This is a genomic window from Bradyrhizobium sp. I71, from assembly GCF_022354745.1.
GTDB classification, from domain to species: Bacteria; Pseudomonadota; Alphaproteobacteria; order Rhizobiales; family Xanthobacteraceae; genus Bradyrhizobium; species Bradyrhizobium liaoningense.
In genome coordinates this window covers 2,463,417-2,577,279 of record NZ_CP059398.1, presented here as the reverse complement: position 1 = coordinate 2,577,279, position 113,863 = coordinate 2,463,417, and the positions used below count along the sequence as shown (strand labels likewise).

Genomic DNA, 113,863 nt, shown 5'->3' with positions numbered 1-113,863 from the left:
CATCGAACGTTTCGGCCTGCGATTCGTCGCCTCGCCGCGCCATGCCGACGTGCTGCTGGTCACGGGTCCTGTGACGAAGAACATGCGACAGGCGCTGGAGCGGACCTACAACGCGACGCCCGACCCGAAATGGGTCGTCGCGGTCGGCGGATGCGCGATCGATGGCGGCATTTTCAGAGGCAGCTACGCCTGCGCCGGCGGCGTGTCCGAGATCGTTCCGGTGGATTTGCACATCAAGGGCTGCCCGCCGTCGCCGACGGACTTGTTGAAGGGCCTGCTCGCGCTGCTGGAGCACGTTAGCGTCAAGCGGTAGGCCGCACCTACACGCTCCGTCACTGCGAGAGCCCTGGGTTCCCCACTTTGCGGCGAACGACGACTGTCTCGTGGCGGGACAGATGTCCAAGGCCATCATGGATAGGCAGAGCCGCGATGGCGTCGAGCAAGGCGAGCGAGCCTCAATCCACCAGGATCACCCGGATATCGTTTACGTTCGTCAGGGTCGGCCCCGACTGGAGCAGATCCCCCGTGGCCTCGAAGAACGAGGTCGCGTCGTTGTTGTCGAGATAGGCCTGCGGCTGCAGTCCCTGCGCCTTCATCCTTGCGAACGTTGCCGCGTCGATCAGCGCGCCGGCGGGGTCGGTGGGATTGCCGGCGCCGCCGTCGGCGCCGTCGGTGTCGCCGGCGAGCGCCGAGATGCCGGCGGTGTCCTGCAACAGGCCGGCGAGCGCCAGCGCGTATTCCTGGTTCGGTCCGCCGCGTCCCTGGCCACGCACGGTGACCGTGAGCTCGCCGCCTGAGAGGATGGCGATGCGCTTGCCTTGCGCACGTGCCTCGAGCGCCAGCCTGGCGTGATCGGCGGCGACCTCGCGCGCCTCGCCTTCGAGATCGGCGCCGAGATCGATGGTCTCGTAACCGGAGGCGCGCGCCATCTTCACCGCGGCGTCGAGCGACTGCTTGGGCCGCGCGATCAGCTCGAAAGTTGCGCGCCCGAAGGCCGCGTCGCCCGGTTTGCAGCTTTCATTGGCGGGATCGTCGAGCGCGCGGCGCACCGCATCGTCGACGTCGAGCTTGTACTTGGCCACGATCGCGCGCGCATCCGCCAGCGTCGTCGGATCCGGCACGGTGGGGCCGGACGCGATCGCGGAAGGGTCGTCATGCGGCACGTCGGAGATCGCGAGCGTGACGATCTCGGCGGCATTCCTGCCGGCGCGCGCCAGCCGCCCGCCCTTGATGCGCGACAGGTGCTTCCTGACGATGTTCATCTCGCCGATCGGCGCGCCCGAGCGCAGCAGCGCCTTGTTGACCGCCTGCTTCTGCGCGAAGCTGACGCCATTCGCCGGCGCGATCCAGTTGGCCGAGCCGCCTCCGGTGAGCAGCACCAGGAGCAGATCGTCAGGCCCGGCCTCGCCCGCGAGCGCGAGCGTGTCGGCGGCGCCTTTCAAGCCGGCTTCGTCAGGCACGGGATGGCCGGCCTCGACCACGCGGATGCGGCGGGTCGGCACACCGTAGCCATGGCGCGTGGTGGCGATGCCGACCAGCCGCTCCGGCGGGAGCTCGAGCGCGTCGAGATAGTGCCGCTCGGCCGCCGCGGCCATCGCGCCTGCGCCCTTGCCGGCGGCAAGGCAGATCACGCGTCCCCTGGGCGCGGGGCGCAGATGCGGCGCCAGGATCGTATTCGGATGGGCGGCGGCAACGGCGGCGTCGTAGAGCGCGCGGAGCAGGGGACGTCGGTCGGTCATGACGATGGCCTTCGGCAGACTGAAGTGGCGGCGACGAGGTCGCCGGTCAACTGCCTACCGCATCGTGCGCCAAAGCGTAAGCGGCCTCTGCCATCATTCGATTGTGCAATCGCGTGATCAAGACCGCCGCGCAAGCAGAAACCCCCTGCGCGACCGGGCGCAGGGGGTTCTCCGTCGTGCCTTTCAGGCGCCAGCTAGCCGCCGGCTTCCGCATTGATCACGTCGCCGAACAGCTCCCATCGCTCGCCCTTGAAGCGTTGCAGCTGCAGCGAGCTGATCGGGGCGAAATCGGTCGCCGACGTGTTGATCTTGATGCCGGGCAGCAGCGCTTCGGTGCGGAAGTCCTTCAGGCTCGCGGCCTGTTTCATGACGTTCGCGCGCGTGAGGTCGTCGCCGCAGTTCTTCAGCACCTGGACCAGCGTCTGTGCGACGCCGTAGCCGACGATCGTGCCGCCGTCGGTCTTGTCACCTTCGGGGAAGTACTTCGTCATGAAGTCGAGGAACGCCTTCATGCCCGCGTCGTTGGCCCATTGCGCGTCGGTAGTGTCCTTCAGATAGGCCGCCGAAATGATGCCTTGCGCGTTCTCGAAGCCCGCCGGCTTGATCACGCTTCCGACCGAGGCCGAGACGTTGTTCAGGAAGTGGATCGGCTTCCAGCCGATCTCGGCGTTCTTCTTGATCGCCTGCGCCGCGAATTTCGGCGTGGTGATGTTGATGAAGACGTCGGCGCCGGTCGCCTTCAGTTTGACGATGTGATTGTCGATGGTCGGCTCCGACGTCTCGTAGCTTTCCTCCAGCACGATCATGCTTGCGGCCTTGGCGCCGAGGCCGTCCTTCAGGCCCTTCAGGTAGTCCTTGCCGTAATCGTCGTTCTGGTAGAGCACGCCGATCTTGGCGTTGGGCAGCTCCTTCAGGATGTATTTGGCGTAGATCTGCGTCTCGCTCTGGTAGTTGGGCTGCCAGCCCATGGTCCAGGGGAAGTTCTGCGGATCGTTCCACTTGGTGGCGCCGGTGGCGACGAACAGCTGCGGCACCTTCTTCGAGTTCATGTATTTCTGGATCGCCGTGTTCGGCGGCGTACCGAGCGAGTTGAAGACGAGCAGCACCTCGTCGCTCTCGACTAGCTTGCGCGCCTGCTCCACCGTCTTCGGCGGTGAGTACGCGTCGTCGTAGGAGATGAAATTGATCTTGCGGCCGTTGATGCCGCCCTCGTCGTTGATCTTCTTGAAATAGGCGGCTTCGGTGCGCCCGATGATGCCGTAGGCGGAGGCCGGTCCGCTGTAAGGCATGATGTTGCCGATCTTGATCTCGGTGTCGGTCGCGCCGGTATCGTATTTCTTCTGGGCCGAGGCAGTTGAAGTCGAAGCCGCAATGAGCGCGAGCGCCAATGATGCGGCCGCGAGTTTGCCGGTGACAGCAGGCATTCCAATCTCCCTATTTTTCTTGGTGTGCGCGTCCCCTTTTCTTGTCTCGTTTTTTGGCGACGCGACCGCAATTCAATACGATTTGCCCGGAAGCTTCAAGGAAAAGCCCCTGCGGCAAGGCCGCAGGGGCTGCGTCTTTAGTCGATTGGGATGATATCTTTAGCAGCCGGTTAAGGTTAGCCGCCGACGTCGCCGCTCAAGATCTCGCCAAATCGCTCCCAATGCTCACCCTTGAAGCGGATCAATTGCAGCTGCGAGAGCGGCGCGAAATCGGAGGCCGACGTGTTGACCTTGATGCCCGGCAGCAGGCCGGCCGGCTCGAACTCCTTGATGTTGGCGGCCTGCTTCATGATGTTCTCGCGGGTCAGATTGTCACCGCAGGCCTTGAGCACGTGAACGAGACCCTGGGCCACGATGTAGCCGTACATCACCGAGGCGTCGGCGCGGTTCGCTTCCGGATAGTACTTGTCCAGGAATTCGTTCCAGCCAATCATCGCCTTGTCGTTCTTCCACTGCGCGTCGGTCGGATCCTTGAAATATTGCGACGAGATGATGTCCTGGGCGTTCTCGAAGCCGGCCGGCTTGATCACGCTGCCGATCGAGGCCGAGACGTTGTTGAGGAAATGCAGCGGCTTCCAGCCGATCTCGGCGTTCTTCTTGATGGCCTGCGCCGCGAATTTCGGCGTGGTGATGTTGAAGAAGATATCCGCGCCCGTCGCCTTCATCTTCACGATGTGGGAATCGATGGTTGGCTCGGAGACTTCGTAGCTGTCCTCAATGGCGATCATCGAGGCGGCCTTGGCGCCGAGCCCGTCCTTGAACCCCTTCAGATAGTCCTTGCCGTAGTCGTCGTTCTGGTAGAGCACGGCGATCTTGGCGTTCGGATGGTTCTTCAGGATGTACTTGGCATAGATGATCGACTCGATCTGGTAGTTGGGCTGCCAGCCCATCGTCCACGGGAAGTTCTGCGGATCGTTCCACTTGGTGGCCCCGGTGGCGACGAAGAGCTGCGGCACCTTCTTCGAGTTCATGTATTTCTGGATCGCCGTGTTGGGCGGCGTGCCGAGCGAGTTGAAGATCAACAGCACCTCGTCGCTTTCGACGAGCTTGCGCGCCTGTTCCACCGTTTTGGGCGGCGAGTAGGTGTCGTCATAGGTGATGAAATTGATCTTGCGGCCGTTGATGCCGCCCTCCGCATTGATCTTGCGGAAATAGGCCTCCTCGGTCTTGCCGATCACGCCGTAGGCGGAGGCGGGTCCGCTGTAGGGCATGATGTTGCCGATCTTGATTTCGGTGTCGGATGCGCCGGTGTCGTATTTCTTCTGCGCGGATGCTGCCGTGGAAAGAGCGACAGTCAACACGAGGGCAGCCGAGAAGGCCCCCAATCGCACATGCATTGCAGGCATCTTGATCTCCCTAGGTGGATTGAATGTGTCGTGTTCTTGATTGGGAGCGATCATTGGGCGCCGCTCCGACACCATTGAATACCCTTCTCAAGCGCGCAGCAAGCAGAACGCCCCCCGGCGCTGTCGCAGCGAGGTGCTTCTTTTTTGAGAGAGTGCGGAATATTCCGGCAGGCGAGATGAGGCGCGTCGCCAGTTCAGCTACGCTGAAGTTGTGTTGCGAAGTATGAGCTATTTCGAATTGAGCCGTCGCGGCGGTCAGTGGCCGACGTGGCTCGAGATGATGTCGCCGAACAGCTCCCATTTCCGGCCCTTGAACCGCATCATCTGGAGCTGTTCGATCGGAGCGAAATCGTCCGGCGCGGTATTGATCCTGATGCCGGGCAAGAGCGTATCGGGTTCGAAGTCCTTCAGGCTGGCGGCCTGCTTCATGACGTTCTCGCGGGTGAGATCGTCGCCGCACATCTGCAGCACCTTCACCATGGTCTGCGCGGCGGCATAGCCGAACACAACGCCGGCATCGAGCTTGTTGGCCTTGGGGTCATACTGGGCGAGGAAGTTGTAGAACTTCTTCATGCCGTCATCGGCATTCCACTGCGGATCGGAGCCGTCCTTGGTGTAGCTCGCCGACAGGACGCCTTGCGAGATCTCGAGCCCGGCCGGTTCGAGCACGCCGCCGACCGAGGCCGAGACGTTCGAGATGATGTGGACCGGATGCCAGTTGATCTCCGCCGCCTTCTTGATGCCCTGCGCCGTGAATTTCGGTGTGGTGATGCTGATGAAGACGTCAGCGCCGGAGGCTTTCAGTTTGACCACGTGCTCGTCGATCGCCGGCTCCGAGGTGCTGTAGGGCTCTTCCAGCACGATCATCGAAGCCTTGGGGCCGAGGCCCTCTTTCAGCCCGTTCAGATAGTCCTTGCCGAAATCGTCGTTCTGGTAGAGCACGCCGATCTTTCCTTCCGGCTTCTCCTTCATGATGTATTTGGCGTAGATGCGCGCCTCGCTCGCGTAGTTCGGCTGCCAGCCCATGGTCCAGGGGTATTGCTTGGGATCGTTCCATTTCGACGCGCCGCTCGCCACAAACAATTGCGGCACCTTCTTCTCGTTCATGTATTTGCGGATGGCGCTATTGGTGGAGGTGCCGAGCGAGCCGAAAATCAGCAGCACCCCGTCGCTCTCGACCAGCTTGCGCGCCTGCTCCACCGTCTTCGGCGGCGAATAGGCGTCGTCATAGGAGATGAATTTGATCTTGCGGCCGTTGATGCCGCCCTCGGCGTTGATCTTGTTGAAGTAGGCTTCCTCGGTCTTGCCGATCGCGGCATAGGCGGAGGCCGGTCCACTATAGGGCATGATGTTACCGATCTTGATCTCGGTATCGGAAGCGCCGTTGTCGTATTTCTTCTGCGCCAGCACTTCGCTGCTCATTGCAGTGCACAAGGCGAGCGCGACCCAGAGGGACGCAACCTGGAAACGAACGGCGACCATTGTTCTCCTTCCTCGGGGCGGATCGGTCGCATAGAACAAGATTGACGCTGGCCGTCAACAAAAAGCCCCCGCGGTCGCCCGCGGGGGCTTTTTACGTTGGATGATTGCGTCAGCGTGTCACTCGGAGGCGATATCGCCGCTGATGATCTCGCCGAACAGTTCCCACTTCTCGCCCTTGAAGCGCATCATCTGAAGCTGCGCAATCGGGGCGAAGTCGGTGGCGCTGGTGTTGATCTTGACGCCGGGCAGCAGGGTATCCGGCGCGAAGTCCTTCAGGCTCGCGGCCTGCTTCATGAGGTTGGCACGGGTGAGGTCGTCACCGCACATCTCCAGCACCTTGGCCAGGGTCGACGCGGCGCCGTAGCCATAGACCATGCTGGTGTCGGACTTGTCGGCGCCCGGCATGTACTTGTCGACGAACTCGTTCCACCTCTTCATGCCGGGATCGTTGGCCCATTGCGGGTCGGTGGAGTCCTTGGCGTAGGCTGCCGACAACACGCCCTGCGCGCTTTCGAATCCGGCCGGCTTCATCACGCTGCCAACCGAGATCGACACGTTGGTGAGGATCTGGAGCGGCTTCCAGTTGAGCTCGGCGGTCTTCTTGATGGTCTGGGCCGCGAACTTCGGCGTGGTGTAGATCAGGAGCACGTCGGGATTGGCCGCCTTGATCTTGACGATGTGACCGTCGATCGACGGCTCGGAGATCTCGTAGCTCTCTTCCATGATGATCATGGACGAGGCCTTCGCGCCGAGACCGTCCTTGGTGCCCTTGAGGTAGTCTTTGCCGAAATCGTCGTTCTGATAGAGGATCGCGATCTTGGCGTCCGGCTTCTCCTTCATCAGCCATTTGGCATAGATGTGCGCTTCGCTCTGGTAGGAGGGCTGCCAGCCCATGGTCCAGGGGAAGTTCTTCGGATCGTTCCACTTGGTCGCGCCGGTGGCGACGAACAGCTGCGGGATCTTCTTGGCGTTGAGGTATTTCTGGATCGCCGTGTTCGAGGGCGTGCCGAGCGGGTTGAAGACGGCCAGCACCTCGTCGCTCTCGACCAGCTTGCGGACCTGCTCGACGGCCTTCGGCGGCGAATAGCCGTCGTCATAGGTTATGAAGTTGATCTTGCGACCGTTGATGCCGCCCTTGTCGTTGACCATCCTGAAATAGGCCTCTTCGGTCTTGCCGATGATGCCATAGGCCGAGGCCGGACCGCTGTACGGCATGATGTTGCCGATCTTGATCTCGGTATCGGACGCGCCGGTGTCGTATTTCTTCTGGGCGAGTGCAGCGCCGGAGGTGAGGGTGACGGCCGCCGTTGCCGTGACCAGCGCGGCGGCTCGCAGTGTTCTTCCGAAAAGCAATTGGGTCTCCTTGGTTAAACGACAGTCCTTGAGAGTTTTCAGTTCTTCCTGAGCTTGCCGACGAGTTGCTGGCCCAGGACCGCGATCTGCCTCGCGCCATGCGGCACGAGGTAGATGACGAGGAACAACAGCACGCCGAACACCGCGCCGGAGAGGCCCTTGGAGATGCTTTCCGCCATGTTCGGCACGAAGATGATGAAGGCCGCACCGACGAACGAGCCGGGCAGCCAGCCGACGCCGCCGACCACCATGCCGAGGAACAGCGAGATCGCGAGCGTGATGGTGTAGCTGTCGGGCGCGACGAATTGCACGGCGATGGCGCCAAGCGAGCCGGCAACGCCGGTGATGCCGGCGGACACCCCGAAAGCCAGCGTCTTGTAGAGTGCGACGTTGACACCCATCGAGGAGGCCGCGATCTCGTTGTCGCGGATCGCCATGAAGGCGCGCCCCGAGCGGGAGCGCAGCAGGTTCACCGAGAAGATGTAGATCGCGATAGTCACGGCGAGCGTGAAGTAGTACAGCCACATGTCCTGCGACATCGGCAGGCCGAACGGTGCGTCCGGCTTGGTGACGACGAGGCCCTGCACGCCGCCGGTCCAGTGCTCGAGGAAGTTCAGCTTCAACAGCTGCGGCATCGCGGTGGCGAGCGCGAAGGTCGCGAGCGCGAGATAGACGCCCGACAGCCGCAGCGCCGGCTTGCCGAACAGGTAGCCGAATCCGAAGCAGATCGCGGCGGAAATCGGAATGGTCAGCGCGTAGTTGACGTTGGCGTGCTCCATCAGCACCGCCGAGGTGTAGGCGCCGACGGCGTAGAACGCGCTCTGGCCGAGCGAGAACTGGCCGGAGCCGCCGGTCAGGATGTTCAGCGCCAGCACGGCGAGCCCGTAGATCAGGAGCATCGTCATCTGGAAGATGATGAAGTTCTTGACGAACATCGGCACGACCAACAGCGCCGCCAGCACCACCAGCGAGGTGCCGGTGCCCAGCGTCATGGCGCGCTTCGGAACGGCCTCGACCGCCTGGTGGCCTTCGGCGACGACTTCTTCTGCAGCGCTCATGATCAAACTCGCTTGACGATGTGCCGGCCGAACAGGCCAGCGGGTTTGACGACCAGGACGGAGATGATCAGCGCGAGCGCGATCGGGAGCTTCAGTTCGTTGCCGACGCCGGGGATGTAGGTGCCGGCGAGGTTCTCGAAGACGCCGACCAGGAAGCCGCCGACCACGGCGCCGAACGGGCTGCTCAATCCGCCGAGCACCGCCGCGGCGAAGCCGTAGATCAGGACGCCGCCCATCATGTTGGGCTCGAGGAACACGACCGGGGCGATCAGCATGCCGGCGATCGAGCCGATCGCGGTCGCCATGCCCCAGCCGAGCGCGATCATCCAGCTCGTGTTGATGCCGACGAGGCGGGCCGATTCAGGCACCGAGGCGGCGGCGCGCATCGCAAGGCCGATCCGGGTGTACTGGAAGAAGAAGTAGAGGCCGAGCAAGAGCAGCACGGTGACGCCGATCATGCCGGCCTGGTGCGTCGAGATCAGCTGGCTGCCCAGGAACGGCGAGGAGCCGAACGGGGTCGGGTACTGCTTGATGGTGAAGTCCCAAATCAGGCCGGCCGAGGAGTTGATGATCGCAAACAGTGCGATGAAGCCGGCGACGTTGGTCAGCACCGGCGCCTTGGCGAGCGGCTTGAACAGGATGCGCTCGATCGCGATGCCGGCGACGAAGGAGAATGCCAGCGTCATCAGGAAGGCCGCCCAATAGGACACGCCCCACTGCATCAGCTGCCAGGAGATGAAGGTCGAGAACATCGCCATCTCGCCTTGCGCGAAATTGAGATGGTCGATGGCCTGGTAGATCATGACCACGGCGAGCGCCATGCAGGCGTAGATCGCGCCCGTGGCGATGCCGGCCAGGACCTGGTTGGTGAACAGTTCCATTGTCCCGGCTCCCTCAGTAACCCAGATAGGATTTGCGGATTTCTTCGTTGTTCGCGATGTCCTTGGCTTTGCCCGACATCACGATCCGACCGGTCTCGATCACATAGGCCTGGTCGGCGAGCTCGAGCGCAAGCTGGGCGTTCTGTTCGACCACCAGGATCGACACCTTGTCCTCGCGGTTGATCTTGCCGAGGATGCCGAACAGATCGCGCACCACCAGCGGCGCGAGGCCGAAGGACGGCTCGTCCAGCAGCATCAGCCGCGGCCGCAGCATCAGGGCGCGGGCGACGGCGAGCATCTGCTGCTCGCCGCCGGACAGCGTGCCGGCCACCTGGGTGTGCCGCTGCTTCAGCACCGGGAAGTGGGCGTACATGCGCTCGATGTCGGAGACGATGCCGGCGCTGTCCTTGCGGGTGATGGCCCCTAACTGCAGGTTCTCCTCCACCGTCATGGTGGTGAAGGTGCCGCGGCCCTGCGGCACGTGGGCGATGCCGAACCGCACGATGCTTTCGGTCGAGCGGTTGTTCAGAGGCTTGCCTTCGAACTCGATCGCTCCGGTCGAGCGCACCATGTTGCAGATCGCGCGCAGTGTCGTGGTCTTGCCGGCGCCGTTGGCGCCCAGCAGCGTCACCAGCGAACCCTCGTTGAGCGAGAAGGACAGGCCATGGAGTGCCTGGACCTGGCCGTAATAGGCGCGCAGGTCCTTGACGTTGAGCAGCGTCGTCATTGGTCCTTGCTCCCGAGATACGCCTTGATGACGTCGGGGTCGGCCTGCACCTGGGCGGGCGTCCCCTCCGCGAGCTTCTTGCCGAAATTCAGCGCGACGACGTGGTCGGCGATCGACATCACGAGGCCCATGTGGTGCTCGACCAGGAGCACGGTCATGTGGCGCTCGTCGCGAATGCGGCGGATGAGAGCTCCGAGCACGTAGACTTCCTCGTGGTTGAGGCCGCCGGCAGGCTCGTCGAGCAGCAGGATCTTCGGATCGGCCGCGAGCGCGCGCGCCAGCTCGACCCGCTTCTGCGTACCGAAGGGCAGGCCGGAGACGATGGTGTGAGCGACGTCCTCGAGGTCGAGATAGGCGAGGATCTCGTGCACCTTCTTGTTGACGCTGGTCTCGCTGCGCCGGACCCAGGCAAGCCTCAGGGAGTCGCTGATGATGTCGCTGGAGGTCTTCGAATGCGCGCCGACGCGGACATTGTCCATCACCGAGAGGTTCGGGAACAGCGCCACGTTCTGGAAGGTGCGGCCGATGCCGATCTCGGCGATGCGGTGCGGCGGCCGCGACAGGATGCTCACGCCGTCCAGCAGGATGTCGCCGGACGACGGCTGGTACAGCCGTGAAAGGCAATTGAAGAGCGTGGTCTTGCCGGCGCCGTTGGGGCCGATCAATCCGAGGATCTGGCCCTTGTGCATGTCGAAGGACACGCCGTTGAGCGCGATGATGCCGCCGAACACGACGCTGACGTCGCGAACCGCGAGCAGGGGCGATGTCCCCCGCGCGAGCTGTGCCTGCGTCATGTCGTCTCGCTCACGTCGTTCAGTGAGCGATGGGGCGATGCGAACCGCTCCCGATGATGACAAAGGCTATCTGAACCCCTCGGCCACACGCGCAACTTTTCCTCCTGATTTCAGCTTTTTGCTGTTGTCTTTTTTTGAATGCGGCATCAGACCCCCGAGCGCCGCTTCGATGTTCCTTACCATCGCCAGCAGACGCGGTCCAATGTCGTTGATCAAACGCTCTTCCGTGAAGCGGAATGCTGGCGCGCCGCAATTGAATGCGTAAGGTCCGGTTCCGTCGTTGAGCTTGAGCGCGACGCCGGCCGCGCCGATGTCGTCGTGCCAGTCGCCGACCGAGATCGCAAAACCGTATTTCGCGACCGTTTCGCCGGAACGTTCCAATCCTTCGCGCATCTTCGGCCAGCGGCTGCCGTAATGTTCGCGCAGAATGCGCGACACTTCAGCGCGACTCTCGTCGTCGAGCGCCCAGAAATAGGCACGGCCCATCGCACTGGTTGCAATCGGCACGCGCGAGCCGACGTCAAGTTGAACGCCGACCGTCTCGCTGCCGCGGCTCTGCCCGAAATAGATCATGCTGTGACGGTCGCGGCCGCCGACGGCGACGGCGCCACCGGTCGCGCGCATCACTTCCTCGCGGAACGGCTCCGACAAGTGCCGAACGCCCAGATTGGCCAACGCCGCATAACCGAGCGACATCGCTGCGGGTGCGAGCTGGTACTTCTCGAAGCGGGGAACCGGCGTCAGATAGCCGAGCTTGGTCAACGTGTAGGTCAGCCGCGACACGGTCGGCTTGGGCAGGTTGGTGCGGGCCGCAATCTCCTGATTGCCGAGCAGGCCGTCATTGGGTTGGAACGCGCGCAATACATCCAGTCCGCGGGAAAGCGCGACGACGAAATTCCGATCGGTCGCAGTCTTCTTTCCTGTACGCTTCATCCCTGATCTGCTTCTTGCGCGGAGTCGTTGACAACGTCCGTGCTTCAAAATAACCCTGCCGTCAAGATGCGGAATTAAATTCCGCACTGCGAAATCGAACAAAAGCAAATCCTCACCAAGGAGGGACACCGTGAGCGAAGTGGTCAAGCTTGAGCGTCATGACGAGGTCGGCATCGTCACGGTCAACAGCCCGCCGGTCAATGCGCTGAGTGCCGCAGTCCGCGGCGGCATTCTGGAATGCATCAAGGCCGCGATCGCCGATCCCGCCATCAAGGGCATCGTGCTGACCTGCGCCGGCCGCACCTTCATTGCGGGCGCCGACATCACCGAATTCGGCAAGCCGCCGAAGCCGCCGGCCCTCAACGACGTGCTGTCCGAGATCGAGAATTCGCCCAAGCCCGTCGTTGCCGCGATCCACGGCACCGCCCTCGGCGGCGGCCTCGAGGTCGCGCTCGCCTGTCATTTCCGTGTCGCGGTGAAAGAGGCCAAGCTCGGCCTGCCCGAGGTGAAGCTGGGCCTGTTGCCCGGCGCCGGTGGAACCCAGCGCCTGCCGCGCGCGGTCGGGCCTGAGCTCGCAGTCAAGATGATCGTCGGCGGCGACCCGATCGGCGCCGCCGAAGCGCTGAAGAGCGGCCTGATCGAGGAGATCGTCGAGGGGCCGGCCTCGGGCGGCGAAGCCTTCGTGCGCAAGCTGCTGGCCGAGAAGCGCCCGCTGCGCCGCCTGCGCGACGACGATTCCAAGATCGCGGCCGCCAAGGCCGACCGCTCGATCTTCACCAATGCCGTCGCCGCCATGACCAAGAAGTCGCGCGGCCTGGAAGCGCCGTTCGCGGCGGCGGACGCCGTCGGCTACGCCATCGACCTTCCGTTCGACGAAGGGTTGAAGAAGGAGCGCGAGGGCTTCCTGAAGCTCGTCGCCAGCGACCAGTCCAAGGCGCAGCGCTATGCGTTCTTCGCCGAGCGCGAAGCCGCCAAGATCGCGGGTGTCCCCGAAGGCACCAAGTCGCGCCCCGTGAACCGCGTCGCCATTCTCGGCGCCGGCACCATGGGCGGCGGCATCGCGATGTCGTTCGCCAATGCCGGCATCCCCGTCACCCTGATCGAGACCGCCGAGGAGCAGCTCAAGCGCGGCATGGGCATCATGCAGAAGAACTGGGAAGCGACCGCGGCGCGCGGCGGCATCCCGGCAGACGCGCCCGCCAAGCGCATGGCGCTGATCGACGGCAAGGTCGGCATCGAGAATGTCGGCGACGCCGACCTCGTCATCGAGGCCGTGTTCGAGACCATGGCGGTGAAGAAGGAAGTGTTCGGCAAGCTCGACCAGTACGCCAAGCCGGGCGCGGTGCTCGCCTCCAACACCTCGTACCTGAACATCGACGAGATCGCGAAGTCGACCAAGCGTCCGCAGGACGTGCTCGGCATGCACTTCTTCTCGCCGGCCAACGTCATGAAGCTGTGCGAGATCGTGCGCGCCGACAAGACCGCGCCGGACGCGCTCGTGACGGCCGTCACGATCGCGCGCAAGATCGCAAAAGTGCCGGCCGTGGTCGGCGTCTGCGACGGCTTCGTCGGCAACCGCATGCTGGCCCAGCGCGGCAAGCAGTCCGAGAAGCTGCTGTTCGAGGGTGCCTTGCCGCAGCAGGTCGACGCCGTGGTGACAAAATTCGGCATGCCGATGGGCCCGTTCGCGATGGGCGACCTCGCCGGCCTCGACATCGGCTGGCGCTCGCGCAAGGACCGCGGCATCAAGTCGGAGATCGCGGACGCGCTGTGCGAAGCCGGCCGCTTCGGCCAGAAGACCGGCAAGGGCTACTACAAGTATGAAGCCGGCAGCCGCGCCCCGCTGCCCGATCCCGAGGTCGAGAAGCTGATCGACGAGACGCTTGCCCGCCTCGGCCGCAAGAAGCGCGTCGTCAGCGACGAGGAGATCCTCGAGCGCATGATGTATCCGATGATCAACGAGGGCGCGAAAATCCTGGAAGAGGGGATCGCGGCGCGTCCTAGCGACATCGACGTGGTCTGGCTCTACGGCTATGGCTGGCCGATCTACCGCGGCGGCCCGATGTTCTGGGCCGACAGCGTCGGCCTCAAGCACATCGCCGATCGCCTGTCGTTCTACGCCAAGGAGACCAACGACCCGAGCCTCGAGCCCGCCCCGCTGCTGAAGAAGCTCGCGGCCGAAGGCAAGACGTTCGCGTCGCTGGCCGCGGCGTCGAAGGCGGCGTGATCGGATTGGGATCGGTGGCTACGATCAGTCGTTCCGGGCGACGCTCTCTCCGTTCCCTCCCCCCTTGCGGGGGAGGGGCAGGGAGGGGGGTAGCCCCGGGCGAGGTCAGCGTTTGTGGCTACCCCCTTCCCCAACCCCTCCCCGCAAGGGGGAGGGGAGCCCGTCCGCCGGTGCCCGCCTCACGCGACCCGGCCATTATCGCTTTGCAGAGTCTCGATCGCCTATGACCCATCCCGGCGAACAGTTTTACCCCGAGGGCGTGCGGTGGGACGACACCATCGTTCAGGGCACGCTCCCGGATCTCCTGACGAAAGCCGCCGCTGAGTACGGCCCGCGCACCGCGCTCGAGTTCCGGGACCGTCCGATCACCTACGCCGGGCTCGCAGCACAGGCCGAGCGCGCGGCAGCGGCGTTCCTGCGCGCCGGCTGCGGCAGGAACTCTTCCGTCGCGCTGTTCCTCGGCAACACGCCGGACCATCCCGTCAATTTCTTCGGCGCGCTGAAGGCGGGCGCCCGCGTAGCCCATCTGTCCCCGCTCGACGGCGAGATCGCGCTGACGCACAAGGTCTCGGACTCCGGCTCTCGCCTGCTCGTCACCTCGAACCTCCAGGCCTTGCTGCCGACCGCGCTGAAATTCCTGGAGAAGGGGCTGATCGACCGCCTGGTCGTCTGCGAGGACGATCATTGGGGCAAGGTCGGCACGCCGCAGGCGGCGATCCCCGACGATCCCCGCATCGTCACCTTCAAGACCTTCGTCGAGGGCGCCGCCGTGCCGGCGCAATGGCCGACAGTGACCGCAGACGACGTCGCGCTGCTGCAATATACCGGCGGCACCACCGGCCTGCCCAAGGGCGCCATGCTGACGCACGGCAATCTCACCGCGGCGGTGTCGATCTACGACGTCTGGGGCAAGCCGTCGCGCGCGGCGCGTGGCGAGACGATCGAGCGCGTGATCTGCGTGCTGCCGCTGTTCCACATCTACGCGCTCACCGTGGTGCTGTTGTCCTCGCTCAGCCGCGGCAATCTGATCTCGCTGCACCAGCGCTTCGACGTCGAAGCGGTGATGCGCGACATCGAGGTCAAGCGCGCGACCTACTTTCCGGGCGTGCCGACGATGTGGATCGCGATCGCCGCGCTCCCGGACCTCGACAAGCGCGACTTCTCCTCGCTTGCCACCATCGGCTCCGGCGGCGCGCCGCTGCCGGTCGAGATCGCGAATTTCTTCGAGCGCAAGGTCGGCAAGAAGCTGCGCAGCGGCTGGGGCATGACCGAGACCTGCTCGCCCGGCACCGGCCATCCGCCTGACGGTCCCGAGAAGCCGGGCTCGATCGGCCTGATGCTGCCCGGCATCGAGCTCGACGTCGTTGCGCTCGACGATCCGACAAAGGTGCTGCCGCCAGGCGAAGTCGGCGAGATCCGCATCAAGGGCCCGAACGTCACTGGCGGCTACTGGAACAGGCCGGAAGGATCCACGGATGCCTTCGTCGACGGCCGCTTCCTCACCGGCGACATCGGCTATGTCGACACCGACGGCTATTTCTTCCTGGTCGACCGCAAGAAGGACATGATCATCTCCGGCGGCTTCAACGTCTATCCGCAGATGATCGAGCAGGCGATCTACACCATATCAGGCGTGCACGAGGTGATCGTGCTCGGCATCCCCGACCAGTACCGCGGCGAGGCCGCAAAGGCCTTCATCAAGCTGAAGCCCGGCGCAAAGCCGTTCTCGCTCGACGAGCTGCGCGCGCAGCTCAACGGCAAGCTCGGCAAGCACGAACTGCCGGCCGCGGTCGAGTTCGTCGACGATCTGCCGCGCACGCCGGTCGGAAAATTGTCGCGCCACGAATTGCGCCAGCAGCAGAAACCGTCACAATCCACCAGAACCGCATCAGGAGTCCGTTCTTGACCGACGCCGTCATCGTTTCCACCGCCCGCACCCCGATCGGCAAGGCCTATCGCGGCGCGCTCAATGCCACCGAGGGCGCAACCCTGCTCGGCCACGCCATCGGCGAGGCCGTCGCGCGCGCCAAGATCGATCCGAAGGAGATCGAGGACGTCGTGATGGGCGCCGCCCTCCAGCAGGGCGCGACCGGCGGCAACATCGCGCGCAAGGCGCTGCTGCGCGCCGGCCTTCCCGTCACCGTCGCCGGCACCACCATCGACCGGCAATGCGCCTCCGGTCTTCAGGCCATCGCGCTGGCCGCGCGTTCGGTGCTCTTCGACGGCGTCGAGATCGCGGTTGGCGGCGGCGGCGAGTCGATCTCGCTGGTGCAGAACGACAAGATGAACGGCTTCCACGCCCAGGACCCCGCGCTGCTCAAGATCAAGGGCGAGGTCTACATGCCCATGATCGACACCGCGGAAGTCGTCGCCAAGCGCTACGGCATCTCGCGCGAACGCCAGGACGAATATTCGCTGGAGAGCCAGCGCCGCACCGCGGCCGCACAACAGGGCGGCAAGTTCAAGGACGAGATCGCCCCGATCACCACGCAGATGGCGGTCACCGACAAGGCGACCGGCGCCGTCTCGATGAAGGAGGTCACGCTGTCGCAGGACGAGGGTCCGCGCCCCGAGACCACCGCCGAAGGCCTCGCCGGCCTGAAGCCCGTGCGCGGCGACGGCTTCAGCATCACCGCCGGCAACGCCAGCCAGCTCTCCGACGGCGCCAGCGCCTGCGTGATCATGAGCGACAAGGAAGCTTCCAAGCGCGGCCTCAAACCGCTCGGCATCTTCCGCGGCTTCGTCTCCGCCGGCTGCGAGCCGGACGAGATGGGCATCGGCCCGGTCTTCGCCGTGCCGCGCCTCCTGAAGCGCCACGGCCTCACCGTCGACGACATCGGCCTGTGGGAGCTCAACGAGGCCTTCGCCGTGCAGGTGCTGTATTGCCGCGACAAGCTCGGCATCGACCCCGACAAGATCAACGTCGACGGCGGCGCGATCGCAGTCGGCCATCCCTACGGCATGTCCGGCGCGCGCCTGACCGGCCACGCCCTGATCGAAGGCCGCCGCCGCAAGGCCAAGTACGCGGTCGTCACCATGTGCGTCGGCGGCGGCATGGGCGCGGCGGGGTTGTTCGAGGTGCTGCAGTAACGGGGTCCGTCGTTCCGGGGCATTCGCGCAAGCGAATGAACCCGGAACCTCGAGCCAAAACTTCTGGATTCCGGGTTCGCGCTTCGCGCGCCCCGGAATGACGAATAGGGAACAACGTTCACAGGAGGATCCGATGGATCTCGCATTCACTAGGGAAGAGCAGGCGTTTCGCGAGGAAGTGCGGCAGTTCTTCCGCGACAACGTGCCGCCGGATACGCGGCGCAAGATGGTCGAGGGCCGTCATCTCTCGAAGGACGAGATGGTGACGTGGTGGCGCATCCTCAACAAGAAGGGCTGGGGCGTCAGCCACTGGCCGAAGGAATATGGCGGCACCGGGTGGACGCCCGTGCAGCATTATATCTTCAATGAGGAGCTGCAGGCGCATCCCGCGCCGCAGCCGCTCGCCTTCGGCGTCAGCATGGTCGGTCCGGTCATCTACACCTTCGGCAACGAGGAGCAGAAGAAGAAGTACCTGCCGCGCATCGCCAATGTCGACGATTGGTGGTGCCAGGGCTTCTCCGAGCCCGGCTCCGGCTCCGACCTCGCCTCGCTGAAGACCAAGGCCGAGCGCAAGGGCGACAAGTGGATCATCAACGGCCAGAAGACCTGGACCACGCTCGCCCAGCACGCCGACATGATCTTCTGCCTCTGCCGCACCGACAACAACGCCAAGAAGCAGATGGGCATCTCCTTCATCGTGTTCTCGATGAAGTCGAAGGGCGTCACCGTGCGCCCGATCCAGACCATCGACGGCGGTGCCGAGGTCAACGAGGTGTTCTTCGACGACGTCGAGGTGCCCATTGAAAATCTGATCGGCGAGGAGAACAAGGGCTGGGACTACGCCAAGTTCCTGCTCGGCAACGAACGCACCGGCATCGCGCGCGTCGGCGTCTCCAAGGAGCGACTGCGCCGTATCCGCGATCTCGCCGGCAAGGTCGAATCCGGCGGCAAGCCGATCATCCAGGACGCCGCGTTCCGCGAGAAGCTGGCGGCGTGCGAGATCGAGCTGAAGGCGCTCGAGCTGACCCAGCTCCGTGTCGTCGCCGACGAGGGCAAGCACGGCAAGGGCAAGCCCAATCCGGCCTCCTCGGTGCTGAAGATCAAGGGCTCCGAGATCCAGCAGACCACCACCGAGCTGCTCATGGAAGTGATCGGCCCGTTCGCCGCGCCCTACGACGTGCACGGCGATGACGGCTCGAACGAAGCCATGGACTGGACCGCCCAGATCGCGCCGAGCTACTTCAACAACCGCAAGGTCTCGATCTACGGCGGCTCCAACGAGATCCAGCGCAACATCATCGCCAAGGCGGTGCTGGGGCTGTGATTGATTGAATACAGAACGCTGTCGTCCCCCGCGAAGGCGGGGGACCCAGTACGCCGCGGCGATCGTGAGTCCCGCCAGCGCCTGCGTTTACTGGATCCCCGCCCCGGTGCGCAATTGCGCACAAGGCGGGGATGACATCTGAGGGTGAGGCGACGGCAGGGCAATTCCCGCCGATTTGGAGAGAGACATGGATTTTGATCTGAACGAGGAGCAGCGGCTTCTCAAGGAAAGCGTCGACGGCCTGCTGACCGATTCCTACGATTTCGAGCAGCGCAAGAAGTACATGGCGGAGAAGGGCGGCTGGAGCAAAACGGTCTGGCTCAAGCTCGCCGAGCAAGGCCTGCTCGGCTTGCCCTTCGCAGAGGCCGACGGCGGCTTCGGCGGCGGCGGCGTCGAGACCATGATCGTGATGGAAGCGCTCGGCAAGGCGCTGGTGCTCGAGCCGTATCTGGCGACCGTGGTGATCGGCGGCGGCTTCCTGCGCCATGCCGGCACCGATGCGCAGAAGGCTGCTCACGTGCCTTCGATCATCGACGGCAGCGAGACGCTCGCCTTCGCCCAGCTCGAGAAGAACTCGCGCTACGATCTCTTCGACGTCTCGACGACCGCGAAGAGGAAGGGCGATGCCTACGTCATCGACGGCGAGAAGTTCGTCGTGCTCAACGGCGAGAGCGCCGACACGTTGATCGTCACCGCGCGCACCAAGGGCGATCGCCGTGACAAAAGCGGCATCGGCGTGTTCCTGGTGCCCGCGAATGCCAAGGGCGTCGCCAGGAAGGGCTATCCGACCCAGGACGGCCTGCACGCCGCCGACATCACCTTCACCGGTGTCGAGGTCGGCCCGGACGCCGTGATCGGCAATCCCGAGGATTCCCTCGCGCTGATCGAGCGGGTGGTGGACGAGGCCCGCGTTGCGCTCTGCGCCGAGGCGGTCGGCCTGATGGACGAGTCGCTCAAGACCACGGTCGAGTACATCAAGACGCGCAAGCAGTTCGGCGTCGCGATCGGCTCGTTCCAGTCGCTCCAGCATCGCGCCTCCGACATGTTCGTCGCCGCCGAACAGGCGCGCTCGATGTCGATGTTCGCGACCATGGCCGGTGATTTCGAGGACGCCAAGGAGCGCGCGAACGCGATCGCCGCGGCCAAGGTGCAGATCGGCAAGTCGCTGAAATTCGTCGGCCAGCAGTCGATCCAACTCCACGGCGGCATCGGCATGACGATGGAGGCCAGGATCGGCCACTACTTCAAGCGCCTCACCATGATCGAGAACACGTTCGGTGATACCGACTACCACCAGCGCCGTGTCGCCGATGCGGGCGGGTTGATCTGACGCTTGCCGTCATTGCGAGCGAAGCGAAGCAATCCAGGGACTTTCCGCTGGGACATCTCTGGATTGCTTCGTCGCTTCGCTCCTCGCAATGACGGAGGTCGTTGAAGCATCGAGGCACCAAAAATGAAAAACACCCCGTTCGATCTCACCGGCAAGGTCGCCGTGGTCACCGGCTCCAGCCGCGGCATCGGCCGCTCCTCCGCCGAGCTCTTGGCGAAGCTGGGCGCCAGGGTGGTGGTATCCTCGCGCAAGGCCGAGGCCTGCAAGGAAGTCGCCGACGGCATCAACGCGTCCGGTGGCGAGGCAACCGTCATTCCCTGCAACATCGCGCGCAAGAACGAAGTCGAGGCGCTGATCGCGGGTGCCACGAAGCATTACGGCAAGATCGACGTCCTCGTCTGCAACGCCGCAGTGAACCCGTATTACGGCCCGCTGCTCGACATCCCGGATGAAGCCTTCGACAAGATCATGGGCTCGAACGTCAAGAGCAACATCTGGCTCTCCGCGCTCGCGATTCCGCAGATGGCGGAGCGCGGCAATGGCTCCGTCGTCATCATCTCCTCGATCGGGGGCTTGCGCGGCTCCACCGTGATCGGCGCCTACGGCATCTCGAAAGCCGCCGACTTCGCGCTGTGCCGTTCGCTCGCGGGCGAATGGGGCCCGAAAGGCGTCCGCGTCAACTGCATCGCGCCCGGCCTCGTCAAGACCGATTTCGCCCGTGCGCTGTGGGAAGACGAAGCCATGCTGAAGCGCCGCACCGCCACCACGCCGCTTCGCCGCATCGGCGAGCCCGACGAAATCGCCGGCGCGGTCGCCTACCTCGCCTCCGACGCATCGAGCTTCATGACAGGCCAGACCATCGTCATCGACGGCGGCGTCACGACGGCCGCGGTGTAGGCCTCTTCCCTCTCCCCTTGTGGGAGAGGGTGGATCGCCGCGTAGCGGCGAGACGGGTGAGGGGTCTCTCTCCGCCCGCACCCCCACTCGCAATACTCTTCGCGGATAGAACCCCTCATCCGGCGCTTCGCGCCACCTTCTCCCACAAGGGGAGAAGGGAGGTGCCGCGGGCACCGCATCCAATCTTGACCTTCCGCCTCCAATCCGCTCCCTTTGGCCCGACAATGATCCCCTTCCAGGGGAAAACGCCAGGGTAAGCCGCCATGTCTTTCGTCCTCGCCATCGACCAGGGCACCACCTCCTCGCGCGCGATCGTGTTTCGCGGCGATATTTCCATCGCGGCCAAGGCGCAGCAGGAATTCCCGCAGCACTTTCCGGCCTCGGGCTGGGTCGAGCACGAGCCGGAGGACATCTGGACCTCGACCGTGATGGTCTGCCGCGAGGCGATCGAGCAGGCCGGCATCACCGCCAAGGATATTGCCGCGATCGGCATCACCAACCAGCGCGAGACCACGGTGGTGTGGGACCGCGCCACCGGCCAGGCCGTGCACCGCGCCATCGTCTGGCAGGACCGCCGCACCGCCGACATCTGCGCGAAACTCAAGGCAGAGGGCCGCGAGCCGGTGATCTCCAGGAAGACCGGCCTGATCATCGATCCCTATTTCTCCGGCACCAAGGTCGCCTGGATCCTGGACCACGTTCCCGGTGCGCGGGCGCGCGCCGCGCGCGGCGAGCTGATGTTCGGCACCGTCGATTGCTACCTGCTCTGGCGCCTCACCGGCGGCAAGGTGCACGCCACCGACGCCACCAATGCCTCGCGCACGCTGCTGTTCAACATCCACACCGGCCAGTGGGACGACGAGTTGCTGGAGATCATCGGCGTGCCGCGCTCGATGCTGCCCGAGGTGAAGGATTCCTCCGCCCGCTTCGGCGAGAGCACGCCGGATCTGTTCGGCGGCGCGATCGCAATCTCGGGAATTGCCGGCGACCAGCAGGCCGCCACCATCGGTCAGGCCTGCTTCCGCCCGGGCATGATGAAGTCCACCTACGGCACCGGCTGCTTCGCGCTGCTCAACACCGGCACCACGCCGGTCGTCTCCAAGAACAAGCTGCTCACCACCGTCGCCTACCAGCTCGACGGCAAACGCACATATGCGCTCGAAGGCTCCATCTTCGTCGCAGGCTCGGCGGTGCAATGGCTGCGCGACGGCCTCGGCATCATCAAGCATGCCGCCGAGACCGGTCCGCTCGCCGATCAGTCGGACTCCATGCAGAGCGTCTATCTCGTCCCAGCCTTCGTCGGCATGGGCGCGCCCTACTGGAATCCCAGGGTGCGCGGCGCGCTGTTCGGCCTCACCCGCAACACCGGCCCGGCCGAGCTTGCCCACGCCGCGCTGGAAAGCGTCTGCTACCAGACCTACGACCTCTGGGCCGCGATGCGCGCGGACTGGCCGAGCTCGGAAACCGCAAGCGTCGTGCTCCGCGTCGACGGCGGCATGACCGCATCCGACTGGACCATGCAGCGCCTCGCCGATCTCCTGGACGCGCCGGTCGATCGCCCCGTGATCCAGGAAACCACGGCGCTGGGCGCCGCCTATCTCGCCGGCCTCCAGGCGAGCGTCTATCCCGAGCCGACCAGGTTCGCCGACAATTGGCGATTGGAGCACCGCTTCAAGCCGAACATGAGCCAGGCGACAAGAGAGCGGAAGCTCGCCGGCTGGGCGCGGGCGGTGAAGGGCGTGCTCGCGAGCGACGAGGGGGAGTGACAAGCAAACGGCCACCGTCGCGTGAGGTGAGCACGAACGTTGGGCTCCCTCTCCCGCTTGCGGGGGAGGGCTGGGGTGGGGGTGTCTCCGCGGCGGGATTGAATATTACGGAGGGCTCCCCGCGCGGAGAGAGTTTTCGCTCGCCGCGTCGGGGATAGTGCCCCGCATCGCCCTGCGTGTCGGCCTCTCCCGCAAGCGGGGGTACAGCTATCGCATACGAAGAAATGCGATAGCCCTGCGCGAACGGGTGAGCCGAACAAGGTAGTTCTGGTAGCAAGGACCAACATCTCATGATCCTCCCCGACGGCTACTCCGACGTCCCCGCCGGCAAGATCGCCGCGGTCGTCACGCATCTGGAGATGACTGCACCTCCCGCGCGCCGCGCCGATCCGCCCGGCAGCTGGACCCTGCGCAAGGTCGAAGCCCCCGCGCTTCCTTGGTACCGCGATCTCTTCCGTCGCGTCGGCGAGGATTGGCTGTGGTTCTCGCGACCACGCATGACCGACACCGAGCTTGCCGCGATCCTCCACGCGCTTGATGTCGAGGTCTACGCGCTGGTCGCGGACGGAAGCGACGAAGGCCTGCTGGAGCTGGATTTCCGCGAGCCCGGCCAGTGCGAGCTGACCTATTTCGGCGTCACCGCACCCTTGATCGGCACCGGAGCCGCCCGCTTCCTGATGAACCGCGCGCTGGAGATGGCGTGGTCACGCGACGTCGGCCGCGTCTGGGTCCACACCTGCACGCTCGACCATCCATCGGCCGTTGCGTTCTATCAGCGCTCCGGCTTCCGCCCCTTCCGCCGCCAGATCGAGATCGCCGACGATCCGCGCCTCGACGGCACGGCGCCGCGCGATGCGGCAAGGCATGTGCCGATCATCGAGTAAGTGCACGGCTGCGTCCCCACCGTTATTGCGAGGAGCACTTGCGACGAAGCAATCCAGCAGGCTGTAGCTCGGATGAGAGCAGCGATATCCGGGGGAAGCGCTCACGAGAGCCCCGGCCGGTTGTCCATTGATCCCGCTTTGTTGCGTCGTGCGCAATGCTCTTGTTCCAAGATAGTTGTTGCGGCACCTTCGCATTGACGATGAACTGAGCGGCCCTGCCGTGTTCAAAGACTGACAAGAGCGAGAACCATGTTCCTGATCGGCCAATATGATTCCCCCTTCGTCCGCCGCGTCGCGATTGCGCTCCGGCTCTACGGGCTCGCCTTCGAGCACAGGCCGTGGTCGACCTTCGGCGATGCCGACAAGATCGCGCCGTACAATCCGCTGCGCCGCGTGCCGACGCTGGTGCTCGACGATGGCGAGGCGTTGATCGAGAGCACCATCATCCTGGATTGTCTCGACGAACTCGTCGGCGAGGCAAAGGCGATGCTGCCGCGCGGCGGCGCTGAGCGGCGCAGGCATCTGCGCATCTGCGCGCTCGCCTCCGGCCTCGGCGACAAGGCGGTGAGCCTGCTCTACGAGCGCGTGCTGCGGAAGGAGCAGCTCGCGCTCTGGGTCGAGCGCTGCCAGGCGCAGATCGGCGACGTGCTGAAGGTGCTCGAGGCCGAGCGCGCCAAGGTGACGACGCCGTACTGGCTAGGCGACCGCATCGGCCATGCCGACGTCGCGGTGGCCTGCGTCGTTCGCTTCACCCGCGAAGCGCATCCCCAGTTGTTCGACGCGTCACGCTATCCGGCACTGAGCGCCCATGCCGAGCGCTGCGAGGCACTGGCCCCGTTCAAGGAGATCGTGCAGCCGCTGGCGCCGCCGAAGGGGTAGGGCTTCCTTCTCTCCCCTGGAGGGCAGGGTTATCGCATATGAGTTCTTGGCAGGGCCTGAGCGTGCGCCTCGTCCTTCGAGACGGCGCTTACGCGCCTCCTCAGGATGAGGCTAAGTGGCGTCAGTGCCCGTTGAAACTGCTGCCGCACACTCCGTCCTCATCCCGAGGAGCCGCGCCCTTCGCGCGGCGTCTCGAAGGATGGTCGCAGGGAGAAGCTCTCGAATGCGATAGACCGGTCCCTCATCTCGCTTCGCTCATGCGGGCTACAGGCGAAGGCAATCAATACGGGCTGGAGCGTGCAACTGCCACAGCAGCCGACGATGGAATATTACCGCTGTTTTGCCCGACGCCGCAAGTCGCTTTCGGCTAGACCGAAATTGCTCAGGCTTTTCAACCCCATCGCTACTGTGCATAGGGTTGTTTTCGCAGTTTTTGTTTGGAAGCGCGCTAGCCCGCCCCGGCGCGCTTCTTCTGCCAGACCAGATGCACCGCGCAGGTGCAGCCCGGCGGGTGCGAGGCGATGTCCTTGGGGGCCTCGTCATTCGCGGGCGTCGCCGCAAAAGTCTTGTCGCTCGCGCTCTGCTGCGACGGGATGTAGTTCAGCACCGGCGCGAGCCAGCGTTCGGTCTCCGCCACCGTCATGCCCTTGCGTGCCGCGTAGTCCTCGACCTGGTCGCGCTCGATCTTGCCGACGCCGAAATAATAGCTCTCGGGGTTCGCGAAATAGAGCCCTGATACGGAGGAGCCCGGCCACATCGCAAAGCTCTCGGTCAGCTTCACGCCGGCCGTGTTCTCGGCATCGAGCAATTCGAACAGCGTCGCCTTCTCGGTGTGATCGGGCTGGGCGGGATAGCCGGGCGCCGGGCGAATGCCCTGATACTTCTCCAGGATCAGCTCCTCGCTGGAGAGCGCCTCGTCCGGTGCGTAAGCCCAGAACTCGCGGCGCACACGTGCATGCATGGCTTCCGCGAACGCCTCGGCGAGGCGGTCGGCCAGCGCCTTGCACAGGATCGAGGAGTAGTCGTCGTTGGCCATCTTGAAGCGGTCGGCAACCGCGTCCTCGCCGATGCCGGCGGTGACCACGAAGCCGCCGATGTAGTCGGGCACGCCGGCGGGCGCGATGAAGTCGGCGAGCGCCGCGTTGAAGCGGCCCTCGCGCTTCTCGAGCTGCTGGCGCAGCGTGTGCAGCGTCGCGATTGGCTTGGTCCGGCTCTCGTCGGCATAGAGCACGATGTCGTCGCCTTGCGCATTCGCCGGCCAGAAGCCGATCGTCGCGCGGGCCCGGAACCACTTCTCCTTCACGATGGTGTCGAGCATCTTGCGCGCGTCATCATAGAGCGAGCGCGCGACCTCGCCGACCTTGGCGTCGTCGAGGATGGCGGGGAAGCGCCCGGCGAGTTCCCAGGTCTGGAAGAACGGCGTCCAGTCGATGTAAGGCACGAGCTCGGCGAGATCGTATTCGTCGAAGCTGCGGATGCCGAGGAAGGTCGGCTTCACCGGCTTGCTCCTGGCAAAGTCGACCGGCACGCGGTTGGCGCGGGCGTCAGTCAGCTTCAGGCGCTTCTTGTCCGCCTGCGCCCGCAGATGCGCTTCCGAGATCCTGGCGTATTCGGCCCGCACCTCGGCGGCGTATGCCACACGCTTCTCGGGCGAGAGCAGTGAGGACGCGACGCCGACCGCGCGGCTGGCGTCGTTGACGTGCACGACGGGACCGGCGCGATAGCTCGGGTCGATCTTGACGGCGGTGTGCACGCGGCTCGTCGTGGCGCCGCCGATCAGGAGCGGCAGCTTCAGGCCTTCGCGCTGCAATTCGCTGGCGAAGAACGCCATCTCGTCGAGCGAGGGTGTGATCAGGCCTGATAGCCCGACGATGTCGGCCTTCTCCGCCTTCACCGTCTCGACGATCTTGGCGGCCGGCACCATCACGCCGAGATCGATGACCTCGAAATTGTTGCACTGGAGCACGATGCCGACAATGTTCTTGCCGATGTCGTGGACGTCGCCCTTCACCGTCGCGAGCACGATCTTGCCGGCGGACGAGGAGCCTTCCGTGCCGATGCCGTTTGCGAGGTTGCGCGCCTTCTCTTCCTCCATGAACGGCATGAGGTAGGCAACCGCCTGCTTCATGACGCGCGCGGACTTCACCACCTGCGGCAGGAACATCTTGCCGTCGCCGAAGAGGTCGCCGACCACGTTCATGCCCGCCATCAGCGGTCCCTCGATCACGTCGAGCGGACGCGAGGACTTCTTGCGGGCTTCTTCAGTGTCCTGCTCGATGAATTCGGTGATGCCGTGCACCAGCGAATGCGACAGCCGCTTTTCCACCGGCCATTCGCGCCAGGCGAGATCGGCTTCCTTGCTCTCCGTCTTCTTGCCGCGGAATTTCTCCGCGAGCGCCAAGAGGCGTTCGGACGCGCCGGGATCGCGGTTGAGGACGACGTCCTCGCAGGTCTGGCGCAGCTCCGGATCGATGTCGTCATAGACGATCATCTGTCCGGCATTGACGATGCCCATGTCCATGCCGGCCTTGATGGCGTGATACAGGAACACCGAGTGCATGGCCTCGCGCACCGGCTCGTTGCCGCGGAAAGAGAACGACAGGTTGGAGACGCCGCCCGAGATATGTGCGCCCGGCAGGTTCTGCCGGATCCAGCGCGTCGCCTCGATGAAGTCGACGCCGTAATTGTTGTGCTCCTCGATGCCGGTCGCGATCGCGAAGATGTTCGGATCGAAGATGATGTCCTCGGGCGGTAAGCCGACGCGGCTCACCAGGATGTCGTAGGCGCGCTTGCAGATCTCGGTCTTGCGCGCGAACGTGTCGGCCTGGCCGGCCTCGTCGAACGCCATCACCACCACCGCCGCGCCGTGGCGGCGCGCGATCTTGGCCTCAAGGATGAACTTCTCCTCGCCTTCCTTCATCGAGATCGAGTTGACGACCGGCTTGCCCTGCACGCATTTCAGGCCGGCCTCGATCACCGAGAATTTCGAGGAGTCGACCATGACGGGGACGCGCGCGATGTCGGGCTCGGCGGCGACGAGGTTGAGGAAGGTCACCATCGCAGCTTCGGAGTCGAGCAGGCCCTCGTCCATGTTGACGTCGATGATCTGTGCGCCGTTCTCGACCTGGTCGCGCGCGACCTGCAGCGCGGCGGTGTAGTCGCCGGCGGTGATCAGCTTGCGGAAGCGGGCGGAACCCGTGACGTTGGTACGCTCGCCGACATTCACGAACGGGATGGCATCCGTCAGCACGAACGGCTCGAGGCCGGAGAGCCTTAAGCGCGGCTCGATCACCGGCACGGTGCGCGGCTTGTGCGGGGCGACCGCGGCGGCGATCGCCGCGATATGGTCCGGCGTGGTGCCGCAGCAGCCGCCGACGATGTTGACGAGGCCGTCGCGGGCAAACTCGCCGATCAGGCGGGCCATGTACTCGGGCGTCTCGTCATACTGGCCGAACTCGTTGGGCAGGCCGGCATTGGGGTAGGCGCACACCAGCGTGTCGGCGACGCGGCCGATGTCGGCGATATGCGCGCGCAGGTCCTCGGCGCCGAGCGCGCAGTTGAAGCCGATGGTGATGGGCTTTGCGTGCCGCACCGAATTCCAGAACGCCTCCGGCATCTGGCCCGAGAGCAGGCGGCCGGACTTGTCGGTGATGGTGCCCGACACCATCACGGGCACGTCGATGCCGAGTTCTTCGGTGATCTCGGCGATCGCATAGAGCGCCGCCTTGGCGTTGAGGGTGTCGAAGATGGTCTCGACCAGCAGCAGATCGACGCCGCCGTCGATCAGCCCGCGGATCTGCTCGCCGTAGGATTTGCGCAGGTCGTCGAAGGTGACGGCGCGGTAGCCGGGATTGGAAACGTCGGGCGAGATCGAGGCGGTACGGTTTGTCGGGCCGATGGCGCCGGCGACGAAGCGCGGCTTGCCGTCTTCCGCCGCGACGCGCCGTGCGGCATTGCCGGCGAGGCGGGCGCCTTCGCGCGCCATCTCGTAGACGATGTCGGTGAGGTCGTAATCGGCCTGCGCGATCGAGGTCGTGGAGAAAGTGTTGGTCGCGACGATGTCGGCGCCGGCGCGCAAGTAGGCGGCGTGGATGTCCTCGATCGCCTGCGGCTGGGTCAGGATCAAGAGGTCGTTGTTACCGCGCAGGTCGCGATGAAAGTTCCTGAAGCGCTCGCCGCGGAAGGCTTTCTCGTCGAGCTGCAGATTCTGGATCATCGTGCCCATGGCGCCGTCGAGCACGAGAATGCGTTCGCGCGCGGCGTTGAGCAGGGCGGTTCGCTTGGCGGAAACGGGGACGGTCATTTTCTCTCACGCAGCCTTCTGGACGCTCTTGGCCCGGATGCCGAGCAAATGGCTGATCGCGAACACGAGATCGGCGCGGTTCATGGTGTAGAAATGGAAGGTGTCGACGCCGTGCTTGGCGAGCTTCTGCACCTGGCCGGCCGCGACGGTCGCGGCCACCAGCTTGCGTGTCTCGGCATCGTCATCGAGGCCGTCGAATTTCGCGGCGAACCAGTCCGGCACGGTGGTGCCGGCGCGGGTGACGAAATTGCGCGCCTGCTTGAAATTGTGCATGGGCATGATGCCCGGCACGATCGGGATGTCGATGCCGCGGGCGCGGACGCGGTCGCGATAGCGGAAGTAGAGGTCGTTGTCGAAGAACACCTGGGTGATCGCGCGCGTCGCACCCGCATCGACCTTGGCCTTGAGCGTGTCGATGTCGGCGTCGAAGTCGCGCGCCTCGGGGTGCTTCTCGGGATAGGCCGACACACTCACTTCGATGTCGGCGTGCCGCTTCTTGATTCCCGCGACGAGGTCGGCCGAGCTCTGGTAGCCGTCGGGATGGCTCGAATAGGGCGTGCCGATGCCGCCGACGGGATCGCCGCGCAAGGCCACGATGTGGCGGACGCCGACATCGTGATAGCGGTCGACGATCTCGTCGATCTCGCCGCGCGAGGCGCCGACGCAGGTCAGATGCGCGGCGGGCAGCAGCGCGGTCTCCTTGAGGATGCGGGCGATGGTGGAATGGGTGCGCTCGCGGGTCGAGCCGCCGGCGCCATAGGTCACCGAGACGAATTTCGGCTCGAGCGGGGCGAGCCGCTTGATGGTGTCCCAGAGATTGCGCTCCATCTCCTCGGTCTTGGGCGGAAAGAACTCGAACGAGATCGCAGGCCGCTTCAGGTGCCCGTCGGCCGTCGCAGGCGTCGTCACGTCAGTCATGGCACCACTCACTCCAATTCCCACCGGCCGTGGGGTCTAGCTTGGGAGGGCCTAAGATAAGGCAAAGGCAGTTTGGCCGACAGCCCATCGAAGATGGGAAATAGCCCACCAGCGCATGGATACTGTGAAATTTGACGCTGAATGGCTTTTCAGTGGGAAGGCGGATGAATTGGGGTAATATATTGTATTATAACAAACTTATTGGATTCAAGCGCCTTTAAGACATTAATCGAGTTGGTGGGCATGATCAAATCATCATGTTATGAAGGTAGTTTGTCCCAACCAGCATCGTCCCCGACGACCCGCCCCTCCGTACTCTCTGACCTGCGCGGCCCGCCGTTGCCGCCGCGCGGTCCTTCGTTAGGGTAATGCGCCATGATCCCGCTCTCAGTCCTCGACCTCTCTGTCGTTACGACAGGCACCAAGCCCGCCGCGGCGCTGCGCAACAGCATCGATCTGGCGCGCCATGTCGACGGGCTCGGCTATCTCCGCTACTGGCTCGCCGAGCATCACAACCTCGCTTCCGTCGCGAGTCCCGCGCCCGACGTCATGATCGGGCAGATCGCAGCGGTGACGAAGCACCTCCGCGTCGGCTCCGGCGGCGTGATGCTGCCCAACCACGCGCCGCTGATGGTGGCCGAGCGCTTCAAGATGCTGGAGGCGCTGTTTCCCGGCCGGATCGATCTCGGTCTCGGCCGCGCACCGGGCACCGATGGTGCGACGGCCTACGCGCTGCGCAGCCGGCTCGACCGGCGCGAGGGCGACGATTTCCTGGAGCGCCTGCACGAGCTGATTCTGTGGGAGACCCGCGAATTCCCTGCGGGACACCCCTACAACAACGTCGTCGCGATGCCCGACGACACCAGGTTGCCGCCGATCTGGCTGCTCGGCTCCAGCGATTATTCCTCGGAACTGGCCGCACAAGTCGGCATGGGCTTCGCCTTCGCCCATCATTTCGCCACCCACGACGCGATCGATGCGATGGTGCATTACCGCAATCGTTTTCAGCCCTCAGCCTGGCGTGCGAGTCCGCATGCCATTCTCGCGGTCGCCGTCATTGCGGCTGATACCGACGAGGAGGCGGAGAGGCTGGCCTCGTCCTTCGATCTCAACCGGCTGCGCCGTGACCGCGGTCAATATCTGCCATTGCCGAGCGTCGAGGAGGCGATCGCCTATCCGTATACGGACGCCGAGCGCACCTCGATCCTGCGCAACCGCTCGCGCCTGTTCGTCGGCAGCCCCGCGACGGTGCAGAAGAAGCTTCAGCCGCTGATCCACGCCAGCAAGCCGGACGAGCTGATGGTGATCACCGCCGTGTACGACCACGAGGCGCGCAAGAAGTCGTATTCGCTGCTGGCGGAGGCGTTCGGGCTGGCGAAGCAGGCGGCTTAGCTACTGCTGTCATTCCGGGACGATGCGAAGCATCGAACCCGGAATCTCGAGGTTCCGGGTTCACGCTTCGCGTGTCCCGGAACGACAGGATCATTCCTGCGTCTCGCTGAACGTCGCGCGGAACGGATGTCCCGGATACACGCCGACGATGCGGAATTCGCGCGAGAAGAATTTCAGCTCCTCGATCGCGAAGGCGAGGCCCTTGTCATCAGGGTGGCCATCGACGTCGGCATAGAACTGCGTGGCGAAGAAGTTGCCGTCGACCATATAGCTCTCGAGCTTGGTCATGTTGACGCCGTTGGTCGCAAAGCCGCCGAGCGCCTTGTAGAGCGCGGCCGGCAAATTGCGCACCCGGAACACAAAAGTGGTGACCAGCGGGCCCGCGCCTTGGGGTGCCCATTTCGGCTCGCGTGCCAGCACCACGAAGCGCGTGGTGTTGTGCGCCTCGTCCTCGATGTCCTCGGCGAGAATGTTGAGGCCGTAGATCTTTGCGGCGAGACGCGAGGCGATCGCGGCCACGGTCTTGTCCTTGCGCTCGGAGATGTCGCGGGCGCTGCCGGCGGTGTCGGCGTGCACGATCGGCTTGATGCCCAGCTTGCGGATAATGCGCCGGCACTGGCCGAGCGCATGGACATGGCTCTCGACGCTCTTGATGTCTTCGAGCCTGGTCCCCTTCACTGCCATCAGCTGGTGCCGGACCGGCAAGAACCATTCGCCGATGATGAAGAGGCCCGACGCCGGCAGCAAATGATGGATGTCGGCGACGCGGCCGGCGACCGAGTTCTCGATCGGGATCATGCCGAGATCGGCTTCGCCCGACGAGATCGCCGACAGCGCATCCTCGAAGGTGGCGCAGGGCATCGGTTCGGCCTCGGGATAGGCCTCGACGATGGCGATATGGGAATTGGCTCCAGGCTCGCCCTGGAATGCGATCTTCAGCTTGCTCATGTCTTGAAGTGCTCCTGCCCGGCCTTGTAGCAGCGGCTCAGGATTTGGAAAGGATGCTGCGGGCGGTTTCGAGATCGGGCGGCGTGTCGACGCCGCGGGGCACGCTGTCGACGATCATGATATCGATGCGCATACCGGCCTCGATCGCCCGCAACTGCTCCAGGCTCTCCTGGCGTTCCAGGGGCGAAGGCGGCAGCGACACGAACCGCTCCAGCGCCGCGCGGCGATAGGCATAAAGCCCGATGTGGTGGTATCGCGGTCCGTTGCCGTAGGGGGCGGTGGCGCGGGTGAAATAAAGTGCCCGCAACCGCTTCGGCCCGATCGGCGAACCGACGGCCTTGACCACGCTCGGCGCGAGGTCCTCCTCCTCGGTGTGGATCTGCGAGGCCAATGTGACGATGTCGACCGCGGGGTCGTCGAAGGGCGGTAGCACCTCGCGGATCGTTGCCGGCGTGATGGTGGGAAAATCGCCCTGGAGATTGATCACGATCTCAGCCTTGCCCTCGGGATCGAGCTTCTGCATGGCCTCGTGGATGCGGTCGGAGCCCGACGGGTGGTCGGAGCGGGTCATCACGGCCTCGCCGCCATGGGCGGTGACGACCGAGGCGATCTCCGGCGTGTCGGTGGCCACCGCGACCCGGCCGATTGCAGCAGCCTCGGCCCGGCGCAGCACATGCACGATCATCGGCAATCCCGCGATGTCGGCGAGCGGCTTGCCGGGCAGGCGGGTGGCGGCCATGCGGGCCGGGATCAGCACCAGGATGCGAGGATCGATCATCGGGTCAAGAGCCTGGAAACGGGGCGTTTTCCGCGCCGAGAAATGGAGTGGGGACGGGCTGAAAGCCGGCTCGCTTATACGGGTTGCCAGACCCCGGGCAAACCGATATCTCAATGGCAAAACTCGGGGAAACAATAAGGAACGTTTGATTCTCCCGAGGCTCGTCCTGGCGGCCGCTTGGGCCGCTGTTTCCTTCTTGCGGTGGGGCCTGGCCGGAAATGGACTCTTTCGAACTCAACAAGATTCTCGGTGCCGTGCTCGGCACCTGTCTCTTTCTGCTGGTGACGAGCTTCACCGCGAGCGCGCTGTTCTCCCCCAAGATGCCGGAAAAGCCGGGCTTCGAAATCGCGGTGAAGGAAGATGCCGGCCATGGCAAGGAGGGCGCCGCTGCGGCGGCACCGTCCGAGCCGATCGAGAAGCTGCTCCAGACCGCCTCCGTCGAGAAGGGCGCGGCGGCCGCCAAGAAGTGCGGCGCCTGCCACACGTTCGAGAAGGGCGGCCCGAATCGGGTCGGTCCGAACCTCTATGGCGTCGTCGGCGAGCCAAAGGGCCAGGGCCGTGCTGGCTTCAACTTCTCGGCCGCCATGAAGGCCAAGGGCGGCAACTGGACGTTCGACGACCTCAACAAGTTCATCGCCAATCCGAAGGGCTTCATTCCTGGCACCGCGATGGGCTTCGCCGGCATCCAGAAGGATTTCGAGCGCGCCGACGTTATCGCCTATCTGAACACGCTGTCGGAGCATCCGCAGCCGCTGCCGACGGCCTCCAAATAAGGCCGCCGGAACGCATCTTGGAACGAGCGGCCAGGCTGAATTGCCTGGCCGTTTGCTTATCCAGGCCTCGCGGCCAGTTTATCGGGGCGTTTGGCCGCATTCGATCGGCCGTCCGGCCCCCAAGATGAGGAAAAAGCAACACATATTCGGTCGAAACCTCGTCTATATTAGGAACTTAAAGGAGTAGCCTCCTTCAAGACAGGGATGTTGATTTGGCCATCACCCGACGCGATCTTCTGCTCACCGGCACTGCGGTCGCAGCGCTTCCCATCCTCGGTTCCGTGGCGGGCGTTCCCGCCATCGGCGCGGCCGAGGCGCAGTCTTCCAATGAGCTGCCTTGGCGCCACGCGCTGTCCCTGTTCGGAAAGGTCAAGTACCCCGCCGACTTCAAGCGCTTCGACTACGTCAATCCGGACGCGCCCAAAGGCGGCGTCGCGCGCCAGATCGCCGTCGGCACATTCGACAATTTCAACATCGTGGTATCAGGTGTGAAGGGGCAGGTCGCCGGTGCCGTCGCCTTCATCTACGAATCCCTCACCACGCCCTCGCTTGACGAGGTCTCGACCGAATACGGCGCGCTGGCCGAAGCGGTCAGCCACCCGGACGATTTCTCCTTCGTCACTTATCGGTTGCGGCCGCAGGCGAAATGGCATGACGGCAAGCCCGTCACGCCGGAGGACGTGATCTTCTCGCTCGATTCCTTCAAGAAGCACCATCCGATGTATTCGGCGTACTACAGCCATGTGGTGAAGGCCGAGAAGGTCGGCGAGCGCGAGGTGAAGTTCGTATTCGACGCGCCGGGCAATCGCGAATTGCCGCAGATCGTGGGACAGCTTACGGTCTTGCCGAAGCATTGGTGGGAGGGGACGGACGCGCAGGGCCGCAAGCGCGATGTCTCCGCCACCACGCTCGAAGTGCCGCTCGGTTCGGGCCCCTACAGGGTCAAGGAGTTCGTCGCAGGACGGTCGATCGCGCTGGAGCGCGTCAAGGATTATTGGGGCCGCGACCTCCCCGCCAATGTTGGCCGCAACAATTTCGACGAGCTGCGCTACGAATATTTCCGAGACGCCACGGTCGCGATCGAGGCCTTCAAGGCCGATCAGGTCGATTGGCGCACCGAGAACAGCGCCAAGAGCTGGGCGACGGCCTACGACTTCCCCGCCGTGAGCGAAAAGCGCGTGATCCTAGAGGAATTCGTCAATCGCAGCTCGGGCGTGATGCAGGCGTTCGTGCCGAACCTGCGACGCGCCAAATTCAGCGACCCCCGCGTGCGTCGTGCGCTCAACTACGCCTTCGACTTCGAGGAGATGAACAAGCAGATCTTCTTTGGTCAGTACAAGCGTATCAGCAGCTATTTCGACGGCATCGAGGAGCTCATGGCGACCGGCTTGCCGCAGGGCAAGGAGCGCGAGATCCTCGAAACCGTCCGCGCCCAGGTCCCGCCCGAGGTCTTCACGACGCCCTATAGCAATCCGGTTGGCGGTAGCCCGGAGGCCGTCCGGGAGAATCTTCGCGAGGCGCTGCGTCTGTTCAAGGAGGCTGGTTATGAGGTGCGCGACCGCAAGCTGATCGACGTCAAGACCGGCACCCAGTTTTCGCTGGAGTTGCTGAACCAGGATCCGAGCTTCGAGCGGATCACGCTGTTCTACAAGCCGTCGCTGGAGCGGCTCGGCATTGCCGTCAGCGTGCGGACGGTCGATCCGACCCAGTACGAGAACAGGACCCGCGAGTGGGATTTCGACGTCGTCACCAATTCATGGGGCGAGTCTCAGTCGCCGGGCAATGAGCAGCGCGAGTTCTGGTCGTCCAAGACGGCCGACATCGCCGGATCGCGCAACATCGCCGGCATCAAGAATCCCGCGATCGACAAGCTGATCGAACGGGTCATCTACGCCACCGATCGCGACGACCTGGTGGCAGCAACAAAGGCGCTGGATCGGGTGCTGCTGTGGAATCACTATGTCGTGCCGCAGTGGACCTACAACAAGGTGCGCACCGCGCGCTGGGATCGCTTCGGCCGGCCGGCGGAATTGCCCAGATATGGTCAGTCCGGTTTCCCGTTCATCTGGTGGTACGACGCAGACAAGGCGGCGCGGATCGCAAAGAAGTCGTGAAGGACATTCCCCGCATGACGCAGATGTCACGCCGCCATGTGCTGGCCTTGGGTGTTGGCGGCGCCCTCGGGGCGTCCATCGGTGCGCCGTTGCGCAGTGCGTGTGCCTCGGAAGCCGGGACCGACGCGCACGGCATCTCTGCGTTCGGCGATCTCAAATATCCCGCCGATTTCCACCATTTCGACTACGTCAATCCGTCTGCGCCGAAGGGCGGCACGTTCTCGCTCATCCCATCGACGAGGTCGTATAACCAGTCCTACCAGACCTTCAACTCGCTCAACGCCTACATCCTCAAGGGCGATGGCGCGCAAGGCATGGACATGACGTTTTCGCCGCTGATGGTGCGCGGCAGCGACGAGCCTGACGCGATGTACGGGCTTGCCGCAAAATCCGTGCAGATATCGCCGGACAGGCTGGTCTATCGCTTCACGATGCGGCCGGAGGCGAAATTCCACGACGGCACCGGGCTCACCGCCCACGACGCGGCGTTTTCGTTGACGACGCTGAAGGCCAAGGGCCACCCGCTGATCATCGTGCAGATGCGTGACTTCGTGAACGCGGAAGCCACCGACGATGCGACGCTCGTCGTCACCTTCGCCAAGGGACGCGCCCGCGACGTGCCGCTCTATGTCGCCGGACTGCCGATCTTCTCGAAGGCCTATTATGCGTCCCGGCCGTTCGATGAATCGACGCTGGATATTCCGCTCGGCTCCGGTCCGTACAAGGTCGGCAGGTTCGAGGTCAATCGCTACATCGAATTCGAGCGGGTCAAGGACTGGTGGGCCGCCGATCTGCCGGTTTGCCGCGGCAGCTACAATTTCGATGTCGTGCGCTATGAATTCTATCGCGACCGCGACGTCGCCTTCGAAGGTTTCACGGGCAAGAGCTATCTCTATCGCGAGGAGTTCACCTCGCGCATCTGGGCGACGCGCTATGACTTTCCGGCGGTGAAGGATGGCCGCGTCAAGATGGAGGTCGTGCCCGATGACACGCCCTCCGGAGCGCAAGGCTGGTTCATCAACACGCGACGCGAGAAATTCAAGGACCCTCGCGTGCGCGAGGCCCTGATCAACGCTTTCGATTTCGAATGGACCAACAAGACCATCATGTACGGCGCCTATGCCCGTACGGTGTCGCCATTCCAGAACTCGGACCTCATGGCAGGCAATGCGCCGCCTTCGCCGGAAGAGCTGAAGCTGCTCGAGCCGTTTCGTGGCCAGGTTCCGGACGACGTTTTCACCGCACCGTTCACGCCTCCGGTCACGGACGGCTCCGGGCAGGACCGCAGCCTCTTGCGCAAGGCGCAGCAACTGCTGAGCGAGGCGGGTGTGCCCATCAAGGACGGCAAGCGGATGCTGCCGAATGGCGAGGTCTTCAAGATCGAGTTCCTGCTGGATGAGCCTTCCTTCCAGCCGCATCATGCGCCCTACATCAAGAATCTCGCGACGCTCGGTATCGAAGCGAACGTGCGCCTCGTCGATGCGGTGCAATACAGGGCGCGTCAGGATGACTTTGATTTCGACATGACGATCCAGCGCTTCAGCATGTCGGCGACGCCGGGCGACGCCATGCGCTCGTTTTTCTCCTCTCAGGTCGCGAATACCAAGGGCTCGTACAATCTCGCGGGCATCGCCAGCCCGGCCATCGACGCCATGATCGAAAAGATCATGGCGGCTGACAGCCGCGAAGAGCTGACCGTCGCCTGCCGCGCTTTCGATCGCCTGTTCCGCGCCGGCCGCTACTGGGTACCGCAATGGTACAACAAGACGCACCGGCTGGCCTATTGGGACCAGTTCGGCCATCCGCAGAAGCTGCCGCGCTATGCCAACGGCGTCGGCGCGCCGGACATCTGGTGGCATGAACCCGCCAAGGCCGCCAAGCTCGAGCAGGCGAAATAGCCATGAGCGCCTATATCGCCCGCCGCATCCTCCTGATGATCCCGACGCTACTCGGGATTCTCTTCGTGTCCTTCATCGTGGTGCAGTTCGCGCCCGGCGGCCCGGTCGAGCGCGTCATCGCGCAGCTTTCGGGCGCCGATACCGGCGGCACATCGCGCATTTCGGGCGGTAGCGATTTTGCGCAACGCGCGCCGGGACAAGTCGGTGCCGGCGGCGATGCCATCAACTCGAAATACCGCGGCGCGCAGGGGCTCGACCCCGATTTCATCAAGAAGCTGGAGGTGCAGTTCGGATTCGACAAGCCGGCACCGGAACGCTTCGCGCTGATGGTTTGGAATTTCGCCCGTTTCGATTTCGGCAAGAGCTATTTTCGCGACGTCAGCGTGATCCAGTTGATCAAGGAGAAGCTGCCGGTCTCGATCTCGCTGGGGATATGGCTGACACTGATCACCTATCTGATCTCGATCCCGCTCGGCATCCGCAAGGCGATCAAGGACGGCACCCGCTTCGACACCTGGACGTCGACGGTGCTCGTGCTCGGCTATGCCATTCCCGGCTTCCTGTTCGCGATCCTCCTCATCATCCTGTTTGCCGGCGGCTCGTTCTTCAACTGGTTTCCGCTGCGCGGACTGACCTCGGACGGCTGGTCGCAGTTTCCCTGGTATTGGAAGATCATCGACTATTTCTGGCATCTGACGCTGCCGCTGATCGCCATGGGCCTCGGCGCGTTCACCACCATGACGTTCCTGACCAAGAACTCGTTCCTTGACGAGATCCGCAAGCAATACGTCATGACCGCGCGCGCCAAGGGGTGCAGCGAGAACCGGGTGCTGTACGGCCATGTCTTCCGCAATGCGATGTTGATCGTGATCGCCGGCTTCCCCGGGACCTTCATCCACGCCTTCTTTTCGGGCTCGCTTCTGATCGAGACCATCTTCTCGCTGGACGGGCTGGGGCTGCTCAGCTTCGAGAGCGTGCTTAACCGCGACTATCCCGTCGTGTTCGGCACGCTCTACATCTTTTCGCTGGTCGGTCTCGTGATCAACCTGATCTCCGACCTGACCTATATGTGGATCGACCCCCGGATCGATTTCGAGGCGCGGGAGGTCTGATGACGATTACCGCGCCGACGCCGGTCGAGACCACGGCGACGTCTCCGCTGGGAGAGGTCGTGCCCATCACGCGAAAGCCGTTCGCACCTTCGCCGCTCAACAGGCGGCGGTGGCAGAACTTCAAGGCCAATCGCCGCGGCTACTGGTCGTTCTGGCTCTTCATCGCCCTGTTCGTGGTCTCGCTGTTCGCCGAGCTGATCGCCAACGATCGGCCCTTCCTGATCAAGTTCGACGGCCGGCTCTATTGGCCCGCCTTCGTGACCTATTCGGAAACGACCTTCGGCGGCGATTTCGAGACGGCGGCCGACTATCGTGATCCGTACTTGCAGAAGCTCATCAAGGACAAGAACGGCACAATCGTCTGGCCCCTGATCCGCTATTCCTACGATACCCACAATCTCGATTTGCCGACGCCGGCGCCGTCGCCGCCGACCTGGATGTTGACGGAGAAGCAGTGTCAGCCCGTGGTGGAGAAGAAGGGGCTGAAGAGCTGCCGCGACCTCGAATATAATTGGCTCGGCACCGACGATCAGGGTCGCGACGTGGTGGCGCGATTGATCTATGGCTTCCGCATCTCGGTGCTGTTCGGACTTTGTCTCACGATCGTCTCGTCCGTCATCGGCATCGCGGCGGGGGCGGTGCAGGGCTATTTCGGCGGCCGGGTTGACCTCATCTTCCAGCGCTTCATCGAGATCTGGACGGCGATTCCCTCGCTCTATCTTCTCCTGATCCTGTCTTCGGTCCTCGTGCCCGGCTTCTTCGTGCTGCTCGGCATCCTGCTGCTGTTCTCCTGGGTCTCGCTGGTCGGTCTGGTGCGGGCCGAGTTCCTGCGCGGGCGCAACTTCGAATATATCCAGGCGGCGCGGGCGCTCGGCGTCTCCAACCCGGTCATCATGTTCCGCCACCTGCTGCCGAACGCGATGGTCGCGACCATGACGTTCCTGCCCTTCATCGTGTCGAGTTCGGTGATGACGCTGACGGCGCTCGATTTCCTGGGCTTTGGCCTGCCGCCGGGATCGCCTTCGCTGGGCGAATTGCTGTCGCAGGCCAAATCGAACGTGCAGGCACCCTGGCTCGGTTTCTCCGGCTTCTTCTCGGTCGCGATCATGCTGTCGCTCCTGATCTTCATCGGCGAAGCCGTGCGCGACGCCTTCGATCCGCGCAAGACGTTCAGGTGAGGGCGTGATGGACGCGATCAACCAGCCCCTGCTCAGCGTGCGCGATCTCTCGGTGGCTTTCCACCAGGGCGGTGGCACCACGCTCGCGGTCGACAAGGTGTCGTTCCAGATCAAGCGCGGCGAATGCGTCGCGCTGGTCGGCGAATCCGGTTCCGGCAAGTCGGTCAGCGCGCTCTCGATCCTGAAGCTGTTGCCCTATCCGAACGCGTCGCATCCCTCGGGCAGCATCCGCTTCAAGGGACAGGAGCTGATCGACCGGTCCGAGCAGAAGATGCGCGAGATTCGCGGCAGCGACATCTCCATCATCTTCCAGGAGCCGATGACCTCGCTCAATCCGCTGCACACGATCGAGGCGCAGATCGGCGAGATCATCCAGCTGCACAATCCCACCAGCAATGCCGAGGCGCGCAGGCGGACGCTGGAATTGCTGACGCAGGTCGGCATTCCCGAGCCCGAGACGCGGCTGAAGAGCTATCCGCACCAGCTTTCCGGCGGCCAGCGCCAGCGCGTGATGATCGCGATGGCGCTCGCCAACGAGCCGGACCTTCTGATCGCAGACGAGCCGACGACGGCGCTCGACGTCACCGTGCAGGCGCAGATCCTGGCGCTGCTCGCCGAGATCCGTTCGCGGCTCGGCATGAGCCTGCTGTTCATCACCCACGATCTCGGCATCGTCCGCCGCATCGCCGACACCGTCTGCGTCATGAAGGGGGGCGTGGTCGTCGAGCAGGGACCGGTCGAGCAGGTCTTCAAGACCCCGAAGCATCCCTATACGCGCGACCTGCTCGCGGCGGAGCCGAAGCCCGATCCGGCGCCGCCGCAGCCGGATGCGCCCGTCGTGATGTCGGCCGACGATCTCAAAGTCTGGTTTCCGATCAAGCGCGGCCTGATGCGCAAGACGGTCGGCCACATCAAGGCGGTCGACGGCGTCAGCGTCGCCGTGCGCAAGGGCGAGACGCTCGGGGTCGTCGGCGAATCCGGCTCGGGCAAGACCACGCTGGGTCTCGCATTGCTGCGGCTGATCTCCTCGGACGGGCGCATCGTGTTCCTGGGCAAGGACATCCAGGGCCTGCGCTTCAAGGAGATGCGGCCGTTCCGGCGCGACATGCAGATCGTGTTCCAGGATCCGTTCGGCTCGCTCAGCCCGCGCATGTCGGTGGCCGACATCATCGCCGAAGGTCTCTCCGTGCATCAGCCGAAGCTGTCGCGCGAGGAACGCGAGGTGCGCGTCGTCAAGGCGCTGGAGGATGTCGGGCTCAATCCGGATACGCGTTTCCGCTATCCGCATGAATTCTCCGGCGGCCAGCGCCAGCGCATCAGCATCGCGCGCGCGGTGGTGCTGGAGCCGGATTTCGTCGTGCTGGACGAGCCGACCAGCGCGCTCGACATGCTGTTCCAGGCGCAGATGGTCGACCTCTTGCGCGAGCTCCAGCGCAAGCGCGATCTCACCTACATGTTCATCTCGCACGATCTGCGCGTCGTCGCCTCGCTCGCCAGCCATCTTATCGTGATGCGCGGCGGCAAGGTGGTCGAGGAAGGCCAGGCCGCCGAGCTGTTCAAGAATCCGAAGACGGATTACACCCGCGCGCTGTTCGCGGCCGCGTTCCGGCTGGAGACGGCCGGGAATGGCTCGGTGGCGACGTAGCTGTCGTCATTGCTGGGACTGCGACCAGTCCGTCGAGGGGCGGAGGCGAAATGCTCGGAGGTGTTGAGGCGCCGCCTCGGCATCGCCTCAAATCCTGCCGCGGACGCAGGTCCCTAATTCGCGACGTTACCTGCAGAGATGACGGCGACGGTCTCGACCGATGTAGGTGCCCGTTGCGGGATCGTAGGATCGGTAGCGTTCTGCGCAAGAACGTGAGGCGGCAGCGCCGTCAATGCGAGCCAGGGCGTTGTTCGCTCCCTGTGCAGGAGCCGCGCCATCCGGCAACTCGAGGCCTATCCGACCCGCCGGCGTCAGTGTGCCATTCAGGTTGCGGTTGGGGTACTCGGCCTCGTACGTATCCGGATGGCTGCTTGCAAAGCCAGACTGCGCGTAGGCGGTGCTTAAGGTCAGGCTCGACAGCAAGGTCGCGGCAGCGAGAATCTTCAGTCCAGTCATAGTCGATCTCCATCACCAGCCGGCGCGGCGTGCAGCCGGCGCGGTGAGATGTGGATCGACATGGTGCGGTCAACAAGCTCGTTGTGAGCCATACTTGCTGCCCGGCCCAATGCTGTCGTTCAAACACGGAAAGCGTCGTGTGCTTGTGGAACGAGAGGCGGTGGTCGAGGGAGGCCCGCTAGAGTCGCTTGATCGCGGCGACCTCGCTGCCGGCCTGCCTGATCCGCGCAATCGCGGGCTCGATCGGCTCGATCACGGTCGCCATGTGATATGCATTGGCGTGAACCATGGTGCTGGCATCTCGGACGATGGCGACATGGCCCTTCCAGAAGATCAGATCGCCGCGCAGCAAGCTGCCTCGCTCATGAGGCTCCAGCGTGCGGCCGAGTCCGGCCAGCTGCATGTCGCTATCGCGCGGGCAGCCGATGCCTGCGGCGGTCAGCGAGATCTGCACGAGGCCCGAGCAGTCGATGCCGAGGCTGCTCTTGCCGCCCCACAGGTAGGGCGTGCCGACGAAGCGCTCGGCCACCGACACGAAATCTGCCTCGCGATGATCGAGCGGGACGAGATGCGTCCCCGGCAAAAATCTCCCGTCGCGCGTCACGGCGAAAGAGCCGTCCTCGCGCGCCACGGCCATCTTCGATCCCATCACGAGTGTGTCGGCCGGCGGCAGCTTGATCGAGGGACCGGGGAACGCGAACGTTCGCAGTGCGCCCACCTTGTGCGTCGGCGCGGCCGTCGGCTTCACGAGCGCCGCGTCGGGAAGCCAGCCGACATAGCCGTCGCTATTGAGTTGGCCCCAGGCCCACCCCTCGCCGTTGCGGTCGTAGACCGTGACGCGCTCGCCGCGCAGCGCTTCCGTCATCAGCATGGCGTTCGAGGACGGTTGCTCGCGCACCGGTGCGATCGCCTCGACCACCTCGAATTCCTCCCCGGTGACGAAGCGATCCGCCTCGACGGTGCCTTCGAGATATTTCGCGGCGATATCGCCCCGCGCCGGCGTCAGCCGTGGATCATGTTTGGGATCATGCATAGCGCTCGCTCAGCAATGTGTAGAGGGCGCGAGCGGCCTGGCACTCGCCGCCTTCGGGCCGCGCCGGCTTCGCCGACGGCGTCCAACCATAGATGTCGACATGCAGCCAGCTCCCGGCGTGCTCGACGAAGCGTTGCAGGAACAGCGCGCAAGTGATCGAGCCGGCGAAGCCGCCGGACGGCGCGTTGGTGATGGTGGCCGTCTTGGAGTCCAGCCAGGCATCGTAAGGCGGCCACAGCGGCATGCGCCACAACGGATCGTTCTCCTTCGCCGCGCAGCGCGCGACGTCGGTGGCCAGCGTCTCATCATTGGTGTAGAAGGGCGGCAAATCCGGCCCCAGCGCGACGCGGGCCGCGCCCGTCAGCGTGCCCAGATCGATCAGCAGTTCGGGCTTCTCCTCGTCCGCCAGCGCCAGCGCGTCGGCGAGGACGAGCCGGCCTTCCGCGTCGGTGTTGCCGATCTCGACTGTGATGCCCTTGCGCGAGGTGAAGATGTCGAGGGGGCGGAAGGCATTGCCGGCGACCGAGTTTTCCACGGCCGGGATCAGCACGCGCAGCCGCACCTTGAGCTTCGCGTCCATCACCATGCGCGCGAGCGCCAGCACGTTGGCGGCGCCGCCCATGTCCTTCTTCATGATCAGCATGCCGCTCGACGGCTTCAGGTCGAGTCCGCCGGTGTCGAAACACACGCCCTTGCCGACCAGCGTCACCTTGGGATGATCAGGATCGCCCCAGCCGATGTCGATCAGTCGCGGCGCGCGGCTGGAGGCCATGCCGACGGCGTGGATCAGCGGGAAGTTCGTCTTCAGATCGTCGCCGACGGTGCAGGCGAAGCTCGCGCCGAACTCGGTGGCGAGCGCTTGCGCGGCTGCGGCGAGTTCCGCCGGACCCATGTCGTTGGACGGCGTGTTGATGAGGTCGCGCGCCAGTATTGCGGCATCGGCGATCCGCTCGATCTCGGCCGCGTCGACACCGTCAGGCGGCACCAAGCGGACCTCGGGGCGATCCGCCTTGCGGTAGCGGGCGAAGCGGTAGCACCCCAGTGCGAAGGCGAGCGCCGCCAGCCGCGGATCGTGCGGTGCGTTGGCAAAGCGATAGGTGCCTGGCGGCAACAGGCCGGGCAGGGCCCCGGGTCGGAACAGGTCGCGCGATCTTGCACCCTCATCCTCGAGGCCGAACAGCACCTGGGCAATCGTCCCGTCCGGCGCGGGAAGTGCCAGATAGCCGCCAGGCTTGGCGGCAAAGGCGCTCGCGGCGGCAAACTGGCGTTGCGCCGGCGGCAGCGTCTCGGCAATCTGATCCCAGCTCGACTTGGTGACGAACGTGATCGGGATGGCGGTGGGCGACGTCTCGAAGACAGAGGGCATTGGCGGGTCCGGATCGTCAGATCAAGCGGGTCATGCGAACTGACGAGACTTCGCAGAGTTTCGGCGCCGCTGCAATCGGCATTGCCGTCACCGTTCAGCGAACTGCTACGCGCCGCAAGGCCATGCTAGGTTCGGGGGTGCGGCCGCCAGATGTGGAGATCGGAGGCGACCGGAGGAAGCGCCGGGAGGAAATGCGATGGAATTTGTGTGGAGCGTGGTCACATTCGTCGGCCAGGCCGTCGAGGCGATTTTTGGCTATATCGAACATCACCATTGGATCTTCGCGTTCCTTGCCGGCGGCTACGTCTTTTATCTCCACGACCGCTCCGTCCACGCGCGGTTCGATGCGCTCGACAAGCGCATCGACGAAATCCGCCGGCGGCTCGCCATCGAATATTGACCGGGTGAGAGGACGCCGTCCTCGGGCGGATCTCGTATCTCGCGCCGAGACCTACGGTTTGGAAGGGGACGGCCTCACGCCTTTGCGAGCGTTGCGGCCGTGATGCCGCCGCGAGAGGCCAGAGGGCGTCGTTAACCGGCCGTTAGGGTTAACATTCTATTGCTGGCGCGTTCGGCTCGATCAAGCGGTTCCAGAATCAAGGCTCCATGCGTCAACGGATCAGTCCTGCCCGGCTTCTTGCCTCGACGTCGCTGATCGCAGCGGTGGCCATGGGCCTCGGCGGCTGCACGGCCATGTCGAAACTCTCCGACGTGACGGGCTCGGTCGGCCCCCGGGCGGAGGCGGCTCCCGCCGACCGCGCGTCCACCGATCCGGCGCGTGCCGTCGACGCCTATGGCGAGCGCTACCGCGCCAATCCCAGGGATGCCAACGCCGCACTCGCCTACGGACAGGCCTTGCGCGCCAACGGCCAGCGCGCCCAGGCCGCCGCCGTGCTCGAGCAGGCGACCATCGCCAATCCCGGCAACAAGGCGCTGCTCGCCCAGTACGGCCGCGCACTCGCCGACAACGGCAATTTCCAGCAGGCTTACGACGTCCTGTCGAAGGCGCATTCGCCCGACAATCCGGACTGGCGCCTGCTTTCGGTGCAGGGCACGGCGCTGGACCAGATGGGCCGTCATGAAGAGGCGCGATCTTACTACGCGAGCGCGCTCAAGATCGCACCGGGTGATCCCGGCGTGCTCTCCAATCTCGGCCTGTCCTACATGTTGTCGCGAGAGCTGCCGAAAGCCGAAGAGGCGCTGCGGCAGGCCTATGCTTCCCCGCGTGCGAGCGCGCGGGTGCGGCAGAACCTCGCCTTGGTCGTCGGTCTCCAGGGCCGCTTCGCGGAAGCGGAGACCATTGTGAAAGCGGACCTGCCACCGGACCAGGCCGCCGCCAATGTCGCCTATCTCAAGGACATGCTCAGCCGCAGCGAGGCCCCGCACGGTGCACCGAAGCGGACGCCGGTTGCTTCGCTCAGCCAGCCCGACTGATCAGATCTGATCGCCCGATCTCAGCCTGAGTGGCGAACCGCGCGGTCCGCTCTCACTCAGTGCAACTCCGTGACCTTGATGGCGGTCGGCCCGAGAATGACCACGAACAGCACCGGCAGGAAGAACAGGATCATCGGCACCGTCAGCTTCGGCGGCAGCGCGGCGGCCTTCTTCTCGGCCTCGTTCATGCGCATGTCGCGGTTCTCCTGCGCCATGACGCGCAGGGAGTGGCCGAGCGGGGTGCCGTAGCGCTCCGCCTGCTGAAGCGCGAGACACACCGACTTGACGCCCTCGAGCCCGGTGCGCCGTGCAAGGTTCTCATAGGCGACCTTGCGATCCTGCAGATAGGACAGTTCGGCCGTGGTCAGGGTGAACTCCTCCGAGAGCGCGATCGACTGACCCACGATTTCGGTCGCGACCTTCCGGAACGCCATCTCGACCGACATGCCGGATTCGATGCAGATCAGGAGCAGGTCGAGCGCGTCGGGAAATGCACGCTTGATCGAGAGCTGGCGCTTGGCGATCGCATTCCTGAGAAACAGCATCGGCGCCTGAAGGCCGAGATAGGCAGCGCCGATGCAGATGCCGATCTTGACCGGCAGCGCCTGTTCCATGCGCGCGATCACGAAGACGTAGAGGGCCGAGCCGATGAAGAGCACGATCGGGGCGACCATGCGGGCAAACAGGAAGGTGATGTAGGGCGCCTGGCCGCGGTAACCTGCCATGATGAGCTTGTCCCGCGCAGCTTCCTGCGCGAGCCATTTGGTGAGGTTGAAGTCCTCGACCACCTTGGAAACGAGCTGCTTCGGGGTCTGGCGCAGCGAGACTTTTTCGCTCTTGTGAAGACGCTCACGCTCGCGCTGCCGGATGCGCTCACGCTCGCTTGCCACCGCCTTCATCCGCTTGGAGAGGCCCTCGCCGGCGAACAACGGCATCACCAGCGTATACACGGTTGCGCTGGCGGCGACGGCCGCGAGCAGCATGGTCATGAAGCGGACGTCGTGCAGTTTCGAGACGAGGAATTCGACCATACGGCACCGTCAGAAATCGAAGTTGATCATCTTCTTCATCACCATGATGCCGATCGACATCCAGACGACGCAGCCGACCAGCATCAGCTGGCCGGTAGGATGAGTCCAAAGCACCGAGATGTATTGCGGCGTCGTGAGATAGACGAGGAACATCACGATCGGCGGCAGCGAGCCGATGATGCCGGCAGAGGCCTTGGCTTCCATCGACATCGCCTGGATCTTCTCCCGCATCTTCTTGCGGTCGCGCAGCACCTTGGAGAGGTTGCCGAGCGCTTCGGAGAGGTTGCCGCCCGACTTCTGTTGGATCGACACCACGATGCCGAAGAAATTGGCCTCCGGCAGCGGCATGCGCTCGTAGAGCCGCGCACAGGCCTCGCCCAGCGGCATGCCGATCGCCTGCGTCTCGATGATAGCCAGGAACTCGCTGCGCAGCGGCTCGGGAGAATCGGCGGCGACGACCTTGATCGATTCGAACAGCGGCAGGCCCGCCTTGATGCCGCGAACGATCACGTCGACCGCGTCGGGCAGCGCAGCCAGGAACTTGGCCTCGCGACGCTTCTTCAGGAAGCTGAGCGCCCAGCGCGGCAGGCCGAAGCCGCCGGCAAAGGCGAGCCCGGTGGCGCCGATCATGCCGCCGCCGCCGAACAGAGCGACCGCGAAGAACACGCCCGCCACGACGGCGGACGCGATCCAGAATTTCTGCGGCGTCCAGTCAAGCCCCGCCTGCGACAGGCGGACGCTGAGCGGAGCGCTCTTCTCCTGGGCGCGCCGCGCCTCGAGGTCCTTGAGCGTGGTCTCGACCTGCTCGCGGCGCGAGCGCTGGGTCTTCTCGGCCTGGCGGGCCGTTGGCGCCTCGGCGCGCGCGACCGATGCGCGCCGGCTTTCCGCCTTTCGCTCCCCGGACAGCAACGGATAGAGGAAGACCCAGGCGATGCCACCGACCGCTGCGGTGGCGAGGAAGGCGAGGGCGAGGACCTGCATGTTCATGGCGGCGCTGACCTGCTCACGTCTTCGGAGCGACTTCCGCTGCGTCGAGCGCAGCGGCAAGGCGCTTCTCCTCGCCGTAATAGCGGGCGCGTTCCCAGAACTTCGGACGGCCGATGCCCGTCGAGCGGTGCCGGCCGATGATCTTGCCGTTGGCGTCCTCTCCGACCATGTCGTAGAGGAAGATGTCCTGGGTGATGATGGTGTCACCTTCCATGCCCATCACCTCGGTGATGTGGGTGATGCGGCGTGAACCGTCGCGCAGGCGCGCGGCCTGGATGATGACGTCGATCGAGGCGCAGATCATCTCGCGGATGGTTCGCGAGGGCAGGGAGAAGCCGCCCATCGTGATCATGGATTCGCAGCGCGACAGCGCCTCGCGCGGGTTGTTGGCGTGCAGCGTGCCCATCGAGCCGTCATGGCCGGTGTTCATGGCCTGGAGCAGGTCGAACGCCTCGGGTCCGCGGACTTCGCCGACGATGATGCGTTCGGGCCGCATACGCAGGCAGTTGCGCACCAGTTCGCGCATGGTGACCTGGCCCTCGCCCTCGATGTTGGGCGGACGGGTCTCCAGCCGCACCACATGGGGCTGCTGGAGCTGGAGCTCGGCGGCGTCCTCGCAGGTGATGACGCGCTCGTCGTGCTCGATGTAATTGGTCAGACAGTTGAGCAGCGTCGTCTTGCCCGAGCCCGTACCGCCGGAGATCAGCACGTTGCAGCGGACGCGACCGATGATCTGGAGGATCTCGGCGCCCTCCGGCGAGATCGCGCCGAACTTGACGAGCTGATCCAGCGTCAGCTTGTCCTTCTTGAACTTGCGGATGGTGAGCGTCGGGCCGTCGATCGACAGCGGCGGCACGATGGCGTTGACGCGAGAACCGTCGGCGAGGCGCGCGTCGCAGATCGGCGAGGATTCGTCGACGCGCCGGCCGACCTGGCTGACGATGCGCTGGCAGATGTTGAGAAGCTGCTGGTTGTCTCGGAAGCGAATGCCGGTGCGCTGGATCTTGCCGCCGACCTCAATGTAGACGGTATTGGCACCATTGACCATGATGTCGGCGATGTCGTCGCGCGACAACAGCGGTTCGAGCGGACCGTAGCCGAGGACGTCGTTGCAGATGTCGTCGAGCAGTTCTTCCTGCTCGGCGATCGACATCACGATGTTCTTGATCGCGATGATCTCGTTGACGATGTCGCGGATTTCCTCGCGCGCGGACTCCGAATCGAGCTTGGCGAGCTGGGCGAGGTCGATCGCCTCGATCAGTGCGCCGAAGATGGTCGCCTTGACCTCGTAATAATTGTCCGAACGCCGGCTCTCCATGGCCGGAGGCGGCGCTGCCTTGGCAGGGGCAAGCGGCGGCGAGGCGACGGCCGGCGGAGTTGGGGCGCGCGACATCGCCGGCGCCGGAGCCGGGGCAGGCTCGTGCGACACGGCGCCGGGCTTGGGCGCCCGAAAGTCGGTGTCTGTTCCGCTACGCTTACCGAACACTTAACAGCTCCATGCGGCGGCTTATCTTCCCCGCAACTTCTCAATCAGAGGTGAAAGCAGGGACGACTTTTGTTTCTTGGTCTCGCTGCGGCCGGTCAGGCGTTGGGCGATCTGCAGGAACATCTCGATCGATTTGTGGTTGGCGGAGATCTCCGCGATCATCTGGCCGTTGTTGGCTGCCGAGCCGAAGATCTGCGGCTCGAACGGGATCGAGACGACCGGCTGGCTCTCGATCGCCTTGGCGAACTCCGTGGCGGCGATTTCGGGCCGTTTCGGCACGCCGACCTGGTTGAGGCAGTAGAGCGGCGGCCGGTCGTTGGGCCGCGCGGCCTTCAACAGATCGAACAGGTTCTTGGTATTGCGCAGGTTGGCAAGGTCAGGCGCGGCCACGATCAGGATATCGTCCGCTCCGATCAAGGCGCGCTTGGTCCAGCCTGCCCATTGATGCGGAACGTCGAGCACGATGCAGGGCATGGTGGAGCGCAGCGTGTCGAACACTGCGTCGAAAGCGTCGGTGCCGAAATCATAGACCCGGTCGAGCGTTGCAGGCGCCGCCAGCAGGCTGAGATGGTCGGTGCATTTCGACAGCAGGCGGTCGATGAAGGCAGTGTCGACGCGGTCGGGCGAGAACACGGCGTCGGCAATGCCCTGCGGCGGATCCTGATTGTAGTCGAGCCCGGCGGTGCCGAAGGCGAGGTCGAGATCGGCGACGACGGCGTCCATCGCGAGGTCGCGCGCGATCGCCCAGGCGACATTGTGGGAGATGGTGGAGGCCCCGACGCCACCCTTGGCGCCGACCACGGCGATGATGCGGCCGACCGCCTTGGCTTCCGGCGCCGAGAACAGGTTGCAGATCGAGCGCACGACGTCGATCGCGCCGACCGGCGCGAGCACGTAGTCGCTGACGCCGCGGCGAACCAGCTCGCGATAGAGCGTGACGTCGTTGATGCGGCCGATCACGACCACGCGGGTGCCGGCGTCGCAGACGGTGGCGAGCTGGTCGAGCCCGCTCAACAGATCGCTGCGGCCGTCGCTCTCGAGCACGATCACGTTCGGCGTGGGAGCCGAGCGATAGGCTTCGATCGCGGCCGCCATGCCGCCCATCTGGATCTTCAGGTGGGCCTTGCCGAGACGGCGATCCTCGCCGGCCGCCTGTACCGCGGCGGCAGTCTCCACGGTTTCGCAGAAGGCCTGGACCGAGACGCGCGGCGCAGGCGCAATATGCTCCTCCATCGGCGGAGGAGCGGCTTGCTGCTGCTCTTCTTGTGTCTGGCGCGCGTAGCTGATCATCTGCCGGTTTCGCTGAGTTTGGCCTTGTCGGCCTCGGGATAGGTCGTCGCCGTCGAGAGCCCTTTGCGATATTTCTCGAAACCGGTGATGCGCCGCGGCGTATATGACGGAGTTTCGGGCCGCGGCTGCTCCAGATCCGACGGATTGTCGACCATGGCCGCGAGGTTGCGCTGAGCGGCGCAGCCGTAATTGTAGTAGTCCTTGTTTTCGAACCAGCGCTTGTTCTTCATCGAGGGGCCGATGTCCTCAGGCCACAGGCCGCAGGGACCGGCGACCGCGGCGATCTTGGAATAGGTGAGCCGGATCGGCGGCAGGAAGCGCTTGTCCTCCGGCCGGTAGGGGTGAACGCTGACGCCGCGCGGCGGAACGCCTGCCGCCGCCAAAATCGCCTGGATCTCTCGCATCGTATCCGCGATCGGACGAGCGTTGGGCGTCTGGGACGGTACGTCGATGCGAATGGCGCCGGTGCCTTCGTGCAACCATGCCGATGCGACCCCCATCACGTCGGCGCGCTGGGCGGCGGTCAGTCCACCGCGGGCATGCCCGACGAAGACGACGATCGAGCGATTTTGCTCCTCGATCGCGATCGGATGGCGCTGCTTGTAATCGTCGGGAATGGAGGCCGTGACGACCTCGTCGTGCTGGCAGCCGCCGAGCGCGAGCGCCATGCCGACGAGCGCGCCACCGAGGCGGATGGCGCGTCTGCGAAGCTGGGGTGGTCTCGTAATCATCGTGAAGTCCCCGTTCCGCCTCAGTCGGTGATGAAGCCGTAGGTGCCGCGGTAGCTCTTGCCCGGTTCGGCCCGTCCGGGCACGCCGTAGAGTCGGTTGACATTGCCGATCAGCTGGGCCTGCGGATCCGCAGGCGGAGCGAAGCCGTCATCCGGCCGCGACAGGTCCTTCGGCGCCACCGCGCGAACGACATAGGGCGTCACGATCACGACCAGTTCGGTCGTGTTGTTGACGAAGTCGCGGCTGCGGAACAGCGTGCCCAGGATCGGGAGTTGCATCAGTCCCGGCAATCCGCTGATCGCCTGCTTGGTCTGCTGCTGGATCAGGCCGGCCATCGCCATCGCGCCGCCGGAGGGAATTTCCAGCGAGGTCTCCGCGCGGCGGGTCCTGATCGAGGGCACCGTCAGCGAGTTCACCGTGGTCGAGGTCACCGCCTGCGACAGCGTGATCGCATTCTCGTTCGACAGCTCCGAGACTTCCGTCATCACCCGCAGGCTGATTTTGCCTTCACTCAGCACCACGGGCGTGAAGTTCAGCGAGATGCCGAACTTCTTGAAGTTGATCTGGGTTGTACAGACATGAGTGACGGGATCGCACGCATAGCCTGACGGCACCGGGAATTCACCGCCGGCGACGAACGTCGCCGATTCACCGGAGATCGCGGTCAGGTTCGGTTCGGCCAGCGTACGGATCACGCCAGCGGTTTCCATCGCACGCAGGGTGGCCTGCACGGATGGCGTCGCGCCGAACTTCGTGGTCAGATTGTTGCCGTCGACAAGGTTGCGGCCATAGGCCGTGAACGGGTTCGAATTGGTGAAGCTCACCACGGAGGTGCCGTAGTTGAGGTTGGCGGAGAGGTCGATGCCGAGCTGCTTGACGATGTTGCGCTGGACCTCGGCCACCGTCACCTTGAGCATGATCTGGTCGCGGCCGCGCACCACGATCGAGTTCACCACCTTGTCGGGCCCGCCCGCCAGGCGCGCGGCGAGCTCGTTGGCCTGCTGAGCTTCCATTGGGTTGGCAGCCGTTCCGGTCAGGACGATGCCGTCGCCGAGGCCATCGATCTGGATGTCTGAATTGGGCAGGACCTGCTTCAGCGCGGCCCGCACGCCGTTGAGGTCGCGCTTGACTGCGATGTCATAGGCCGCAATCTGCTGACCGGCGGAATCGAAGAACACGATGTTGGTCTGGCCGACCGCCGCGCCGATGATGTAGGCGCGCTGCGCCGAGCGGACCACGGCATTGGCGATCTTGGGATCGGCGACAAGCACGTCCTTGATGTCGCGCGGCAGGTCGATCACGATGGACTTGCCGATGCCGAGCGAGAGGAAGCGCGCGTTGATCTGGCCGTCCGCCGCGGCCGGCGCCACGGGGCGGTAATCGGCAGCGATCACCGGGTTGAACGCCAGCGCGAAGGCGGCCGAAAACGACAGGGCGCGGACCAGTGAGGTTCGTATCGTCGCCGAATCTGCCCTGCATTTCATATCGACTGTCTTCATCGTGCCTTAGCCGTCTGACTTGGAATGCCGTAGCGAATGATCGAAATGCCGTCTCGCTTCTGCGCGGAGTCGTCGAGCGTGATTTCGCTCAGCTTGACGTCGGCGATGCTGCGCAGCGCCAGCGACAGCGTGCCGCTCTGCCGCGCCGCGGAGAGCGTTGCGGTCTGCGCTGGATTGAGCTCGAGGGTGACGGTCTTGCCGATCACCGCGTTCTGGCCATCCTTCTCCTTGGGCGCCTGGTCGATGGCCAGGACGCGGATATTGGCCAGGATGATCTCGGAGGTGACGAGGTCGGGGGCGCCGCTGCTCTCGTCCGGGTTCTTCAAACGGCGCGTGAGAAGCACGTCGACGCGATCGTTGGGCAGGATGAAGCCGCCCGCGCCGGTCTCCGGCGAGATCTCGGTCGAGATCGCCCGCATGCCGGTGGGCAGGATCGCCGCCATGAAGCCGGAGCCTTCCGCCTTGACCAGCTTCTGGTCGCGGATCGGCTCACCCTGAATGAACGGTGCGCGCGCGATCGAGCCGCTTACCTGGGTCGCAGCATCGGGACGCTCGTTGCGGCGGATGAAGGTGGTGCTCGCGGTCGCGGCCGGCCAGGTCTGCCATTGCACGTCTTCCGGTTTCACGGTCTGGCCCAGGCCGATGTCGTTCTTGGCGACGAGGACGTCGACGGTCGGCAGCTGCGCGACCGGAAGCGGAGGCGGCGCAGAATTGTCGGTGCCGCTCGCCAGGTACGCGGCGACGCCGCCGGCGCAGATGGCGACCGTCAGGACGACAATGCGTGCCCTATTCATACGCTTCACTTTCCAACAATACGCGGCGACGCTGCCGCCGCCGTGATCGGCAGTTGACCAGCTATTCGTCAAAGCATGGTTAATGAGGCGTATCTAAATCGCCTTAACGCCGGGTTACCCAGTGGGTTCAGCGCAGTGCGAGGTGAGTGAGGTCGATCGCCTTCACCCATTCGGTCTCCGGGTAGACCATCAACGCGCTCAGGGCGAGCGCGATGCCGTAGGGAATGCCGCTCTCCTTGGCGTGCAGCCGTGCGAGCCAGGCCTGACCCGCCAGCCCGTAGGGCAGCGGCCATTGCCGGAACTGGAGCAGGAGCAGCGTCAGCGCGCCGCCGAACAGCGAGGCGTAGAGCAGGAAGTTCATCAGCTGCGCGAAGCCGAACCAGAGCGCGACGGAAGCCGCGACCTTGGCGTCGCCGCCGCCCACCCAGCCCATCGCGAAGCAGGCGAAGGCCACGACCAGGACGAGCGCGCCGGCGCCGACATGACTCATGATTTCGTAAGGTGCCATGCCACCGGCAAGGGCGAGCACGAAGAAGCCTGCGACCAGCGCCAGCGACACACGGTTCGAGATCGTCATCGTGAAGAGATCGCTCGCGGCGGCGAATGCGATCAAGGCCGGGAAGAGCAGAAGGCGCGCAATGTCGAGGATCATGGGCTGCGTCTTGAGGCCTGGGTTGGCCGCGGGAGCTGGCGTCGCCGGATGTTAGCGCGTAGTGCTAAACAAACCGACAACGGCGACAGGGACGTGAGGCCAAGGCCGCCGAATGCGTTTTCACCAGAAGCTGGCGATGCGTGCGGCGAGCGCGACCGTCGCAAGCAGCAGCGCAAGGCAGATCCAATAGGCCGGCGAGCCCGCTTGAGCCGCCCCCACCTCTTTCGCCGCGACCGCGGCATCGGTTCTGAACTTGTACAACGCCACTGGAACTTGCCGTCTTCAGAAAAGCAAAGGCCCCGGAGGCCCGGGGCTCTTGTCGTCGGTCTCGGTTGCTTACTTCAGCGACGTGCTGATCGAGGTGAACTTGCCGTTCAGCGCGGTGCCGAGATTGTTGACGACGGTGATGATGGCCAACGCGATGCCGGCGGCGATCAGACCGTATTCGATGGCGGTGGCGCCGGATTCATCCTTCGCGAAACGCGCGATCAAGTTCTTCATGAACAAATCTCCATCTGGGTGAAATCGCCTCATTCGGCGCTCTCTGCGGCGAAGACCATGAGAGCCGAGCTCTTTCGGTAAAGTTAAATCGATCGGATAAACCAAGGTCCGGCGCGAAGCTTTCGCGCAGAGTGAATTTCGCCTTAAAACGGCAGCTGCGATACATTCCGGTTCCCGATGCATCGGCAGCGCGGTGCCTGCTTCACCCTCCCTTAAATTTCGCGGAGTACGTCTAGGCAGGACTGGAATTCGCAAGAGAGGCGACGATGTCGAGCCTGCCCATGCAAGTCGCCCTGATGCTCGGCGAGACCATCGTCAAGGTGATCCCCGTCACCTTCGTGCTTGCGGCGGTCTTCACCGTGCTGGAGCATTTCTGGGCCTGCAATCCCGGCGCGCCGTGGTGGCGCAAGCGGGAGATCGTCACCGACATCTGCTACTGGTTCTTCGTCCCGGTGTTCGCCCGCACCATGCGGATCGGTCTTCTGATCGTCGGCGCCAGCGTCGTCTTCAACATCCACGACGCTGACGCGCTCATTGCCTTCTACGACAATGGCCATGGTCCGCTGTCGCAGCTGCCGCTGTGGCTCCAGGCCCTGCTGTTCCTGGTGCTGTCCGATTTCATGCTGTACTGGCTGCACCGGCTTTTCCACGACGGCGGCTTCTGGAAGTACCACGCCGTCCATCATTCGTCGGAGGAAATCGGGTGGATCTCCGCGGCCCGCTTCCATCCCGTCAATCTCTTGCTCGGGACGATCAGCGTCGACGTCGTGCTGCTGATGGCCGGTATCTCCCCCAACGTCATGATCTGGGTCGGCCCGTTCACCACCTTCCATTCGGCCTTCGTGCACGCCAACCTGAACTGGACCTTCGGACCGTTCAAATACGTGCTGGCGACGCCGGTATTCCACCGTTGGCACCACACCTCGCTCGAAGAGGGCGGCGACACCAATTTCGCGGGGACGTTTCCGATCTGGGACGTGCTGTTCGGCACCTTCCGCATGCCGGAGGGGAAGCTGCCGCAGGACTACGGCAAGGACGAAGCGACCATGCCGAAGGAGATCTGGGGCCAACTCTCCTATCCGTTCAAACAATAGCCGGCGAGTTTGCGGAACGTTCATGAATTAAAGGCAGGTTGGCCGGGTCGGGCGCCGGCTCCGCTGTTATCTGGTCGCTTCTGCCGGTTTGTGACGTCCCGGGGGTAAGAGTATGCGTAAGGAATTGCTGCGCCGTCATGCGCGCGTGTGTCTTCTGGTTGCCGCTGCGGCGCTGGCATGGCCGGCCGCCGGCCTTGCCGAGTCCACCGCCGACACGATCGCCGTCAATGTCGATCAGGCCAAGCTGGTACGACTGCCCGGCAAGGTGGCAACCATCGTGGTCGGCAATCCCCTGATCGCCGACGTCACGCTCCAGCCGGGCGGCATGATCGTCGTGACCGGAAAGGGCTATGGTGCCACCAACTTCATCGCGCTCGACCGGGGCGGCGAGATCCTGGTCGACCGCCAGATCCAGGTTGAAGGTCCGAGCGACCGGCTCGTCACCGTCTATCGTGGGATCGAGCGCGAGTCCTACAGTTGCGTACCGCTTTGCCAGCGTCGCGTGACGCTCGGCGACAGCGACGCCTACTTCAACAACACGATGAGCCAGGCCGGTTCGCTGAGCAACAGTGCCAGCGGCAGCGCCAAACCCAACTAAAGCGCGATGCGATCAGGATGAATGGTCGGCGCGCTCTAGGTTATTGTTCGAGCATGATCATTTCGGAAAAGCGCTGCACACTTTTCCGGATCATGCCGTAGAATAAAAGGCCGTGCGCGACGCACGGCCTTCTTGTTTTCTCTGGCTCGGGCCGGTCGGGCCAAGAGCCCGGTGGGCTCAGCCCGCGGCGCGGAGGTTGTCCGCCGCCGACTTGCCGGAGCGGCGGTCGGCCACGATCTCGTAGGAGATCTTCTGGCCTTCGCGCAGCGAGCCGAGACCGGCGCGCTCCACGGCGCTGATGTGAACGAACACGTCCTGGCCGCCGTCGTCGGGCTGGATGAAGCCGAAGCCCTTGGTCGCGTTAAACCACTTCACGGTTCCCATGCTCATGGGGTAGTCCTTCTCAGATAAACACAATGTCGGAGCCCGCTCGCGCGGGCAGGTTTAGATCGAATTTCTGGAAGGGTCGTCAGGGTGTCTGAACCGGCTGTACCGGTGGATGCCAATGTCGTCCGGCCGAAAATCGATTAATTCATTTTATCGGAAACGGGGATTCGAAACAATCGGGACGTGCACGATTTTTTGATCCGCCGTGGTGTCAACGGCGGATCAAGATCCAAGTCGGGATTTTATCTCGCGCGTGCGCGCCGCAGCCGATCAGCGGCGGCGGAACTGGCCGCCGCGCTGTCCGGGACGGGGCGGTCCGCCCGCCGTGCTGGGACGTTCGTCCTTGTGGCGGAAAATCAGCCGGCCCTTCTCCAGGTCGTACGGCGACATCTCCACCGTCACGCGGTCGCCGGCGAGCGTCTTGATGCGGTTCTTCTTCATCTTGCCGGCGGTATAGGCAACGATCTCGTGTCCGGCGTCGAGTTGCACGCGGTAACGGGCGTCGGGGAGGATTTCGGTGACCAGTCCTTCGAACTGGATCAGCTCTTCCTTAGCCATGAATTTCTCCAGGTCGTGGACGGCTAGTGCGAATAGGGTTTGCGGTTCGGTTGGCTGTTTGGCCGACTCTCGCGGCGCAAAAAGGCAACGCCTTGTATCCCATCAGGCGTCCCGGCGCTATGCGCGGAACGTTGTTCCGGACGGTCGACGGGCGATGAATGCATCTTACCACCGGAGCGGCGGCGCCGAGAACCCTTCGAAGCATTCGGGCCACCATTGCCGGGTCGTCCGTCAGCATGCCTCGCCTCGGCGTGCCGTCCTTCACCGTGCCTTCCGTCACTTTGCTTGCCGGCACCATGGTGACGCCCGTCGGCATGTCTTTCGTCAGCACGCCGCCCGTCACCATGCCGTGCCCCTTGCGGGCGTTGGCCCGGGCGGCCGCCCGGCCGGCCCTGCCGTTGCTGCGACGGGGCGGGGCCGGCATCGCGGCGCCCGGCGTCGGTGCGGTGGTCCTCGCGCGGCAGCGCGACGCGGATCAGCCGTTCGATGTCGCGGAGATAGCTGAGCTCCTCGCCGCCTGCGACCAGCGAGATCGCGGTGCCGTCGGCGCCGGCGCGCGCGGTGCGGCCGATGCGATGGACGTAGGTCTCGGGGACGTTGGGCAGGTCGAAATTGATGACGTGGGTGATGCCGTCGACGTCGATGCCGCGGGCGGCGATGTCGGTCGCCACCAGGGTGCGGATCTCGCCGGAGCGGAACTGGGCGAGCGTCCGCTCGCGATGGTTCTGGGACTTGTTCCCGTGGATGGCGCTCGCGGCAATGCCGGCCTTTTCAAGGGTCTTCACGACCTTGTCGGCGCCGTGCTTGGTGCGGGTGAAAACCAGTGCGCGGTTGATCGGCTCGTCCTTCAGGAGCTTGGTCAGGAAGGCGGGCTTGGAGGAGAAGTCGACCTGGATGATGCGCTGGTTGATCCGCTCGGCGGTCGAGGAGACCGGGGTCACCGCGACGCGGGCCGGATCGCGCAGCATGGCGTCGGCGAGCTCGGCGATGTCCTTGGGCATGGTGGCCGAGAAGAACAGCGTCTGCCGCTTGATCGGCAGCTTGGCGACGATTTTGCGAATATCGTTGATGAAGCCCATGTCGAGCATGCGGTCGGCTTCGTCGAGCACGAGGAACTCGACGCTTCCAAGCTTCAGCCCGTTGCTCTGCACGAGGTCGAGCAGGCGGCCGGGAGTGGCGACCAGAACGTCGACGCCCTGCATCAGGGCGCGGACCTGACGGCCCATCGGCACGCCGCCGATGGCGAGGGTCGACGCCAGCCGCAGGTGACGGCCATAGGCGTTGAAGCTGTCCAGGATCTGGCCGGACAGCTCGCGGGTCGGAGAGAGCACGAGTACGCGGCAGGTCTTGGGCTGCGGCTTGATGCGGTTCTCGAGCAACCGGTGGAGGATCGGAAGCGCGAAGGACGCGGTCTTGCCGGTGCCGGTCTGGGCGATACCGACGACGTCGCGGCCGGTCAGCGCCAGCGGGATGGTCTGGGCCTGGATCGGGGTGGGGGTGACGTAATTCTCTTCACGAAGAGCGCGCGCGATGGGTTCGGCGAGGCCGAAATCCTGAAACGAAGTCAAAAGAGGGGTTCTTTCCATGTCAAAAGCGAGCGCCCGGCGCATTCGGCGCGGCGCGCGCAAAAAGGTGTCGAGAGACACCTGCGTGTTTGGGGTGTCGGATGGGCTTGGGAGATATGGGGCAAGCCAGACGCCCGTACGGGCTTAAGAACACGCGGCTCGCTATGACCCCTTGATTCGCAAGAGGTCTCGGGTGGTCATATGGAACATCGAAGGGGCGCTTTCAAGGCAGGCGCGCCCGAAATAGCGATTGCGGTGCAAAAATAGTGATGCCGGAAATTTAGCCAGAACTGATGGTTTGCTTAGAAAATAACCTGTATGCCGCTTTCGCATACATTTTGGCCGCCTAGAATTTAGTCAATCTGACTATAGCCAAACTTCGATTCCGGCCAATTTCATAAGTAACATCAAAGCATTGATGGGTGCTCAGCCCATGGCATGGTTCTTGCGATTCCGTTAATCGCAGGCGGCCGTGGGGCCGTTTCGTAGCATTTTCACGTCTGCGTCAGGGAGATGAGACACTCATGTTTAGCAAATCCACTCACGATATAGCGGCTTCATTTAGCCGCCGCGGCGTGCTCGCCGCGACCGCCGGACTGGTGCTCGGTCTGGCTTCATTGACTGGCGCGAAGGCCGCGGACGACACCATCAAGGTCGGCGTGCTCCACTCCCTGTCCGGCACCATGGCGATCAGCGAAACCACGCTGAAGGATACCATCCTCTTCCTGATCGATGAGCAGAACAAAAAGGGCGGCGTGCTCGGCAAGAAGCTGGAAGCCGTTGTCGTCGACCCCGCTTCGAACTGGCCGCTGTTCGCCGAAAAGGCGCGCGAGCTGATCACCAAGGACAAGGTCTCGGTCGTGTTCGGCTGCTGGACCTCGGTGTCGCGCAAGTCGGTGCTGCCGGTCTTCAAGGAGCTGAACAACATTCTGTTCTACCCCGTGCAGTACGAGGGTGAGGAGAGCGAGCGCAACGTGTTCTACACGGGTGCGGCGCCGAACCAGCAGGCGATCCCGGCCGTCGACTATCTGATGAAGGAAGAGAAGGTGAAGCGCTGGGTGCTCGCGGGCACCGACTACGTCTATCCGCGCACGACCAACAAGATCCTGGAAGCCTATCTGAAGTCGAAGGGTGTCGCCCAGGAAGACATCATGATCAACTACACGCCGTTCGGTCACTCCGACTGGCAGACGATCGTGGCCGACATCAAGAAGTTCGGCTCGGCCGGCAAGAAGACCGCGGTGGTCTCGACCATCAATGGCGACGCCAACGTTCCCTTCTACAAGGAGCTCGGCAACCAGGGCATCAAGGCAAAGGACATCCCGGTCGTCGCGTTCTCCGTGGGTGAGGAAGAGCTCGCCGGCATCGACACCAAGCCGCTGGTCGGTCATCTCGCCGCCTGGAACTACTTCGAGTCGATCAAGACCAAGGACGGGTCGAACGAGAAGTTCATCAAGGACTGGCAGGCCTACACCAAGAACCCCAAGCGCGTGACCAACGACCCGATGGAAGCGCACGTGATCGGCTTCAACATGTGGGTGAAGGCGGTCGAGAAGGTGAAGTCGACCGATCCGGACAAGGTGATCGACGCGCTTCCCGGCATCGAGGCGCCGAACCTGACCGGCGGCGTGTCGAAGATGCTGCCGAACCACCACATCACCAAGCCGGTGTTCATCGGCGAGATCAAGGCGAACGGCCAGTTCGACGTGGTCTGGAAGACGCCGGGCCTCGTCGCGGGCGATGCCTGGTCGAAGGAGCTCGATGGCTCCAAGGACCTGATCGGCGACTGGGTCGGCAAGAAGTGCGGCAACTTCAACACCAAGACCAACAAGTGTCTCGGTTCGGGCTCCTGATCCGGATCTGACGTGCATTGCAAGATCGGAGAGGGCGGCGATCCCGCCGCCTTCTCCACTCATTTCTGCCGGGGTCATTCACAGTGCCAGCCCATTTGTCCGCCCGTCTCTGCTCGCTTGCACTCTCGTTGTTTCTGATCGCGTTCGCGCTGCCGGCCTTCGCCGGTCCGTTCGAGGATGCCGTCGCCAAATTCGCCAATGACGATTTTTCCGACACGGAAGAGGCGATCGGCGTGGTCGCGGGCAGCGGCAACCCGTTGGCTTTCCCCATCATCAGCGCGCTCCAGGACGGCCGCCTCATGGCCGATCCTGACAGCAAGAAGGTTTACGTCACCGGCGCCGACGGCAAGTCGATCGACGCCGCGACGGGCGCGGCCGTCGCCAGCGTTCCCGACAGTGCGAGCGCGGTCCGCCTCAACAACCGCCTGCGTCGCAGCGTCGACGCCGCGCTCGGCGGCCTGACGCTTCAGTCGCCGGACGTCGGAACGCGGCTGCAGGCCGCGCAGTCCGTCTTCAAGTCGCATGAGGAGACTGCGCTCGAGGCGGTCGATGCGGCGCTTGCCAAGGAAACCAACAGATCCGTCAAGACCGCGCTCGGCGAGGCCCGCGCCGCGATCCTGCTGTTCAAGTCCGACGCCACCGAGGTCGAAAAGCTCGAGGCCGTCGCCACCCTCAAGGCGCGCGGCGACCAGGAGGCGCTGGCGCTGCTGACCGGCATGGGCGACCAGCCGGCGTCGGTAACGACTGCCGCCGCGAGCGCGATCGGCTCGATCCAGAGCTCGCTGGCGGTCTGGTCCATGGTGCAGAATGCCTGGTACGGCCTCTCGCTCGGCTCGGTGCTGCTGCTCGCCGCAATCGGACTCGCCATCACCTTCGGCGTGATGGGCGTCATCAACATGGCGCATGGCGAGATGGTGATGATCGGGGCCTACACCACCTTCGTGGTGCAGGAGGTGATCCGCACCCGCTATCCCGGCCTGTTCGACTATTCACTGCTGATCGCCGTGCCGCTCGCCTTCCTCGTCGCCGGCGCCATCGGCGTCTTGATCGAGCGCAGCATCATCCGCTTCCTCTACGGCCGGCCGCTGGAGACGCTGCTGGCCACCTGGGGCCTGTCGCTCGTGCTGCAGCAGGCAGTGCGAACGATGTTCGGCCCGACCAATCGCGAGGTCGGCAACCCCTCCTGGATGAGCGGCGCGTTCGAGCTCGGCCAGATCACCGTCACCTATAACCGGCTCTGGATCCTCGTCTTCACGCTCGCCGTGTTCATGATCCTGCTCGCGATGCTGCGCTACACGGCGCTCGGCCTCGAGATGCGCGCGGTGACGCAGAACCGCCGCATGGCGGCCTCGATGGGTATTGCCACCTCGCGCGTCGATGCGCTGACCTTCGGCCTCGGCTCGGGAATCGCCGGCATCGCCGGCGTGGCGCTGTCGCAGATCGACAATGTCAGCCCCAATCTTGGCCAGAGCTACATCATCGACAGCTTCATGGTCGTGGTGTTCGGTGGGGTCGGCAATCTCTGGGGCACGCTGGTCGGCGCCTTCACGCTCGGCATCGCCAACAAGTTCCTGGAGCCGGTCGCCGGCGCCGTGCTCGGCAAGATCGCGATCCTGGTCCTCATCATCCTGTTCATTCAAAAGCGGCCGCGCGGCCTGTTCGCGCTCAAGGGCCGCGCGGTGGAAGCATGACCCCTCACATGCTGACGCGATCGCTGGACCGCAGCGCGACGATCTTCCTCGCCGTCGTCGCGGCCTGCGGCATCCTCATCCCGCTCTCCAACCTGCTGCTGCCCGCGGGCTCGTTCCTGCAAGTGCCGACCTATCTCGTCGCGCTCTGGGGCAAATATGTCTGCTACGCCATTCTGGCGCTCTCGATCGACCTGATCTGGGGCTATTGCGGCATCCTCTCGCTCGGTCACGGCGCCTTCTTCGCGCTCGGTGGCTACGCCATGGGCATGTACCTGATGCGGCAGATCGGCACCCGCGGCGTCTACGGCAATCCGGTCCTGCCCGATTTCATGGTGTTCCTGAACTGGGAGAAGCTGCCGTGGTACTGGTACGGCTTCGACATGTTCTGGTTCGCCGCGCTGATGGTGCTGGTCGTGCCCGGCCTGCTCGCCTTCTGCTTCGGCTGGCTCGCGTTCCGCTCCCGCGTCACCGGCGTGTACCTGTCGATCATCACGCAGGCGATGACCTATGCACTGCTGCTCGCCTTCTTCCGCAACGATTTCGGCTTTGGTGGCAATAACGGCCTCACCGATTTCAAGGACATTCTGGGCTTCAACGTGCAGGCGGAGGGCACCCGTGCCGCGCTGTTTGCGCTGAGCTGCCTGGCGCTGATTGTGGGCTTCCTGATCTGCCGCGCCATCGTCTCGTCCAAGCTCGGCAAGGTGCTGATCGCGGTGCGCGACGCGGAATCGCGGACGCGCTTTCTCGGCTACCGCGTCGAATCCTACAAGCTGTTCGTGTTCACGGTTTCGGCCTGCATGGCCGGTGTCGCCGGCGCGCTCTACGTGCCGCAGGTCGGCATCATCAATCCGAGCGAGTTCGCCCCGGGCAACTCGATCGAGGCGGTGATCTGGGTCGCGGTCGGCGGCCGCGGCACGCTGGTTGGTGCCGCGCTCGGCGCCGTCGTCGTCAACTATGCAAAAACGTTCTTCACCTCCGGCATGCTGGCGCCGTACTGGCTGTTCATGCTGGGGGCGCTGTTCATCCTGGTGACGCTGCTGCTGCCCAAGGGCATCGTCGGCACCTTCAACGCCTGGTGGGACTCGTCGAAGGAAAAGCGCACCGCCGCGACCTCCGTGAGCGCGGCGGCCGAGGACGGTGTCACCGAACCCAAGATGGCGGAGTAGCGCGATGAACGTCATGGATACCCGCGCGACTTCCGCGATGCTCTATCTGGACGGGGTGCACGTCTCGTTCGACGGCTTCCACGCCATCAACAATCTCTCGCTGACGCTCGAGCCCGGCGAGATGCGCGCCATCATCGGCCCGAACGGCGCCGGCAAGACCACGATGATGGACATCATCACCGGCAAGACCAAGCCCGACGAGGGCACCGTGCTGTTCGACGGCGTCACCGACCTGACGCGGCTCGACGAGACCCGCATCGCCGAGCTCGGCATCGGCCGGAAATTCCAGAAGCCGACCGTGTTCGAGAGCCAGACCGTGCAGGACAACCTGCTGCTCGCGCTCAATGTCGACCACAGCGTCAAGGCCACGCTGTTCTGGCGCGGCAGCAAGGCGGAAGCCGAGCGCATCGACAAGGTGCTGGAGACGATCCGCCTCACCGAGGCCCGCCACCGCCTTGCCGGCAGCCTCAGCCACGGCCAGAAGCAGTGGCTCGAGATCGGCATGCTGCTGGCGCAGGATCCGAAGCTGCTCCTCGTCGACGAGCCTGTCGCCGGCATGACCGACGTCGAGACGCATCTCACCGCCGAGTTGCTCAAGGAGATCAACAAGACCCACACGGTCATGGTGGTCGAACACGACATGACCTTCGTGCGCGAGCTCGGGGTCAAGGTCACGTGCCTGCACGAAGGCACCGTGCTCGCGGAAGGAACCATCGACCAGGTCTCGTCCAACGAGCGGGTCATCGAAGTCTATCTGGGACGCTGAGCATGCTTGAGGTCAAGGACATCAACCTGTTCTACGGCGCGGCGCAGGCGCTGCGCGGCGTCTCGATCTCGGCCGAGCCGGGCAAGGTGACTTGCGTGCTCGGGCGCAACGGCGTCGGCAAGACGTCTCTCTTGCGTGCCATGGTCGGGCAGTATCCGATCTCCTCGGGTGCGATCGTGTTCGATGGCAGCGACATCACGGGCCTGAAGCCCTATGAGCGTGCGCGCAAGGGTATCGGTTTCGTGCCGCAGGGCCGCGAGATCTTTCCGCTGCTGACGGTCGAGGAAAACCTCAAGACCGGCTTCGGGCCCCTCAAGCGCGAGGACAGGCATATTCCGGACGACGTCTTCTCGCTGTTTCCGGTGCTGCAATCCATGCTCGGCCGGCGCGGCGGCGACCTCTCCGGCGGCCAGCAGCAGCAGCTCGCCATCGGCCGCGCCCTGGTGATGCGGCCGAAGCTACTCCTGCTGGATGAGCCGACCGAGGGCATCCAGCCCTCGATCATCAAGGACATCGGCCGCGCCATCTCCTACCTGCGCAACCTCGGCAACATCGCCATCGTGCTGGTCGAACAATATCTCGACTTTGCCTGCGAACTCGGCGACAGTTTCGCGGTGATGGATCGCGGCGCGGTGAAGTTCACCTGCGATCGCGCCAACCTGGATCCCGGCGAGATCAGCCGCCAGATGGCGCTGTAAGTCAGGGGCCGGTAAGCCAAGAAATCCTGCCGCGGCCGGCTGGGGAGACGGATGCGCAGCGACGCTTTAGCGACGAATTCGGTGTTCGAGGCCAACCGCGCCCGTGGCGCTGTCAGGTTCGACGTGCACGCTCGTGACGGTGTGACGCGGCGCGGGGCCTTGCATGAATCCGGTTCGCTCCGCGTGCGCTTTCCTTCGCCCGAAGACGAGGGCCTCTCCGGCGTGTTCGTCAATACCGCCGGCGGCGTTGCCGGCGGTGATCGCTTCGACATCGAGATATCGGCGGCGGATAGCTCGCGGCTGACACTGACGACGGCGGCGGCTGAAAAGGTCTATCGCGCGCCGGGCTCGGCGGCGCAGCTCAATATCGCCCTGAAGGCCGGCGCGGGTGCGCGACTTGCCTGGCTGCCTCAGGAGACGATCTTGTTCGATCGCGCCCGGGTTCACCGCCGCTTCGACATCGCGCTCGACGAGAACGCCTCGCTCCTGCTTTGCGAGATCGTCGTGTTCGGCCGCACCGCCATGGGCGAGCGGATGGAGCAGGGCGAATTCGTCGACCGCTGGCGGATGCGCCGCGGCGGCAGGCTGGTCTTCGCCGAGACGATCAGGCTCGGCGGCGATATCGGCGCCCTGCTCGCGCGATCCGCGGTCGCCAAGGGCGGCGCGGCGATCGGCACGGCCCTGATCGTGCCCGGCGATGAGGCACTGGTCGAGCGCATCCGCGAGGCATCGGAGTCGTTCTCCGGCGAGGTCGGGATATCCGCCTGGAATGGCTTTGCAATGGCGCGGTTCTGTGCCCAAGATGCGGCGCGTTTGCGCGCCGACATGATGGCCGTGCTGGCGCGCACCGGCGTCGCCCTGCCGCGGCTCTGGCTGAATTGAGTGGCTGAATTGACGTGTTGAACGGAAGAGATGTCGCATGAATCTGTCTCCCCGCGAAAAGGACAAGCTTCTGATCTCGATGGCGGCGATCGTGGCGCGCCGCAGGCTGGACCGCGGCGTCAAGCTCAACCATCCCGAGGCGATCGCGATCATCTCCGATTTCATCCTCGAGGGCGCGCGCGACGGTCGTACCGTTGCCGAGCTGATGCAATCCGGCGCGCAGGTGCTGACCCGCGACCAGGTGATGCCGGGAATCCCTGAGATGATCCACGACATCCAGGTCGAGGCGACATTCCCTGACGGAACGAAGCTCGTCACCGTGCACGAGCCGATCAGGTAGTATTCGTCATTCCGGGGCGCCCGCAGGGCGAACCCGGAATCCAGAGGTATTGGTTTCGAGATTCCGGGTTCTCGCTGCGCGAGCCCCGGAATGACCAGGAGGATAGAATGATTCCCGGCGAACTCTTCATCCAGGACGGCGAGATCGAGCTGAATGCCGGGCGCAAGACCGTGACGCTGACGGTTGCCAACACCGGCGACCGTCCGATCCAGGTCGGCTCGCACTACCATTTCTTCGAGACCAACCCCGCGCTGAAGTTCGACCGCAAGAAGGCTCGCGGCATGCGTCTCGACATTGCCGCCGGCACCGCCGTCCGCTTCGAGCCCGGCCAGACCCGCGACGTCCAGCTCGTCGCCATGGCCGGCAAGAAGACGATCTACGGTTTCCGCGGCGACGTCATGGGGAAGCTGTGACATCCGGAGGAACGAGCGCGGCGCGGCACGGTTGAGGCGAGTGCAGTGATCGACAGTGAGGTGAGCACGCCGGTCAGGCTCCCTCCCCCCTTGCGGGGGAGGGTTGGGGAGAGGGGTATGCCACACGACGAGGTCCCTCAGTTCCAAAGAATCCGCGCCAAACGACTGAGGCGCGAGATGACTCGCGCGGAGACGTTGCTGTGGCGCTACCTGAAGGCGGATCGACTCGCGGGCTTGGCCTTTCGTCGCCAGACTCCCATGTGCAATTGCATTGCCGATTTCGTCGCGCATTCCCTCGAAGCAGCGGAGCAAGCGGCACCCCTCTCCCTAACGCTCCCCCGCAAGGGGGGAGGGAACCCGTCCAGCGATGCGTCCCTGACTGACGACAAGAGTGGCGCGTCTCCCGGCGTCGAGGAGGCCTGAAGCATGCTGTCCCCCATCCGCCTCATCTCCGAAGCTGCCGACCTCGCCGCGCACCGCCACAATGGCATGGCGCGCAAGGGGCGCGGCAATGAGCCGTATATCAATCATCTCGCCGAGGTCGCGAACCTGCTTGCGACCGCGACTGAAGGTGCCGACGCCGAGCTCGTCGCTGCCGGCTGGCTGCATGATTGCATTGAGGATACCGACACCACGCGTGAGGAGCTCGCGCAGAGATTTTCGGAGCGCATCGCCTCGCTCGTCACCGAGTGCACCGACGACATGAGCCTGCCGAAGGCTGAGCGGCGTCGGCTTCAGGTGCTGGACGCTCCGAAGAAATCCGATGGCGCCAAGCTGATCAAGATCGCCGACAAGATCAGCAATACGGGCGCGCGCATTCAAACCGACCCGAGTGCCGAGGAGCGCGAGGATCTCGCCGACTACATCGAGTGGGCCACGCAGGTCGTGGCGGGTTGCCGCGGGGGCAATGCGTGGCTCGACGAAAGATTCGATGATGCCGTGAAAGCAGCGAGGACGCTGCTATGACCCACCAGACATTCCAACGCAAGCGGGGCTCGTGATGTCCGTCAAGATAAAGCGTTCCGTCTACGCCGACATGTTCGGCCCGACCACCGGCGACAAGGTGCGACTGGCCGACACCGACCTCATCATCGAGGTCGAGAAGGATTTCACCACCTATGGCGAGGAGGTGAAGTTCGGCGGCGGCAAGGTGATCCGCGACGGCATGGGGCAATCGCAAGTCACCAACAGGCAGGGTGCGGCCGACACCGTCATCACCAATGCGCTGATCGTCGATCACTGGGGCATCGTCAAGGCCGACGTCGCGATCAAGGACGGCATGATCTCCGGGATCGGCAAGGCCGGCAATCCCGACATCCAGCCGGGCGTCACCATCGTCATCGGTCCCGGCACCGATGTCATCGCGGGCGAAGGAAAGATCCTCACCGCCGGCGGCTTCGACAGCCACATTCATTTCATCTGCCCGCAGCAGATCGAGCACGCGCTGATGAGTGGCGTCACCTCGATGCTGGGTGGCGGCACGGGCCCTTCGCACGGCACCTTCGCCACCACCTGCACGCCCGGCCCGTGGCACATCGCGCGGATGATCCAGTCGTTCGATGCCTTCCCGGTCAATCTCGGCATCTCCGGCAAGGGCAACGCCTCGCGCCCTGCCGCGCTGGTCGAGATGATCAAGGCCGGCGCCTGCGCGCTGAAGCTGCACGAGGACTGGGGCACCACGCCTGCCGCGATCGACAATTGCCTGGCGGTCGCCGACGATCACGACATCCAGGTGATGATCCACACCGATACGCTGAATGAATCCGGCTTCGTCGAGGACACGGTCAAGGCGTTCAAGGGCCGCACCATTCACGCCTTCCACACCGAAGGCGCCGGCGGCGGTCACGCCCCCGACATCATCAAGATCGCCGGCCTGAAGAACGTGCTGCCGTCCTCGACCAACCCGACGCGGCCCTTCACCCGCAACACCATCGACGAGCATCTGGACATGCTGATGGTGTGCCACCACCTCGATCCCTCGATCGCGGAAGATCTGGCGTTCGCCGAAAGCCGCATCCGCAAGGAGACGATTGCGGCCGAAGACATCCTGCACGACCTCGGCGCGCTCTCGATGATGTCCTCGGACTCGCAGGCCATGGGCCGCCTCGGCGAGGTCATCATCCGGACCTGGCAGACCGCCGACAAGATGAAGAAGCAGCGCGGCTCGCTGCCGCAGGACAAGGGCAAGGACAACGACAATTTCCGCGTCAAGCGCTACATCGCCAAATACACGATCAATCCCGCGATCGCGCATGGCGTGTCGAAGCTGATCGGCTCGGTCGAGAAGGGCAAGCTGGCCGATCTCGTGCTGTGGTCGCCGGCGTTCTTCGGCGTCAAGCCGGATTGCATCGTCAAGGGAGGCACGATCGTCGCCGCGCCCATGGGCGATCCCAATGCCTCGATCCCGACGCCGCAGCCGGTGCACTACCAGCCGATGTTCGGCGCCTTCGGCAAGGCGCTCACGGCGTCCTCCGTCGTCTTCACCTCGAAGGCTGCCGTCGCCGGCGGTCTCGCGCGCAAGCTCGGCATCGACAAGAAGCTCTATGCCGTCCAGAACACCCGCGGCAGGATCTCCAAGAAGAGCATGATTCACAACGATGCCACGCCCAATATCGAGGTCGATCCGGAGACCTACGAGGTGCGCGCAGACGGCGAGCTGCTGACCTGCCCGCCTGCGGAGGTGCTGCCGATGGCGCAGCGGTATTTCATGTACTGAAATAGCGCCTCGACGCATGTCCAGGGAGGGAAGTCTGGCCGTGCGTTCGGGGACGGCTTTTTGCGGTTTTGCGTTCGGTCCCGCCTGGTCTAATGTCCCGCCCGGTATCTTAACCTTCAGAAGAAAAGCCGGGAGGATTTCTCGTGATCTACGTCGTTGCTACTTTGACCATCAAGCCCGAAACGCGCGCCGAATTCATTGCGGCGGCCACCGCCTGCATCAAGGAGACGCGGAAGGAGCCCGGCAATATCGCCTATGATCTGCATGAAAGCGTCACCGATCCCAGCAAGATGGTGTTCGTCGAGCAGTGGGAAAACGCCGAGGCTCTGGTGCCGCATCGGGGCATGGAGCACATGAAGACGTTCGGCCGCGTCGCGGTTAAGTGCTTCACGGCACCGCCGAAGATCGAAGTGATCACACCCGAGAAGGTCGAGACACGGTAAAGAGGTAGGACGCATGATCCGGGCGACGCAGGTCAGGGGACAGCACCGCTTCACGGAAGCGCCAGCGGATACGGTCGTGCTCGATTTCGACGATCGGCACCGCCGCCGCATGGCGATGACCGGCACGCGGGGGCTCGAATTCCTGCTCGACCTGGAGCATGCCGTCGCGCTGCGCGGCGGCGACGCGCTGGTGCTGGAGGACGGCCGGCTGATCGAAGTGGTCGCGGCGCCCGAGCCGCTGCTGGAGATCCGCGGCCGCGATCCGCACCATCTCGTCCGCGTCGGCTGGCATCTCGGCAATCGCCATCTGCCGACGCAGATCATGGCCAAGGCCCTGCGCATCCGCCGCGACCACGTCATCGAGGCCATGGTGAAGGGCCTCGGCGCGCGCGTGATCGAGATCGAGGCGCCGTTCGATCCCGAAGGCGGGGCCTATGCCGATGCGGGCCACGCGCATGGACACGACGACCATGCGCATCACGACCACGGCCATCATCACCATGATCACAGCCACCACGATCATGATCATGCCGCGCATGATCATGGCCACGGTCACCACCATCACCACGATGAGCACTGCGACCACCCCGACCATCACCACGGCCACAAGCATGCTCATGACCACAAATGAGCCGGTCGGCGCCGGTGCCCTTGCCGAAGGCGAGGCGGCGGCGCTGTACCGGCTGATGACCTGGCTGTCGCCGGCGTTCCCGGTCGGCGGATTCTCTTATTCCAGCGGCCTCGAATGGGCCGTCGAGGCGGGCGACATCACCGACGCCGCCTCGCTGGCGGATTGGCTCGATGCGATGCTCGGCGACGGCTCCGGCTTTTGTGACGCGACGTTTCTGGTCCACGCCTATCGCGCCGCGGAAGCGGGCGAGACCACCGATTTGAACGAGATCGCCGAGCTCGCCGCCGCCTTCGTGCCGTCGCGCGAGCGGCAGCTGGAGACGGCCTCGCAGGGTCGCGCCTTCATCGACATCGCCCGCGCCGCCTGGAATGCCGACGGACTGGATGCCGTGATTGCGGCATGCAGCACGCCACCGGTCTATCCGGTCGCCGTCGGTGTCGTCGCAGCTCAGCACGCCGTGCCGCTGGCGCCGACGTTGCACGCCTTCCTGCATGCGCTGGTCTCGAACTGGATCTCGGCGGCCAGCCGGCTCATTCCGCTCGGCCAGACCGATAGCCAGCGTGTGCTGGCAAGGCTGGAAGCCGCCGTCGCCGCGACCGCCAATCATGCGCTGAACGCGGCATTGGACGATCTCGGCAGCGCGACGTTCCGGGCCGATCTCGCCAGCCTGCGGCACGAGACGCAGTACACGCGGCTGTTTCGCTCGTGACCGGCGCGGCTTCAACCAATCGAGAGAGAGCGAATCACATGTCGAAATCTCACGGCCCCTTGCGCGTCGGCGTCGGCGGCCCGGTCGGGTCGGGCAAGACCGCGCTGATGGACCTGCTCTGCAAGACCATGCGCGAGCGCTATGACATTGCGGCGATCACCAACGACATCTACACCAAATGGGATGCGGAGTTCCTCGTGCGGTCGGGGTCGCTGACGCCGGATCGCATCGCCGGCGTCGAGACCGGCGGTTGCCCGCACACCGCGATCCGCGAGGATGCCTCGATGAACCTCGCCGCGGTCGCGGACATGCGCGCCAAGTTTCCCGGACTTGATCTCGTGCTGATCGAGTCCGGCGGTGACAATCTCGCTGCCACTTTTTCCCCGGAGCTGGCCGACCTCACCATCTACGTCATTGATGTCGCCGCCGGCGACAAGATCCCGTCCAAGGGCGGCCCCGGCATCACCCGGTCCGACCTCCTGGTCATCAACAAGACCGACCTCGCGCCCCATGTGGGCGCCTCCCTGGAGAAGATGGAGACGGACGCCAGGCGCATGCGCGGCGAGCGTCCTTTCGTCATGACCAACCTGAAGAAAAGCGAGGGGCTCGACCGAATCGTCGGCTTCATCGAAGCCAAAGGCGGCCTGAAACGGCCGGGCTGACGGGACGCGACCACTTGGCGCAGGCATTTCCTCGTCGTTAACGTTTGGGCAGCGCCGTAGCCGCGGAACAAATTTCGGACACGGCGATTAACTACCTCCGGCGCCCGGGGCAGATCCGTCCCTGCCAGACCATCGGCCGGGCGGATTAAGCTTTTCAGGCGACCCAAGTTGCGTACTGATGCCTCCTCCTTCATTATCTCCGCCACTGGGGTCTACCCTGTTTCGGCAGACGGCCGTTCGAGCGGCGTTCATATGCTCCGTGTTTATTGCCGACCTCCTGCTTTCGCCTGAGTAATCGCGTGGTCAGGCTCGGTTTCATCATCGGCTTCATCGCTTTGCTCGGGGCCTTGCTCTCCGGGCTTGCAGCCTATCGCGTACATGACCAGGAGCTGGCGCTGGATCGGATCGCGCTCGCGCGCGCGATCGACGTTCATGCGAGCCTGGTTCAGGACCGCCTCACCGAGCGGGAGCTGCTCGCGCGTGTCGCCTCAGGCCTGTTCCGCACGCCATCCGTGATCAAGCCGAACATGCTGGAGCCGCTGCGCTCGGCGATCTACGCCTTCAAGACCGATTTCGTGGTGGCCGGCTGGATCGCCCGGCTGAAGCCGAACGAGCTCGCGGCGGCGCAGGCCGCCATCGCCGGCGCCGGCTTCCCAAATCCGCAGATTCGGTCCTATGACGACAAGCCGATCAATCCGGCCGAGATCACTCAGCCGATCGACGTGCTGATGGACCTCGAGCCACGCAGCAACGAGACCAAGACGCTGCCCGGCCGCAGCTACGATCAGGATCCGGTTCGCAGTGCCATGCTGACGCGTGCGCGCGCCGAGAAGAGGTCGGTTGCCTCGGACCCGGTGCCGTTGATCCGCGGGGACGGCGCGATCGGCATCATCGTGGCTGCGCCTGTCATTCCCGAGGGAGCAACGGAGCCGGCCGGGTTTGTCACATTTTCCTACGAGCTCGCCTCGCTGATGCTGACCAATGACGACATGTCGTTGTTCGCGGTCGCGCTCAGGGATCCGCGCAAGGAAGGCGGCGAGCTCATCGCCAACGACCAGGGCGTGGTCTCGACGCGCAGGGTTGCAGTGGACGGCCCGGCGCCGTCGGCGACGCGCACGGTGAGCTTCGGCGGCCGTGACTGGCAGCTCAGCTATTATGCGAAAACCAACTCGGCGCGTCGCGCCGAGCAGACCGCCATCATCGTCGCGGCGATCGGCTTTGCGATCACGGCAATGGTGTGCGGCCTGTTCGGCTATGTCGCCTACAACAATCTGCGACTCAGCCGGGAGATACAGGTCAGGATCGGGTTCGAGCGCCGGCTGACTGCGGTCATCGACGAACTCAACCACCGCGTCAAGAACATCCTGGCGGTGATCCAGTCGATCGTGACGCGCACCTTGCGCCACGGTTCGGACATCGACATCGCGCGCGAGCTGCTGATCGGGCGCATCCACGCCATGTCCAACGTGGTCTCGCTGCTCAGCGAGAGCCAGTGGCAGGGCGTCAAGCTGAAGGGCCTGTTCGAGGCGCGCGCCATCCCGCATGCCGACCGCATCGCCGTCACCGGTCCTGATATCGCGGTCAGCGCACGCGCGGCGCAAAGCCTGTCGCTGCTGTTCTTCGAGCTCGCCTCGCATTCCGACGAGGGCCTGTCGCTGGTTGGAAAGCATCCGCACATCACCGCCAACTGGACGGTGACGGGAGAGGAGGGCAACGAGGTCTTCCATTTCCGCTGGGAGGAGTTCAACACCAGCGAGGCGACGCGTCGGCCGGATTCCGATTTCGGCCTGATCCTGCTCGACCGCGTCGCTCCCGAGGCGCTAGGGGGCACCGCCAAGCGCTTCTTCACCGACGTCTCCTACGTCTATGAATTGACCGCACCGATGGAGACGGTGGTCGACATGACCGAGCGCGACCGCACGGACAAGATCTCGGCGCCGGTCAGGCCCGTGCGCAGCTAACCCTTCGGCCGCAACACGAGATCGACGAGGTTGCGCGCGTAGGCCGGGGTGACCGGCGTGATGCCGAAGACGTAGCGATAGAACAGGCCGCCATAGATCGCATCGTAGAGATCCTCAGGAAGCCCCTCAGCCAGAATGCTGCCATCCTGCTGGCCCGCGGCGATCATCTCGACGAGCGCGTCGCGGCGGAATTGCAGATAGCGCGCGTAGAACAGCTCCGCCGAGCCGGTCTTCGAGATGCATTCGGAGATGACGGCGAGCTGGACCTTGCCGAACTCGCCCTGGAGCGCTTCGGCATAGGCCGCGGCATGGCGGCGCGCGCGCGCCGCGGGGCTGCCGGAACTCGCCGGCGGCAGCGGCAGCATCTGCGCGGCGTGGTGGAGAAAGGCGTCGATCAAAAGCGCCTCGCGGGACGGCCACCATTTGTAGATCGTCATCTTGGAGACGCTGGAATGGCGCGCGACCGCGTCGATGGTGGTGGCGGCAAGGCCGGTGGAGGCCATCAGCGCATAGGCGCTCTCGAGAATGGCGTTGCTGGTCTCGATTGACCTCGGCCGGCCGCGCCGGGGCGCGCTGTCAGCCTCGTCACCCCCGCCTTTCCCCCTCGCCACGCCCGGTCTCCTCACGCAGACTTTCGGCATAGCGCAGCCATGGCCTTCGGCCTAGCAGAATCGCACGGTTTTGCGACCAAAGCCCGATGCATCAGGACGAATCGGCATCGCGCTTCAGGTCGTCGTTTAAGCATGGTCTTGTCGGAAAACCGCTACGCACTTTTCCGGATCATGCTTTAGGCCTGCTGCCTCAGGGCGGCAGGCATGTCCTGCCGCTTCGACCAGGCGACGTAGTAGGCGACGGCGGTCATCGCGGCGAAGCCGATGATGCTCACCACGATTTGCATCGCCACCAGATTGGGGCCGGTGATCAGGATGAGATGGCCGGCAAAGGACAGGAACACGCCGACGCAGAACACGGCGAGCCATTCCTCGCCGCATCGTATGACCGCCTGAAGCGGCCTCAATCGCAGGCCGGGGTGATCGGCTGGAACCAGATGGGTCGCGAGCAAGGCGAGCGCGAGGAAGTGAACCACGCGATAAGGCGCGAGATTCTCCTTGTCGGTCGGCGCGATGCCCTCGAGGAGCAGGCCGGGCAGATAGGCGGACAGTTCCGGCGAATGGCGCAACAGGGTGACCGCCATCGCGAAAACGAGATAGCTCCCTGCGAGTAGCCGCAGCCAGGGAAGGTTGCGCAGCGCCCGTGCCGGTGCGCCGGTGACGGCAAACCAGCCGCCCAGCACCATCAGCATCTGCCAGCAGAACGGATTGAAGGTCCACTCCTGGTCGGGAGAGATCCGAAAATTCCACTCGAACCAGCGTGCGGCAAGATACAGCGCGACCGATGCCGCAAGCGTCACGTTCGGCCGTCGCAACAGACCCCACAGCGCGAACGGAAAGAAGGCCATCAGAGGAATCATCAGCTGCAGAAGGTCGAGGTTCAGCGGCTCCTCCTGGAGCACGAGGCCGCGAATCAGGATACGCAGCGGGTGCTCGAGAATCCCCGAGATGTTGTATTGGTGGATGATCTCCGGCGCCATCGATTGCGAGGCGACATAGGCGATGGCGTCGATATAGATCACGAACAGCACGACATAGGCGGCGTAGAGCCGCCAGACGCGGCGAAAGATTCGTGTCGCTGCGACCACGTAGCCGCGCTCCAGCGCCATCCTGCCGTGGATGATGGCGACGCCATAGCCCACCACGAACACGAACAAATCCGCCGCGCCGCTGAAGCCGAAGTTGCGCAGCGTCAGCAGATTGACGACGTTGTTCGGAATGTGGTCGACGAAGACCGACCAGTTGGCGATGCCGAGTGTCAAATACAGCCTGGCGTCGTGATGGAATGCGGCGAGGTTCGCCTTGACGGACGGTTTCATTGAGTAAAATAGCTTTTGGAATCAGGATGATGCTTTTACCGGCAACCTCCTGCCTATCCGAGTAGCGTTTGCGTGAGCAGGACCGGTTTGCACCGGCTGGCGCAAAATTGCGCGGCGTGGCCTCTATCGAATGCCGATAGATGCGCTCGCAGGACTTACGACGAAATTTTCTGACCGGCTCCGACCGCTACTCGGCAGGTTCAGCCGACACCTCGTCGGACACACCGGCGCGGCTTGCCAGGATGCCGAGGGCGACGCCGCCGATCGCCAGGATCGGCAACAGCCGCTTCATGCCGATGGCGCGAACGATCTGGAGTCCGGTGGCGAGGAGCATCGGATCCGCCAGCATGCTCTGCGCGGCCGACTTCGCGGCGCGCTCGGCCGCGATCCGGGCACGCTTCTGCACCTCGCGCTTGTAGCCCCAATAGGAGCCCGCCGCCGCCAGGGTCAGCAGGAAGAAGATGCCCGCGCCGGCCAGGCAGGCCTGCACCGGGCCATATGCCTCTAGGACCGAGATGAAGGCGGCGGCACAAAGGAAGCCTGTCGTCACCAGCAGCGCGAAGGCCGCGCCTGCGGCAAGGGAGGTCAGCCGAATTGTCGTGCCGGTGGATGCACTGATCCCGTCGATGATGCGCTGAAACATGGCCTTGCTCCTCAAGTCCCCCACAAGCCGAAACGTCACAAGCCGACATCGGCGGCGCGGCAGCGCCGCCGTCTCAGCATCCGTTCCGCAACCTTACCGGCGCCAGGCGACGCCGATCAGGAAGCCGATGCCGAGCGCCAGTCCGACGGTCGCGAGCGGTCGCTGCGTGATCGCCTCTTCCAGCGTCTCCTCGATCGAGCCGTAGGCGTCTTGTGCAGCTTCCATCATCGCGCTGCCGCGCTCGGACATGTCGTCCATCGCGGAATCCACGTTTTCGCGCGCCTGACGATAGCCGCGGCGAGCCTGCTTGCCGGTGGAGTTGGCGAAAGTATTGAGCGCGTCGGTGATCTGGTCGGTGAGGGCGGCGATATCGCTTTTCACGGCTGCTACATCCTTCTCGAGACGTTCTCGGGTGGCTTTGTCGGTCCAGTCTTTCATCCCGGCTTCGGCATTGGGCGTGGACATCGGGAGCTCCAAACTGTTGACGGCTGAGATAGCCGGAGAACGTTTCGTCGTCAGGGAAGTTCCGTCACGGAAACCAGTCAGGCCTGCGGCAGATGCGGCGCGTCCGTCGGCATCAGATGCTCCTTGAGAATCAGGGCCATGATCAGAAGCGGTGATGACAGGAACGCGCCCATGGGGCCCCACATCCAGGTCCAGAAGGCCAGCGCAAGCAGGACCGCAAGTGCATTCAGCGCCAGTCGCCGGCCGATAATGGTCGGTGTGATGAAGTGCCCCTCCAGGAAGGTGAGCCCGCCGAAGGCGAGCGCGGCCATGAGACCGCCGCCGATGGTGGGGAAGGCGACCAGCCCTACCACGACCAGCACCACGAACATCGCGACCGGCCCGATGATCGGGATGAAATTGAGCGTTGCCGCCAGCGCGCCGAGCCCGGCCGGATTGGGCATGCCGGTGAGCGCGCAGATAAGGCCGGTGCCGATGCCGACGCCCACATTGATCAGGGTGACGGTCAGGAGGTAGTTGCCGAGATGAACCTCGATCTCGTTGAGAATGCGAAGGGTGCGCAGGCGCGCGTCGCGATCGCTGAATGTCATGATCATGGCTCGCCGCAGGTCGCGCCAGCTCGCGATGAACAGAATGAGGGTGACGAAGAAAAGCAGGAATTCGGTAAAGGTCGGCGAGAGGAATTCCAGCGTGGGTTGCACCCATTCGACCTTGGGCATCTCAATGCTGGGGAAGCCCTCCGAGCCGCCGATCATGCCCTGCAGCTCTCGCCACAGCGCCAGCGGCCGGTTGAATACGTGCAGCTTGTCCCTCAATTGGGCGCCGAGCTCCGGCAGGCGCGTGCTCCACTCCATCACGGGTGAAGCGATCAGGGCGACGACGAAGGCGACCACTGTCGTCCCCGCGATCACGATCAGGACAGCACCGAGCCCCCGCGGCACCTTGTACCGCTCCAGGAAGTTCGCCGCCGGCGACAGCATGGTGCCGGTGACGAAGGCCATCACCACGGGCAGGAAGAACGCCCTTCCGACATAGAGCACGGTGACGACCGCAATCAGCAGCAGGCCCGCGAGCGCGAAAGCGACGAACTCGGTGCGGCGGACCACCGGCGGCAGCTCGCCACGGCTCTCAGGGAGCGGTTCGCCTTCGCTGTTTCCGGACATCAGGCGTTCGCCGGGAAGGACGCGCACAACATATCTCCCGCGTGGAAGGCTAGCGATCCGCGCGCCCATTCCATAACGTTGCGGAGGAAGCGCGAGTTCCATCGCAGCTTCGTGAAGATGTGCTCGCTTGACTGTGACCAAGCTGCCGCACCCTGCGGTGGAACTCGAATCGGCTCCGCTGCGTTGCTTGGATTAGCTGCGTCACCCTGATGCAGACATCCAACGGGGCAGCACATGACGAAATTCTCTGTAGTCCGCCGCAGCTCTGCGCCGCGCGCTGTCGCCGCGTTCGCGCTCGCTATTGCCTTCCTCGCGGTAACCTGTGGTGGCGCCAGCGCGCAAAGCTTCGGCTATGCTCCAATGCAGCCGCAGGCCTATCCGCAGGACCAGGGTTACTCCCAGGGTTACTCCCAGGGTGACGTCAACGAGGCGCCGCAGCCCGCCGACGAGGACGCCCGGTTGCCCGACCGGCTGCGCAAGCAGGTCGTCAGCTTCGACAGGGGCGAGCCGGCCGGTACCATCGTCATCGACACCAACAACACCTATCTCTACTACGTGCTCGGCAATGGCCGCGCGATCCGCTACGGCGTCGGCGTCGGTCGCGAGGGCTTCACCTGGTCGGGCGTGCAGAGCGTGAGCCGCAAGGCGGAGTGGCCGGACTGGCATCCGCCGACCGCGATGATCGCGCGCCAGCCCTATCTGCCGCGCTTCGTCGCCGGCGGCCCCGGCAATCCGCTCGGCGCGCGTGCGATGTATCTCGGCTCCAGCGAATACCGCATCCACGGCACCAACGATCCCTCCACCATCGGCAAGTTCGTCTCGTCCGGCTGCATTCGCATGACCAACGAGGACGTCATCGACCTGTTCAACCGGGTCGATGTCGGCGCCAAGGTCGTGGTGCTGCCGAAGAACGCGCCTTTGATGGCCAGAGGCGCAGATCCCGCGCGAAAGCGCCCGGCCGTGAGCACGTTGCCCACCGGCCGCCAGGCGTTGAACATCACGACGTCGGCCGTGAACTGAGAGTGAGCGAGGTCGTATGAGCAGGCGCGTGGTTGGCAAATTGGCTGGCGGCACAGCGATGTTGATCGTTGTCTCCGCCGGTCTGGCGTCGGCACCGTCGGCGCATGCGGAGGATTTTTTCTCGGCATTGTTCGGCGGCTTCCGGATGCGGCCGCCGCCGGAGATCCGGATGCCCTTCCCGAACGACGACATGCCGCGCTACGACGCGCCGCGGCGGTCCTCCTATGGTGCCGGCACTGCCTATTGCGTGCGCGGCTGCGACGGCCGCTACTTCCCGGCGCAAGGCACCGATGCCGCGAGCAAGGCGCAGTCCTGCAAGAGCTTCTGCCCGGCCTCGGAAACCTCGCTGGTCTACGGCAGCAATATCGACGACGCCACGACGGAGAACGGAAAGTCCTATTCCGACCTGCCGAACGCGTTCCGCTATCGTAACGAGATCGTCGCGGGGTGCACCTGCAACGGCAAGGATCCGGCTGGGCTCGCCCAAGTCAAGGTCGAGGATGATCCCACCCTGCGCAAGGGCGACATCGTCGCCGGCGCCGGCGGCCTCGTGGTCGCCAGCCGCAATGCCAACGACCGCCGCGGCGTCGCGATGAATTTTTCGCCGCTGCCGGACTCGGTGCGCGCCAAATTCCGCCAGGTCCCCGTGGTGGCGAAGGAGTAGGGTTGCCGCAACGAAGCAGATCCTCGCCCCATAGGCAGTCGTCTCCGGACAAGCTCGCCGTGAGCGCACGCGGGTCCGGATCTGGAAGAATGAAATCGTGAGTGGCTCGGCCAATCGTAGAATGACGGATATTGCGAGAGGTTTCAGTAGGTTGCCGAAGTGGAACCGACTAGTGTGCAGCGCGTTAAAAACAGCGGCACAATTTGCCTGAAGGGGGTCCTGCAATGCTGGTTGGCGTACTCGTTACCTTTCTCGTCGTCATTCTCGTGCTCTATCTCATCAACATGCTGCCGATGGACGGCCGCGCCAAGCAGATCGCGCGCGTGGTTGTCATCATCATCGGCATCGTGTCGCTGCTGAAATATCTGGCGGTATTCTAGCGAAGGTATCGTAGCCCGGATGAGCGAAGCGATATCCGGGACCTCTATTGCGTCTCCCCGGATATCGCTTCGCTCATCCGGGCTACACCTCTAAACAAAAGCCCCGGCCTGAGCCGGGGCTTCGTTAGTGCTGCGCTCAATGCAGCCCTTTCAACCAGTCGTCGACGTCCTGACGAACCTGGTCCTTGGCCTTGCCGTAGCGTTCCTGGAGCCGGCCTTCGAGCTGCTCGCGCCGACCCTCGATCAATTGGAGGTCGTCGTCGGTGAGCTTGGCCCATTTCTCCTTGGCCGAGCCCTTGAATTGCTTCCAGTTTCCTTCGATCCGATTCCAGTCCATGACCGTCTCCCGTTGGTTGATGGCCGGACAACGCGGTCCACGGTGCAGCCGTTCCGCGGTCCGCCGCGGCGTTTCGCCCACAAAAAAGCCCCGGCGTGAGCCGGGGCTTTTGAAGTTCTCTATCGGTACTCAGCCCGCCGCTTTCGCCTCGCGGCGGCGGGCGGTGAGGATGTATTCGGTGTAGCCGTTCGGCTGCTCGCGCCCCTTGAAGATGAGGTCGCAGGCCGCCTTGAAGGCGACGCCGTCGAAGGCGGGCGCCATCGGCTTGTAGATGGGATCGCCCGCGTTCTGCTTGTCGACGACGACCGCCATGCGCTTCAGCGACTCCATTACCTGCGCCTCGGTGATCACGCCCTGATGCAGCCAGTTGGCGAGATGCTGGCTGGAGATGCGCAAGGTCGCGCGGTCCTCCATCAGGCCGATATCGTGGATGTCGGGCACCTTGGAGCAGCCGACGCCTTGGTCGATCCAGCGCACGACATAGCCGAGGATGCCCTGGCAGTTGTTGTCGATCTCCTGCTTGACGTCATCCGGCGCCCAGTTCGACTTCGACACCGGGATGGTGAGGATGTCCGAGAGCTTCGCGCGCGGTCCGCCCTTGGCGAGCTCCTGCTGGCGCGCGGTGACGTTGACCTGGTGATAGTGCAGCGCGTGCAGCGTCGCGGCCGTCGGGGAGGGCACCCAGGCGGTGGTGGCGCCGGCCTGCGGATGGCCGAGCTTCTGCGCCAGCATGTCCGCCATCTTGTCGGGCGCAGCCCACATGCCCTTGCCGATCTGGGCATGGCCGGGCAGGCCACAGGTCAGGCCCATGTCGACGTTCCAGTCCTCATAGGCCTTGATCCAGGCCTGCGCCTTCATCTCGTTCTTGCGGATCATCGGGCCCGCCTCCATCGAGGTGTGGATCTCGTCGCCTGTGCGGTCGAGGAAGCCGGTGTTGATGAACATGATGCGCTTGGAGGCGCGCTGGATGCAGGCCTTGAGGTTGACGGTGGTGCGCCGCTCCTCGTCCATGATGCCGACCTTGAGCGTGTTCTCGGGCAGGCCCAGCATCTTCTCGACGCGGTCGAAGATCTCGCAGGTCAGCGACACCTCGTCGGGGCCGTGCATCTTCGGCTTGACGATATAGGCCGAGCCGGTGCGGCTGTTCTTGACCTTGGAAAGACCCCTGAGGTCGTGGATCGCGAGCAGGCCGGAGACGGCGGCATCGAGCAGGCCCTCGGGGACCTCCTCGCCCTTCTCGTCCAGCACCGCGTCGGTGAACATGTGGTGACCGCAATTGCGCATCAGGAGCAGGCTACGGCCGTGCAGCCTCACCTCGCCCTTGCCGTCGGGCGTCTTGTAGCTGCGGTCGGCGTTGAGCGAGCGCGTCAGCGTCTTGCCGCCCTTCTCGAAATCGGCCGAGAGCGTGCCGTTCATCAGCCCGAGCGTGTTGCGGTAGACCAGCACCTTGTCCTCGGCATCGACCGCCGCGACCGAGTCCTCCATGTCGAGAATGGTGGAGACCGCGGCCTCCATGATCATGTCGGCGACGCCGGCCGGATCGTCCTTGCCGATCGCGCTGCTGCGGTCGATCTTGACCTCGACATGCAGGCCGTTGTTGACGAGCAGCACCGCGCTCGGTGCCGCCGCATCGCCCTGGAAGCCGGCGAACTGTGCCGCGCTCTTCAGCGCGGTGGCATTGCCGCTCTTCAGCTTCACCGCAAGCTGGCCCGCGACGACGCTGTAGGCGGTGACGTCGGTGTGGCTGCCGGTGGCGAGCGGCACGGCGGCGTCGAGGAACGCCTTGGCCTTGGCGATCACCTTGTCGCCGCGCGCCTTGTTGTAGCCCTTGCCGCTCTCGGCAGCGTCGTGCGGAATCGCGTCGGTGCCGTAGAACGCGTCATAGAGCGAGCCCCAGCGCGCGTTCGCCGCGTTCAGCGCGTAGCGCGCATTGGTGAGCGGCACGACAAGCTGCGGACCGCAGATCTTGCCGATCTCCTCGTCGACATTGGCGGTCTCGACCTTCTGCGTCGCCGGCTCCGGGACCAAATAGCCGATCTCCTTCAGGAAGGCGGTATAGGCATCGAGGTCGAACGCCTTGCCCTTGTTGGCGCGGTGCCAGTCGTCGATCTTGGCCTGCAGCGTGTCGCGGAATGCGAGCAACTCGCGGTTCTTCGGGCCCAGTTCCTTGATGATGGCGGCAAGCCCGGCCCAGAACGCATCCGGCGCGATCCCCGTTTTCGGGGCCGCTTCGTTGGCGATGAAGTCAAACAGGACGGGGGCGATCTTCAATCCGTGGGCGTCGACGCGTTTCATGATGGGCTTTCTTGTTGGAAATGGCTGTTTTTGGCTGCTTTTGACCCGACAGCAGCAAAATGCGCCCACGCGGGGCGGCTTTCGAGGGTCTATTAGCCCCAAAATCGGGGCGGTGAGAAGACCCTCAAGGGTTTGTCAAAATGTTAAGGCGAGGTCAGGGAGGTTGCTGGTTTTACAGCGATTGAGCCCAGCTTGGCGCCGCGCGCACAACTGCGCTCCCTCCGCCCTTGCGGGGGAGGGCGGGGGAGAGGGGTAGCCAAGCAAAAGGTGTTGGAATTGACGACGAAATCAGCTCACGCTGATGGAGGGAGTCCCCGTGTGAACCCCTCTCCCTAACCCTCCGCAAGGGGGGAGGGAACGTACCGCGTGCGCGGTGGCAGCTAGCCAAACAGTAAGTAGGTGCTTCAAATATTCGCGGCGAGGTCCACGACTTCGTCGAACAGCACGCCAGTCGTCTTCAGCATGCGCTCGATCTCGTCGGCGGCCTCAGTAACCGTTCGCGTCGAGGTATCGATCACCAGCTCCGCCGCCTCAGGCTTCTCGTAGTCGTTGCCGATGCCGGTGAACGAGGCCAGCGCGCCGGCGCGAGCCTTCTTGTAATGGCCCTTGGGATCGCGCTCCTCGCAGATCTCGGCCGGCGTCGCGACATGGATCTCGCGGAACGCGGTGTCGGCGATGCGGCGCGCGGCGGCACGGTCCTCGCGCGCCGGAGAGACGGCGGCGACGATCGCGATATGGCCGTTGCGGGCGAGATGCGTCGCGACCTCGGCGAGGCGGCGGATGTTCTCGCTGCGATCGGGGGCGGAGAAGCCGAGATCGCTGTTGAGCCCGGCGCGCAGCGTGTCGCCGTCGAGCAGGACCGGCGAGCCGCCATTGGTGAACAGCCGCCGCTCCAGCGCTCTTGCCAGCGTCGACTTGCCGGACGCCGGCAGGCCGGTGAGCCAGACCACGGCACCGTTGTGGCGGTAGCGCGCCGCGCGCTCGTCAGGGCGCAGTGCCGATTCCACCGGCACGATATCGACCGGCACGGCGCGCTGGCCGGCATCGACGGACAGCACCAGGCCGCCGCCGGCGATGCGCCCCGCGACCTCGATCACGAGACGGCCGGTGCGCGGGTTCTCGGTGTAGGGATCGGTGGCGATCGGATTCGAAAGCGAAATGTCGATCTCGCCGACATGGTTGCGGGCGATCGCCTTGTTCTCGGTGCTCGAGAGCTCGCCGGGATCGACCGCCTTCTCGATGGCGACGACGGTGGCGCGGCTCTCCTTCGGACCGCTGCGCACCAGGATCTGGTCGCCCTTGGCAAGCGGCTTGTCGTGCAGCCAGAAGATGCGCGCGCGCAGCCGGCGCGTTTCGCGCGGCGCGCTGCCTGCATGCGCGATGATGTCGCCGCGCTCGATGAACAGCTCGCGGTCGAGCGTGATGCCGACCGAGCGGCCCGCGCCCTGCCGTCCCGCCAGCGGCGTCACCGGCCAGCTCTCGACGGTCTTGATCCTGGCGATCTTGCCGGCCGGCATGATCACGATCTCGTCGCCGGCAATCAGGCTGCCGGATTCGATGCGGCCGGCGACAATGCGCCGGTCGTCGAACTTGTAGATCGCCTGCACCGGCAGCCGCAGCGCCAGCGTCCCCAGCGGCCGCGCCGGCTCGAGCCTATCAAGCGCCTCGACCACGGTCGGGCCCTTGTACCAGCCGATCCGGCCCGTGCGCTCCGCGACGCCGTCGCCGTCGCGCGCCGAAATCGGGATCACCGCCGTCGGCGTCACGCCGAGGCCGTTCAGATGCGCGGAGATCTCGTCGCTGATGTCCTTGAAGCGCGCGGCGGAGAAATCGACGCGGTCCATCTTGTTGACGACGACAGCGACCTGCTTCACGCCGAGCAGATGAAGGAGATAGCCGTGCCGCCTCGTCTGGTCGCGCACGCCTTCGAGCGCGTCGATGATCAGCACCGCGCCGTCGGCCTGCGAGGCGCCGGTGATCATGTTGCGCAGGAACTCGGCGTGGCCTGGCGCGTCGATCAGGACGATGTCGCGTGAATTGGTGCGGAAGCGGATCTGCGTGGTGTCGATGGTGATGCCCTGGTCGCGCTCGGTCTGCAAAGCGTCGAGCAGGAACGACCATTCGAACGGCATGCCGCGCCGTGCGCTGACGGCCTTCAGCATTTCGAGCTTGCCCTCGGGCAGGCTGCCGGTCTCGTGCAGGAGGCGGCCGACCAGGGTCGACTTGCCGTGGTCGACATGGCCGACGATGACGATGCGCACCTGGGGACGCGTGGTGCCGTTCGGAGTGGCGGACGAAGCCGGGGTGACGATCATGTTCATGCGGGCGCTCGCGTCCTTGAGGTCAGAGATAGCCGGCGACGCGCAGGCGCTCGAAAGCATCCTCGGTCTCGTGGTCGAGCGCGCGTCCGGCGCGCTCCGGCACCTTGGTCTGTTCGAGCTCGATCAGGATCTCGTCGATGCTGGACGCTGTCGAGGCGACCGGGTTGGTGATGTCCTGATCACCCAGCGAGCGATAGCGCTTGCCGTCCTTGGCGAGATACAGCGGGATGATCGGAATGTTCTCGCGTTTGGTGTAGGCCCAGATGTCGGCCTCGGTCCAATGCAGGATCGGATGGATGCGCAAATGCGCGCCTTGCGGCGGCGACGCGTTGAAATGATCCCAGAATTCCGGCGGCTGGTCGCGCACGTCCCAATTGCCCTCCAACCCGCGCGGCGAGAACACGCGCTCCTTGGCGCGCGTTGCCTCCTCGTCGCGGCGGATGCCGGCGATCAGGCCGTCAAAGCCGTATTTGGCGAGCGCCATCTTGAGGCCTTCGGTCTTGCGCGCGGCGGAGCGCGCGGCCGGCGGCAGCGTCGGATCGACGGCATCGATCGGCGGACACGGCTCGACGCGCAAATCGAGATCCCACTCCTTGCCGTAATGATCGCGGAAGCGATACATCTCCGGAAACTTCTTGCCGGTATCGACGTGAAGGGCGGGAAACGGCATCTTGCCGAAGAAGGCCTTCCGCGCCAGCCAGATCATGACGTTGGAATCCTTGCCGAGCGACCACAGCAGGGCGATCTTCTTCAGCCGGGCGAAGGCCTCGCGGAAGATGTAGATGCTCTGCGCCTCGAGCTGGTCGAGATGGTCCATGCTCGGGGCAAGGTCGGCAGAAAATTCTTGCTGGCCCAAGCGCTCGATGAGGGCCGGGCTGCTCACTCCGACAGCAGCGGAATCGTCCTTGAGAAGATGCATCTCTGCCACTTTGCGTTTGGAGGCGAAAATTCTATAGTTGCAGCGCGGAAGAGAAGAAAAAATTTTCTCTTTGCGCGCTCGAAACGAGACATATATAGAAAATAATTCCAGTCAACCCCGTTTGTGGGGAAGCGAGTAGCGCATGCGGTTCTTGCCGGTGTTTCTCGATCTCAAGGCCGGCCCGGTGGTCCTCATCGGCGCGGGCGAGCTTTTGCGCGCCAAGTTGCGCGTGCTCGCCGCTGCCGGCGCGCGCCTGCGCGTGCATGCGATCGACGGCAATCAGGATTTTGGCCTCGACTTCGGGGACGCGGCGCGCGTCGAAATCGCGAGCGGCGATCCACTCACGGCCGATCTCTCAGGTGTCGTCGCCATTGTCTGCGCGGGTGCCGGCGATGTCGGCGTTGCGATGTCCGTGCGGGCGAAGGCGCTCGGTCTGCCCGTCAACGTCATGGACGATCTCGAGCACTCCAGCTTCATCTTCCCGGCGATCGTCGATCGCGGCGATGTCGTGGTCGCGGTCGGCACCGGCGGCACCTCGCCGGTGGTGGCGCGGCGCGTGCGCGAGAAGATCGAGGCGCTGCTGCCGGCGCGCATCGGCGAGCTTGCCGAGTTCATCGGCGGATTCCGCAAATCCATCAACGAGCGCATCGCCGAGTTTCCACTGCGCCGCCGCTTCTGGGAGCGCGTCATCGACGGTCCGATCGGCGCGTCCGTGCTCGCCGGCCGCAAGGGCGAAGCGGACGCTGCGCTCAAGGCAATTGCGGACCCCACCGAATTCGCGCGCGCCGACAAGCCGGAAGGCTCGGTCGCGCTGGTCGGTGCCGGCCCGGGCGATCCTGACCTTCTCACCATCAAGGCGCTGCGCGCCTTGCAGGATGCGGACATCGTCTTTCATGACGAGCTGGTCTCGTCCGAGATTCTCGATCGCATCCGCCGCGACACCACGCGCGTTGCGGTCGGCCGCCGCGTCGGCAAGCCCGGCATCGGCCAGGACGCCATCAACAAGCGCATGATCGAAGCCGCGCAAGCCGGCCAGCGTGTGGTGCGGCTGAAGGGCGGCGATCCCCTCGTGTTCGGCCGCGGTGGTGAAGAGGTCGAAGCGCTGCGCGCCGCCGGCATCGCCTATTCGATCATCCCCGGCATCACCGCAGGGCTCGGCGGCGCCGCCGATTTCGAGGTGCCGCTCACCTATCGCCATGAAGCGACCCGCATCACCTTCCTGACCGCGCACAAGGCGCGCGATGCCGAGAATGTGGATTGGTCGACGCTGACCGACACCAGGATGACCGTCGTGGTCTACATGGGCATGACGGCGGCGCCGGCCGTGCGCGCCGGCCTGTTCGCAGCCGGCCGCTCGCCGGAAACGCCGGTCGGCGTGTTCGCCCGCGTCACGCGGCCCGATGCGCAGGGCGCGATCGGCACGCTGCGCGACCTGCCCGAGCTCGTACGGCGGATCCAAGGTGGTCCCGCCATCCTCATCATCGGCGACGTGGTCCGGCATGCCGGCTCGCTTGGCCGTCAAACCCCCAACAAGACCCCGAAGCAAATCATCTCTGACCTCCTGGATGCAGCCGAATGACCTCCCCGCTCGAACAGAAGAAGATCAAAATCGCCGGCCCCTCGGTGGTGACCGCCAACCGCACCTGGGACGGCATCGTCGTCTACCGCACCGCCGCCAAGGGCTGGTCCGCCGAGCTGGCGGAAGCCGCGATCGTGCGCAACTCCGACGAGGCCAGGGCGTTGCTTGCGGAGTCCATCGCCGATGATGTCGGTGCGATCGGCCCCTATATCGCGCCGGTGCAGATCGGCGAGGACGGCAAGATCCTGCCCGGCAATCTGCGCGAACAGATCCGCCGCACCGGCGTCACCATCGGACAGCCGGCCCAGGTTTAAGGCACGCACTTATGTATGCTTACGACGAAATCGACCGCACGCTCGTCAACGAGCGCGTCTCGGAGTTCCGCGACCAGGTGAAGCGGCGCCTCTCCGGCGAGCTCACCGAGGACGAGTTCAAGATCCTGCGGCTTCAGAACGGCGTCTATCTGCAACTGCACGCCTACATGTTCCGCGTCGCGATCCCCTACGGCACGCTGGCGACCAACCAGCTGCGGGCGCTCGCCCATGTCGCGCGCAAATACGACCGCGGCTACGGCCATTTCACCACGCGGCAGAACATCCAGTTCAACTGGATCAAGCTCGCCGAGCTGCCGGACGCGCTCGAAGACCTCGCCAAGGTCGGAATCCACGCGATGCAGACCTCCGGCAACAACATGCGCAACGTCACCTCGGACCAGTGGGCCGGCGTCGCGCCCGGCGAGATCGAGGACCCGCGCATCTGGTCGGAGCTGATCCGCCAGCACACCACGCTGCATCCGGAATTCTCGTTCCTGCCGCGCAAGTTCAAGATCGCGATCACCGCGTCGGACCATGACCGCGCCGCGATCAAGATCCACGATATCGGCCTGCGGCTGATCAAGAACGAGAAAGGCGAGACCGGCTTCGAGGTGCTGGTCGGCGGCGGCCTCGGCCGCACGCCGTTCATCGCCAAGACCATCAAGCATTTCGTCCACGGCCGCGACATCCTCAGCTACATCGAGGCCATTCTGCGCGTCTACAACCAGTACGGCCGCCGCGACAACATCTACAAGGCGCGTATCAAGATCCTGGTGCACGAGCTCGGCATCGAGAAGTTCTCCCGCGAGGTCGAGGAGGAGTGGCAGCACATCCGCAACTCCTCGCTCCAGATCGACGACGAGGTGATCGAGGACATCCGCTCGCGCTTCACCTATCCGGCCTACGAGAAGCTGCCGCACATGCCCGACGAGCTGCGCCAGGCCGCGGCCGATCCGGATTTCGAGGCGTGGCGCAAGAACTCGGTGGCTCCGCACAAGGTGCAGGGCTATTCCATCGTCACGATCTCGCTGAAGCCGACCGGCGGGCCTCCGGGCGATGCCACCGCCGAGCAGATGGACGCGCTGGCCGATCTCGCCGACAGATATTCCTTCGGCGAGGTCCGCGTCGGCCATGAGCAGAACCTGGCGCTGCCGCACGTCGCCAAGCGCGACCTGCCGGCGCTGTGGAAGGCGCTCGACAAGCTTGGCCTTGCGACGCCCAACGTCAACCTGATCACCGACATCATCGCCTGCCCCGGGCTCGATTATTGCTCGCTGGCGAATGCGCGCTCGATCCCGATCGCGCAGGAGCTGACGCGGCGCTTCGCCAATCACGAGCTCGCCAATCTGATCGGCCGGCTCCACATCAACATCTCCGGCTGCATCAATGCCTGCGGCCATCACCATGTCGGCCATATCGGCATTCTCGGCGTCGAGAAGAACGGCGAGGAAGTCTACCAGATCACCATCGGCGGCCGCGCCGACGAGAACGCGGCGCTCGGGACTTTGATCGGGCCGGGCGTCAAGTTCGACGAGGTCGCCGATGTCGTCGAGGACATCGTGGAAGCCTATCTGGCGCTGCGTGAGCGGCCCGAAGAGCTGTTCATGGACACGGTGAAACGCCTCGGCGTCGAACCCTTCAAGGAGCGCGTCTATGCCACTCGTTAACGGCGGAAAGATCGTCGACGACGGCTTCGTCAAGCTCGCCGTCGATACGCCGCTGCCCGAGCGCGGCGACATTCTTGTGCCGGCCGAGCGTTTCCTCGGCGATGCCGAGGGCTTGCTCCAGCGCGCCGGCAAGGTCGGCGTGATCTGGCCGAACAATCGCGACATCGCCGAACTCGTGCCGTATCTCGGCAGGATCGCGGCCGTGGCGCTGGTGTTCCCGACCTTCCGCGACGGGCGTGCCTACAGCCAGTCACGGCTGCTGCGAGAACGCTACAATTACCGTGGTGAGTTGCGCGCCACTGGGCAGGTGCTGCGCGACCAGTTCGTGTTCATGCTGCGCGCCGGCTTCGACGCCTTCGAGGTCAAGAAGCAGGCGGATGCGGAAGCCTTCATGCAGACGGCCAGGCGCTATTCGGTGTTCTACCAGCCGACCGGCGATGGCCGCATCACGGCGCTCCACCGGCGCATGCAGCTGCGCCATTCCGAAGGTGTCGGCACGTGACCGCGATCGCGCCTCAGGTTTCCACGGTCTCTGCGTTGCCCTCGGCGGAGGAGCTCGATCGCGCTTTGCGCGATGCCTCGCCCGCGGAGATCATCGCTGCGGCGCTGAAGACGGTCGGGCGCGACAAGCTCGCGCTGGTATCGTCCTTCGGTACGGAATCGGCGACGCTGCTGAAGGTCATGGCGGACGTCGATCCCGCGATTCCGGTGATCTTTCTCGACACCGGCTGGCTGTTCGAGGAGACGCTGGCCTATCGCGACACGCTGATCGCGAAGCTGGGCCTGAAGGACGTCCGGTCGATCAAGCCGGCCGACGAGGCACTCTCGCGCGACGATCCCGACCGCGACCTCTGGTTCTCCGATCCCGACGCCTGCTGCCGTATCCGCAAGGTAGAACCGCTTGCGCGGGCGCTGAAGCCGTTCTCGGCCTGGCTCAACGGCCGCAAGCGCTTCCAGGGTAGTGCGCGCGCCGACATTCCCGTCGTCGAGGACGACGGCGCGCGGTTGAAGTTCAATCCCTTCGCCAACGTCTCGCGCGAGGAGATCGAGGCGATCTTCACTCGTGCCAAATTGCCCCGGCACCCTCTGGCTGCGTCAGGATTTCTGTCGGTTGGCTGTATGCCCTGCACCAGCAGAACGGCCGAGGGCGAGGATTCCCGCGCCGGCCGATGGCGGGGCCGCGCCAAGACAGAATGCGGCATTCACACGATGAAGGTTTCGTAGCACGGTTGCGCTGCCACGCTGCGAACAAGAAAATCCGGTTCCGTTGACTTGAGTGCCTTTCGCCCCGAGTTATGCCTGCCGTCGATGACGCCGATGTCGTCGAGGTGAATGGAGATGGACATGATGCGCCGTATCGTTCCGCTCGCTGCAGGACTCCTCTGGGCAAGCTCGGCTCTCGCTGCTGACGTCAGTTTGCTGAACGTGTCGTATGATCCGACGCGTGAGCTCTATGGCGAGTTCAACAAGGCGTTCGCGAATGCCTATCAGAAGGAGACCGGCAAGAGCATCGAGATCAAGCAGTCGCATGGCGGCAGCGGTTCGCAGGCGCGCGCGGTGATCGACGGATTGCAGGCCGACGTGGTGACGCTCGCGCTCGCCTATGACATCGATGCCATCGCTGCCAAGGGCCTGGTGGCGGCGGATTGGCAAAAGCGGCTGCCGCAGAATTCATCCCCCTATACCTCGACCATCGTGTTCCTGGTGCGCAAGGGCAATCCCAAGGGCATCAGGGACTGGGACGATCTGATCAAGCCGGGCGTCGCCGTGATCACGCCGAACCCGAAGACATCGGGCGGGGCACGCTGGAATTATCTTGCGGCCTGGGGCTTTGCGCAGAAGAAGTTCGGCTCGGCCGACAAGGCCAAGGACTTCATCGGCAAGCTCTACCAGCAGGTCCCGGTGCTGGATACCGGTGCGCGGGGCGCCACCGTGACCTTCGTCGAGCGCGGCGTCGGCGACGTGCTGCTCGCCTGGGAGAACGAGGCGTTCCTTGCGCTGAAGGAGTTCGGCGCCAACAAGTTCGAGGTCGTGGCGCCGCCACAATCGATCCTCGCTGAGCCGCCGGTCGCGATCGTGGACAAGGTTGCCGACCGAAAGGGCAATCGCAACGTCGCCGATGCCTATCTGCAATATTGGTACACCAAGGAGGGGCAGGAGATCGCCGCGCGCAACTTCTACCGTCCGCGCGATGCCGAAATCGCCAAGAAGTATGAAAACGCCTTCGCCAAGGTCGAGCTGTTCACGATCGACGACGTTTTCGGCGGCTGGACCAAGGCACAGAGGGAACATTTTGCCGACGGCGGCGTCTTTGATCAGATCTACAAGAACTGATCAGGCGCTGTCTTAAGAGGCTTTTGCAGGGGGCCTGGTGAGCGCAGTTGCAGCACGACGCCGGACATTGCCGGGCTTCGGTCTCACCATGGGACTGACGCTGACCTGGCTGTCCGTGATCATCCTGATTCCGCTCGCCGGCCTGTTCCTGAAATCGCTCGAGCTCAGCCCCGAGCAGTTCTGGAACATCCTTTCCAGCCGCCGCACCCTGAACGCGCTCCGCGTCTCGTTCGGCCTCGCCTTTGCGGCGGCCTGCGTCAATCTCGTCATGGGCAGCATCATCGTCTGGGCGCTGGTGCGCTACCGTTTCCCGGGCCGGCGGCTGTTCGACGCCATCGTGGACGTGCCCTTTGCGCTGCCGACCGCGGTGGCCGGCGTGGCGCTGACCGCGCTGTTCGCCGAGAAGGGCTGGCTGGGCGCGCCGCTTGCCGCGCTCGGCATCAAGGTGGCGTTCACGCCGGTCGGCATCTTCGTCGCCATGATCTTCATCGGTATTCCCTTCGTGGTTCGCACGGTGCAGCCGGTGCTCCAGGATCTCGACCCCGAGATCGAGGAGGCCGCGGGGAGCCTTGGGGCCAGCCGCTGGCAGACCATCTTTCGCGTGATCCTGCCGTCGCTCGCACCGGCGCTGCTCACCGGCCTCGCGCTCGCCTTCGCCCGGGCGGTCGGCGAATACGGCTCGGTGATCTTCATCGCCGGCAATCTGCCCAACGTCTCCGAGATCGCGCCGCTCCTGATCGTGATCCGGCTCTCCGAATTCCGCTATGCCGATGCGACTGCGATCGCGGTGGTCATGCTGGTCGTGTCGTTCGTGATCATCTTTGCCGTCAACCGGCTCCAGCGCTGGGCGCAGAGCCGGATTCCGGAGCGCTGAGGGCGGATCATGACGATGCAGATCGCAGATTCCATACCGCTCTCGGCCTCCGACGCGAAGGCGCGTGCGCAGGCGGCGGCAGCGCGGGACAATTTGCGTACCGAACCGCGCGCGGTGCGCATCACCATCATCGCGCTCGCGATGATCTTTCTCACCGTCTTCGTCGTGCTCCCGCTCGTCGTCGTCTTTGCGCAGGCGTTCTCGAGGGGCGTCGTCGCCTATCTCGCCGCGCTCGCCGAGCCGGAGGCGCTGGCTGCAATCAGGCTGACGCTGCTGGTCGCAGCGATCTCAGTAGGCCTCAACCTCGTGTTCGGCCTCGTCGCCGCCTGGGCCATCGCCAAGTTCGATTTTCCGGGCAAGACGTTCCTGATCACGCTGATCGACCTGCCGTTCTCGGTCAGTCCGGTGATCTCGGGTCTCGTCTTCGTGCTGTTGTTCGGCGCACAGGGCTATTTCGGCAGCTGGCTGCGCGAGCACGACATCCAGATCCTGTTCGCGGTGCCCGGCATTGCGCTCGCCACCACCTTCGTCACCTTTCCCTTCGTGGCCCGTGCGCTGATCCCCCTGATGCAGGAGCAGGGCACTCAGGAGGAGGAGGCCGCGATCTCGCTGGGCGCCTCGGGTCTCCAGACCTTCTTCCGCGTCACGCTGCCCAACATCAAATGGGGGGTGCTCTACGGCGTCCTGCTCTGCAACGCCCGCGCCATGGGCGAGTTCGGCGCTGTCTCGGTCGTCTCCGGCCACATTCGCGGCGAGACCAACACCATGCCGCTCCTTGTCGAGATTCTCTACAACGAGTACCAGTTCGTCGCCGCCTTCGCGATCGCCTCGCTGCTGGCGATGCTGGCGCTGATCACGCTGATCGCGAAGACCGTTCTCGAACGCCATCTGGACGAAGGACAAGAGTCAAGTGACCATTGAAGTCAGAAATCTCGTCAAGTCGTTCGGCAGCTTCAAGGCCCTCGACGGCGTCGATCTCAAGGTCGACAGCGGCGAGCTGGTGGCGCTGCTCGGTCCGTCCGGCTCGGGCAAGACCACGCTGCTGCGGATCGTCGCCGGGCTCGACTGGCCTGATTCCGGGGAGGTCTTGATCAATGGCGAGGACGCACTGGCGCAAGGCGCGCGAGAGCGTCACGTCGGCTTCGTGTTCCAGCACTACGCGCTGTTCCGCCACATGACGGTGTTCGAGAACGTCGCCTTCGGCCTGCGCGTGCAGCCGCGCGCGGTCCGCAAGGACGAGGCGGCGATCCGCGCCCGGGTCAAGGAGCTGCTCGATCTCGTACAGCTCGACTGGCTCGCCGATCGCTACCCGAGCCAGCTTTCCGGCGGCCAGCGCCAGCGCATCGCGCTCGCCCGCGCGCTCGCGATCGAGCCGCGCATCCTGCTGCTCGACGAGCCGTTCGGCGCGCTCGATGCCAAGGTGAGGAAAGAGCTGCGCAAATGGCTGCGCTCGCTGCATCATGAGATCCACGTCACCTCGATCTTCGTCACCCATGACCAGGAGGAGGCGCTGGAAGTCGCCAACCGCGTCGTGGTGATGGACAAGGGCAGGATCGAGCAGATCGGCTCGCCCGATGACGTCTATGCAAGTCCCGCGACCGCCTTCGTCCACGGCTTCATCGGTGAATCGATCGAGCTGCCGGTTGAAGTCGAGGGTGGTGCTGTCACGCTCGGCGGCCGGCCACTTCGGCTCACAGCGGACGGGCTTGCGCCTGGCGCGTCAAAACTGTTCGTGCGGCGACATGACATGCTGGTCGGCCCGCCCGGCAGCGGCGCCTTCGAGGGCGCGGTCCGGCATGTCCGCAATTTCGGCCCCGTCCAGCGCGCCGAGGTCGCGCTCTCGGGCGGCCAGACCATCGAGATCGATGCCCCCCGCGACAAGGAACTTCGCGCCGGCGACATGATCGGATTGGAGCCCCGCCGCTACCGGATATTTGCGGGCTAGAAACCCCCCGTCATTCCGGGGCGATGCGAAGCATCGAACCCGGAATCCCGAGATTGTAGCGCGAGATTCTCAGGTGCGCGATTGCGCACCATAGTTCGCGCTGACGCGCGCCCCGGAACGACTTGCGTCGATTTTCTTCAAAATTCACCTTTCAGCCACGGTTGATATGCAACAACGGCCCCTCATTTGGGGACCTCGATTCATGCGCGCTGCGGCCGCAATTCTCGTCATTTTGCTGCTCGCCGGCTGTGCCGGCAACGAAGCACCGGTCCAGCAGCCATCCATGTACACCGACATGGCGGTTCCGGGCTCCAAGCTCGATGCGCAGGCGGCTGCGGTGATGATCTCGCAATACCGCCAGAACAACGGGCTGGGCACCGTCGTGATCGATTCCGACCTGATGCGGCTCGCCGAGTCCCAGTCGGGCGCGATGGCGGCGGCCAACAAGATGGACCACGACGTCCGCGCGCCGCTGGCCAAGCGCCTCGCCGCCGGCGGTTATCCCGCGACCGTGGCGGTCGAGAACATCTCGGCCGGCTATCATACGCTGGCGGAAGCGTTTTCTGGCTGGCGAGACTCGCCGCCTCACCGCGCCAACATGCTCAAGGGCGGTGTCACAAAATTAGGCATCGCGGCGAGCTATGCTCCCGGCACCAAGTACAAGGTGTTCTGGACCATGATCCTGGCCTCGACGGAGCCTCGATAAGCCAGACTTGATCCCGGGATGCATTGACGCCGGAGCGGGGTGTCGCCACGGTGGCCAGCCTTTTGCTATTGTTCCCGAATGACAGATCATAGTCCGGAAATCGCAACAGTCCCGACGAATGCGCAACGCGTCCTGGTTCTCCAGGGCGGCGGCGCGCTCGGCTCCTACCAGGCCGGCGCCTATCAGGCGCTGTGCGGCTACGGATTCGAACCGGAATGGGTGGCCGGCATCTCCATCGGCGCGGTCAACGCTGCCATCATCGCCGGCAATGAGGGCCAGACGCGCGTCAAGCGGCTCAAGGAGTTCTGGGAGATGGTCTCGGCGCCGGTCCCGTGGAAGCCTCTCGGCAAGAGCGACCACAGCCGCGAGCTGTTCAATTCGACCAGCGCTGCGCTGATTGCGACCTTCGGCGTGCCCGGCTTCTTCACGCCGCGCATTCCGCCGGCGCCGCTCTGGCCGCCGGGGCATCCCGAAGCGGAAAGCTATTACGACACATCGCCGCTGAAGAAGACGCTGGAGCGTCTCGTCGATTTCGACCGCATCAACGATCTGAAGACGCGGCTGTCGGTCGGCGCGGTCGGCGTCACCTCGGGCAACTTCAAATACTTCGACAATTACGAGTTCAAGAAGCTCGGCAAGACCATCGGCCCCGAGCACATCATGGCCTCCGGCGCGCTGCCGCCGGGCTTTCCTTCCGTGAACATCGATGGCGAACATTACTGGGACGGCGGCATCGCCTCCAACACCCCGCTCGACTACGTGCTCGATGCCGAGGTCGAACGCGACATGCTGATCTTCCAGGTCGATCTGTTCTCCGCGCGTGGGGATCTGCCGAACTCGCTGCTGGAAGCTGCCGAGCGCGAGAAGGACATCCGCTATTCCAGCCGCACGCGGATGAACACCGACAAGAACAAGCAGCTGCACAACGCGCGCCGCGCCGTGCGTGACCTGATCAGCAAATTGCCCGACTATCTCAAGAACGATCCTTCCGTCGAATTCCTGGCGAAAGTGTCGCGCGAAAGCACCGTCACGGTGGTGCATCTGATCTATCGCAGCAAGAATTACGAATCGTCGTCCAAGGATTACGATTTCTCGCATGTCGCCATGGTCGAGCATTGGGAAGCCGGCGTGCGCGACGTGCATCTGTCGATGCGCCACAGGGACTGGCTCGAGCGGCCCCAGTCCAGCGAGACCATGGTGACCTACGATCTCACGGGGGACGTCACCGCGCCCCCGGCAAAAAGGAGCGAATAGAATGGGTAGTCTGTCAGGCAAGAACGCCGTCGTGACCGGATCGACCAGCGGCATCGGGCTCGCCTATGCGCGCGCCTTCGCCGCCGCCGGTGCCAATGTCGTCATCAACGGCTTCGGCTCGGCCGAGGACATCGAGAAGGAACGCGCCAAGATCGAGTCCGACTTCAAGGTCAAGGCGATCTACTCTCCGGCCGACATGACCAAGCCCGCCGAGATCGCCGGGATGATCGCGCTCGGCGAGAAGACGTTCGGCTCGGTCGATATCCTCGTCAACAACGCCGGCATCCAGTTCGTGTCGCCGATCGAGGAGTTCCCGCCGGAGAAATGGGACCAGATCATCGCGATCAACCTGTCCTCGGCCTTCCATGCCATCCGTGCTGCCGTCCCCGGCATGAAGAAGAAGGGCTGGGGCCGCATCATCAACACGGCGTCCGCGCATTCGCTGGTGGCTTCGCCCTTCAAGTCGGCCTACGTCTCGGCCAAGCACGGCATCGCCGGTCTCACCAAGACCGTGGCGCTGGAAGTCGCGACCCACAAGATCACCTGCAACTGCATCAGCCCCGGCTACGTCTGGACGCCGCTGGTCGAGAAGCAGATCCCCGACACGATGAAGGCGCGCAACCTGACGCGCGAGCAGGTCATCAACGACGTGCTGCTGGATGCGCAGCCGACCAAGGAGTTCGTCACCTCCGAGCAGGTCGCCGCGCTGGCGCTGTTCCTGTGCAGCGACGATGCCGCGCAGATCACCGGCACCAATCTTTCGATCGACGGCGGCTGGACCGCGGAGTAAGCACGACGATGCGGTCGTGCCGTAGGGTGGGCAAAGGCGCGTTGCGCCGTGCCCACCATGCGTCCCCATCGAAGTGAAATGGGCACGCTTCGCTTTGCGCACCCTACGATTCTGGCGTCCGCTCCCGGCCTCAATGGCTCCAGGCCAGAGCCGTGACGATGGCCGACGACAGGTTCAGTTCCGCGAAGATGATCCTGCCGGCGACCACGAACAGGACGCAGGCGAGCGTCAGGCGCAGCACCGTCTCGGGCACGCGCGTCGCGCTGAAGCTGCCGACGATGATGCCGGGCAGAGAGCCCAGCAGCAGCACGCCCATCAGGGCCCAGTCGACGTCACCGAGCGCCCAATGGCCGATGCCGGCTACCAGTGTCAGCGGCACCGCATGGGCGATGTCGGAGCCGACGATGGTCGCCATCGGCAGGCGCGGATAAAGCAGCAGCAGCACGGTGACGCCGACCGCGCCGGCGCCGACCGAGGAGATCGAGACCAGCACGCCCAGCACGACGCCGGTGATCACGGTCGCAATCGCCGTGGTGCGCGCGTCGACGCGTTCCAGCTTGCTGCGATAGCGCTCCATGATCGTCTTGCGAAAGATCAGCGAGGTCGCGGTCAGCAGGAGCGCGAAGCACAGCACCAGATTGACCAGGCTGCGCTCGGCATCGCTCTTGAGGTCGAGCTTCCACAGCACCAGCAGCGTCACCGCGCTTGCCGGAATGCTGCCGCAGGCGAGCCGCAGCACCGCCGGCCAGTGCACGCTGCGCGACCAGCCATGGACCACGCTGCCGCCGGTCTTGGTGGCGGCGGCATAGAGCAGGTCGGTGCCGACCGCGGTGGAGGGGTGGACGCCGAACAACAGGATCAGCAGCGGCGTCATCAACGAGCCGCCGCCGACGCCGGTCATGCCGACAAGCAGGCCGACGGCGAATCCGGAGGCGACGTAAAGTGGATCAAGCATCTCAGGGAATGTTAGGTTGATCTCATCGGTTGGGCAATATGACGTAGAATAAGCTTTCCCTGCCCGGCAAGCCGCTGAGCCAAATAAGAAAAATCTTTCCGCGGCGCGGCGACAGACAGTCGTTTCGCCCAAATCGGTGCCCTCTTGCGAAACAGCCGTTCGCGCTGCTCACGCGCCGACGCCGAGGAAATCCCGCGCCAGGTCAGGGTTGGCGGTGAGCTCGGCGGAGGTGCCCTCGAACACCACATGGCCGTTGTTGAGGCCGTAGACGCGGGTGGCGAAGCTCAGGGCCGCGGCGACGTTCTGCTCCACCACGATCATGGTGCGGCCTTCGCGCGCGAGGCTGGCGGCGACGTTGACGAGGTCGCGCACGATCAGCGGCGCCAGTCCCTCGAAAGGCTCGTCGAGCAGGATGATGCGGGCGTCGCGGATCAGCGCGCGGGCGATCGAGAGCATCTGCTGCTCGCCGCCCGACAGCGTTCGTCCGAGAGACTTGCGTCGTTCCTTCAGGCGCGGAAACACACCGTAGATGCGCTCGAACGACCAAGCGTTCGGCGCGGTCAGGGCCGCGATGCGCAGGTTCTCCTCGACCGTCAGGCCGCCGAAGATCGCGCGCTCCTCCGGGACAAGCTGCACGCCCATGTTTGCAATCGCGGATGGAGCGAGGCCGCTGATCGGCTTGCCATCGAGCCGGATCTCGCCACTCCTCGGGGCGAGCACCCCCATGATCGAGCGCAGCGTCGTGGTCTTGCCGGCGCCGTTGCGACCGAGCAGCGCCACGACCTCTCCCTCCTCGACCCGGATCGAGAGGTCGAACAGGACGTGGGAATCGCCGTAGAGCGTGTTGATGCGGTCGACTTCAAGCAGGCTCATGCGCGTGAAGCCCTCCGAGGTAAGCGTCCTGAACCTGCTGGTTGCCGCGGATCTCGTCCGCCGTGCCGTCGGCGAGCAGGCGGCCTTCGTAGAGCACGGTGATGCGCTCGGCGAGGCCGAAGATCGCGTCGAGGTCGTGCTCGACGATGACGATGGTGCAGGTCCGGGCGATGTCGCGGATCAGCGCGCAGGTCGCGGCGCGTTCCGACGGGCTCATGCCGGCGAGGGGCTCGTCGAGCAACAGCACCTTCGGGCTCGTCGCAAACGCCATGCCGATCTCGAGCCGCCGCTTCTCGCCGTAGGCGAGGATGTGCGCCGGCGTGTCGGCGCGCGCCGTAAGATCGAGCAGCGCCATGATCGCCTCGATCTGTGCCTCCACCTCCGGCAGGCTGTCGGCCGTTCGCAGCAGGTCGATCCGCAGCGGTCCGCGGCAGCGCGCCAGGGCGGCGATGCGCAAATTCTTCCGCACCGAGAGATTTGGAAAGAGCTGGTTCAACTGGTTGGACTTGGCGATGCCGAACTGCGCGGTCCGGCTGACGCCGTGGCCGGTCACCTGCGATCCGAACAACAGCACATGACCCGAGGTCGGGCTGACCTCGTCCAGCAGCATCTTGAACAGCGTGCTCTTGCCGGCGCCGTTCGGGCCGATCACGGCATGAATGGATCCGCAGCGGACCTTGAACGAGACGCCGTCGACGGCTTTCAGCCCGCCATAGTGCCGTGCCAGCGCACAGGCCTCCAGGGCAACGTCGCTGTCGCCGGTGGCGGGTGACGGCAATGGCAGGGCGGTGTCGCGCTCCCTGCTCGATGCGGTTTTCACCGCGCCGGCCTCGATCGCCTCGGTTGCGGCCTCGGCGGCCCGACGTGCGGAAAGGGTCCGGCGCTCGGTCAACCAATGGATGATCTCGCCGCAGATGCCGCGGCGCAGGCCCACGACCAGGACGATGAAGGCAATGCCGAGCACCAGCTTCCACAGCGTGGTGAGGCCGGGAATGAGCTGGAGATTGTCGCGCAGCCAGAGCCAGACCGCGGCGCCGACCAGCGGTCCGATCAGGGTGTTGGCGCCGCCGACGATGGTCTGGACCACGAGCTGGCCGGACGTCTCCAGCGAGAACGCGTCCGGCGGCATGTAGCTCTGGAACGAGCCGAGCAGGCCGCCGGCGAGTCCGGCGTAGAGCGCGGCGATGACGAAGGCTGCGAGCTTGTAGGCCGGCACGTTGTGGCCGAGCATTGCGACGCGCGCAGTGTTCTCCTTGATCGCGAGCAGGATCGCGCCCACGGGAGAGCGGACGATGCGGCGTGCCAGCACGTAGCCACCGAAGAAAATCACCGCGAACAGCACGTACATCGGCAGGCCTGCGCCGATGCGGATGGCATGCTCGCCGAAGCCGAGCACGGGCACCGGCACTCCGGGAATGCCGTTCTCGCCACCAGTGTAGTGCGACAGCGGCGAGTTCTCGATGAAATAGGCCATCTGGCCGAACGCCAGCGTGATCATCGTGAAGTAGATGCCGATGCGGCGCACCGCGAGCCAGCCGACGACGAGCCCGAATGCGCCGGCCGATATCGTGCCGGCGGCGAGCGCCAGCCACACGCTGCTCAGCGCGCCGGAAACCAGCAGATACGCCGTGACGAAGCCGCCGACGCCGTAGAACGCGGCCTGGCCGAACGACAGGAGGCCGGCGAGGCCAAACAGGATGTCGAAGCCGAGCCCGATCAATCCCCAGTTCAGCACCCGCGTCAGCAGGTCGATGGAGAAGCCGAGATGCGGCAGCGCCACCGGCGCCGCAATCAGAGTGGCTAGAATCGCGAGCTCCGGAATGTGGCTCCGCAGCCCGCCCGATCGCGACCTGTTCATACCCGTCCTTCCGAGCCGAACAGGCCCTGCGGGCGCAACACCAGGAGCAGCGCCATCAGCGCGTAGAGCATCACTTCCGAATAGGAGGAGTTGAACGCGCTGGTGAGGCTGACGATCTCGCCGGCGATCAGCCCGCCGACCACCGCACCCGGGAACGAGCCGAGGCCGCCGAGCACGATCACGACGAAGGACTGCGCCATGAAATTCGCGCCCATGTCCGGCGTCACCGCGACGACCGGAGCATACAGCATTCCGGCGAGGCCGACTGCGACGACACCGATCGCGAACACCAGCAGGAAGGTGCGCCGCAGGTTGATGCCGAGGATGCCGACCATGCCGGGGTTCTCGATTCCGGCGCGAACCACGAGGCCCATCGAAGTGCGGTAGAGTACGAGATAGAGGCCGACCAGCAGCGTTGCGATGATGGCGATGAGCTGGAGGCGGTAGGTCGGATAGATCAGGAAGCCGAGCTGCGTTGCGCCCTGTCCCCATGACGGCGTCGGCACGCGCTGCGCGTTGCCGCCGAAGACGGCGCGCACGCACTCCACGAGCACGATGCCGATGCCGTAGGTGACGAGGATCTGGTCTTCATGCGGCCGGCCGTAGAAGAAGCGGATGATCAGGCGCTCGAGCAGGAAGCCGAGCACCAGCATGAAGCCGCAGCCGACCGCGATCGCGAGCAGGAACGACTGGGTGTATTGCAGCATGACGAAGGCGGCATAGGCGCCCACGGCGAACAACGCGCCGTGGGCGAAGTTCAGGACACCGAGCGTGCCCAGGATGATTGTCAGGCCGCTGCTGACGAGCGCCAGCAGCGAACCGAGGGCGAGGCCGTTGAAGGCCTGCGAGGCGAGGGCGGGCCAGCTTGGCATCTGGGCGGCTCAGGTATAGGGGCCGAGCTTGCAGCCGAACAGGTCCGGCGGATTCATCACGCTCTCGCCTTCTGCCACGTCGACGATCTCGTAATAGTCCTCGGGTCCCTTCATCGCCGCCGGCGCCTTGCCGCGCAGGACCGGGATCGGGCGCACCATCTGGTGATCCTCGGCGCGGAAATAGACCCTGCCGATCGTGGTCTCGTAGGGCTGCTCCTTCGAGGCCTCCATCGCCTTGATGACGTCGACCGGATTGAAGCTCTTCACCCGTTCGACCGTCATCGCCCAGAGATAGGTCTGCATGTAGCCGATATGGGCGCCCCAGCGCGGGTGATATTTGTTCTTCGCGACGAAGGCGTCGACGAAGCCCTTCGCGAGCGGATAGCGATCCGACAGCGTCCACCAGAAGTCGCAACTGCCATAGACGCCCTGCATGATTTCGGCGCCGAGCTCCTTGTCCTGGAACGAGGACAGGTTCGGCACCACCAGTTTCATCTTCTTGAGCACGCCGAATTGCTCGGCCTGCTTGGTCGAGGCGACCGCGTCGGCGCCGAAGGCGATGTTGACGAACACGTCCGCGCCGCTGTTGGCGATGTTGAGAAGCGCCGAGGAATAGTCGGTGGTGCCGAGCGGAACCACTTCCTTGGCGACCTGTTGCCAGCCCTGTTCCTTCGAGAACTTCGCGAAGCTGTCATAGACCGTGTGGCCGTAGGTATAGTCGGGCACCAGGAAGGCGGTCTTCATGTTCTTGCCGAGCGCCTTGGCGACGACGGGCGCGAGCGCCTTGGCGGCCATGTAGGCGTTCTGCTGCGAGCGGAAGCCATAGCGCTGGCAGTTCTTGCCGGTAATGTCGTTGGAGCCGGCGATGCCCACCATGTAGAGCACCTTTTCGCGCGAGCCCAATTCCTCCAGCGCGATCGCGCTGGCGCTCGACACCGAGCCTGAAAGCATGATCGCCTTGTCGCGCTGGATGAACTGCGTGGCGCTCTGCACGTCGAGATTGGGTTTGCCCTCGGTGTCGGACACCTTGTAGCGGATCTGGCGGCCGAGCACGCCCTTGCCTTGCAGGCCCCACTTCTTCGCGGCATCGCCGCCCGCGTTGATCTCCGAGATCGCCAGCTCGTAACCAAGCTTGAGATCTCCGCCGTCGCCGGAGAAGACGCCGGTGAGCGGAATGGTCAGTCCGATGAAGACCGAGTCCGCGGTGACGCCGTCCGGGAAGGTGCCGATGCTGGCCGGCGTCTGCGCCCAGGCGGCGCTACCTGGAAGCACGAGACCGGCAGCGGCGCCGGCGCTTCCGAGCAGAATCTGACGACGATCGAGCTTCATGACTCACCTTCCATGTTTCATCACCGCCGGATCGGCCGGTGCATTGCGGTTGGGTACGAGCCGGGCTACGACCCGGCATCGATGTGGTCGCTCTCCGCGTCCGGCTGGGACGCCGCGCTTCCGGTGAAGGACACGGGATTGAGCCGGCGGCGGTTGACGCTGAGGTCGAAGACGTCGAATCGGTTGTAGTAGCCGACCACGTCGTGAAACTGCTTGGGCTCGATGCAGCGATTGAGATCGATCTCGGCGTAGAGGATGCCTTCCTCGTCGCGCAGCGCCTCGCCGATCTGCTCGCCGGTCGGATCGAGGAAGAAGGTTTCCGCGCGCGGCGTCGCGTCGAGCACGGCGGCGGCGGAGGCGTCGCGCGCCACCAGCATGTCGCGCGCCGCCTTGTCGAGCACACCCGCGGTGACGAGGCCGAACACCTTTGCCTCGAAGCAATGCGCGCTCGCCCGGATCCGGGTGGCTGCTGCGATGTGGTAATTGCCGCCACCGGCCGGCCGGCGGGTCGGCCAAACCGGCGGCCAGCTCGAAATATGAAGCTGCTCACCCTGCGCCATCAGCGAATAGCGTGCCAACGGGTTGGTGTTCTCGCCGCAGATCAGTTGCCCGATCTTGCCGAGCCTGGTGTCGACGACGCGCAGGCCCGCGCCGTCGCCGCCGCTCCAGATCAGCTTCTCGTAGAAGGTCGGCACCAGCTTGCGGTGGTGGTTGAGGATCTCGCCGTCCTCGCCGATCAAGAGGTTGCTATTCCAGATGGCACCGACGCTCGCCGGCGACTTCTCGCTGATGCCGATCGACACCACGACGCCGAGCGCGCGCGCTTCGTCGCGGATCGCCTTGATCTCGGGGCCGTCGACCAGCACGGACTGGTCTGCCATGCGGACGAACAGGTCGTGATTGTCGATCGGAGCCCACAGCGCAGCCCATACCGGGAATGCAGGAATGAACGTCTCGGAGAATGCCACGATCTCGGCGCCGGCGGCGGCTGCCTCACGGATGAGCGAGATTGCCTTCTTTGTGGTCGCCGAGCGGTCTAGAAACACTGGCGCAGCATGGACCGCGGCGGCCTTGAAGCGAGGAAGCATGGCTTTGTCCTTGGTTCAGGACAGGCTAGTGGGGTCCCCGGGGCCTCGATACAGACAATCCTGCAAGACGGCTTGCAGGGGGCGACAATCCGTCCCACCGTACGTCGCTGGCACAACGCTTGCTGTCTGGCGGGCATGCAGGAGTTCAACTCGCTCGACTGGGACGACCTCAAGATATTTCTTCACGCAGCCCGCGGCGGCAGCCTGGGCAGTGCGGCCAAGCGCCTGCGGGTCGACCAATCCACCATCAGCCGGCGGATCGCGCATCTCGAATGCGCGCTGGGCGCGACGCTGTTCGAGCGTTCGCCGCAGGGGTTGCGTGTCAACGAAGCCGGCGAACGCCTGCTCTGTCACGCCGAGCGGATCGAGAGCGCCGTCATTGCGATGCATCAGGACGTGCAGCGCGGCGGCAGCCGGATGGCGGGCCGCGTCCGGCTCGCGACGATGGAAGGCATCGCCTCGCTCTATCTCGCTTTCCGCTTCGCACCGCTGCGGCAACGTTATCCGGATCTCACCGTCGAGCTCCTGACCTCGCCGCAGGCCGTCTCGGTCAATCGCCGCGAGGCCGATATCTTCCTGAGCTTCTTCCGTCCGCCGGGGCAGGGCATGGCGTCCGAGCGGCTCGGCAGCTTTCAGCTCGCCCTTTACGGCTCCCAAGATTATCTGGCACGCGAGGGCATGCCGGAACGGCCCGCGGACCTCGCGCGCCACAGCTTCGTCACCTACATCGACGATTTGATCCAGCTGGACTCGGTGCGCTGGCTCGACGACATCATCCGCAATCCGCCGGTCAGCTTTCACTCCAACAGCATGATCGCGCAGATGAACGCAGCGGCCGGCGGCATCGGCCTGGTGCTGCTGCCGAGCTTTGCGGTGGCTGGCCGCAGCGATCTGGTTCCGGTGTTGCACGAGAAGATGTCGACGACGCGCGACGTCTGGATCAACGTCCACAGCGACCTCCAGTTCGTGCCGCGCATCCGCGCCGTCTCGAGCTATCTCAAGGCGATGTTCAAGTCGGACCCGCTGATGCAGGCGGATACGTCGGGCCGCAAGATGCTCGACGCGCTGCTGGTGGCGGATACCGCGGTCGTCGCATTTCAGAGCGGCTGAGGGCGCGACGGCTAAGCCGTGCGGCGGCCGAACGCCAGCACGTGCAGGCCGAGCCGCTGCCGCACGATCCAGAACAACAGCACCGTCTCGAAGCTCAGCGAGATCGAGGTCGCGGCCGCGGCGCCGTGGCCGCCATAGCGCGGCACCAGCGCAACGCAGAGCACGAGGTTCATCACGAAGGCCAGGGCATAGGCCAGCGCGCAGATCTTCTGCTGCCCGAGCATGTTGAGCAGCCGCTCCACCGGCCCGATCGCGGAGCGCACCACGAGCCCGATCGCGGCGACGAACATGATGTCGTAGCCGATCACGAATTGCGGCCCGAACAGCCAGAGCAACGGCTTGCCGAGCACGAGCAGAACGATGGTCGCCGCCAGCGACGGCCAGAACGTCCAGTTGATGGCATGCGCCACATAGGCCGAGAGGCGCGCCTTGTCGCCGAGCGCATTGTATTCCGCGAAGCGATGCGCCGTCGTGGCCGACATCGCGTAGTGGATGAACGAGACCAGCGCCAGCGTCTTCACCACGGCGAAATAGACGCCGACCTCGTCCGAGGGACGGAATTGCTGCAGCACCAGCACGTCGGTGTAGGACAAGAGCAGGTAGAAGCTCTCAACCAGCAGGATCGGTAGTGAGACGGCGAGCCAGCCCCTGACGTCGTAGGCCTTGGGTCCCGGCTCGATGTGATCGGCGAGCTTGCGATTCAGCACCAGCATCTGCCCGGTCATCGCGATCCAGACCGCACCTGCGCTCGCAACCATCGCGGCGACCGCGCCGAGATGATAGCCGAGCAGGAAGGCCGCGGCCGTGAGGCCGATGATCAGCGCCTGGCGGATGATGAATTGCGGCATCAGGCCGAGCTGCATCCAGTCATGCGAGCGCGCGATGCCGTCCTGGGTGTTGGCGACGACGAAAGCAGGGAGGGTCATGCAGCCGATATAGAGCGGCAATTCCTCGGCCGGATCGATCCACGGCGACAGCAGCTTGACGATGCCGGCAAGGGCGAGCGAGACCAGCGTCGACACGGCAAAGGTCAGCCAGCGGCTGCCGGAGAGAAAGCCGCGCAGCAGCGCCTGCTCGCCGCTGGTGCGATACTCCGGGATGATCTTCTGCGCGGAGGCGGAGATGCCGAAATCCATCATGCTGCCGAGCAGCAGCACCCAGGTCCAGACATAGACATAGACGCCGTAGTCGGACGTGCCCATCCAGCGCGCAAGCAGAACCTGCGAGACATAGGCGAGCCCCGCGCTGATCACTCGGATGACGAAGATGGTGCCGGCGAGCCGCCGCGTCAGCGACGCCTCGGTCGATCCGCCGGTCAGCTTGGCCCGCAGCCGCGCGATCAGCCCGGCCGGTCCGGTCGTTCCGGGTTGTGCATCCATCACGGCCACGTCGAACAGCCCCCAGGCGTCCCGCATACTGCGGCATGCCAGGGGACTAGCAACCATTCGTTAAGATTCGGTTGGGTGGACGCTAATTCAAGTTCGTATTGAACTCGTACGCCTTGTCGGGCCCGACCAGCGTGAACTTGAGCGCCGCGCCATCCGGCTTGGCGCCCGGCGGCAGCCCGTCGAGCTCGAAAGAAAACCGCATCACCCCAGGCGGGCTGTGCGGCACCGGCGTGGGAATCGGCAGCGCCCAATCGGGCGTCGGCCCTTCCACGAACAGATTGACGTTGCGGCTGTCCGGCGTCACCACGTCGACCACGACATTCTTGGGCCCGTCGCGCTTGACGTCGCGAATGGTGAGCGGATTGGGGTCGCCGATATTGGCGGGCTTGGGCACGGTGTCGAGCGCAGCACGCAAGTTCGCATCCTCGGTCGAGGCGACGCTGTTGAAGCCGAGCTCGGCGCTGGCCTCGACGGGAATGCAGAGCTTCTCGCACACCGCGTAATTGATCTCGGCGCGCAAGGTCACGGGCTTGTCGGCGGCCTTGGCGACGATGCGCAGGGGCAGCACGATCTGGTTGTGGTAGCCGATCGAATGGCCGCCCGCGCCGTCGTCGAACTTCAGCGGTGCCGGCCACATGATCGTCACTGCCTCGACATTGTCGGACTTCGAGAAGTCGAACCGCGGTGGCACGCCGGAATCGCCGGGTGTGCGCCAGTAGGTCTTCCAGCCGGGCTCGAGCTGGAACGCAATACCGCCAAGCAGGACCGCGCCGCTGCGCGATCCCGCCAACAACCGCACCGCGGAATGTCCGTCGCGTTGCCATGGCGACGCGTCATCGGCACGGGCGGCGATGGCCAACGACGACGCAAGCAGGGTTGTCGCGACGCCAATCGCCGCACGCAGGGGAACTCTTGTGAGCATGGTACGTCTTTACAGGGTGGCTCCCGGCCAAACCATTGAATTGCTTGTGATGGTGCACTTGAATCAAGCCCGTGCAAGCCTTGATTTGACAGCGGACCGGCCCGACATCAGGATAGGAATTGAAACCGGAGTGCTTCACCGATGGCTCCCACAGGCAAGAGGACGGGCGAAAGCACCCGCAGCTCGGGCCCCGTACTGCCCAATTCGGCCGGTTATCTCGACGGCCGGCTCCTGATTGCGATGCCCGTGATGGGTGATTCCCGGTTCGAGCGGTCGGTAATCTATCTCTGCGCCCATTCGGCCGAGGGAGCGATGGGCATCATCGTGAACCACCCTGCCGGCAGCATCGACTTCCCCGAGCTGCTGCAGCAGCTCGGCATCATCAGGAAGGGCGAGCACATCAAGCTGCCGGAGAATGCCGAAAGCATGAAGGTGCTGCGGGGCGGACCGGTCGACACCGGCCGCGGCTTCGTGCTGCATTCCAGCGACTTCTACATCGAGAATGCGACGTTGCGGATCGATGATGGCGTCTGCCTCACCGCGACCGTCGATATCCTGCGCGCGATCGCCAACGGCTCCGGCCCCAAGCACGCCATCCTCGCGCTCGGCTATGCCGGCTGGGCGCCGGGACAGCTCGAGACCGAGATCCAGAGCAACGGCTGGCTGCATTGCGATGCGGATGCGGATCTGATCTTCGGCGACGACGTCGACGACAAGTACAACCGCGCTTTGCAGAAGATCGGCATCGATCCCGGCATGCTCTCGAACGAGGCCGGGCACGCGTAGCTGGCGCCGTCGTCCCACCTCCGCTGTCATGCCACGGCTTGACCGGGGCATCCAGTACGCCGCGGCGGATGTGGTGAGAACGATTCCTCAAATGCAGGTCTCTGGAGTACTGGATCGCCCGGTCGAGCCGGGCGATGACACCGGTTGCTGAGCAAATGCTATTCCGCCGCCTGCTGCTGCACCGTCGGCTCGGTTCCCGCCACCGTCGCGCGGCGCATGTCGCGGGGCTGGGACTGGTCGTAGCGGCGGACGCGGTGCATGGTCTGGCGGTTGTCCCACATCACGAGGTCATGCAGCTTCCACTTATGCACGTAGACGAATTCCGGCTGCGTCGCGTGCTCGTTCAGGTCGCGCAGCAGCAGCCGGCCCTCAGGCACGCTCATGCCGACGACCTTGCCGGCATGCGATGAGAGATACAGCGACTTGCGGCGATGGACGGGATGGGTCCGCACCAGCCGTTGCAGCACCGGCTTGAACATCTCCTTCTCCTCGTCGGTGTATTCGGTGAAGCCGAGCGATCCCCGCGAATACATCAGCGAGTGCTCGCAGACGAGGTCCTCGATCTCCGCCTTCGTCTCGTCGTCGAGTGCGTCATAGGCCGCGCGCATGTCGGCGAATTCGGTGTTGCCGCCCTTCGGATTCACCACGCGCGCCGACAAAAGCGAGAATTTCGCCGGGATGGGACGGAACGAGCTGTCGGAGTGCCAGAGGCAGTTGCCGAGATTGAACAGATGCGCGCGGCTGTCCTTCGCAAGCGGCTTGCCGTCCTTGCCGAGATTGGAGACGTCGTTCAGGCCGGATTGCAGCCGGTAGTCCTTCTCCTTGGTCACGGTGCCGCCGCGCGCGTCCTCGCGCCGGCCGAAATTCAGCGCGAAAGCCATCTGCTGCTCGTCGGTGATGTCCTGGTCGTGGAAAACCAGCACCGCATATTTGTCCATGGCCGCCTCGACCTGGCGCGCTTCATCCGGTGTGAGAGGCTTTCGCAAGTCGAGGCCTGAAACCTCGCCGACAAAATGCTTCTGAAGCTGCCGGATGGCGATCGTCATGACGTTCTCTCCCGCGGGTCGCGAGCGGTTACCCCCGCTCTGTTGACGAAAAAGCTACTCCCGCGCCAGTCGTTGTCAACGCTTCGAGCGCATGGCTCTCACGCGTTGCGGGCCATCAGCCCGCCATCGACCGGAATCACCGCGCCGGTGAGGAACGATGCCGCTGGCAGGCACAGGCTCAGCGTCATGTGCGCGACCTCTTCAGGATCGCCATAGCGGCCGAGTGCGGTGCGGCGCTTGGCGTAGATGGTCTTGTGCTCCTCGGAGATGCGGTCGGTGATGGCGGTGCGGATCGGTCCGGGGCAGATGCAGTTGACGGTGATGCCCTCGCGGCCGAGCTCCACCGCCAGCGAGCGGGTGAGGCTGGCGACGCCGCCCTTGGCTGCTGAATACGGGCTGTGCAATGCGGTGGCCCCGAGCGCTTCGGTCGAGGCGATGTTGACGATGCGCGGGCTCTTCGACTTGCGCAGGTGCGGCAGCGCAGCACGGATGATGCGCGGATGTGCCGTCAGCATCACGGCGATGCCCCTGGCCCAGGCGTCCTCATAGGCCTCGTCGTCGATCGCAACACGCACGGAGATGCCGGCATTGTTGACGACGATGTCGATTGCCCCGAAATGCGCGGCGACATCGCCGACCACGCGCTTGATCTCGCCGCCGTCGGCGACGTCGAGCTTCCACGCCCTTGCTGCGCCACCGCTCGCCGCAATCTCCTTGGCGACAATATGCGCGCCCTGCTCGTCGAAATCCGTAACGGCCACGTTCGCCCCCTCGGTGGCGAACACGCGCGCCGTCGCGCGCCCCATGCCGCTGGCCGCGCCGGTGACGAGAACCGTGAGGCCCTTCACGGACCGGCTGAGCTCCCTGGAGTCGGACATGCTGTTTTCCTCGCGCCGTGCTTGTTCTTGTTGTGATTGACAAGGCTGGCATCGATCCGCAGACAGGTCAAACAAGCAAGACGAAAGGGGAGGCCGCGATGGCGAACGAACTCGATTTCTCGGGCAAGCAGGTGCTGGTGGTCGGCGGTTCCAGCGGCATCGGCAACGGCATCGCGTAGGCTTTTCGCGCGAGAGGCGCGCATGTCGCGGTTTGCGGCACGCGTGCTCGGCCTGCGGAATATTCCATCGAGGAAGGCTCCGATCTCACGGGCCTCGCCTATGCCCAGCTCGACGTCAGCAATGCCGGAGCGATCGAGGCGTTCAAGCCGTCCTTTGACAGGCTCGACGTGCTCGTGCTCGCGCAGGGCGCGGTGCTCTATCGCCGCGGCGAGTTCGAGATGGCTGGCTTTCGCAAGGTGGTCGAGGTCAACCTGATGAGCCTGATGGCCTGCGCTACGCGCTTCCATTCCATGTTGCGGGATTCCAGGGGCTCGCTGATCATCGTGTCCTCGACAGCGGCCTATCATTCCACCATGGGCAATCCCGCCTACAATGCGTCGAAGACCGGCGCAGTCGGATTGACGCGGACGCTGGGCGAGGCCTGGGCCGAGGACGGCATCCGCGTCAACGGCATCGCGCCGGGGCTCGTCGACACCAAGATGACGAAGGTGACGACCGACAATCCGAAGCGGCTCGAAGGCGCGCTCGCGCGCATCCCGCTGCGACGATTGGGCACGCCGGCCGATATGGCGGGCGCGGCGCTGTTCCTGGCCTCGCCGCTGTCGTCCTACATCATCGGCCAGACGCTGGTCGTCGATGGCGGTCTCATTCTTTGATCCCGTGGAACTGCACTGCTCCTGATCGGTTACTTGGGTTGACCCCCCGAGGAGGAGCAACATGGATACGGATCGGATTGTCGGATCGGCCAAGGAATATGCCGGACGCGCGGAAGGCGCGATCGGAGACATCGCAGGCGATGCCAAGACGCAGGCGTCGGGCAAGGCACGGGAAGCTGCAGGCACGGTGCAGAATCTCTACGGCCAGGCCAAGGATGCGGTGCGTGATGCCACGGACACCGCCGCAGGCTATGCCAAGGACGCCTACGAGAACAGCGGCGAGACCTTCCGCGACGGCTCGAAGGCAATCGCGCAGAAGGTGCAGGACAACCCGCTCGGCGCGCTGCTGGTCGCCGGCGGCATCGGATTCGCGCTCGCGCTCCTGATGTCGCGACCCGCGCGCCGTCCGCCGCCGCGTTGGCGCTATTGAGGCATGATCCGGAAAAGTGCGTAGCGGCTTTCCGAAAAGATCACGCTTAAACAACAACCTAAAGTGCGATGACGATTCATCCTGATCGCGTCGCGCTTCAGGGCTCGGCCAAATGCCACGTCAATCCGGGCTCGCACCTTCCGGTGCGGGCCCGGAGTTCATTCATCGGTAGCGATGATGGGGCTGATGGGTCCGGGCTCGCGCCGCGGGCGCCCCGAATGACATCTCAAATCGGCAAGGCAGATTACCGGAACATCTCCGCCGCTCGCCCGACATTGGCAGGCGGGCGCGGAATCCCTGGATTGGAATTCGGATTGCGCGGCCCCGGGGCCGGCGTCCATTGGCGCGGCTGCGGAGAGCCGAAGCCGAAGCCGAAGAAGTCCCGGCCTGCGGGCGTCGCCTGGGCCGGCTGCTGCGGCGGGACCTGCGGCTTCTTCGGCGCGAGCTTCGGCGGCGCGATCACCGCGGCCGCTCCTGGCGACCCCTGCGCCGTGCCGCCGTCGGGCGTCGTTGCGGCCATCGGCGTATCGCCCTTGGCCTGCTCACGGCCGACCTCCCGGCGCGGCCAGGCATAATCGTCGGCGCGGCCGGCTGGAGCCGCCAGCGGTTCACCCTTCACCATGGTCTTGGCTGCGAGCGCATCGACGGCGGCTGGACGCGTGCCCGGCCCGCCCAGCAATTGATCGGTCGAAATCGAGGCTGCAACCAGCGGCACGATCGGCCCCGCCAGCGGCCGCGGTGCGGGCTTGCCCGGCTCGGCGCTGGTATCGGGGGTGGCAGGCTCGCTCGGCAGCGCGATCGGACCGGAGCGTGCCGCGAGCAGGCGCGTGATCTCGCGCTCGACATAATGCGCGAGCTTGCGCGCGCCGGCCTTGGTGAAATAGACGCCATCGGAGCTGCGGAGCTGACGGATCTGACCTTCGAAGTCCGGGCCCTTCTGGAGGAAGCGGCCGGCCTCGTCGACGAAGCCGTCCCACACGTCGACATAGGTGATGCCGGCCTTGGCCGCGCCCTCTCGGTACAGCGAATCCAGGAACAGCGTGTCCGCGGTGCCCTTCGTTCCGCGAACAGCGGGCAGGCCGACCCAGAGAACCGGCACGCCCTTGGCCTTGAGGATGTTGGCGAGCTCCTCGATCTTCTTGCCGTAGAGCTCGACCCAGCGGTCGTCGCGGAATTCGTAGAGGCCGTTCGGGTTGCGCGCGGTCTTCTCCGGCGCGGCTGCGGGCGTGTCGGCATTGTCGGCATCGTCCTGCGGCAGATCGGCATCGGCAGGCTTGTCGTCCGGCTTGGCCGCGGTATCGGTGCCGGGCTTCGTCTCGCCGGGCTTGGCGTCACCAGGCTTTGCCTGCGGCTTGGCGCGCGCGCCTTTGTCGCTCTTCTTGTCTTTGTCCTTCTCCACGGCCGCCTTGTCCGTCTTGTCGGCAGCGGGCTCACGGATCGCGATGCGGTCGTTCAGGCCGAGCATGACGACGATCACGTCGGGCTTCTCGGTCTCGAGAATGCCCCTGGCCGCCGCCGCCCAGTCCGCGGGCTCACCCTTCGGCTGATACTTGATGAGGCCCGACGTGGTCTTGTGCTTGCGGATCACGCCCATATCGGGCTGCTCGCTGTAGGCGTCTTCCAGGCCATAGGCGAGCCAGTCGGCCATGGCATCGCCGATCACCAGCACGTTCTTCTCAGGAATGGTGTCGCGTTTCGCCGGCGCCGGCGCGCGCGAAAAATCCTGACGCGGCGCCTGCGGCTGTTGCGGCGGGTACGGCGCGAAGAAGTCGCCGCCGAACCATCCGCCGCCTCCTCCGCCGCCCCGTGGTGGCGGGGCCGCTCGCTGCGGCGGGCCGCCGAAACCGGGGAAGTTGAAGAACTGCGCCGAGGCAGGTCCTGCGACCGAGACCAGGATTGCAAGCGCCGTCCCCAGCGCGATCAACGGGCCGGTCTCGGTCAGCACCTTGAACAGGGACTTCTTCGACATGCGATCTCGGGCGCGCGCGAGGGGATTGGAAGCAGCTCGATATAATAACGGAATCAGGCCGCAAACGGGCAGATTCTCTTTGCAGATTCTTCTCCATAGGCCGGGGAACGGCCGCCGGCGTCAAGGCCGCCTGTCGAAATCCCGCCTCAGGGTTACTTTTGGCGCGATTTTACCGCCCGCGCAGCCGGTCCAGCACGTCCGATGAGGCAAATCCGTCGGCGGGGACCCCGATCGAGGCCTGGAAGTTGCGCAGGGCTTCCCGGGTCTGGCCGCCGAA

The 113,863-nt window shown here is 64.8% G+C and carries 107 protein-coding genes and 1 pseudogene (2 of these 108 only partly in view); 56 read left to right on the top strand and 52 right to left on the bottom strand.

The features are described from left to right. A protein-coding gene (nuoB, locus tag FJV43_RS12680) for an NADH-quinone oxidoreductase subunit NuoB (RefSeq protein ID WP_239627391.1) crosses the window boundary here: on the top strand, positions 1-313 show its 3' portion. Its footprint begins 212 nt before the window's first position; 313 of the gene's 525 nt are visible here — the last part of the coding sequence; its start codon lies beyond the left edge, outside the window; it ends in the stop codon at positions 311-313. Between the two features lie 142 nt (positions 314-455). Here the strand turns inward: nuoB and FJV43_RS12675 are convergent, their stop codons facing one another. From FJV43_RS12675 to FJV43_RS12630, 10 genes are all read right to left on the bottom strand, one after another. Then, a complete protein-coding gene (locus FJV43_RS12675; RefSeq protein ID WP_239627390.1) occupies positions 456-1,739 on the bottom strand; it encodes a glycerate kinase in 1,284 nt (427 codons plus the stop codon). 194 nt (positions 1,740-1,933) lie between these two features. Beyond that, positions 1,934-3,163 carry an ABC transporter substrate-binding protein gene (locus FJV43_RS12670; RefSeq protein WP_194390000.1) on the bottom strand — a complete coding sequence of 410 codons (1,230 nt, stop codon included), beginning with the start codon at positions 3,161-3,163 and terminating at the stop codon, positions 1,934-1,936. A 176-nt stretch (positions 3,164-3,339) separates the two neighbouring features. Further along, entirely contained in the window at positions 3,340-4,569 is a 1,230-nt protein-coding gene (locus FJV43_RS12665; protein ID WP_239627388.1) for an ABC transporter substrate-binding protein, read from the bottom strand. A 255-nt stretch (positions 4,570-4,824) separates the two neighbouring features. Continuing rightward, positions 4,825-6,051 (bottom strand): ABC transporter substrate-binding protein, encoded by a 1,227-nt coding sequence (locus FJV43_RS12660; RefSeq protein ID WP_239627386.1) that lies wholly within the window; start codon positions 6,049-6,051, stop codon positions 4,825-4,827. Between the two features lie 117 nt (positions 6,052-6,168). Continuing rightward, a complete protein-coding gene (locus FJV43_RS12655; RefSeq protein ID WP_239627385.1) occupies positions 6,169-7,404 on the bottom strand; it encodes an ABC transporter substrate-binding protein in 1,236 nt (411 codons plus the stop codon). Positions 7,405-7,442: 38 nt separating this feature from the next. After that, positions 7,443-8,462, bottom strand: coding sequence for a branched-chain amino acid ABC transporter permease (locus tag FJV43_RS12650; RefSeq protein ID WP_028179411.1), 1,020 nt, complete (start codon positions 8,460-8,462; stop codon positions 7,443-7,445). 2 nt (positions 8,463-8,464) lie between these two features. Then, positions 8,465-9,343: a branched-chain amino acid ABC transporter permease gene (locus FJV43_RS12645; protein ID WP_194389995.1), complete on the bottom strand. Its 879-nt coding sequence runs from the start codon at positions 9,341-9,343 to the stop codon at positions 8,465-8,467. Between the two features lie 13 nt (positions 9,344-9,356). Further along, positions 9,357-10,070, bottom strand: a complete 714-nt coding sequence (locus FJV43_RS12640) for an ABC transporter ATP-binding protein (protein ID WP_025033919.1) — start codon at positions 10,068-10,070, stop codon at positions 9,357-9,359. Continuing rightward, complete coding sequence (locus tag FJV43_RS12635) at positions 10,067-10,864, bottom strand: ABC transporter ATP-binding protein (protein ID WP_061881012.1); 798 nt, start codon at positions 10,862-10,864, stop codon at positions 10,067-10,069. Before FJV43_RS12635 ends, FJV43_RS12640 begins: the two co-directional genes overlap by 4 nt. A gap of 66 nt (positions 10,865-10,930) precedes the next feature. Continuing rightward, positions 10,931-11,797 carry an IclR family transcriptional regulator gene (locus FJV43_RS12630; protein WP_197964862.1) on the bottom strand — a complete coding sequence of 289 codons (867 nt, stop codon included), beginning with the start codon at positions 11,795-11,797 and terminating at the stop codon, positions 10,931-10,933. A gap of 130 nt (positions 11,798-11,927) precedes the next feature. Here FJV43_RS12630 and FJV43_RS12625 point away from each other — a divergent pair, with 130 nt between their 5' ends. The 9 genes from FJV43_RS12625 to FJV43_RS12585 all read left to right on the top strand — a co-directional run bounded on the left by FJV43_RS12625 (position 11,928) and on the right by FJV43_RS12585 (position 24,194). After that, entirely contained in the window at positions 11,928-14,024 is a 2,097-nt protein-coding gene (locus tag FJV43_RS12625) for a 3-hydroxyacyl-CoA dehydrogenase NAD-binding domain-containing protein (protein WP_239627383.1), read from the top strand. A gap of 223 nt (positions 14,025-14,247) precedes the next feature. Then, positions 14,248-15,930, top strand: coding sequence for a dicarboxylate--CoA ligase PimA (gene pimA / locus FJV43_RS12620; protein ID WP_239627381.1), 1,683 nt, complete (start codon positions 14,248-14,250; stop codon positions 15,928-15,930). After that, entirely contained in the window at positions 15,927-17,114 is a 1,188-nt protein-coding gene (locus FJV43_RS12615; RefSeq protein ID WP_239627380.1) for an acetyl-CoA C-acyltransferase, read from the top strand. The genes pimA and FJV43_RS12615 overlap by 4 nt, the downstream gene beginning before the upstream one ends. 133 nt (positions 17,115-17,247) lie before the next feature. Next, positions 17,248-18,438 (top strand): pimeloyl-CoA dehydrogenase large subunit, encoded by a 1,191-nt coding sequence (gene pimC, locus FJV43_RS12610; RefSeq protein WP_239627378.1) that lies wholly within the window; start codon positions 17,248-17,250, stop codon positions 18,436-18,438. 187 nt (positions 18,439-18,625) lie between these two features. Next, complete coding sequence (pimD, locus tag FJV43_RS12605; protein WP_239627376.1) at positions 18,626-19,768, top strand: pimeloyl-CoA dehydrogenase small subunit; 1,143 nt, start codon at positions 18,626-18,628, stop codon at positions 19,766-19,768. Positions 19,769-19,891: 123 nt separating this feature from the next. After that, positions 19,892-20,665, top strand: coding sequence for a glucose 1-dehydrogenase (locus tag FJV43_RS12600; RefSeq protein WP_239627375.1), 774 nt, complete (start codon positions 19,892-19,894; stop codon positions 20,663-20,665). Positions 20,666-20,928: 263 nt separating this feature from the next. Beyond that, positions 20,929-22,431 carry a glycerol kinase GlpK gene (glpK, locus tag FJV43_RS12595; protein WP_239627373.1) on the top strand — a complete coding sequence of 501 codons (1,503 nt, stop codon included), beginning with the start codon at positions 20,929-20,931 and terminating at the stop codon, positions 22,429-22,431. 290 nt (positions 22,432-22,721) lie between these two features. Next, the gene (locus tag FJV43_RS12590) at positions 22,722-23,315 is read left to right on the top strand and encodes a GNAT family N-acetyltransferase (RefSeq protein ID WP_239627371.1); all 594 of its coding nucleotides are present in this window, start codon (positions 22,722-22,724) and stop codon (positions 23,313-23,315) included. A 249-nt stretch (positions 23,316-23,564) separates the two neighbouring features. Beyond that, positions 23,565-24,194, top strand: coding sequence for a glutathione S-transferase family protein (locus FJV43_RS12585; RefSeq protein ID WP_239627370.1), 630 nt, complete (start codon positions 23,565-23,567; stop codon positions 24,192-24,194). Positions 24,195-24,642: 448 nt separating this feature from the next. Here FJV43_RS12585 and metH read toward each other — a convergent pair whose 3' ends face one another. Further along, entirely contained in the window at positions 24,643-28,497 is a 3,855-nt protein-coding gene (gene metH, locus FJV43_RS12580; protein ID WP_239627368.1) for a methionine synthase, read from the bottom strand. 6 nt (positions 28,498-28,503) lie between these two features. After that, positions 28,504-29,415: a methylenetetrahydrofolate reductase [NAD(P)H] gene (gene metF, locus FJV43_RS12575; protein WP_239627366.1), complete on the bottom strand. Its 912-nt coding sequence runs from the start codon at positions 29,413-29,415 to the stop codon at positions 28,504-28,506. A 375-nt stretch (positions 29,416-29,790) separates the two neighbouring features. Between metF and FJV43_RS12570 the strand changes: the two genes are divergently transcribed. After that, entirely contained in the window at positions 29,791-30,807 is a 1,017-nt protein-coding gene (locus tag FJV43_RS12570; protein WP_239627364.1) for an LLM class flavin-dependent oxidoreductase, read from the top strand. Positions 30,808-30,897: 90 nt separating this feature from the next. Here the strand turns inward: FJV43_RS12570 and FJV43_RS12565 are convergent, their stop codons facing one another. Together FJV43_RS12565 and FJV43_RS12560 are read right to left on the bottom strand one after the other, a co-directional pair. Continuing rightward, entirely contained in the window at positions 30,898-31,755 is an 858-nt protein-coding gene (locus FJV43_RS12565) for a prephenate dehydratase (RefSeq protein WP_239627362.1), read from the bottom strand. Positions 31,756-31,792: 37 nt separating this feature from the next. Continuing rightward, positions 31,793-32,533 (bottom strand): 3-deoxy-manno-octulosonate cytidylyltransferase, encoded by a 741-nt coding sequence (locus FJV43_RS12560; protein WP_239627361.1) that lies wholly within the window; start codon positions 32,531-32,533, stop codon positions 31,793-31,795. A 218-nt stretch (positions 32,534-32,751) separates the two neighbouring features. On the opposite strand from FJV43_RS12560, the gene FJV43_RS12555 reads away from it, so the two are divergent. The 6 genes from FJV43_RS12555 (at position 32,752) to FJV43_RS12530 (ending at position 41,253) form a co-directional block, all read left to right on the top strand. Continuing rightward, positions 32,752-33,306 (top strand): cytochrome c family protein, encoded by a 555-nt coding sequence (locus FJV43_RS12555; protein WP_239627359.1) that lies wholly within the window; start codon positions 32,752-32,754, stop codon positions 33,304-33,306. Positions 33,307-33,518: 212 nt separating this feature from the next. Beyond that, complete coding sequence (locus tag FJV43_RS12550) at positions 33,519-35,420, top strand: extracellular solute-binding protein (RefSeq protein WP_239627357.1); 1,902 nt, start codon at positions 33,519-33,521, stop codon at positions 35,418-35,420. 14 nt (positions 35,421-35,434) lie between these two features. Further along, positions 35,435-37,318: an extracellular solute-binding protein gene (locus FJV43_RS12545; protein ID WP_239627356.1), complete on the top strand. Its 1,884-nt coding sequence runs from the start codon at positions 35,435-35,437 to the stop codon at positions 37,316-37,318. 2 nt (positions 37,319-37,320) lie between these two features. Next, positions 37,321-38,430 (top strand): microcin C ABC transporter permease YejB, encoded by a 1,110-nt coding sequence (locus FJV43_RS12540; protein WP_239627354.1) that lies wholly within the window; start codon positions 37,321-37,323, stop codon positions 38,428-38,430. Continuing rightward, a complete protein-coding gene (locus FJV43_RS12535) occupies positions 38,430-39,608 on the top strand; it encodes an ABC transporter permease (protein ID WP_239627348.1) in 1,179 nt (392 codons plus the stop codon). Before FJV43_RS12540 ends, FJV43_RS12535 begins: the two co-directional genes overlap by 1 nt. A 7-nt stretch (positions 39,609-39,615) precedes the next feature. Next, positions 39,616-41,253, top strand: a complete 1,638-nt coding sequence (locus FJV43_RS12530; RefSeq protein ID WP_239627347.1) for an ABC transporter ATP-binding protein — start codon at positions 39,616-39,618, stop codon at positions 41,251-41,253. A gap of 126 nt (positions 41,254-41,379) precedes the next feature. Here the strand turns inward: FJV43_RS12530 and FJV43_RS12525 are convergent, their stop codons facing one another. The 3 genes from FJV43_RS12525 to FJV43_RS12515 all read right to left on the bottom strand — a co-directional run bounded on the left by FJV43_RS12525 (position 41,380) and on the right by FJV43_RS12515 (position 44,108). Beyond that, positions 41,380-41,709, bottom strand: a complete 330-nt coding sequence (locus FJV43_RS12525; protein WP_239627345.1) for a BA14K family protein — start codon at positions 41,707-41,709, stop codon at positions 41,380-41,382. A gap of 178 nt (positions 41,710-41,887) precedes the next feature. Further along, positions 41,888-42,742 (bottom strand): NlpC/P60 family protein, encoded by an 855-nt coding sequence (locus FJV43_RS12520; RefSeq protein ID WP_239627343.1) that lies wholly within the window; start codon positions 42,740-42,742, stop codon positions 41,888-41,890. Continuing rightward, positions 42,735-44,108 (bottom strand): leucyl aminopeptidase family protein, encoded by a 1,374-nt coding sequence (locus FJV43_RS12515; RefSeq protein ID WP_239627342.1) that lies wholly within the window; start codon positions 44,106-44,108, stop codon positions 42,735-42,737. Before FJV43_RS12515 ends, FJV43_RS12520 begins: the two co-directional genes overlap by 8 nt. 196 nt (positions 44,109-44,304) lie before the next feature. On the opposite strand from FJV43_RS12515, the gene FJV43_RS12510 reads away from it, so the two are divergent. Then, positions 44,305-44,508, top strand: coding sequence for a hypothetical protein (locus FJV43_RS12510; RefSeq protein ID WP_028177287.1), 204 nt, complete (start codon positions 44,305-44,307; stop codon positions 44,506-44,508). A gap of 206 nt (positions 44,509-44,714) precedes the next feature. After that, positions 44,715-45,542 carry a tetratricopeptide repeat protein gene (locus tag FJV43_RS12505; RefSeq protein ID WP_239627340.1) on the top strand — a complete coding sequence of 276 codons (828 nt, stop codon included), beginning with the start codon at positions 44,715-44,717 and terminating at the stop codon, positions 45,540-45,542. Positions 45,543-45,598: 56 nt separating this feature from the next. Here the strand turns inward: FJV43_RS12505 and FJV43_RS12500 are convergent, their stop codons facing one another. The 10 genes from FJV43_RS12500 to FJV43_RS12455 form a co-directional block, all read right to left on the bottom strand. Continuing rightward, on the bottom strand, positions 45,599-46,573 hold the full coding sequence (locus FJV43_RS12500; RefSeq protein WP_239627339.1) for a type II secretion system F family protein: 975 nt from the start codon (positions 46,571-46,573) through the stop codon (positions 45,599-45,601). 9 nt (positions 46,574-46,582) lie between these two features. Further along, the gene (locus FJV43_RS12495; protein ID WP_239627337.1) at positions 46,583-47,560 is read right to left on the bottom strand and encodes a type II secretion system F family protein; all 978 of its coding nucleotides are present in this window, start codon (positions 47,558-47,560) and stop codon (positions 46,583-46,585) included. 16 nt (positions 47,561-47,576) lie between these two features. Continuing rightward, positions 47,577-49,046 (bottom strand): CpaF family protein, encoded by a 1,470-nt coding sequence (locus FJV43_RS12490; RefSeq protein WP_239627335.1) that lies wholly within the window; start codon positions 49,044-49,046, stop codon positions 47,577-47,579. A 21-nt stretch (positions 49,047-49,067) separates the two neighbouring features. Then, positions 49,068-50,336, bottom strand: coding sequence for an AAA family ATPase (locus FJV43_RS12485; protein ID WP_061880984.1), 1,269 nt, complete (start codon positions 50,334-50,336; stop codon positions 49,068-49,070). Further along, entirely contained in the window at positions 50,333-51,067 is a 735-nt protein-coding gene (locus tag FJV43_RS12480) for a CpaD family pilus assembly protein (protein ID WP_239627334.1), read from the bottom strand. Before FJV43_RS12480 ends, FJV43_RS12485 begins: the two co-directional genes overlap by 4 nt. Positions 51,068-51,087: 20 nt before the next feature. Further along, the gene (locus FJV43_RS12475) at positions 51,088-52,551 is read right to left on the bottom strand and encodes a type II and III secretion system protein family protein (RefSeq protein ID WP_239629406.1); all 1,464 of its coding nucleotides are present in this window, start codon (positions 52,549-52,551) and stop codon (positions 51,088-51,090) included. Positions 52,552-52,562: 11 nt separating this feature from the next. Continuing rightward, the gene (cpaB, locus tag FJV43_RS12470; RefSeq protein ID WP_239627332.1) at positions 52,563-53,360 is read right to left on the bottom strand and encodes a Flp pilus assembly protein CpaB; all 798 of its coding nucleotides are present in this window, start codon (positions 53,358-53,360) and stop codon (positions 52,563-52,565) included. Positions 53,361-53,487: 127 nt separating this feature from the next. Next, a complete protein-coding gene (locus FJV43_RS12465) occupies positions 53,488-54,012 on the bottom strand; it encodes a prepilin peptidase (protein ID WP_239627330.1) in 525 nt (174 codons plus the stop codon). A 120-nt stretch (positions 54,013-54,132) separates the two neighbouring features. Next, positions 54,133-54,279: a hypothetical protein gene (locus FJV43_RS12460; protein ID WP_193374332.1), complete on the bottom strand. Its 147-nt coding sequence runs from the start codon at positions 54,277-54,279 to the stop codon at positions 54,133-54,135. A gap of 69 nt (positions 54,280-54,348) precedes the next feature. Further along, the gene (locus tag FJV43_RS12455) at positions 54,349-54,513 is read right to left on the bottom strand and encodes a Flp family type IVb pilin (protein ID WP_028177277.1); all 165 of its coding nucleotides are present in this window, start codon (positions 54,511-54,513) and stop codon (positions 54,349-54,351) included. A 266-nt stretch (positions 54,514-54,779) separates the two neighbouring features. On the opposite strand from FJV43_RS12455, the gene FJV43_RS12450 reads away from it, so the two are divergent. After that, complete coding sequence (locus FJV43_RS12450; protein WP_239627328.1) at positions 54,780-55,607, top strand: sterol desaturase family protein; 828 nt, start codon at positions 54,780-54,782, stop codon at positions 55,605-55,607. Between the two features lie 112 nt (positions 55,608-55,719). Continuing rightward, positions 55,720-56,205 (top strand): pilus assembly protein N-terminal domain-containing protein, encoded by a 486-nt coding sequence (locus FJV43_RS12445; protein WP_239627326.1) that lies wholly within the window; start codon positions 55,720-55,722, stop codon positions 56,203-56,205. A gap of 177 nt (positions 56,206-56,382) precedes the next feature. On the opposite strand, the gene FJV43_RS12440 is transcribed toward FJV43_RS12445, so the two are convergent. The 3 genes from FJV43_RS12440 to FJV43_RS12430 form a co-directional block, all read right to left on the bottom strand. Further along, positions 56,383-56,595, bottom strand: coding sequence for a cold-shock protein (locus tag FJV43_RS12440; RefSeq protein ID WP_014439634.1), 213 nt, complete (start codon positions 56,593-56,595; stop codon positions 56,383-56,385). Between the two features lie 267 nt (positions 56,596-56,862). After that, positions 56,863-57,150 carry a translation initiation factor IF-1 gene (gene infA / locus FJV43_RS12435; protein WP_024340539.1) on the bottom strand — a complete coding sequence of 96 codons (288 nt, stop codon included), beginning with the start codon at positions 57,148-57,150 and terminating at the stop codon, positions 56,863-56,865. Positions 57,151-57,173: 23 nt separating this feature from the next. Beyond that, positions 57,174-58,760 carry a DEAD/DEAH box helicase gene (locus FJV43_RS12430; RefSeq protein ID WP_239627324.1) on the bottom strand — a complete coding sequence of 529 codons (1,587 nt, stop codon included), beginning with the start codon at positions 58,758-58,760 and terminating at the stop codon, positions 57,174-57,176. A gap of 479 nt (positions 58,761-59,239) precedes the next feature. On the opposite strand from FJV43_RS12430, the gene urtA reads away from it, so the two are divergent. The 16 genes from urtA to FJV43_RS12350 all read left to right on the top strand — a co-directional run bounded on the left by urtA (position 59,240) and on the right by FJV43_RS12350 (position 73,646). Beyond that, the gene (gene urtA, locus FJV43_RS12425) at positions 59,240-60,568 is read left to right on the top strand and encodes an urea ABC transporter substrate-binding protein (protein ID WP_239627322.1); all 1,329 of its coding nucleotides are present in this window, start codon (positions 59,240-59,242) and stop codon (positions 60,566-60,568) included. 83 nt (positions 60,569-60,651) lie between these two features. Further along, positions 60,652-62,259, top strand: coding sequence for an urea ABC transporter permease subunit UrtB (gene urtB, locus FJV43_RS12420; RefSeq protein ID WP_239627321.1), 1,608 nt, complete (start codon positions 60,652-60,654; stop codon positions 62,257-62,259). Continuing rightward, positions 62,256-63,425: an urea ABC transporter permease subunit UrtC gene (urtC, locus tag FJV43_RS12415; RefSeq protein ID WP_239627319.1), complete on the top strand. Its 1,170-nt coding sequence runs from the start codon at positions 62,256-62,258 to the stop codon at positions 63,423-63,425. Before urtB ends, urtC begins: the two co-directional genes overlap by 4 nt. A 4-nt stretch (positions 63,426-63,429) precedes the next feature. Further along, positions 63,430-64,191 carry an urea ABC transporter ATP-binding protein UrtD gene (urtD, locus tag FJV43_RS12410; protein ID WP_239627318.1) on the top strand — a complete coding sequence of 254 codons (762 nt, stop codon included), beginning with the start codon at positions 63,430-63,432 and terminating at the stop codon, positions 64,189-64,191. 2 nt (positions 64,192-64,193) lie between these two features. Continuing rightward, positions 64,194-64,889 carry an urea ABC transporter ATP-binding subunit UrtE gene (gene urtE / locus FJV43_RS12405; protein ID WP_028177269.1) on the top strand — a complete coding sequence of 232 codons (696 nt, stop codon included), beginning with the start codon at positions 64,194-64,196 and terminating at the stop codon, positions 64,887-64,889. A gap of 51 nt (positions 64,890-64,940) precedes the next feature. Next, positions 64,941-65,771: an urease accessory protein UreD gene (locus tag FJV43_RS12400; protein WP_239627316.1), complete on the top strand. Its 831-nt coding sequence runs from the start codon at positions 64,941-64,943 to the stop codon at positions 65,769-65,771. Positions 65,772-65,808: 37 nt separating this feature from the next. Continuing rightward, a complete protein-coding gene (locus FJV43_RS12395; protein WP_007605424.1) occupies positions 65,809-66,111 on the top strand; it encodes an urease subunit gamma in 303 nt (100 codons plus the stop codon). 107 nt (positions 66,112-66,218) lie between these two features. Continuing rightward, positions 66,219-66,524, top strand: coding sequence for an urease subunit beta (locus FJV43_RS12390; protein ID WP_026202067.1), 306 nt, complete (start codon positions 66,219-66,221; stop codon positions 66,522-66,524). A gap of 117 nt (positions 66,525-66,641) precedes the next feature. Beyond that, complete coding sequence (locus FJV43_RS12385) at positions 66,642-66,947, top strand: DUF559 domain-containing protein (RefSeq protein WP_345946188.1); 306 nt, start codon at positions 66,642-66,644, stop codon at positions 66,945-66,947. 3 nt (positions 66,948-66,950) lie between these two features. Then, positions 66,951-67,490 (top strand): HD domain-containing protein, encoded by a 540-nt coding sequence (locus FJV43_RS12380; protein ID WP_239627314.1) that lies wholly within the window; start codon positions 66,951-66,953, stop codon positions 67,488-67,490. Between the two features lie 34 nt (positions 67,491-67,524). Beyond that, the gene (ureC, locus tag FJV43_RS12375) at positions 67,525-69,240 is read left to right on the top strand and encodes an urease subunit alpha (RefSeq protein WP_239627313.1); all 1,716 of its coding nucleotides are present in this window, start codon (positions 67,525-67,527) and stop codon (positions 69,238-69,240) included. Between the two features lie 143 nt (positions 69,241-69,383). Further along, entirely contained in the window at positions 69,384-69,683 is a 300-nt protein-coding gene (locus FJV43_RS12370) for a putative quinol monooxygenase (RefSeq protein ID WP_027573733.1), read from the top strand. 13 nt (positions 69,684-69,696) lie between these two features. Next, positions 69,697-70,314: an urease accessory protein UreE gene (locus FJV43_RS12365; protein ID WP_239627311.1), complete on the top strand. Its 618-nt coding sequence runs from the start codon at positions 69,697-69,699 to the stop codon at positions 70,312-70,314. Further along, positions 70,295-71,023, top strand: a complete 729-nt coding sequence (locus FJV43_RS12360) for an urease accessory protein UreF (RefSeq protein ID WP_239629402.1) — start codon at positions 70,295-70,297, stop codon at positions 71,021-71,023. The genes FJV43_RS12365 and FJV43_RS12360 overlap by 20 nt, the downstream gene beginning before the upstream one ends. A gap of 38 nt (positions 71,024-71,061) precedes the next feature. Continuing rightward, entirely contained in the window at positions 71,062-71,685 is a 624-nt protein-coding gene (gene ureG, locus FJV43_RS12355) for an urease accessory protein UreG (protein WP_035708617.1), read from the top strand. 299 nt (positions 71,686-71,984) lie between these two features. Continuing rightward, entirely contained in the window at positions 71,985-73,646 is a 1,662-nt protein-coding gene (locus FJV43_RS12350; protein WP_239627310.1) for an HWE histidine kinase domain-containing protein, read from the top strand. On the opposite strand, the gene FJV43_RS12345 is transcribed toward FJV43_RS12350, so the two are convergent. From FJV43_RS12345 to FJV43_RS12325, 5 genes are all read right to left on the bottom strand, one after another. After that, positions 73,643-74,287 (bottom strand): TetR/AcrR family transcriptional regulator, encoded by a 645-nt coding sequence (locus tag FJV43_RS12345; protein ID WP_239627308.1) that lies wholly within the window; start codon positions 74,285-74,287, stop codon positions 73,643-73,645. The two genes, FJV43_RS12350 and FJV43_RS12345, sit on opposite strands and share 4 nt — an antisense overlap. A gap of 146 nt (positions 74,288-74,433) precedes the next feature. Then, the gene (locus tag FJV43_RS12340; RefSeq protein ID WP_239627306.1) at positions 74,434-75,576 is read right to left on the bottom strand and encodes an OpgC domain-containing protein; all 1,143 of its coding nucleotides are present in this window, start codon (positions 75,574-75,576) and stop codon (positions 74,434-74,436) included. A 187-nt stretch (positions 75,577-75,763) separates the two neighbouring features. Then, positions 75,764-76,219, bottom strand: coding sequence for a hypothetical protein (locus FJV43_RS12335; RefSeq protein ID WP_239627305.1), 456 nt, complete (start codon positions 76,217-76,219; stop codon positions 75,764-75,766). Positions 76,220-76,312: 93 nt separating this feature from the next. Then, positions 76,313-76,684 carry a DUF883 family protein gene (locus FJV43_RS12330; RefSeq protein WP_131871948.1) on the bottom strand — a complete coding sequence of 124 codons (372 nt, stop codon included), beginning with the start codon at positions 76,682-76,684 and terminating at the stop codon, positions 76,313-76,315. A 77-nt stretch (positions 76,685-76,761) separates the two neighbouring features. Continuing rightward, entirely contained in the window at positions 76,762-77,874 is a 1,113-nt protein-coding gene (locus tag FJV43_RS12325; RefSeq protein ID WP_239627303.1) for an AI-2E family transporter, read from the bottom strand. A 207-nt stretch (positions 77,875-78,081) separates the two neighbouring features. Between FJV43_RS12325 and FJV43_RS12320 the strand changes: the two genes are divergently transcribed. The 3 genes from FJV43_RS12320 to FJV43_RS12310 all read left to right on the top strand — a co-directional run bounded on the left by FJV43_RS12320 (position 78,082) and on the right by FJV43_RS12310 (position 79,911). Then, positions 78,082-78,867: a L,D-transpeptidase gene (locus tag FJV43_RS12320; protein ID WP_239627302.1), complete on the top strand. Its 786-nt coding sequence runs from the start codon at positions 78,082-78,084 to the stop codon at positions 78,865-78,867. 16 nt (positions 78,868-78,883) lie between these two features. Next, positions 78,884-79,531, top strand: a complete 648-nt coding sequence (locus tag FJV43_RS12315; protein WP_239627300.1) for a DUF2865 domain-containing protein — start codon at positions 78,884-78,886, stop codon at positions 79,529-79,531. A 224-nt stretch (positions 79,532-79,755) separates the two neighbouring features. Beyond that, positions 79,756-79,911: a Thivi_2564 family membrane protein gene (locus tag FJV43_RS12310; protein ID WP_007599832.1), complete on the top strand. Its 156-nt coding sequence runs from the start codon at positions 79,756-79,758 to the stop codon at positions 79,909-79,911. Between the two features lie 136 nt (positions 79,912-80,047). On the opposite strand, the gene FJV43_RS12305 is transcribed toward FJV43_RS12310, so the two are convergent. The 4 genes from FJV43_RS12305 to cysD form a co-directional block, all read right to left on the bottom strand. Next, positions 80,048-80,248: a CsbD family protein gene (locus FJV43_RS12305; protein WP_061880957.1), complete on the bottom strand. Its 201-nt coding sequence runs from the start codon at positions 80,246-80,248 to the stop codon at positions 80,048-80,050. 129 nt (positions 80,249-80,377) lie between these two features. Next, positions 80,378-82,543: a malate synthase G gene (locus tag FJV43_RS12300; RefSeq protein WP_239627299.1), complete on the bottom strand. Its 2,166-nt coding sequence runs from the start codon at positions 82,541-82,543 to the stop codon at positions 80,378-80,380. 404 nt (positions 82,544-82,947) lie between these two features. After that, positions 82,948-84,864: an adenylyl-sulfate kinase gene (gene cysC / locus FJV43_RS12295; protein WP_239627297.1), complete on the bottom strand. Its 1,917-nt coding sequence runs from the start codon at positions 84,862-84,864 to the stop codon at positions 82,948-82,950. Between the two features lie 22 nt (positions 84,865-84,886). Further along, positions 84,887-85,681: a sulfate adenylyltransferase subunit CysD gene (gene cysD, locus FJV43_RS12290; RefSeq protein ID WP_131872081.1), complete on the bottom strand. Its 795-nt coding sequence runs from the start codon at positions 85,679-85,681 to the stop codon at positions 84,887-84,889. Between the two features lie 244 nt (positions 85,682-85,925). Here cysD and cysG point away from each other — a divergent pair, with 244 nt between their 5' ends. The 5 genes from cysG to FJV43_RS12265 are packed head-to-tail and all read left to right on the top strand — an operon-like array spanning position 85,926 to position 90,567. Then, positions 85,926-87,362 carry a siroheme synthase CysG gene (gene cysG / locus FJV43_RS12285; RefSeq protein ID WP_239627295.1) on the top strand — a complete coding sequence of 479 codons (1,437 nt, stop codon included), beginning with the start codon at positions 85,926-85,928 and terminating at the stop codon, positions 87,360-87,362. Further along, positions 87,359-87,676: a DUF2849 domain-containing protein gene (locus FJV43_RS12280; protein WP_239627294.1), complete on the top strand. Its 318-nt coding sequence runs from the start codon at positions 87,359-87,361 to the stop codon at positions 87,674-87,676. The genes cysG and FJV43_RS12280 overlap by 4 nt, the downstream gene beginning before the upstream one ends. A gap of 11 nt (positions 87,677-87,687) precedes the next feature. Beyond that, positions 87,688-89,343: a nitrite/sulfite reductase gene (locus FJV43_RS12275; protein ID WP_239627292.1), complete on the top strand. Its 1,656-nt coding sequence runs from the start codon at positions 87,688-87,690 to the stop codon at positions 89,341-89,343. Then, entirely contained in the window at positions 89,330-89,845 is a 516-nt protein-coding gene (locus tag FJV43_RS12270) for a DUF934 domain-containing protein (protein WP_239627290.1), read from the top strand. Before FJV43_RS12275 ends, FJV43_RS12270 begins: the two co-directional genes overlap by 14 nt. Continuing rightward, positions 89,842-90,567 (top strand): phosphoadenylyl-sulfate reductase, encoded by a 726-nt coding sequence (locus tag FJV43_RS12265; protein WP_239627289.1) that lies wholly within the window; start codon positions 89,842-89,844, stop codon positions 90,565-90,567. Before FJV43_RS12270 ends, FJV43_RS12265 begins: the two co-directional genes overlap by 4 nt. On the opposite strand, the gene FJV43_RS12260 is transcribed toward FJV43_RS12265, so the two are convergent. Continuing rightward, positions 90,546-90,689: a hypothetical protein gene (locus tag FJV43_RS12260; RefSeq protein ID WP_239627287.1), complete on the bottom strand. Its 144-nt coding sequence runs from the start codon at positions 90,687-90,689 to the stop codon at positions 90,546-90,548. The two genes, FJV43_RS12265 and FJV43_RS12260, sit on opposite strands and share 22 nt — an antisense overlap. Between FJV43_RS12260 and FJV43_RS12255 the strand changes: the two genes are divergently transcribed. The 7 genes from FJV43_RS12255 (at position 90,688) to FJV43_RS12225 (ending at position 97,246) form a co-directional block, all read left to right on the top strand. Next, positions 90,688-91,677 (top strand): sulfate ABC transporter substrate-binding protein, encoded by a 990-nt coding sequence (locus tag FJV43_RS12255; RefSeq protein ID WP_239627286.1) that lies wholly within the window; start codon positions 90,688-90,690, stop codon positions 91,675-91,677. The two genes, FJV43_RS12260 and FJV43_RS12255, sit on opposite strands and share 2 nt — an antisense overlap. Before the next feature lie 88 nt (positions 91,678-91,765). Then, positions 91,766-92,551, top strand: coding sequence for a sulfate ABC transporter permease subunit CysT (cysT, locus tag FJV43_RS12250; protein WP_239629401.1), 786 nt, complete (start codon positions 91,766-91,768; stop codon positions 92,549-92,551). Positions 92,552-92,560: 9 nt separating this feature from the next. Then, a complete protein-coding gene (gene cysW, locus FJV43_RS12245) occupies positions 92,561-93,472 on the top strand; it encodes a sulfate ABC transporter permease subunit CysW (protein WP_239627284.1) in 912 nt (303 codons plus the stop codon). Further along, the gene (locus FJV43_RS12240) at positions 93,462-94,496 is read left to right on the top strand and encodes a sulfate ABC transporter ATP-binding protein (protein ID WP_239627282.1); all 1,035 of its coding nucleotides are present in this window, start codon (positions 93,462-93,464) and stop codon (positions 94,494-94,496) included. Before cysW ends, FJV43_RS12240 begins: the two co-directional genes overlap by 11 nt. 202 nt (positions 94,497-94,698) lie before the next feature. After that, a complete protein-coding gene (locus FJV43_RS12235; protein WP_239627281.1) occupies positions 94,699-95,202 on the top strand; it encodes a CAP domain-containing protein in 504 nt (167 codons plus the stop codon). A gap of 78 nt (positions 95,203-95,280) precedes the next feature. Beyond that, the gene (locus FJV43_RS12230; protein WP_239627279.1) at positions 95,281-96,456 is read left to right on the top strand and encodes a patatin-like phospholipase family protein; all 1,176 of its coding nucleotides are present in this window, start codon (positions 95,281-95,283) and stop codon (positions 96,454-96,456) included. 1 nt (position 96,457) lies between these two features. Then, the gene (locus FJV43_RS12225; RefSeq protein WP_061025180.1) at positions 96,458-97,246 is read left to right on the top strand and encodes a 3-hydroxybutyrate dehydrogenase; all 789 of its coding nucleotides are present in this window, start codon (positions 96,458-96,460) and stop codon (positions 97,244-97,246) included. Positions 97,247-97,376: 130 nt separating this feature from the next. On the opposite strand, the gene FJV43_RS12220 is transcribed toward FJV43_RS12225, so the two are convergent. The 6 genes from FJV43_RS12220 to FJV43_RS12195 all read right to left on the bottom strand — a co-directional run bounded on the left by FJV43_RS12220 (position 97,377) and on the right by FJV43_RS12195 (position 104,221). After that, a complete protein-coding gene (locus tag FJV43_RS12220) occupies positions 97,377-98,201 on the bottom strand; it encodes a sulfite exporter TauE/SafE family protein (RefSeq protein ID WP_239627278.1) in 825 nt (274 codons plus the stop codon). 168 nt (positions 98,202-98,369) lie between these two features. Further along, positions 98,370-99,074, bottom strand: coding sequence for an ABC transporter ATP-binding protein (locus tag FJV43_RS12215; RefSeq protein ID WP_131871932.1), 705 nt, complete (start codon positions 99,072-99,074; stop codon positions 98,370-98,372). Then, entirely contained in the window at positions 99,061-100,932 is a 1,872-nt protein-coding gene (locus FJV43_RS12210) for a branched-chain amino acid ABC transporter ATP-binding protein/permease (protein ID WP_239627276.1), read from the bottom strand. The genes FJV43_RS12215 and FJV43_RS12210 overlap by 14 nt, the downstream gene beginning before the upstream one ends. Further along, a complete protein-coding gene (locus FJV43_RS12205; protein ID WP_014439677.1) occupies positions 100,929-101,804 on the bottom strand; it encodes a branched-chain amino acid ABC transporter permease in 876 nt (291 codons plus the stop codon). Before FJV43_RS12205 ends, FJV43_RS12210 begins: the two co-directional genes overlap by 4 nt. Positions 101,805-101,813: 9 nt before the next feature. Next, on the bottom strand, positions 101,814-103,133 hold the full coding sequence (locus FJV43_RS12200) for a substrate-binding protein (RefSeq protein ID WP_239627274.1): 1,320 nt from the start codon (positions 103,131-103,133) through the stop codon (positions 101,814-101,816). 65 nt (positions 103,134-103,198) lie between these two features. Beyond that, positions 103,199-104,221 carry a carbon-nitrogen hydrolase family protein gene (locus FJV43_RS12195; protein ID WP_239627272.1) on the bottom strand — a complete coding sequence of 341 codons (1,023 nt, stop codon included), beginning with the start codon at positions 104,219-104,221 and terminating at the stop codon, positions 103,199-103,201. Positions 104,222-104,356: 135 nt separating this feature from the next. On the opposite strand from FJV43_RS12195, the gene FJV43_RS12190 reads away from it, so the two are divergent. Continuing rightward, positions 104,357-105,331: a LysR family transcriptional regulator gene (locus tag FJV43_RS12190; protein ID WP_239627271.1), complete on the top strand. Its 975-nt coding sequence runs from the start codon at positions 104,357-104,359 to the stop codon at positions 105,329-105,331. Positions 105,332-105,342: 11 nt separating this feature from the next. Here the strand turns inward: FJV43_RS12190 and FJV43_RS12185 are convergent, their stop codons facing one another. Next, on the bottom strand, positions 105,343-106,719 hold the full coding sequence (locus FJV43_RS12185; RefSeq protein WP_239629399.1) for a flippase: 1,377 nt from the start codon (positions 106,717-106,719) through the stop codon (positions 105,343-105,345). A gap of 82 nt (positions 106,720-106,801) precedes the next feature. Continuing rightward, positions 106,802-107,641, bottom strand: a complete 840-nt coding sequence (locus FJV43_RS12180) for a protein-disulfide reductase DsbD domain-containing protein (protein ID WP_239627269.1) — start codon at positions 107,639-107,641, stop codon at positions 106,802-106,804. A 141-nt stretch (positions 107,642-107,782) separates the two neighbouring features. Here FJV43_RS12180 and FJV43_RS12175 point away from each other — a divergent pair, with 141 nt between their 5' ends. Continuing rightward, positions 107,783-108,427, top strand: coding sequence for a YqgE/AlgH family protein (locus tag FJV43_RS12175; protein ID WP_239627268.1), 645 nt, complete (start codon positions 107,783-107,785; stop codon positions 108,425-108,427). Positions 108,428-108,585: 158 nt separating this feature from the next. On the opposite strand, the gene FJV43_RS12170 is transcribed toward FJV43_RS12175, so the two are convergent. Continuing rightward, the gene (locus tag FJV43_RS12170) at positions 108,586-109,473 is read right to left on the bottom strand and encodes a TauD/TfdA family dioxygenase (RefSeq protein WP_239627266.1); all 888 of its coding nucleotides are present in this window, start codon (positions 109,471-109,473) and stop codon (positions 108,586-108,588) included. A gap of 98 nt (positions 109,474-109,571) precedes the next feature. Next, on the bottom strand, positions 109,572-110,351 hold the full coding sequence (locus FJV43_RS12165) for an SDR family NAD(P)-dependent oxidoreductase (RefSeq protein ID WP_239627264.1): 780 nt from the start codon (positions 110,349-110,351) through the stop codon (positions 109,572-109,574). A 98-nt stretch (positions 110,352-110,449) separates the two neighbouring features. Here FJV43_RS12165 and FJV43_RS12160 point away from each other — a divergent pair. Next, positions 110,450-111,187: pseudogene (locus FJV43_RS12160) on the top strand (SDR family oxidoreductase). A gap of 61 nt (positions 111,188-111,248) precedes the next feature. Further along, positions 111,249-111,617 carry a CsbD family protein gene (locus FJV43_RS12155; protein ID WP_131871924.1) on the top strand — a complete coding sequence of 123 codons (369 nt, stop codon included), beginning with the start codon at positions 111,249-111,251 and terminating at the stop codon, positions 111,615-111,617. A 244-nt stretch (positions 111,618-111,861) separates the two neighbouring features. Here the strand turns inward: FJV43_RS12155 and FJV43_RS12150 are convergent, their stop codons facing one another. Both FJV43_RS12150 and FJV43_RS12145 read right to left on the bottom strand, forming a co-directional pair. Next, positions 111,862-113,586 (bottom strand): DUF459 domain-containing protein, encoded by a 1,725-nt coding sequence (locus FJV43_RS12150; protein ID WP_239627262.1) that lies wholly within the window; start codon positions 113,584-113,586, stop codon positions 111,862-111,864. A gap of 169 nt (positions 113,587-113,755) precedes the next feature. Beyond that, positions 113,756-113,863: the final stretch of a lytic murein transglycosylase gene (locus FJV43_RS12145; RefSeq protein ID WP_239627261.1), read on the bottom strand. The gene runs 1,278 nt beyond the window's last position; 108 of the gene's 1,386 nt are visible here — the last part of the coding sequence; the start codon falls outside the window, past its right edge; it ends in the stop codon at positions 113,756-113,758.

Coding starts and splice junctions, on each gene's coding strand:
- FJV43_RS12630 (WP_197964862.1), bottom strand. CDS start 11,797: ATGAAGCGTACAGGAAAGAAGACTGCGACCGATCGGAATTTCGTCGTC.
- FJV43_RS12210 (WP_239627276.1), bottom strand. CDS start 100,932: ATGAACAGGTCGCGATCGGGCGGGCTGCGGAGCCACATTCCGGAGCTC.
- FJV43_RS12480 (WP_239627334.1), bottom strand. CDS start 51,067: ATGATTACGAGACCACCCCAGCTTCGCAGACGCGCCATCCGCCTCGGT.
- pimD (WP_239627376.1), top strand. CDS start 18,626: ATGGATTTTGATCTGAACGAGGAGCAGCGGCTTCTCAAGGAAAGCGTC.
- FJV43_RS12430 (WP_239627324.1), bottom strand. CDS start 58,760: ATGCGCCGGGCGCTCGCTTTTGACATGGAAAGAACCCCTCTTTTGACT.
- FJV43_RS12455 (WP_028177277.1), bottom strand. CDS start 54,513: ATGAAGAACTTGATCGCGCGTTTCGCGAAGGATGAATCCGGCGCCACC.
- FJV43_RS12315 (WP_239627300.1), top strand. CDS start 78,884: ATGAGCAGGCGCGTGGTTGGCAAATTGGCTGGCGGCACAGCGATGTTG.
- FJV43_RS12280 (WP_239627294.1), top strand. CDS start 87,359: ATGACCTCCCCGCTCGAACAGAAGAAGATCAAAATCGCCGGCCCCTCG.
- FJV43_RS12165 (WP_239627264.1), bottom strand. CDS start 110,351: ATGTCCGACTCCAGGGAGCTCAGCCGGTCCGTGAAGGGCCTCACGGTT.
- FJV43_RS12650 (WP_028179411.1), bottom strand. CDS start 8,462: ATGAGCGCTGCAGAAGAAGTCGTCGCCGAAGGCCACCAGGCGGTCGAG.
- FJV43_RS12515 (WP_239627342.1), bottom strand. CDS start 44,108: ATGCCCTCTGTCTTCGAGACGTCGCCCACCGCCATCCCGATCACGTTC.
- FJV43_RS12510 (WP_028177287.1), top strand. CDS start 44,305: ATGGAATTTGTGTGGAGCGTGGTCACATTCGTCGGCCAGGCCGTCGAG.
- FJV43_RS12200 (WP_239627274.1), bottom strand. CDS start 103,133: ATGAAGCTCGATCGTCGTCAGATTCTGCTCGGAAGCGCCGGCGCCGCT.
- FJV43_RS12205 (WP_014439677.1), bottom strand. CDS start 101,804: ATGCCAAGCTGGCCCGCCCTCGCCTCGCAGGCCTTCAACGGCCTCGCC.
- FJV43_RS12590 (WP_239627371.1), top strand. CDS start 22,722: ATGATCCTCCCCGACGGCTACTCCGACGTCCCCGCCGGCAAGATCGCC.
- cysW (WP_239627284.1), top strand. CDS start 92,561: ATGACGATGCAGATCGCAGATTCCATACCGCTCTCGGCCTCCGACGCG.
- FJV43_RS12235 (WP_239627281.1), top strand. CDS start 94,699: ATGCGCGCTGCGGCCGCAATTCTCGTCATTTTGCTGCTCGCCGGCTGT.
- FJV43_RS12545 (WP_239627356.1), top strand. CDS start 35,435: ATGACGCAGATGTCACGCCGCCATGTGCTGGCCTTGGGTGTTGGCGGC.
- FJV43_RS12255 (WP_239627286.1), top strand. CDS start 90,688: ATGATGCGCCGTATCGTTCCGCTCGCTGCAGGACTCCTCTGGGCAAGC.
- FJV43_RS12385 (WP_345946188.1), top strand. CDS start 66,642: ATGCCACACGACGAGGTCCCTCAGTTCCAAAGAATCCGCGCCAAACGA.
- urtE (WP_028177269.1), top strand. CDS start 64,194: ATGCTTGAGGTCAAGGACATCAACCTGTTCTACGGCGCGGCGCAGGCG.
- FJV43_RS12645 (WP_194389995.1), bottom strand. CDS start 9,343: ATGGAACTGTTCACCAACCAGGTCCTGGCCGGCATCGCCACGGGCGCG.
- cysD (WP_131872081.1), bottom strand. CDS start 85,681: ATGGACCATCTCGACCAGCTCGAGGCGCAGAGCATCTACATCTTCCGC.
- FJV43_RS12300 (WP_239627299.1), bottom strand. CDS start 82,543: ATGAAACGCGTCGACGCCCACGGATTGAAGATCGCCCCCGTCCTGTTT.
- FJV43_RS12335 (WP_239627305.1), bottom strand. CDS start 76,219: ATGTTTCAGCGCATCATCGACGGGATCAGTGCATCCACCGGCACGACA.
- FJV43_RS12310 (WP_007599832.1), top strand. CDS start 79,756: ATGCTGGTTGGCGTACTCGTTACCTTTCTCGTCGTCATTCTCGTGCTC.
- FJV43_RS12640 (WP_025033919.1), bottom strand. CDS start 10,070: ATGACGACGCTGCTCAACGTCAAGGACCTGCGCGCCTATTACGGCCAG.
- metF (WP_239627366.1), bottom strand. CDS start 29,415: ATGACTGACGTGACGACGCCTGCGACGGCCGACGGGCACCTGAAGCGG.
- FJV43_RS12535 (WP_239627348.1), top strand. CDS start 38,430: ATGACGATTACCGCGCCGACGCCGGTCGAGACCACGGCGACGTCTCCG.
- FJV43_RS12260 (WP_239627287.1), bottom strand. CDS start 90,689: ATGTCCATCTCCATTCACCTCGACGACATCGGCGTCATCGACGGCAGG.
- FJV43_RS12565 (WP_239627362.1), bottom strand. CDS start 31,755: ATGAGCAAGCTGAAGATCGCATTCCAGGGCGAGCCTGGAGCCAATTCC.
- FJV43_RS12180 (WP_239627269.1), bottom strand. CDS start 107,641: ATGCTCACAAGAGTTCCCCTGCGTGCGGCGATTGGCGTCGCGACAACC.
- FJV43_RS12675 (WP_239627390.1), bottom strand. CDS start 1,739: ATGACCGACCGACGTCCCCTGCTCCGCGCGCTCTACGACGCCGCCGTT.
- FJV43_RS12525 (WP_239627345.1), bottom strand. CDS start 41,709: ATGACTGGACTGAAGATTCTCGCTGCCGCGACCTTGCTGTCGAGCCTG.
- FJV43_RS12445 (WP_239627326.1), top strand. CDS start 55,720: ATGCGTAAGGAATTGCTGCGCCGTCATGCGCGCGTGTGTCTTCTGGTT.
- FJV43_RS12365 (WP_239627311.1), top strand. CDS start 69,697: ATGATCCGGGCGACGCAGGTCAGGGGACAGCACCGCTTCACGGAAGCG.
- FJV43_RS12585 (WP_239627370.1), top strand. CDS start 23,565: ATGTTCCTGATCGGCCAATATGATTCCCCCTTCGTCCGCCGCGTCGCG.
- FJV43_RS12225 (WP_061025180.1), top strand. CDS start 96,458: ATGGGTAGTCTGTCAGGCAAGAACGCCGTCGTGACCGGATCGACCAGC.
- FJV43_RS12275 (WP_239627292.1), top strand. CDS start 87,688: ATGTATGCTTACGACGAAATCGACCGCACGCTCGTCAACGAGCGCGTC.
- FJV43_RS12670 (WP_194390000.1), bottom strand. CDS start 3,163: ATGCCTGCTGTCACCGGCAAACTCGCGGCCGCATCATTGGCGCTCGCG.
- infA (WP_024340539.1), bottom strand. CDS start 57,150: ATGGCTAAGGAAGAGCTGATCCAGTTCGAAGGACTGGTCACCGAAATC.
- FJV43_RS12220 (WP_239627278.1), bottom strand. CDS start 98,201: ATGCTTGATCCACTTTACGTCGCCTCCGGATTCGCCGTCGGCCTGCTT.
- FJV43_RS12380 (WP_239627314.1), top strand. CDS start 66,951: ATGCTGTCCCCCATCCGCCTCATCTCCGAAGCTGCCGACCTCGCCGCG.
- pimA (WP_239627381.1), top strand. CDS start 14,248: ATGACCCATCCCGGCGAACAGTTTTACCCCGAGGGCGTGCGGTGGGAC.
- urtC (WP_239627319.1), top strand. CDS start 62,256: ATGACCCCTCACATGCTGACGCGATCGCTGGACCGCAGCGCGACGATC.
- glpK (WP_239627373.1), top strand. CDS start 20,929: ATGTCTTTCGTCCTCGCCATCGACCAGGGCACCACCTCCTCGCGCGCG.
- FJV43_RS12270 (WP_239627290.1), top strand. CDS start 89,330: ATGCCACTCGTTAACGGCGGAAAGATCGTCGACGACGGCTTCGTCAAG.
- pimC (WP_239627378.1), top strand. CDS start 17,248: ATGGATCTCGCATTCACTAGGGAAGAGCAGGCGTTTCGCGAGGAAGTG.
- FJV43_RS12230 (WP_239627279.1), top strand. CDS start 95,281: ATGACAGATCATAGTCCGGAAATCGCAACAGTCCCGACGAATGCGCAA.
- FJV43_RS12170 (WP_239627266.1), bottom strand. CDS start 109,473: ATGACGATCGCCATCCGGCAGCTTCAGAAGCATTTTGTCGGCGAGGTT.
- urtD (WP_239627318.1), top strand. CDS start 63,430: ATGAACGTCATGGATACCCGCGCGACTTCCGCGATGCTCTATCTGGAC.
- FJV43_RS12665 (WP_239627388.1), bottom strand. CDS start 4,569: ATGCCTGCAATGCATGTGCGATTGGGGGCCTTCTCGGCTGCCCTCGTG.
- FJV43_RS12570 (WP_239627364.1), top strand. CDS start 29,791: ATGATCCCGCTCTCAGTCCTCGACCTCTCTGTCGTTACGACAGGCACC.
- cpaB (WP_239627332.1), bottom strand. CDS start 53,360: ATGAATAGGGCACGCATTGTCGTCCTGACGGTCGCCATCTGCGCCGGC.
- cysC (WP_239627297.1), bottom strand. CDS start 84,864: ATGAACATGATCGTCACCCCGGCTTCGTCCGCCACTCCGAACGGCACC.
- FJV43_RS12330 (WP_131871948.1), bottom strand. CDS start 76,684: ATGTCCACGCCCAATGCCGAAGCCGGGATGAAAGACTGGACCGACAAA.
- FJV43_RS12175 (WP_239627268.1), top strand. CDS start 107,783: ATGGCTCCCACAGGCAAGAGGACGGGCGAAAGCACCCGCAGCTCGGGC.
- FJV43_RS12390 (WP_026202067.1), top strand. CDS start 66,219: ATGATTCCCGGCGAACTCTTCATCCAGGACGGCGAGATCGAGCTGAAT.
- FJV43_RS12560 (WP_239627361.1), bottom strand. CDS start 32,533: ATGATCGATCCTCGCATCCTGGTGCTGATCCCGGCCCGCATGGCCGCC.
- FJV43_RS12465 (WP_239627330.1), bottom strand. CDS start 54,012: ATGATCCTCGACATTGCGCGCCTTCTGCTCTTCCCGGCCTTGATCGCA.
- FJV43_RS12530 (WP_239627347.1), top strand. CDS start 39,616: ATGGACGCGATCAACCAGCCCCTGCTCAGCGTGCGCGATCTCTCGGTG.
- FJV43_RS12345 (WP_239627308.1), bottom strand. CDS start 74,287: ATGCCGAAAGTCTGCGTGAGGAGACCGGGCGTGGCGAGGGGGAAAGGC.
- FJV43_RS12555 (WP_239627359.1), top strand. CDS start 32,752: ATGGACTCTTTCGAACTCAACAAGATTCTCGGTGCCGTGCTCGGCACC.
- FJV43_RS12190 (WP_239627271.1), top strand. CDS start 104,357: ATGCAGGAGTTCAACTCGCTCGACTGGGACGACCTCAAGATATTTCTT.
- ureC (WP_239627313.1), top strand. CDS start 67,525: ATGTCCGTCAAGATAAAGCGTTCCGTCTACGCCGACATGTTCGGCCCG.
- FJV43_RS12215 (WP_131871932.1), bottom strand. CDS start 99,074: ATGAGCCTGCTTGAAGTCGACCGCATCAACACGCTCTACGGCGATTCC.
- FJV43_RS12450 (WP_239627328.1), top strand. CDS start 54,780: ATGTCGAGCCTGCCCATGCAAGTCGCCCTGATGCTCGGCGAGACCATC.
- FJV43_RS12340 (WP_239627306.1), bottom strand. CDS start 75,576: ATGAAACCGTCCGTCAAGGCGAACCTCGCCGCATTCCATCACGACGCC.
- FJV43_RS12540 (WP_239627354.1), top strand. CDS start 37,321: ATGAGCGCCTATATCGCCCGCCGCATCCTCCTGATGATCCCGACGCTA.
- cysT (WP_239629401.1), top strand. CDS start 91,766: ATGGGACTGACGCTGACCTGGCTGTCCGTGATCATCCTGATTCCGCTC.
- FJV43_RS12505 (WP_239627340.1), top strand. CDS start 44,715: ATGCGTCAACGGATCAGTCCTGCCCGGCTTCTTGCCTCGACGTCGCTG.
- FJV43_RS12195 (WP_239627272.1), bottom strand. CDS start 104,221: ATGCTTCCTCGCTTCAAGGCCGCCGCGGTCCATGCTGCGCCAGTGTTT.
- FJV43_RS12395 (WP_007605424.1), top strand. CDS start 65,809: ATGAATCTGTCTCCCCGCGAAAAGGACAAGCTTCTGATCTCGATGGCG.
- FJV43_RS12475 (WP_239629406.1), bottom strand. CDS start 52,551: ATGAAATGCAGGGCAGATTCGGCGACGATACGAACCTCACTGGTCCGC.
- FJV43_RS12520 (WP_239627343.1), bottom strand. CDS start 42,742: ATGCATGATCCCAAACATGATCCACGGCTGACGCCGGCGCGGGGCGAT.
- FJV43_RS12635 (WP_061881012.1), bottom strand. CDS start 10,864: ATGACGCAGGCACAGCTCGCGCGGGGGACATCGCCCCTGCTCGCGGTT.
- FJV43_RS12600 (WP_239627375.1), top strand. CDS start 19,892: ATGAAAAACACCCCGTTCGATCTCACCGGCAAGGTCGCCGTGGTCACC.
- FJV43_RS12155 (WP_131871924.1), top strand. CDS start 111,249: ATGGATACGGATCGGATTGTCGGATCGGCCAAGGAATATGCCGGACGC.
- ureG (WP_035708617.1), top strand. CDS start 71,062: ATGTCGAAATCTCACGGCCCCTTGCGCGTCGGCGTCGGCGGCCCGGTC.
- FJV43_RS12320 (WP_239627302.1), top strand. CDS start 78,082: ATGACGAAATTCTCTGTAGTCCGCCGCAGCTCTGCGCCGCGCGCTGTC.
- FJV43_RS12485 (WP_061880984.1), bottom strand. CDS start 50,336: ATGATCAGCTACGCGCGCCAGACACAAGAAGAGCAGCAGCAAGCCGCT.
- urtA (WP_239627322.1), top strand. CDS start 59,240: ATGTTTAGCAAATCCACTCACGATATAGCGGCTTCATTTAGCCGCCGC.
- FJV43_RS12305 (WP_061880957.1), bottom strand. CDS start 80,248: ATGGACTGGAATCGGATCGAAGGAAACTGGAAGCAATTCAAGGGCTCG.
- metH (WP_239627368.1), bottom strand. CDS start 28,497: ATGACCGTCCCCGTTTCCGCCAAGCGAACCGCCCTGCTCAACGCCGCG.
- FJV43_RS12495 (WP_239627337.1), bottom strand. CDS start 47,560: ATGAACATGCAGGTCCTCGCCCTCGCCTTCCTCGCCACCGCAGCGGTC.
- FJV43_RS12360 (WP_239629402.1), top strand. CDS start 70,295: ATGCTCATGACCACAAATGAGCCGGTCGGCGCCGGTGCCCTTGCCGAA.
- FJV43_RS12400 (WP_239627316.1), top strand. CDS start 64,941: ATGCGCAGCGACGCTTTAGCGACGAATTCGGTGTTCGAGGCCAACCGC.
- FJV43_RS12440 (WP_014439634.1), bottom strand. CDS start 56,595: ATGAGCATGGGAACCGTGAAGTGGTTTAACGCGACCAAGGGCTTCGGC.
- cysG (WP_239627295.1), top strand. CDS start 85,926: ATGCGGTTCTTGCCGGTGTTTCTCGATCTCAAGGCCGGCCCGGTGGTC.
- FJV43_RS12660 (WP_239627386.1), bottom strand. CDS start 6,051: ATGGTCGCCGTTCGTTTCCAGGTTGCGTCCCTCTGGGTCGCGCTCGCC.
- FJV43_RS12500 (WP_239627339.1), bottom strand. CDS start 46,573: ATGGTCGAATTCCTCGTCTCGAAACTGCACGACGTCCGCTTCATGACC.
- FJV43_RS12150 (WP_239627262.1), bottom strand. CDS start 113,586: ATGTCGAAGAAGTCCCTGTTCAAGGTGCTGACCGAGACCGGCCCGTTG.